Consider the following 112,980-nt stretch of genomic DNA (forward strand, 5'->3'; position numbering starts at 1 on the left):
ACGACAGACGATAGCAGAAAAATATGTGTTAAGGAGTTCCTGCGCTTCACGGACAATCCCCTGAAAAAAGCCGACGGATAATGGAGATTTGAATAATCAAACGGAACCGTCCTGTCTAGTTAATATGACGACGACGGTCATATTTTGTGTTAATTGGCGCGCGAGCGTTCGAGAGCGAAATACGATGCGAAATGAAGGAGAAGGTGATGATGGTTTCTGGAAGCACAAGCGCAGTTGCCAGAGTTGGTCGCCCGCCCAAAGCGGCGAAGGATATGGCCAGGGAGAGGATAATTGCCGCCGCGAGTGAGCTTTTCTCAGAAAGAGGCTTTGCCGGAACCTCGATGGAACAGGTGGCGTCCACGTGCGGAGCGGGGAAAGATACGGTTTACCGGCGTTTCCCATCGAAGGTGGCGCTGTTTGAGTCTGTTGTCGAGCATGCACACAAGAATGCAGTCGCAAGGCTGGAACTCATGCCGACTGTGACTGGCGACCCTCTGACGCGGCTCAAATCCCTTGTTGGTCAACTTTTACGAGTTAACATGGAGCCTGAAATGATCGCTTTGAAGCGTATCGCGTTCAGTGAGGCCGTCGTTTTTGAAAAGGGTGGTCCAATTCCGCCTCAACCTGATCCGATAATGGCAAAGTTGGTCGAAGCCGTCGAAAGTGCTCAAGAAGACGGCGCGCTCTGTCCTGGAAACCCTTTGGAAATTGCCGGCCATCTCATCCACTGTACGGTCGCGATACCGACGGGCGCTGCGATGATGGGAAGTAGTGAGTTTGGTTCCGCAGCTGCTGTTGACGCACATTTCGATAAGACGTGGACGTGGCTGATGAATGGTTTGAAACAGTTTTAAGAGCTAGGCTGTGTCCCCATAAATTGGGTTCATCTTATTGAGGGTGTATGATTCAATTTCCGTGAGAGATTGCGATGCGCCGTCACGAAATGAGCGACGAAGAATGGGCTATCATTGCACCTCTTTTGCCGAACAATAGCCGTGGAATTGAGCGTGTCGATGACCGCCGAGTGATCAACGGCATCCTGTGGCGTTTCAGGACTGGTTCGTCTTGGCGAGATGTGCCGGAGCGTTATGGCCCGCGCACGACGCTTTACAATCGGTTCTCGCGCTGGCGCAAGGCGGGCGTCTGGGATCGTCTTCTGGACGCCGTTTCGAAGCGTTACGATGGAGACATCGTGATGATCGACAGCTCTTGTGTTCGCGTTCACCAGCATGGTGCCAACGCTAAAAGGGGGATCTGCCGATCCTTGCATGGGACGTTCACGCGGTGGCCTGACAACCAAGATCCACGCCCTTGTCGATGCAGATGGCAGACCGGTTCGCTTGGAGCTCACCGCTGGCTAAGCCGCCGACGCACCGGTGGCTGAAAAGCTGTTGAGCGATCTGCGGCCTGGCGCGACGATCCTCGCCGACAAGGCATATGACACCGACGCAATTCGAAACTTCGCCAAGCAAAGCAAATGCTGGGCGACTATCCCTGCAAAGGCCAATCGAAAGCAGGCATTCAGCTGCACCCGCTGGACCTATTGTAAGCGCAATCTCGTGAAACGGTTCTTCAACCGTATCAAGCAGATGCGAGGCCTCGCGACGCGATGTGACCGACGCGCTAATCATTACATGGCCGCCATCAAGCTTGCCGAGACAAGGATATGGATCGCCTCAACTAGTGACGCCGTGGCCTAGAATAGGTCACATCCTGATGATCGATGATTTCCTCCGTGAAGGGCACGCGGTGATCGCGAGTGGCAGCGGGCACTGGCAGGCGGGGGCGGGAGATTGTTTGGATGATATCACCGGCAGGATAGAGCCGCAAATTGTGGTGCGGTCGCGGCACTTCGTCGTGCTGCCCGAGATTGTGGAAAGCAGCGATCTGATCGCCACAATGCCCTCGACTGCAGCCCGTTTTTTTGCCAAGCGTCCCGGAATTGCATTCCATCCGCTGCCATTCGACGGCCCGCGCTTCGACGTCAATCTCTTGTGGCGCGATCAGGCGGTGTCAAATCCTGCGCTCACGTGGCTTATAGAGGAGACCAAGGCAACCCTGGTTCGGATTTAATGGAGGGAGCTTGTTGAAGATCGGCGATACACGTTGACGGCGAGCCGCTTCGAAGAAGCCGGATCACTTCGCCTCACGCCCCGGAGAGGAGTTGATCTATCTGATCCAACGTACCCGACTCGGCAAATCGAGGATTGCCGCGGCCCTATTCGCGTCGAGAACCGGTTCCACAAAGCTTTTAAATTTTTCTGTGAGCCACCGCAGTGACCACAAAGCTGCCCTTTTTGAGGGTTCAGGATGCCCGATCAAAGGTCTCGCCGCCGACCGTGTCGAAGACGACGTCCATATCATGCGCTACGTCCTCGAAACGCTGCTGCTATAATCGATGAATTCGTCTGCGCCGAGACCGCGGATACAGGCTTCGGTAGGGGCAGAACCCATGGCGGCAACATGCGCGCCCATGGTTTTCGCGAGTTGAACGGCGAGGGAACCGACACCGCCCGAGCTGTTGGTAATCAACAGACGCTGGCCATCGGAGAGTTTGGCAAGGTCGAATAGGGCCTGCCATGGGATAAGTCGCCCGTCGAGTTTGAGAAGCAGCAGAAAATCCAACCCGAGGGTGTCTACGAAACTCGGGGCTATTCAAAGTACTCGTGGGCAGACATACCAAGTCCAGCCCACGGATTTGCAAGCGTTTGAACTATGAGCGGCCGTCCCCTAGTACGCCTTTCGCCAAGCTCCAGTCGCCGCGATTGAAACGGGCGCGCATTACCGCTAACGGCCTACTGTCTTCTCCCCGTTGCAGTATAACGTGGCTCCTTGGGGAATTTCGGAAGTTGATATTCATCCATTCACCTGGCTCTATATTACCGAGATAAACGACGTGCCGGCAGGTTATCATTGGCGTGTTCTTTTCACCTGCTTGGAACAGCGCCCGATCCGCCAAAGCGCTGTAGCTGGGAAAGTACAGAAGTCCGGCAGCATTGAAGTCTGTTGCGGGGCACGGCAGGATGGCTTGCGCTTCTGACATGCCGGCGAATTGCAGTCCGTGATTGCGGATTTCACGCGCGATGGCGGAAGCCTGTTCCGCCACTCGACGAACCGTGAGCGGAGCCTCAGGGGGCATCGCCAGAACTCGCGGGCTCCGGCGCACGACCGATCGATTGATGCCTGATTCTGCGTGAGCGACAAAGGTCGAAACCAAAATCATGCGACCTACAGTATCACCATCTGCATAGATGCGGAGAAGCGACGCAAGACGCCCGTGACCGACGCGGAAGAGTTCTGCAGCCAGTGTCATCTCCCCGCCCAGACGGGGAAGATGAGGTCTTACGAGCTGCAAGCTGGTCGCACAAAAAGCCGCATAAAGTGGTTCGCCCTTTAAGCAAGTGAAAACAGCATCCCGCTGTCCCATGGCGCGCGCGATGAGCCGCCAGTGCAAATCACCGGCGCGTCGCTTGAGCCATTGCTCCGAAATGCCGCCGTAGCCCATTTCCGCCATTCCAAGCACGTGGCGTTCAACAAGCTCCGTTCCTTCATGTCTGGCGAGCTGAGAGGTTCTCATGCGGCCAGCCTGTCTTTTTGGAATGCCACAATGTGTTCGGCGAGATACCGGCTGTCCTCCTCGATGCCAAGAAATCGGCCCGAGCCCCAGGTGTTCAACCAGCCAAGGCCAATGAAATACAGACCCGGTGCATTCGTTACGCCGCGACGGAACACCGGCTTGCCTCGCTGATCCAGGCAGTCGACCTTCAACCACGAATAATCCGGACGGAAACCGATCGCCCAAATGATCGACGTTATGTCTGCCTCCGCCAGATCAACTTCGGTGATTTCTTGAGCGGGACGCCAGACCTTTTCGAAAGGGGGCGCCTCTGGAACATTGATTGCCTGCGCGGCGATCCAGGCATCGATCTGCTTGCAAATACCCAAATAGCTCCGGTCAGCGTCGTCAAGGTTCTTTTCGAGGTCAGGCAGGAACGTCATCGTTGTGCCCAAGGCGCTCGCGACAGATCCGTAAAGCCGGACGCCCTCGAGGGCATATTTGCGCAGATCAATCTCCTTGCCGCCGTCGCGCCCGGACATGTAGTGGTTGGTCTGGGTCAAGGCTTTGATGGGATCGGGATGGTTATCGATCGTGACGGCATACGTTCCTGCATCGTAGAGCCAGTCGGTTGCGTCGCGTCCACGATATTTGCGCGGGCTGCGTGGCGCGGGCCCTACTGCCAGGTGCACTGGACGACCTTCCAGATGAAAGTCGTCCATGATCTGCACGCCAGATTGGCCTGTACCCACAATCAAGGTTCCGCCCTCTGGTAGTTGCGATGGACGCCGGTAATCGCGCGAGTGCATCTGTAGGATAGAGGCGTCCAGATCTGCCGCGTAGGACGGCACGATTGGGTTGTCATACCCACCTGTCGCAACCACAACCTGGTCTGCAGTCAAGTTGCCAGAGCTGGTCTCGATCCAATATCCACCACCGTCGCGGGGCGAGACATGCGTGACGTCCACCCCTTCGCGGATTGGTGGGCTGAAGCTTTCTGCAAAGCCATCCAGATAGTCTACGATTTCTTGTCTGAGCATAAAGCCATCTGGATCCGCTCCCTTGTAGTGCCAGCCTGGCAGCCGGCACTGCCAGTTTGGTGTGACCAGACAGAAACTGTCCCAGCGATTGTTGCGCCAGCTTTCGAACTTTCGGTGGCGCTCAAGAACGATATGCTCGATCCCTTCCTGCATCAGATACCAACTGACAGAAAGACCAGCCTGGCCGCCTCCGATGATGAGAACTGGAACGTGCGGTACAGTATCGTCAGTCATAAGAAACCCTTTCATGACATTGAGAGGCAGGTGACCTTGGCGTCAGCCGGCTGAGCGGAAGCTTTCGCTTCAATCTTCGCCAGCTGGTCGAGCGCGGATGAGCAGGCGAAGCCGAATTTCGCCGTGACGCGGTCCGATGCTTCGTTCAGACCGGTGCGGGCACGCTCGACAAATTCAGTTATCGGATAGGTGCTTCCGGCTTCGAGATGACGCGTTATGGTGGTCGAAGGTGAGTAGCAGCTCTCCTCCGTCCCATCAGGCCAGCGAATGGTGAAGCGTACTTCAGGCATGGGCTATCTCCTTTGCGAGTGCGATATAGGGGGCTGCCGCGTAATCCCAGAAAGTTGCCCGGGCGCCACCGCTCGTTAGATCGATCCGGGAGCTGTCCGTTGCACGACCGATGGCAGCTGCGCTGATGTCCCGGGCAGCAAACACGCCGCAGACCTCGTCTGCCAGTTCCGGCCGGACCGAAAGGAGAAAGCCGAAGCTCGGAAAGCTGCGCAGCCAGCGATCGACTGCAACACCTGCCGGAAGCGGGATGTCAGCAAGCTCGATGTCGAACCCGCAGCGGGAGGATTCGGCCAACATAAGCGTCGTGCCGACAATGCCGCCCTGGCTGATGTCTTTTCCTGCATCCACCAGACCAGCCTCGGCAAGCTCCGGCAGGATCTCGTAGTCGCCACGCAGTCGTTCATGAGGTGCATCAAGGGCCGCGCACCAGTTGTCAAAGCTCGGCCGGTAATGCCCGCGATGATCGACGGCTGCGATAAGCACATCTCCAGGGGCGGCCGCAAAGCTGGAAATCAGCCTCTTCGCGCGTCCCGTCACGGAAACGGCAAGATTGAGATCTTTGCTACGGAGGTTCGTATGCCCACCGACGATCGGCACACCGTAGGCGATTGCTGCGTCCCGCAGACCGGCAAGCAGGGGCTCGGCAGATGATGCGTTCGGCGCCCACACGGTGTCGAGCAGAGCGGTCGGGCGTCCACCCATCGCTGCGATGTCCGAAAGGTTCACCATCACGCCGCACCACCCGGCGAACCACGGATCGTCCTGCACAAATTGCGGCATGAAACCTTCACCCGCCAGCAGATCCCAGCTGCCGTCCGGGGCTGGAATTGCTGCGGCATCGTCGCCGGGCATTCCAGGCGCTCCGGCTGACAGCGAGAGCGCGCGTGTCGTGCCGGCGATATCCAGCTTGCTGCGGATTGATGGGTGGGCTGCAAGTGCTGCAGCCAAGGCGTGGACGTCCATCATGACCTCCGTGCTCTTGTCGACCAGCCGGTGGCCGGGTCACATATCGGGGGATAGTGGTCGAGTGAAGCAAGCATGTGCATATGGCGTACGCCATGCAGGTCAATCTCTCCTTGCAGCTCCCAATGCAGCCGGCGAAAAAGAGGTACGTTCTGAAGCTGGACATGGGCGTTAAACTCGTGGCACCCGAGGCCATTCGCGGTGCTCACCGCCAACCGGATCAGTTCCGCACCCAACCTTCCGACTTTGCGATATGCGGGAGCGACCGCAAGGCGCGAGCCCCACCATATACCGGGCGAGGGCTCGTGGATCCTGACAGTCCCCACCACTTCCGCAGGTTCGGCCGCCAACGTGGCGATGGCCACAAGCGGGATAGCCATATTGTCTATGTCATCACGGTCATCGCCGACGAAAATGCGCTGCTCGTCTACAAATACCTGGTGCCTGAGACGAGATACACCTTGAAGTTCCCAAGGTTCGGACGCCGCCCGGATCAGAAACTCCGGGCTGATGAAAGCGGTATGATCCAGAAGGCTCATGCCGGAATCCTCAGCTTCTCATAGGTCGAAAGGGCCGAGCAGGCGCCGCATTTGCCGCAACCCGCCTTGATGTCCGAGGCCTTAAGTCCGCCGTCGATGATGATCTGCGACAGGGGAGCGAGGATCGAGGCCATGAAATCGGATTTCGGCGCGGGGTGACTTTCGAGCGGTGTGCCTGAGATAGGCACGAACGGGACAACAAATGGGTAGACGCCCATTGCAACCAGTCGGGTAGACATATGCAGGATGGCTTCACGCGTATCGCCGAGACCCGCCAGGATGTAGGTCGAGACCTGGCCCCGCCCAAACACTTTGACTGCGGCCTCGAAGCTGGAAAAGTATTTTTCAAGCGGAACGCTCGCCTTGCCCGGCATGATCCGGTCGCGAACTTCAGGTGTCACCGCTTCAAGGTGCATCCCCAATGCGTCTGCACCGGCGTCCTTCATTCGCTCATGCCAGATATCGTCTTCAGGAGGCTCGCATTGCACCTGAATCGGCAGGTCGACCACGGCCTTAACCGCGCGCGCACTCTCTGCCAAACCGGCAGCACCGCGGTCCTTGCCCGCAGGAGTGCCAGTGGTCATCACCATATGCTTTACGCCGTCGAGTTCGACGGCCGCCTTTGCCACCTCCGCCAGTTGAGCGGGAGTTTTGTGCGCGACAGTCCGGCCAGCGGCAAGGCTTTGGCCAATCGAACAGAACTGACAGGTTTTCTTGCGGCTTTCATAACGAATGCAGGTCTGCAGAATCGTCGTGGCAAGGACGTCGCGTGAATGAAGAACTGCGATCTTGTTGTACGGAACGCCGTCTGCCGTCGTTAGATCATAAAAGCGCGGTCGATTGGGAAATCGAATTCGGGCGACTTCGGATCCTTCCCTGGTGATGCGCGCGCGGCCCTCGGCATCGGGCGCCTCTACGAGATAGGGACTGTCGAATGCGGGTGCGGTATGTACCGGCACCATCACGGTTGTGTCTCCAAAATTGACCGCCTTATGGTCGGAAGGACCTGCGCCACCGCGCCTGCTCTCGTGGCCGGCACGCGGATCGACGAGCCGCATTCCTCGTGTCTGGAGGTCGTTGATGAGTTCCGGATCTATCGATGGCAGCTCACGCATCCTGAACCTCCTCAAATAGCTTGTCTTGATCCGCATCGGAAAAATCGCCTGAAAGGCCGACCTGCTCGCGTGCGCGTGCGGGCGTCGTGTCATGGACAAGGTGCAGCAGTTCGGGCCGAGCATAGTGTCCGACTGAGTCCATCATCCGCTTGCGCTTGGTAATGAGCCGCATGTCCAGATCGCCGATCAGGATACCTTCGCCCGATGTCAAAGGGGGTACCACATGGCGGCCTTCCGGGGTGATGATGCAGGTCATGCAGCCATCCCGAAGACCCTTCTGCAGGCTGGGGTCCGGGTGAATGGACGCGATCTGCTCCTCGCTCAGCCAGCCGGTGGCATTGACCACAAAACAGCCCGATTCCAGCGCGTGGTTGCGCATCGTGACTTCGATCTGTTCGCCGAAGATCGGACCGACCAGAGAGCCGGGAAAGTGCGAGGCGTGAATTTCCTCATGCTGAGCCATCAGCGCGTATCGGGCGAGGGGGTTGTAGTGCTCCCAGCACGCCAATGCGCCCATGCGGCCGACGGCAGTTTCGACCACTTTCAGACCGGCGCCATCGCCCTGTCCCCATATCATACGTTCGTGATAGGTGGGCGTGATCTTGCGGCGCTTGAGTTTCAGGCTGCCATCCGCGTCGAAGATCAGCTGGGTGTTGTAAAGCGAGCCGTGGTCGCGCTCATTGACGCCAAGGACGATGACTGCATTGCGCTTGCGCGCCGCGTCAGCGACGGCCCGTGTTTCTGCCGAGGGCACCGTGACTGCTTCTTCATATAGCCGCAGGTGCTCGGGGCCCTGCTGGACAGGCGGCAGAACGAAGCTGAAATAGGGATACCAGGGCACGAAGGTCTCGGGAAATACGATCAGCTCGGCGCCTCTGTCAGCCGCTTCGGCAATCGCATTCAGGACCCGCTCGACAGTGCCGGCGCGCGAGGTTAGGTCGGGCGCGATCTGGACGGCGGCGGCACGTACTGTTTTGGGCATGACTGGCTCCTTCGCATTGCCTGGAACGGAGCACCCCGCCCGCTGCGAACGGGGTGCCGAGGTCAAATCAGACGGTCCATGTATCGATGATCAGGGCGTTGGCCTTTTTGTGCAGAAGCACGCAGTCCAGCACGTCCTGAGGCAGGATCGGGATGACGCCGGGGATAAGAGCCGGTTCGCCGTGCCCATAGAGGGCCTGCAGTGCGAAGCGACATGCGTAGACCTTGCCGCCTTCCTTCATGAAGCGCTCGAGGTTCTTGTTGAAGTTTAGATGACCGGGAAAGGCCTCGTCTCCGAGCTTGGGGAAGCCGCGCTGGATCCCCAGTGTCACGCCCGGGCCGTAAAGAAGGATCGAGGTCTCATAGCCTTTTCGCTGAAGGCGGATGGCATTGAGAATGTTCACAAGCCCGATAGAGCCTTCGAACGCCACGGTGTGGAAGGTAACAAGCGCCTTTTCTCCAGGATCGGCTTTCACGTCCTCAAAAACCTTGGACTCGTAGTCGACAAAGAAGTCACCATCCTTGTGCGGCGGCTGCGTTACTTCAGGCATGTCTGCATCTCCTTAAGCGGGGTTGATGCGGAAACGATACGAAGGAAATTGAATGAATCAATAAGCAGTTCAATATCCATACAATAATTCTTCTAACCTTTATGATTTTGCATTCTCAATATGCGGACTGCCCAAAAATACGGCGTGAAATTCGAATTTTTTGCCGATATACCGGGCGAATTACTGTCTCGAATTTTTGCTTGAAACCACGATTCACCATCCATACAATAAGAAACAATGTAATCCGGACGCGAAATCGTATGTTGAAATGGATCCCGCAACTCCGCCCTGACGGCAAGCCACGTTATCTTCAAATAGCAGATGCAATCGAACTGGCGATCAAGCGAGGCGATATCGCGGCCGGCGACCGACTGCCACCACAGCGTACGCTCGCCGAGCGTCTGGGGATCGATTTCACGACCGTCAGTCGCGCCTACAACGAGGCGCACTCGCGTCGACTGGTGGAGAGCCACGTCGGGAGGGGTACCTTTGCCCTTGGTCGACCCAAGGAGGAGCATCGGATCGATCCACGTCGGGCCGGCGACGAGGATTTGTCAATGAACATGCCTCCCGAGCCTCAGGATCCGGACCTCGTGGCTCGGATGCAGGATGGGTTGCAGACTGTCTCAGCCAACCTGATCTCTCTTCTCCGCTACCAATCCACAACTGGTGGTGAGCAAGACAAGGCCGCCGCGTCTTCATGGCTTTCGAAAAGAGGAATGGTACCGAGCCTCGAACGGATCGCGATTACACCAGGAGCACATGCGACGATGACGGCGCTTCTGTCAATAATGACGAGACCAGGCGACGTAGTCCTATGCGAGGCGGTCACCTATCCTGGCTTGCGGGCGATAGCGGCGCGCATGGGCTTGCACTTGGTGGGAATTGCGATGGATGCTTCCGGCGTTCTGCCGGATGCGCTTGATGCGGCTATTTATTTGCACCAACCGAAAGCGCTATATCTCAATCCCACGGTTCAGAACCCCACGACGTTGACAATTCCCCGAGGCCGGCGCATGGAAATCGCCGAAGTGCTGCTGCGCCACAGGCTCCCGTTGATTGAAGATGATGCGTATGGCTTCATTCCGGCTGCAGCCCCTGTCCCTTTTGCTACTCTGGCTCCCGATCTTACCTGGCACATCGGCGGCCTGGCAAAATGTCTGGGCGCAGGCCTACGCCTCGCCTATACGGTCTCACCTAACGCCAAGGCTGCGTATTCCCTATCCCAGGCGATGCGGGCTAGCGCTGTGATGCCGTCACCGATCTGCATGGCGCTCGCAACGCGGTGGATTGAAGACGGAACAGCCGACGCCATTCGCCACTTTGTCCGTTCGGAAAGCGCTTTCCGCCACAATGTTGCGGTTGACACTCTTTCGGGTCTCGACATCAAGGGTGAGCCTGAAGCTTTCAATATTTGGCTAAAGTTGCCAAAAGGAGCGAGCAGGGCGGAACTGATGGGGCGAATGGCTGGTCGCCACGTCGGCCTGATGCCGTCGGATGCCTTCACGGTTTTGGGCAAGCCCGATGAGCACGTGAGAGTATGTCTTGGGGGTATGATCCAGCGTGAACAATTGCGATCCGGGCTCCATTTCATGGCGCAGTCGCTCTCTGACACTGGCTGGATGGGTTGAGCAAATAACCCCGGCTTCTCAGATTCCCCGCATCGAATCTTCTACTGCCTTTGGAGCTCGACCGGCGACAGCACCCATTTCCTGATGTGTTTGCCTTTCCGGCTATCAACTTTCGATCTAGTTGAGCACGTCCTGGCAAGTCTCAACGGGCCAGCGGTAGACCCTACGACGAATCCGCTCTAGCTTCAGAAGATCGGATCAATCCAGGAATCACTATGAGGCGAGATCCCTGCCTGTTTTCGCAGCCCCAATAAAGGACGCCAAGATCGCGCGCACATTCCGGTGCCTGTCCTTCAGCCAAAATCCAATGTTTGAATATTGCGAGAGCCGAGTGACACGGGCTGCGAGTTCCGACCTGTTAGAGCAGCCCATCTTCTTGAGGCAGCGCGTGAGATGTGTTCGTACCGTTGCAAAACCTATGTTAAGAACCCGCGCAATATCCTTGTCGGAGCAAACCCCCGCGAAACCAGCAGGGCAATGTCCCGCTCGCGATCGGTAAGAGCAGTGGGAGTTACGTCGGGCGCGGCCGACAGAGCGCTTTTGAGCAGTGGCGCGAGGACTTTTAACAAGTTGATTTCCCGGTCCGCGAAGTCAGGTTGGCGCTTGGTCCGCCAGATGCGCAAATCCGCCAATGCCCGTGCATTGTCCTTGAGGAAGACGTTAATGCCATGGTCCAGCCCGCAGCGCTTGGCATTAAACTCGCAGGGCCGGTCAAGCTGATCGTTGCCACGATGGGGGACGGTTTTTCGAGATTAGACCTCTACTCGTGCTATCTAGAGAGTTGGCGTGTGTAAGCTCACGACCAACTGCGTTGCAGGCGATGAGGAAAAAATGGCTGAATAGCCTTCTCTCTCTCCTCGTGACAACGGTTGTTCGTTAAGCTATTAAAACAGAGAGGCTATCGATAAAGTTCCATAATATATATTATGCAACATAACGATTGTAGCGGGTACATTCTATTTCCAAGTGCGACATGCCAATAATTTCAATGGCTTCACTTCGAAGATTTTGGCATGTCTCGATGCTATAAGCAGATTACCCTCGCCGACCGGAGGCGCCTCCATCAGCTGGTGGCGGCAAAAGTGCCTGTCAACGAGATGGCCCGTCAGCTTGGTCGGCATCGCTCGACCATTTACCGCGAGATCAAGCGCAACACATTTCATGATCGTGAACTGCCCGAATACGACGGCTACTACAGCACGGTTGCTCACGACATCGCCAGAGACCGTCGATGCCGCTTGAGAAAGCTGCGGCGTCATCCGGCTTTACGCACGCAGATCATCAACCAGTTGGAGGCTCGGTGGTCCCCGGAACAGATTGCTGGACGTTTGCTATCGGACGGGCTTAGTCGTATTCGCGTGTGCAAAGAGACGATTTACCGCTTTATCTACAGCAAGGAAGAATACGAGCTTGGTCTTTATCAGTATCTTGCTGAGGCCCGCCGTAAGCGTCGTCCAATGCATTCCAGGAAGCCGCGCGACGGCGCGTTTCCCGCTAGCCAACGGATATCCCAAAGACCTGATTTCATTAGAGATAGATCGAGGTTTGGGCATTGGGAGGGAGACCTTCTCATCTTCGAACGCCCGCTCGGCCATGCCAATGTCACCACGCTTGTGGAGCGCAAGAGCCGCTACACCGTTCTTATCAAGAACCCCAGCCGGCACTCGGGGCCAATCATGGACAAGATCATCAGAGCCTTTTCGCCTTTGCCGGCGTTCGCGCGTCAAAGCTTCACATTTGATCGCGGTACCGAATTTGCGGGCTTCAGGGCTCTGGAAGACGGGATTGGTGCGAGGAGCTGGTTTTGCGATCCAAGTGCGCCGTGGCAAAAAGGGACAGTCGAGAACACAAACAAGCGCATTCGACGCTACTTGCCCGGCACCACAGATCTCGCGGCCGTGTCGCAACGCGACCTTCTCCAGCTCACACGCCACCTCAATGATCAGCCGCGCAAATGCCTCGGATACATGACGCCGGCCGAGGCATTCATGGCGCATTTGCAGGATGGGGCGTGATCGCCTACCCTGCAAAACAGGCGCGATGCACTTGGGTTAGCTTCTCCACGCCCATTTAGTAATGCGACAGTTGGGCCGGATAGAAATGCGACACTCTCCTCGCACGACGACGCTGGTCAATGTCAACGTTGGGAGCAAGGATGCGACGATGCTCAGCCTGACTTCAGTCAGGAACGTTCGGAGTTGCTATGTCCTTTTTGATCATCATGTCGCAGAAAGAATTGCATCGCCTCGAAGTCATCCAGAAGATTCACGATCGGCGCCTGAATGTCGTCCAGGCCGCCGGCGTCCTCGGCATCAGCCGAAGCCAGATGCACCGGCTGTTAAAAGCGTATGAGACCGATGGCACACCTGGGCTCGTATCGAAGAAACGCCAACAACCAAGCAACCGGCGTCACAGCGAGGATCTTCGCAACGTCGTTCTCGATCTGGTCAGAGAACGGTATGCCGATTTCGGTCCAACCTTGGCTCGTGAGAAGCTGATTGAGCGGCACCAACTAGCGATCGGCAAGGAAACGCTGCGCCAGTGGATGACCGAGGCAGGCATCTGGATATCTCGGAGAGAACGCAAGAAACGTGTCTTTCAACCACGCGGTCGGCGCGATTGCTTTGGCGAGCTGGTGCAGATCGATGGATCGCATCACTGGTGGTTCGAGAACCGCGGACCAAAATGCGCCCTTCTCGTCTATATCGATGACGCTACCGGCAAGCTGCTACATCTGCGCTTTGCGGGATCCGAGAACACTTTCGATTATCTGCACGCGACAAAGGCTTATTTACAGCAATGGGGTAAACCGCTGGCTTTTTACAGCGACAAGCACGGCGTGTTTCGCTCTACGCACGCCTCACAGAAAGATCGCACGAGTGGCCTGACGCAATTCGGACGCGCGCTTTATGAGCTGAACATCGACATCATCTGCGCCAACACCCCACAGGCTAAGGGCCGGGTTGAACGGGCCAACCAGACCCTGCAGGATCGATTAGTGAAGGAGCTGCGGCTTCGTGGTATCGACACGATAGACGCTGCCAACGATTACGCGCAGGAATTCATTATTGATTTCAACGCTCGTTTCGGCAAGCCACCACGTAATCCGAAAGATATGCACCGTGCCCTCGCCGCTCATGAGAACCTCGACAGTGCCATGTGCCGCAAGGAGATCCGCACGCTGTCGCAATCCCTGACGTTACGCTATGACAAGGTGATATTCATTCTCGATCCGACGGAGCGGGCAATGGCGCTCGCTGGTCAAAAACTCATCGTTTGCGATTATCCGGACGGCCGCCTGGAGATCATGCACGAGAGCTTTACGCTGACCTATAGGACGTTCGACACGCTTCGCTCCGTCCACCGGTCGCCTGTGGTTGAGAACAAGCGACTGGATGACATGCTTTCACTTGTTGCTCAAATGCAGGAAGGTCGCGATTTACAGCGAAGCAAACGTGGTCCGCGCCGAACCGGACAGGTCAACAGCATGTTTGAGATCCCGGATGGCAGCCAGAGTAATGGGTATCAAAAGCGCGGCCGCAAGCCAGGACGACGGACGGATTTCATGAACGATCCGGAGGTGAATGCAAGAAGGCAGAAGGCGCTCGCCCGCATGGAGGCTGCCGAGTGACAGGCCGCTTTCAGCCCAAAGCGGTCGTAAGGATGATCTCCTTCGGCCCGCTTTCGCGCCCACATACCAGACATCGCTCCACAGAGTCTTCGAAACGGTGAACTCCAGCGCGACAAACGGGAATCCTCTCGTGTTGGGGAACCCGGCGTCGCTTCCTACATTGAGGGAAAACCCTCATTCCATAGCTGTCAGGCGGCTTCTATTCTGCCCAAGAAAGGAGACCAATAATGAGCATTCTTCCGCTTAGTAAAGACCCGCAACCTGATGAGGCAGAGTTCAACGCATTCTTCCCCTCCAAGTTTTCGCTCTCACAATTTACGAGCGCGAAAAGCGATCTTGAGGATACCGATTATCCAAAACCTTATAAGGGCACTGGGCGCATCCTGGTGATAGGGACCGACGAGCGCTACCTTAAGATGGATAACGGCACGCTGTTTTCTACCGGCAACCACCCAATTGAAACGCTGGTACCAATGTACCATCTGCATAAGGCAGGGTTCGAATTCGATATAGCGACCGTTTCAGGCAATCCGGTGAAATTTGAATTCTGGGCAATGCCAAAGGAAGATAAGGAAATTACCGGCCTCCACGAAGGCTATTTGGAACAGTTCCAAAACCCATTGAAGCTTTCCAATGTTGTGGCAGCGCTTGGTCCGGGCAGCAATTATGTCGCCGTCTTCATTCCCGGCGGGCACGGGCCGCTGGCCGGCCTGCCCTTCAGCGATAAAGTAGGCGCAGTTCTACGCTGGGCTCTCGATAATGACCGCCACATCATTTCGATCTGCCACGGCCCGGCCGCACTGCTTGCCTGCACGCCCAAGGTCGATGGAGAGGAATTTCCCTTCGCAGGATATAGCATCACCGCCTTTCCCGACGCGGCAGACCGCACGACGCCTGAGATCGGCTATATGCCCGGCCATCTGACTTGGCATTTCGGGGAGAACCTGAAGGCGTTGGGCGTGACAATCGCTAATACTGAGCCTGACAAGTCCACCCATCTGGATCGAAAGTTGATCACTGGGGCGAGCCCGTTCGCAGCGAATAATCTCGGTAAGCTGGCTGCCAAGACTCTGCTTGCGGAAGTGGCAGAGGGATGACCACAGGCGGGTCGGCATTAGCGCAGATAACCGTAACAGTCGCTACGATCGAGCGCAGCGATGACATGGCGGCTGTTTGTCAGGCCGTACGGGCTTTTGCCCGCCCGCTGGGTTACAACCGTTTCGTTCTCTACACCGCGCCGCCAGCTGGTGACGCGCTCGTTGAGCAAATATTATGGGTCGAGGGCGACTGGTTCGGAAATGGCGATCCAGTTACTCGAGAAACCTATATGGCCCGCTGCCCAGTCAATCGCCATGTCCTGGAAACAGAACTGCCGTTCTTTTGGATAAAAAGAGGGAACGGGGAGCGGGTAACCTATCGTGTTGTAGCGCGTCCGATTGGACCTGGCATCAAGGGACTACAAGTACCAATCTTTGGCCGCGCGGGCCTCATAGGTGCAATGAGCTTCGGCGGCACTACGATAGACAGTGGCATGGAGGCAAAGCTCGCGCTCTCGTTGATCGCGACCGCAACGTTGCATGCCGGCCTGCGCCTGTCTCGCTTCGCCGCAGTTGCTTCTGCCATGCAGCTATCTGTGCGCGAGTTGGAAGTCATCCGATGGATCGCTTCGGGCCGCCGGCAGGCCGATGTGGCTCTGTTGCTGGGGCTGTCAGAGCGTACGGTAGAAAATCATCTCCGTCGCATTCGCCATCGCCTGGCAGTCAGCAGCACAGCACAGGCGGTGCAGGTCCTTGTTCGTGCAGGAGCTTTCGACGCCTGATCTCTCTCCGTCCGAAGGTCTGCTCTCGAATCGTGACGTCCTCTCGAACGAGAGAGATTGCGTCGAAACCAGTCATGGCAACCGAACTACATTCTACGGCAGCTATTGGCGCAAAGCAGTCGTGTCGACTCTGAAGGCTGAAGCCGGAGTGGTGTTAATAGCACCCGCCCCTCCCTACCCTTGCAACCAGCCCGGCCGGTGCGGTCGAAGGTTGATTGACGGAGCAAGTTTCGCGTTTCTAACAGGTCAGCGTCGCATCTCTAATCAATTTCGACAACCATTGAAGCCGGGGGGTTGAGTGGATACCGCCTTTGTAAATTACCTTTACCGTTAGGGTTAGATCTCCAATTCGCTACGACGCGGTTTCTGTATATCTTCGCGTGCAGGGAGCAGTCTGTGGCCAGATGTCGCTGACCAGCTGAACGGAACAAACTAATGCAAGAGTGGCTGGATAAAGTTTTCGATATCTCCGACCTTCGGGGCGACGAGAACGTTTTTAGAGAGGCTTTGACAAAGCTCGCTCACCAGGCTGGATTCTGCAATTATGCCTATCTTCACATCCGTCCCGGTCAGGCAGTAGCCTCCTCGAATTATCCCCTCGAATGGCGATCGATGTATTTCCAACAAAAATTCCAGACGATCGACCCGATCGTTAAGCGCGCAAAAACGTTGAAACGTGCGTTTACCTGGAGTGCGGAAGAAGAAATGCGGCGGGCCTCCAACGGGGGACGAACGTTTCTTAATCGAGCAATGGATTTTGGGATCCGTTCGGGGATCACCATTCCAGTCAAAGCAGCCTACGGATCGACTTCTGTTTTTACGCTCGCGTCAGATAAGGCCACGATTGAACAAGGACGCGATATTGATCCTATTGCGGCCGCAGCGGCCGTTGGACAATTACACGCTCGAATGTCGTTACTGCCGCATACCCCGGATGCGCAATCGCAACCGTGGCTGGACCCGAGGGAGGCCGCGTACATCAACTGGATCTCGGTTGGCAAGACAATGGGAGAGGCGGCCGACCTGGAGAGCGTTAAATACAACTCTGTGAAGAGCAAGCTTGAAGAAACGCGAAAGCGCTTAAATATCCATACGATGCCTCACTTAGTGGCACTAGCGATCCGCTCGGGCCTCATCTAGACAGAATGACAGTTGCCGACGCCTCGGCCAAAAGTTCCCGACGTTCTCAGGGCGATTTCGACAGTGTCCGCTAAAGAAGTCGACCGCCTTTCATGGCACCCGTCCGATTCCAGAGAGATCAATCCTGATCTCTGCCCTATTATTTTCCGACGCTTCTGAGTCGGTCCCACCGCCATCTTTTGTTGAGCCAGTCCCTCCTAACGCTTCATTTAGATCGAAGGTTTGAACCCGGTCGCTTTTCTTCTGGCGCTGATCTTCTACACGGAACACCGCCTCACCTTCGAAATATCCGGTTTGCCAGGCGAGCACTGCATCGTCCATGACCTGTGGCATGACTTCCCTCTCCGTCGGATTGCCATACCACTTCATGACGATGCGAAAGACCCTGGCGAACAGCGCCGTTCCCATGCGGATATTCTTACAGGGCTCAACCATATCCGGCTTCAACTCCCCGGCTTCGAGGAGGCCAAGGCCAGCCGGATATTGGGTGATACCGACGCGAACGGTGTTGCGACCGAGGTTGTCACGGATCAGAGCCAACGCCTCTTCCGGCGTTATCGGCTTCGGCACGAGGAGTACCCTGTTTCCATAGCGCACGGTGACAGCCAGCGGATCTTGCGATCCAGCCTTGGCGATGAACTGTTCAACGATTGCTGGCTTCAGAGAAGGATCGGCGCATTGCTGGATCAGGACGGCATCGAACATTCTAGGGACTCCCTATGTGTTGAAGACCATAACGACGGGGAGGCTGAAGAGGCTTGCCCAGGCTGTAACGGTCGCCTTCTGGGTAGCGACGATCGAGGTGTTTTCGGTCCACCAGCCATTGCCAACGGCAACGATCACTTGAGGCGCGTGCAGCATCGATTGCAGGACCGGCCAAAGAATGAGCTGCTCGTAACAAATCAGTGGCGCGACCCTCACTCCGTCCACCTTGACCACCGGATTGCCGAAGAAGTCGGGTCGCGCGTCACCGCCCTCCCCGGTCAATTGCAGCCAAGGCTGCCACATCGAACCCGGGACCGGCATGCGTTGACGATATGGGACTTCTTCAGCATGGTCCGAGATCACCACCATCACGTTGTCATAGCCCCGTGAGTCGATCACGGCAGCACCTGCGATGACAGTGATGTCCGAGCCATGGAGATCTTCCTGCCAGACACGCGCTGCGGTCGGCGTCCAGAACCCAAGCGCACTTTCGGGCAGGACCACTACACCCACATTCTCGCCTGCCTCCGCAGCTTTGCGCACAGACGCGATTAGCTCTCGGTGATACTGAAGCGAGCTATCTCGCCCCAGGTTTGCCCCCTGTTTCAGATCGACGGCCATCCAGCCGGGTGTTTGTTTCGGGGGCGTCCAGTTTGTGGCAGACCAGACGTGAAGGCCCACAAGGACTCCCACCGCAAGCTGCCATTTCCGGCCGGTCAAAAGAACCAACAGGATTGAGGTCGCGCCCAAACCCCACCAGCCCAAGCCGGAAAACAATACGCCGGCAGCCGTCAGAGGATGGGCCCAGCCCGTGATGCCAAACGGCGGCAGCCCTGTGAGCGCCATGGCGAGGAGATAGCGCAACGCTGTCCCCGTGTCCTGCGCTCTCTTTCCGGAGGTGTCTCCACAAGGTTTCGTCCATAACACGGCATGGACGATGACGAAGGATAAGGAAGCCATCACCCAAAGCGCCAGACCGGGCCAAAGACTGGCGGCATAGAAGTTCGCCACACCCTGCGGCAACCCTCGGGAGGCCGCTAGGAAATACCCGGCCGCCACAAGCGCCGCAACCGTGCGTGACGGTGCCTTCGCCCAGAGCAAGGGAAAGACCACGGCGATCGGGAGAAAAAGCACCTCGCCACTCCAGCCGATCCACCCACAGGCAATGGACGCGATGATCAGGAGGATGGATCTCCAGCGATGAGGCACATGGTTGCCACTCCGATCAGGGATCGAAGGTAAGCACCGGCCACGCCAGGCCAAGAAGACCGGAATCCGGAACCGGGCCAAAATATCTGCTGTCATAAGAACTCGCAAACGGTGAGTGAAGAAACAGATGGTGCGGCGGCACGACACCGCCGGGATCGGGGTTGATCGCCCTGCCCTCGCCGTCCGTGCGCCACACAGACGATGCGGGAACCAGGCGACCATCGATGAGCACGTGATAAGAGATTTCGATATACTGGCCGGGTAGTGCTGCGACGGTCTTGATCAGCGGCGCAAGTCCACCGGTGCAAAGCCCTCGCCGGAGGTATCCGCGCCGCTGCGCCTCTTCGAAAACGGCTGTTGTTGGTGGGCATAAAAACACCAGATCGCCGACAGAGACCGGACGCTGAAGCTCTTCGATGCGCCAGAGGCCGAGCGGCTCGCTGGGGGTCAGGTTGAGACGATAGCCACCTGCGAACGCCGTCGCCGCCAGTGCGGACATGACGACGGCCGAACCCGCCAGAAATAAAAGAATTCCCCTCTGCCTCATTGCTTCAGCACCGGCGTCTGGCGCTGGGATAGACGCTGTTCCTCGGCTTGCCTAAGCGGCTGGACGGTGCGCTCATGGGCGGCGAGCTGTTGCGCTGTCTGCATCACCGGCCAGGCTTGTTTTAGATGCTCCTTCTGCTCCGGATTCATACCCTCGGAGAGTTTTTCGTATAGCGCGCCGGAAGGCTCGCGCGCCGCGTTGCTCAACAGCGTTCGTTCTCCGAACCGCTCGGTGACGGCTTTGTTGAATCCGTCGATTTCAAGCTTGGTCTCACGATTACTGAGCGCATAGGCCATCGCCGCCGGCAGATCGTTGCGGTCGATGGCGTCACGAACCCGCTCCAGCACAACACGCGCTGCCGGCGACAGCGCTGGAATGTCGATCGAGACCCGCTGACGCAGGGCCTGCTCGTCCGCCTGGCGCCGCATTGTGGCGGTCATTCGCATCCGAAGATATTGCTCAAGATCACGCTTCAAGGCCGGGACATTGATCTCCGCAATGCGACGCTCCTCCCGCTCTGCCTTACGCGCCAGAATGCCGGTCTTGCCCTTCAGCGTGCCGATCGATGCCGGCTCCGCGTCGAGTTTCTGGAGGACCTGCTTTGCCATCTCCTTGTCTGCCAGGACAGCAGCGAAGTTCATCGACCGGAAGGCGGTTTCAGGATCGGCGAAGACGTAAGCAAAACGTGCCCAGACTTCTTCCCATTGCCGTCTCAGGGCCGGATCCTCGCTAAGCTTGTCACTGACTGCATCGGCAACAGAGGCGGAAAATGTCTTGATGCCTGTAACCATGGGCGCGGCCTCCTTCATGGTATGAGTGATTGGGGATTGGATGATGCCGAGGCGCGCGGCAACCGCAGCAAGACGTCGGCCAAGATCGACAAGGGTCGCCTTCTGGCGCAGCGTCCAGTCAAGCCGGTCACGAACAAGCGTGCCAGCGACCTGGACAATGTGCAGACCACGCGTTTCGGCAAAGCGTAGTGCCTCACGATAGAGTTGGCCCCGCTCGTAATCGAGCGTCGTCTCCTTGGCATTCCTTCGGGATAGAATCTTGGCTAGGCCCCCATTGAAGGAGAAGGATCTCATCCCGTAGTAGAGCTGCAGATCCTCGCGATGGCGGGTCATCGCCACGTAGGTCAGATGCCGATCTAGAGACAGCGAGGCGAGCACTTTGACCCTGTCGACGGTGGCGCCCTGGGACTTGTGGATCGTCGTCGCGTAGCCGTGGTCAAGGTTATTGTAGAACCGCTGCTCGACCACGACATGCCGCCGATGTTCCCCCTCACCGACCACAGCAACGATGTGGTTTGCTGCGGCCTCTATGACATGACCAATCATGCCATTCTTGAGGCCGAGCGATCCCTCGTTCTTCAGGAAGACGATCTGGTCGCCAACGTCGAAGCGCCGTTCGCCGTCAGCGGTCCGGAACAGATGACCTTCACCGACAATGCCACGTTCCACCAGCTTCTCGCGAGCCATGACATTGAGCATGCGCACGTCGCGGCGCAGATGGGCGAGGATCAGCGTGGTCTTGGTCTGATCGTAGTCCTGATTCCAGTCGGCGATCAATCTCGCGACGGCTTCGGCCTTCAGGTGCGAGCCAAGGACCCTGCCCTCACGTTGATACGCAGCAAGGGCTTGCTCGACATTTCCGCGCGCAAGATCGAGCGAGGCCACTCGCATCCAGTCGTCGCGCTGGCGATAGATGGTTTCGAGCTCGGCATAGCCAATGCGGTCAACGATGGAGCGGAACGCAGCACCCGCTTCGATCGGCTGAAGCTGTTCGGGATCGCCGATCAGCACGATCTTCGCACCCGTCCTTACAACGGCATCGACGAACCCGGCCATCCGCTTCGAGGCCACCATGCCGGCCTCGTCAATGACGAAGACCATCTTGTCGTCCAGGACGTCACGTCCGCGTCTCCAGCGCAGCTCCCACGACGCAAGCGTGCGGCTATGGATGCCGGCTTCCTTCTCCAGCCCCTCAGCTGCCTTGCCTGCGAGCGCGCCGCCAACGACGCGATATCCGGCCAGTTCCCAGGCCTCGCGAGCCGCCTTCATCATCGTGGTCTTACCGGCCCCGGCGCGGCCGACGACGGCAGCGATGCGAGCAGGTCCTGCGATGCGCTCGATCGCTCCTTTCTGCTCGGCGGACAGCCGCTCATGCCGCCGGAACGTTGCAGCCAATACAGCTTTGGAGACGGTATGCATCTGCTCACCTGATAGCCACATGGCTTGGCGCGCCATCGTGGCCTCAAGCCGGATCATCGCTCGGGTCGAGTAGCGCGCTGGCAGTTTCTCAGCCGTTATAAAATCGATCGTGTCGCGCTGCAGCCGCAACACTTCCGGGTCCCGGATGATCCGGATCATTAGTTGCTGGAAGACAGCGGGGTCGTCGATGTAGCGATGCAAGACCTTGGCGATGTCTCGCTCGTCGAAGACACTCTTCTCACGCGTGATCAGGTCGAGCACAATGGCAGGATCCTTCAAGATGCGGCGGGAATTTTCCGTGCGTCGCTGCTCGTTCAGCTCGACCCGTTCAAGCTCTGGCCGAACACCCTGTCGCTCGCCCTTGCGCTCGATCGCCTTTGCCCCGACGCCGAGATGAATGGTGGGCTCAAGAGCGATACCTTGCTTTTCGTAAGAACGCCCGTCGATGTGAAGATCGATCCCGGCAAGCGCCAAATGATGGTTTTGTCGCTCGAACCACCCATCCCGCAGCACGTTGAAATCATCCGTCGACCCGGCCCAGAGTTCGTAGAGGATCTTACCGGACTTCGTTCGTACCGGCTGACCGTCGTCGCCAATAACGGCGATCTTTTTCGACCCGAACCCGTCCTGCGTCAAAGGTCGCAGGGTGGTCATCAGATGGATATGCGGGTTGCCAGGATTGTCGTGATAAACCCAGTCCGCCACCATGCCCTTGGCGAGGACGTGTTTCTCAACAAAATCCCGGACCAAGGCGATGTTCTGCTCCGCCGACAGTTCGAGCGGCAGGGCAATCGTCAGGTCACGAGCGAGCTGCGCATCGGCACGCTTCTCGAAAGCTTCTACCCTGTTCCAAAACGCTTCCGACGCTCCGGAAACCGTCCGGTCTGCAATCAACGAACGCACCCACGTCGGGGCACCGGCTGGGATTACAAACTCCTCGTACAGCAGCCCATGCTTATGCGTGTAGTCGATGGCGCGGGCTTCTCGCTCGTATTCCATCTTCGCACAGTGCCGATAGGCCGCAGACAGCACGACGCTGCGGCCAGAGCCCCGGCTGACGATGCTAGCTGAGAAATGGGCGATGGCCACGGCGAAGAGCGCTCCGGTTAAGTCCAAGCTCGTTGAGATTGGCGGTAGAGCGCGGCCCACGGGGCCGAAGAGCAACACGTCGCATCGCGACGTATAATTGCGCCCTTGGAGCCATTCCTTCGGAACGGCGGGATCATTCACAAAAGCATCGCCCTTGGCGATCTGCAGATCTGCAGATGTCATTCTGGGGCCATCCGGAAGAATCTGAGCGTCGCAAGAGCAACGCCCAGACATCAAAGGAGCAACCGGAATGAAGAAGCCGTCATCGAAGATTAGGGAAGAAATCGCCAGATTGCAGGATCAACTCAAGCAGGCCGAGACCCGTGAAGCCGAACGCATCGGACGTGTCGCGCTAAAGGCCGGCCTTGGGGAGATCGAGATCGACGAAGCCGAGCTTCAGGCGGCCTTCGAGGAGACTGCCAAACGGTTTCGCGGAGGCGAAGGTAGCGCGTCGGGGAAGAAGGACGTCGGGGACGGCCGAGCCGCAAGTGGGTCGTTCACGGCGCAGTCGCTTGGCGCGGATGCGGGCGGGACTGATGAGGCTTGATCGGATGGCGAAATTAACGACGACAGAAGCGCGCAAAAAGGACACGCGCGAAAAGATCGAACTCGGCGGTCTGATCGTCAAGGCCGGACTGCGGTACGAGAAACGTTCCCTGTTGCTCGGCCTGCTGATCGACGCGAGCAAGCGGATCAGGGGCGACGAGACGGAGAAGGCTCGACTAGCGGCAATCGGTGCGGAGGCCTTTAGCAGTGACGGCGAATAGGCTGCTTCTGGCAATCCTGCCCGCAGCAATCATGATCGCTGCGATGGCTCTGATGTCAGGTTTTGAACATCGGCTGGCAGCGCTCGGAACATCGGCGCAAGCGAAGCTGATGCTGGGCCGTGTAGGGCTTGCCCTGCCCTATATAGCCGCGGCCGCCATCGGCGTCGTCGCGCTCTTCGCGGCCAATGGTTCGGCCAATATCAAGGCTGCCGGCTTGAGCGTGCTGGCTGGAAACGCTGCAGTCATCATCATCGCCGTGATACGCGAGACGATCCGCCTGGCCGGGATTGCTGGCAACGTGCCAGCCGGACAATCGGTTCTCGCCTATGCCGATCCCGCAACGATGATTGGGTCTGGCGTCTGCTTCATCGGAGGCCTCTTCGCTACACGGGTTGCGATCAAGGAGAACGCCTTTGCGATGGCAACGCCGAAGCGGATCGGGGGTCGGCGCGCGGTCCATGGCGAGGCCGACTGGATGAGGATGCAGGAGGCCGGAAAGCTGTTTCCGGAGCACGGCGGCATCGTCATCGGCGAGCGATATCGTGTTGATCGAGATAGTGTTGCCGCGCTGCCGTTTCGGTCCGATGACAAACAAAGCTGGGGCGGCGGTGGCAGGGCGCCACTGCTCTGCTTCGACGGTTCCTTCGGCTCGTCGCACGGTATCGTGTTTGCCGGCTCGGGCGGTTTCAAGACAACATCGGTGACGATCCCGACTGCGCTCAAATGGGGCGGCGGTCTCGTTGTGCTCGATCCGTCGAGCGAGGTCGCACCGATGGTCGTGGAGCATCGACGCAAGGCTGGCCGCAAGGTGATCGTGCTTGATCCCACGGCGTCGGGTGTCGGTTTCAACGCGCTAGACTGGATTGGTCGTCATGGCAATACCAAGGAAGAGGATATTGTCGCAGTCGCCACGTGGATCATGACCGACAATGCCCGCACCACCTCAGCCCGTGACGACTTCTTCAGGGCATCGGCCATGCAACTGCTGACGGCGCTTATCGCCGACGTCTGCCTGTCTGGACATACGAACGCAAAATACCAGACACTGAGGCGTGTCCGTACCAATCTCTCTGAGCCCGAGCCGCAACTTCGGGCACGCCTGACCAAAATCTACGAAGGGTCCGCGTGCGACTTCGTGAAGGAGAACGTTGCCGTCTTCGTCAACATGACGCCGGAGACGTTTTCCGGCGTCTATGCCAATGCTGTCAAGGAAACGCACTGGCTATCCTATCCCAACTATGCCGCTCTGGTCTCCGGCGACAGTTTTTCGACGGATGATCTCGCCGACGGCAAGACTGACATTTTCATAGCGCTTGATCTGAAAGTGCTGGAGGCCCATCCAGGGTTCGCGCGCGTTCTCATCGGATCTTTGCTGAACGCCATCTATAATCGCAACGGCGACGTGAAGGGGCGCACCCTTTTCCTCCTCGACGAGGTTGCCCGTCTCGGGTATCTGCGCATTCTCGAAACCGCTCGCGACGCAGGCCGCAAATACGGCATCACCCTGACGATGATCTTCCAGTCGCTCGGCCAGATGCGCGAGGCTTATGGCGGGCGGGATGCGACGAGCAAATGGTTCGAATCCGCGTCCTGGATTTCGTTCTCTGCGATCAACGATCCTGACACCGCCGACTACATATCGAAACGATGCGGCGACACCACGGTGGAGGTCGACCAAACAAATCGTTCGTCCGGAATGAAGGGTTCGTCGAGATCACGGTCGAAGCAACTCAACCGCCGGCCCTTGATCCTTCCGCATGAGGTTCTGCGCATGCGCGCCGACGAACAGATCGTCTTCACCGCGGGAAATGCACCCCTTCGATGCGGGCGCGCCGTGTGGTTCCGTCGCGAGGACATGAAGACTTGCGTCGGTGAGAACCGGTTTCACAGGTCTTCCATCAAACAGCCCCAGGCCGGTGAGACGGACACGATCGGCATTGAGGAGATCAAGGATTGGTAGCTCTGATGGCCTTTGCCACCATCTTCATCCTTGCACGCTACGGGCTCACATAGGCGGGATGAACTCAGCAATCGACTGAGACATTCGCGCTTTGCGGAAACGGGCGAAGGCTAACTTTCGTGGTCGATGGCGAGCCATTCTGGTTTCGAGGTGCAATTATCCGGGCCGCCGACAGGCCAGAGCCGAGCCCTCCGAAATGTAAACGTGAACTCAGTGCTGCATGGGCGCAAAGCCGCGTCTGCTCGAAATCGTCAACTGGGACCGCCGGTGCTACGGAGTGCGACCAAAGATGAGGAACGCTTTGGCCAGCTTAGGGCCGATCGCGCGGATCGATCTGTCGACAACATACTCATGACCGACGCTTTGGCCCGGCGGTAGGAGCGATCGCGTCGCAGTTGGTGTGGTTGAAACGGTACCCACGGATCAATGTCATGAATCGATGAGCCCGATCCGATTCAAAACTCTCATTGGACGTCGGATTCGGTTGGCGCGATTCTGTTTTCATGATCGCGCAGCCCTATCACCTTTATGTCGAACGTATCGCCCCTGAAAAGAACATGGCACGGTTTTACGCGCTCGCCGTCCAGCCCACACTGTTTGGAGAAGTGTCACTTGTGCGCGCTTGGGGGAGGATCGGGACACGCGGGCAGCAGATCGTCCATCTTTTCGACAACGAACACGATGCTGTCACTCTGTTCCTCAATCTCCTGCGAGAGAAACGCTAGCGAGGCTACAAGCCCAAACGAGTTGTGGAAAGCCAGTCAATCTGAGCGATGCGGCGATCGGCGCCGATGACAACCACCACGGAAGCTGACACGGATGCTATATCGTCCATTTTCTCGAGGAAATTTCATGACCACTGCCAACGAAATCGCTGACAAGATCGCCGCCGACAATGACCTGACCAAGATTCAGGGCAAGGCGATCGTCGAAGCTGTCTTTCAGGCCATCACCGACGCAGCAGCGGCTGGCACAGAAACTTCGATCCCTGGCTTCGGAAAATTCAAAGTGAAGGCGTCGCCTGAACGCGAGGGGCGTAATCCTGCAACTGGAGAAGCGATGAAAATCGCGGCTTCCAATAAGATGACATTCGCGCCAGCCAAGGCGGTCAAGGATGCACTGAACAAGTGATCACCGACATGGAGCCCCGCCCTGGCAGGCTGGGCGGTCCGGGTCAGGTCCGGTTTGACCGGAACCCGATGAAGGCCGCCGGTCAGAACGGTGGCTCCGTGTCGACGCGGCCCTCCATCTCGGCAATCGCTAGCGCGAGTTCTGCCTGTGCGAAATCAAGCTCGGCTTCGATCTGGCGGCGCTCGTAAGGATCGACAGCGTTACGCAGTTCGGCAAGAAGTTCTTCGATTTGGCGTTCGAGTTCGTTGGTCATCGTCTGATCTCCTATGTGAAAGACGACCAGCGGCGCCGGCCAGGGAATGACGATGTCAGGGATCGCGAGAGCGACCGGCAACGCTGGGGAGTGGGGGAGCCGATTTCGTGTTGGCGGCTCTGGTGCCAACACGAAATTGGGGGCACCGCTCATCCTTGACGACGGCAGTCCCGCCGGCATCATCACCGGATACTGAGCAGGTTTTCCTCCTCTCCGTATGGCACCAAAAAAGCCGGGCCTGGCTCGATGCCGGGTCCGGCTTTGATACTTCGGTCAGAGGAAAAGGCTCCGCCGGCGGCGGAGCCTCGTGATCTCAATCAATCCCGGTTCGGCCGGGACCAGATGAGCTGGAGGCCTTCTTCGCCTTCGACCTCGGCGAGCGTTGCGTAGATCGGAGCGGGGAAGCTGGGATCGTCGAGCTTGACCGAGAGGTAGTCGCGACCTTGCTCCGAGGTCTTCTGCCAAGCCGCGCCTAGCTCGACGCTACCGGCGTAGACGCGGAACTGCGGGCCCTTGTCGGAGGGGTTCTCGATCCGGGCGATGCGGGCCTTGACGTTGAGCGCGAGTGTGCGAATGGAGCCGGTGAAGCCGTATTCGTTGGAGGTGAAGGTGCCGATGGTTGCCATTGTCATATTCCTTTTCTGGTCTTCGGGCCGCGCCCATCGCGGCCTCGATGGCTGTCGCAAAGACCGGTGACGATCGGACCGCACCTGATAAGGCCGGAACACAGTGGAGGGCGGCAACTGCCACGTTTGTTAGTGGGAGAGGAATGGCGGCGCAGCCGTCAGGGGTAAGAAAAGTGGCAGTGGCCGTTGCGGGAAGACGATCGAGGCGCAGCCGGTCTCCGGTCAGACATGCCTCATCGAGCCCGCAGATGGGTTGCCGGAAACTCTGACGGGAAGGGATATGACGATGGCGTTCCGCCGCATTCGCTCTGGTACGAATGGCATCCCGTGCAACGTAGCCGGGACAGCTCTCATCGTCTGCTTCGTCAGGCGACAAGCGTTCCTGCCAACACCGGCCTGTTTGCTGACTGCGCCCGGCGCGATATCGTGCGTTCTCGGATCGCTGCCTGGAGGATCAATGCGTCAACAGACCAAGCCATACATCGCCGAACGCAAAACGTCCTGCAAACCCAAACTCGACACTTCAAGACCGTTGATCCGAAGTGGGCTGGCTGCTGACATTGCGCAAGGTCTTAAGGACCAACATGATGGGGACCACGCGCCGCAGCCTGCATCTCCGCTTCCGGCTGCAAGGAATGAAGGAAGCTCACGGCGCGTTGTGCATGGGCTGCCGCCTGAAAGATCGCCCGCCTGTCATTGGCCAGCACCGATAACCACGACTGCAGATAGGCGGCGTGATCCGGCCGCGGCTCAAGCTCCGGTGCGATACCGAGATCGGCGCAGAGGAAGCAACTGCCAAGTTCGGCAATGAGTTCTTCCCGGGCCCGCTCGGTCCTGTCCTTGGCGTAGCGCGACAGGTCACGTCCCACGCGATGCTCCGCCGCAGTCCAGTGGGTTGTCTCATGGCTGAGGACGGCCGCGTATCCGGCAGCATCGCGAAACGCCTCGAACGGTGGCATCTGGATATGATCCGTGACCGGGGAATAGTAGGCTTGATTGCCGCCGTGCCGAATGACCGCGCCGGTATTGCGGAAGAAGCGGTCGGCGCTGTCAATCCGCTTGATTGGATCAAGAACCTTTGCCGGCGGCGCGTAATAGCCGTCGGGCAGGCCGTCGATCTGCTCGACGTTAAACACCGAATAGGCCTTGAGGAAGGGGATCTCCCGATCGACCTCGTTACCGTTTCCGTCCGCTTCCGACTTGGTGAAGCGGCTGGCGAAGACGACGGTCGAGCCGGTTTCTCCCTTGCGCACAGCTCCTCCCAATTCAAGCGCCTGCTTGAACGTCATCCACATCGATGAGGCGAAACCACGCGACATCTGTTCGGACCATAGGAGAAGCACGTTCATGCCTGAATAGGGCAGACTGTTGTGGCGCAGCGGCCGCGAGATGCGGCCATTGGTGTTGGCTACGCTCCACGGCTTCATCCACGGACGGACACCACTTTTCAAGATCCTCAACGATCCGATCGGTGATCCGCGTGTAGATGTCCGCACGATCCAATTTTGATTTCTTTGCCATGACTTCTCTCTCCTTTTCGTAAGGCCGCGCCGATCGCGATCCGTCACGGAAGTCCGAAGTCAGGGGCCGATGGTGTGACCAGGCACCGAAGGCCGCAACAGCGTGGAGGACGGCGAAGCCGTTGCATGGGCACCCGGCTCCTGCAGGACCGCCGAGCGGGACGGATCGCGATCGGGGTGTGCCAGTATTCCTCTTCGCCATAAGAAAAGCCGGCGCTGCAGGCGCCGGCCCTCGGTCAGAAAGAGAAGGCGGGGTGCGACCCGCCGAATGTGTCATCCGAATGCAGCCATCTGAACTTCGGTCGCTTTGCGGTCGAGGGATGCACCCGGGTTTTCGACCGGCCGGTCGAATGGCTTCCAGGTCTCGCCGACGACCTGTTCATAGGCTGCCACCGCGCCCTCGGCTGCCATCCGCAGCGCGTGGGACTGGATGCCCATGTCGGCCGCGAATTCCCGTTTGCGCTGGGCGGCGCTGTCGTAGCCGACCGGACCGTCGAGATCCTCGTCGCGGGCGTCGTTTGATGCCTTGGCGGTCGCGTCGCGCGCCTCTGTGACGGCGCGGGAGTAGAATTGCCCGGCGCCGTGCGCCGATCCGACGAAGGCTCCGACGATGCGCTGCAGGTGGATCTGCATGGCTCTCTCGCCCAACCCTTCGGAGAGGCTGTCGGCGGTCTCGACGATCAGCCGTTCATGCAGGCTGCGGATGCCATCGCTGTCGACGACAGTGGTGCCGAAGCTTTCAGCGATCTTGAGAGCTTGGGCCTCATCGGGGCACGAGAGGCGGACCATTTCGAGGGTCGCGCCTTTGCGGAGCTGCGAGACCCGTGCGTTGGAGCGGTTGGTGGTTGCGGGCTTGGCCATATCTGTTCCTTCCGTGGCTGCCGAAGCGGTTCCGGCCCGTGCCGGTCTGCCCTTCGATGCGGACGACCAGGAACCGGCAAAGGACGGACGGCTTCACAGGTCCGATCCGGCTGAGCCAGCAGGACAGGTTTGCGGGCCAGCAGGTTTTGACCTGCTTGGGACCGCGGGCCTGCCCTTGCGCAGTGAGGCTGGGTCGGCCGCCACGCGGCGCGACAGCGGCCTTGAAACGCCCGGCCGCCGGTTCAGACCGCAGCGAACAAGAAGGGCAGTCCGGCACGGGTCCGATATCAGGTACAAGCGATCGGAGGGCGATATGGCCACGCCCGCGACCCTTGCAGACTCAGAGCCGCATCGTGGTGCAAAGCCACCCCGCAACCCATTCCTGTGGCCCGCCTATCCCGCGATGGGCAAACCAGGCGCATCATCGCTACGCTTGTATTCATCGATGATCTGCTCCTGAACACAGCCTCCAAGTGACCGCGTCAAGTTCGCGCCACCGTTCGAAAGTCAGGCGATCGGCAAGCTCCTGATGATAGAGGCGGTGACCGGATCGACGTCGTGCCCGGCTCCGGACCTTTGCCGTGATCGCCTGCCGTCCGGCGCGCGCCGCAATCTGCCGGGCGAGACATTCCAGATGCCGCTGGATCTCTCGCCGGGCGATGATTGCATTTGCCAGCGGTTCTGAAGCGCGGACGTTGATCATGTCCCACTCCCTCGGCCTCGCCAACCGATGAAGGAAGACGGCCCATGATATTCGGCATGCCGGCCGGGATCGATGACGAAGCCGAACCGGCCACGCTGTGCATACTCGTTACTCGGCACAAGGAACCGACGCTCGTCGCCGTTTGATTTTCGATTACCGCCGACGGCCGCCACGACCTCTGTCATACCGGGGTTCTGATCGGAGAAGATTGCCGATGTGACGATATGGTCCTTTGCATGAAGTTGATCGAACGCCCGTTGATCCTTTGTCCAGCTTTCGCCCTCGGCCAGCTCGCAGCCGTGGATTGCCTCCCAGACATCCGGCCAGGTATTGCGAATGGTCTTTTCGGCCAGGGATCGCTCATAGCCGGTGAACAGATCCGGAAAGCTGAGCGCCACAATCGCCCATTCGCTGTCCTCTTCGTACCATGGGGTGTCCTTCCGCAGCAGCGGATGGACTTTGCCGTTGCGATCGGCAGAGAGATGAAACCCACCGTGTCCAGCCGTGCTATGGGCGATGACACCATCCGCATAGATGACCACCATTTGCGATGTGCCCCAGGGTGTGCTCGCCGACATGCGGGTTCGTACGCGGTTGAGCTTCGCCAGATCACGCTTATGTCCGGCAGTCTCGGCAACACGCGCGCGGAATTCGGCCTCATCCGCCACCCGGCCATCATGTCCGATGAAGTCAGCGCAGGTCAGCTCGGAGAGCGGCCGGCGAACGGAGACTGCGCTCGCAAGGAACGCAAAGCCGCTCGGCGCCGTGACCATGGCAAGGACAAGGTCATCGATGCGGGCGACGGGCAAGCCGTCCGCGCTGATGGCAAACTCCACCCCCGAGAAATCGGGGGTGGGTGCTGCCCTGTTCGACTGGAGGGCGGCGGTCATGCTGCCGCCCTCTGATCGAAATCCTGATCATGCTCGCCCTCGGAGCCGACATCGACGTCCTGCGGATCGTCGTGATCCCGTTTTTCGCCGGCGTGACCTTCCTGCTCCTCACCGAGGTTTTTATCATGACCGTCGTCATCCTCGTGCCCACCGGAGCCGATGATATCCGTGGCAGTGGCAGCACCTGCGCGGATCCAGTCGAGCAGTTCGACGGCCGGTGGCGCAAAGCGGCCGGCGGGATGCACGAAGTGTTCGCTCGCGAAATGCTCGACCAACGCCGCACGGGTTTCTCGGACCTTCGACCGTGGCTGCACGGATGCCTCAGCGCACGATGCTTCCAACGCCTGGCGCGACAGGCATAAGAGGAAATCCTCCGAACCCATGTTCGGCAGGTATTCGTCGGCGCCGATTGCCTCGCCTGCAATACGGGACACCACGCCGCTATTCGACATGCCCCGGCGGCAGGACAGAACGTCGATCAGGACCGAGCGAACGGCGACCCGAAGCGTGTCATGATCGAAGGCGAGCTTGCCATGCTCGTCGAACAGCCTGACGGCATGGCGCGAGAAGCGCTTGCCACCGTAGAACGTCCCATCTGCACCGGAGTCGACCCGGACATTCTGCCCAGCGAAAGCCAGCACCATCAGCGCCATCAGCATGTCATCCTCGATCGGCGCGCGGCCGAGCGCATCATGCAGGGCGTCGGTGCGGAAATCGCCGATCATGTCATGGCCCTTCTGGGTCACATCGGGCCGAATTTTCGGCGAGCCGACCGCATCGCTATTACTGCCCGCGGAGGATCCGTCGTCAGCAGCGCCCTTCGGCTTTGGCGCCTCGGGCATACGATAATGCACGGTCTGCACCTTGCCATCGCGATCCAGGTAGAGCGCCGTGTGATCGGATTTCGACGGCTTGCCATAGACCTGGGAGGCCTTCTTCGGCAGCTCCGGCTGGCCCCAGCTGTTGACCTCGACGATTGCGCCGCGCTTCGGCAGGTTGCTGGTCATCCATTCATGCTGGGCGCCAAGAAAGCCCTCGACATTCGTCGTGTAGCGGCCATCCTGATCGGCGGGTGCGAAGAGGTCTTCGACCCACTCGATCCCGTAGGCCTGAGCCAGATCGTCGCCGAAGCTCGCGTCCCTGGCATACATGCGCTTTTTGGTCAGGGCATTGGCGATCTGCCACCACGGAGCCGTGTCGCCCTTCTTCGGCTTGTGCGCCTTCCAGACCTCCTTCTGGTCGACCTGGCCGGCGGCGGCGATAATCCGCAGTTGCTGCTCGGACGGCATGTCGCCCAGCGCCATCTGTTCGAGCATCGCTGGCAGGGCGTTAGCGAGCAGTCGAAGCTTTCGGATCTGGCGGACGGGAAGAGCAAGAGCGACGGCGATCGCTTCCTCGGTCCATCCCAGAGCGACCAGACGTTCGATGCCGCGCCACTGGTCAACCGGGTTAAGCGGCTCGCGAACCGAGTTCTCGACCATGGAACGCATTGCGCCGTTATCGTTGGCGGAATCTGCGACGAGAATGTCGATTTCGTCCAGGCCAGCAGCGATGGCGAGTCGAACACGGCGATGGCCCGCGTCGATGATGTAGCCGTTTCCGCCATCTGTTTCCGGTGCGACCACCGGCGGCTGGACGATGCCGACGGCCTTGATTGTCGCCAGCATCAACGCATCGGCCTGCGGCGACGACTTTGTCTGGCGCATCCTGTCCGGGTTTTCCTTGAGGGCGCGCGGGTCAACCTTCATGATCTGCATGGGATTTGTCCTTGTCTGGAGGGGTCCGAACTGGCGCCTTGCCAGCCCTTCCTGTCTTCATTTTCTTCGAAGACACCTCCCGGGCCGCGGAGCGGCCGGACTGCCGCAACTGCGGCCGAGCATCCCTGCTGCTCGGGACGAGCGGGGTTAACAGCCCTGCGAAGGACAGGCGGCCGGGATGACGCAGGCGGCGGTTGAGCGATAGCGCCGGCAGGAGGACCGATCTGCGACCGGTTCTTGCTCCCTGCTTTTCTTTTCTCAACCCTTATTTCTCAATTCGAGCCGGCGCTCGAAGACGAGACTGCTGCGGCAGCCATAACTTGAGGATGTGACTAGGTTCGGCGCCCGAGAAGGGCGAGACCATCTGCGAGCATACGCTTCAAGATCAGCTTCCTGCTTTCCGGTGCAGCAGGACCGGCTTCGGCGGTAGCAACAGCAGCAGGCGGTGGATCGGCGGCCTCGGATGGCGAGACCGGCAGAGGCTGTTCGACCACTGCGGCGACAACGAAGTGCGTGATTGTCGTCTCATCCGATTTCACCGCGACGGTGACCTGTCCTCCGGAGCGGAGGCGGTCGACGCCAATTTGAGCGGCCTCCTGCTCATCTTGAGCTTCGACCAGCGATGTCTGCGTCACGAGAAAAAATGGCATGTGTTCCCACGATTTTTTTAGTGCAGATCTCATTCGCAAAGGTGGCACGGTCAAGGTGCAGCACCGCATTTGCGGTCGCATCGGAGACAAAAAAGGCGCTCGACCCGTAAGGGGAGCGCCTTCTTCTGTATCCCGGGACAATGTCAAACGCCGCGGCGATTGCAGCGAACAGGACATCGTCCAATCGGAAGTGATGCTCAGATATTATTGACGAAGGGCAATTTCAAGTCGTGATTCAACTTGCCGCCTGATAGATCTCGCCGCTTATCAGAAGGTGAAACAACATGAGCACAACACCCGAGACCCAGAGAGCCATCGCGCAGCGGGCGATCGATCGGGCAACAACGCGTGGCGTGCCGATCGACACCGATCTGGCCTTCCTAACGTTGCTCGAGGAATGGATCGGGGGAGAAATCGATATGAGGACCATGCGCGAACGGTACCTTGCTATAATTGCGCTTCGATCTGCCGAGAGGCGGGACCCGCGCAATAGCCTCTCCGGCATAAATCCTTCGGAATCATCGTACGAGGCGAACGATGAATAAAAAAATGGGCCTGCGGAAAACCGCGGCCCATGAAGTATGGAGATCTATAACCTCCAGAGGGGAACAGCTGCTGCGACGGAACTGGGAGGTGATCGTCATGTGCATCAGCTGAAGGCGTTATGCCCGAATTTTGACCAGATGGAAAACATTTATTGTGCAACACAGCTATGCAGCCGCTGCGTTGGTCTCGTCGGCCAGATCCTCCGCCAGCTGGGCCTCGATTTCGCGCAGCTTCAGCCGCTTTTCCTTGAGGTCGTCTGCGAAGGCGAAAGCCCCTCCGTCTCGGGAACGGTAGGACACCAATCGCCGCTCGGCGTCTCCAAGCCGCCGACGATACTGGTGCTGTTCCTCATCGAAGCCGCTGAGAGCATGCTCCAGCCGCGAGATGGCGCCGAGCGGCGTCACTGTGATCGCCAGATCGATCTCGTAATCGGCGCCGGTACGCTGGAGCAGCGTCTCGTAACGATAGCCATCGCCCTTGCCGAAGCGCTCGCCCTCATAGACCAGATCGAAGCCGCCGATCGTTGCCAGATGCACCTCGCCTTGCTTCTGCAATTGCAGAAGTGTGAGGATCTCCTTCATCAGCGCGCGGCCCGCCTCCTTGCGCTCGGTATAATCTTGTCCAAGAACCACCATCGTAAAGGCATCGCCGCCTGTCGACTTAAGCCGCACGATATCCTGACCGATCTCGGCGATACGCCTCGTCGAGACCTCCATCTCACGCTCGGCATCGCGCATCTGCCGACGGACGGCATATTGATCGTCTTCGTGGGCGGCCCGCAAGCGTTCGAGCCGAGCAATATCGGCTTCCAGCCCAGCCTTCTGCATCAGCCGTTCGTCACCTGACGCAATGGCCTTGGCCATCGCGAACTGGCTGGCAGCGCCCTCGCCGATATCTTCCAGGCGGCGGATCGAGGTATCGCCAGAGAGGGCGGCGGCGATGAACCTCGCCTTGCGCTCGTTGTTCTGCCACATGGACGCGTCGAGCGAGCCCTCAGTGGCATAGGCGAAGATATCGACCTCGTCGTGCTGATTGCCCTGGCGGACGATCCGTCCCTCTCGCTGCTCGATCTGTGCGGGAAGCCATGGCACATCGAGATGGTGGAGGGCCTTGAGACGAAGTTGCGCGTTGACGCCGGTGCCCATGGTTTCCGACGAACCGATGAGAAAACGCACCTTGCCTGCGCGGACATCGCCGAACAGCCGCTGCTTAGCCTCGGTCTTCTTGTAGTCTTGCATAAAGGCGATTTGGGACGCCGGCACGCCGAGCCGGACCAGTTCGTCGCGGATGAAGCGATAGGCCGAGAAGCCGCGCGTTTTCTCGACATTGATGGTGCCGAGATCGGAAAAGATCATCTGGGCGGCGCCCGGCAGCTCGAACTCTTTGCCATCCGGGCGTCGATAGATGGCCTCACCAGTCTCCTGCCAGATCCTGTAGGCATTGCGGATGAGAAGATTGAGCTTGTTGTCTTCCTCATTCTCGATCCCCAGCATGACGAAGCGAAGATCGATGGCCGCGTGACGCCCATCGGTGATGACCGAAAGCAGAATATCGTCGCCGGGCTTGGCCGGCCCCTCGCGCTGTTCGATCGCCTTTATCCGGGCGTCGAGCGTCTGCTGATAGGTCTTAAACAGGGCGGTCGGCTTGGCCGTCAGGATCTGCCGCCGCCCGGTCGAGATGTTGGGCACCTTCACATACTGCCGGAGATCCTCCGGCATGACGACGTCGGCGAACGACCGGAACATGGCGATCAGCTCGGGCACGTTGACGAAGGAGGCAAAGCGGCTGACCGGCTTGTATTTGCCGGATGGCTGGATTTCGAGCTCGGTCGTCGTGTCGCCGAAGCAGGATGCCCAGGCATCGAACTCGTGCAGGCCGCGCTCGTAAAGATCCTCAGACCCAAGCAGGCGCTGGATCGAGAACATCTCGCCGAGCGTGTTGGTGATCGGCGTGCCGGAAGCCAGCACCAGCGCCCGGCCGGGATTCTTCGTCTCGATATAGCGAGACTTCACATAGAGATCCCAAGCGCGTTGCGAACCGTTGGGATCGATACCCTTCAGCGTCGACATGTTGGTGGCGAAGGACAGTTTTCGGAATTCCTGCGCCTCATCGACGACGATCTGGTCGACACCAATCTCCGAGATCGTCAAAAGGTCGTCCTTGCGGGTGGCGAGACCTTCTAGCCGCTCCTGCAATCCTTCCTTCAACCGCTCGAGACGCTTTCGTGAGACGCGGTCCTCGCTATCGACTTTGGTGAGCAGATCCTCGTAGAGCTGCAATTCGTCCTGAATCATCTGTTGTTCGAAGGTCGAGGGCACGGCGATGAAACGAAACGCCGAATGGGTGATGATGATCGCATCCCACGTCGCGGTCGCCGCGCGCGACAGGAAGCGAGCGCGCTTGTCCTTGGTGAAGTTGGTCTCGTCAGCGACCAGAATGCGGGCGTTCGGATAGAGCGCCAGAAACTCACGGGCCGCCTGCGCGAGGCAATGGCCGGGAACGACAAGCATAGCCTTGGCGATCAGACCGAGCCGGCGCTGTTCCATGATGGCGGCTGCCATGGTCATCGTCTTGCCGGCGCCAACGGCGTGGGCGAGGTAGGTCGAGCCATCGGCGATGATCCGCCAGATGCCGCGCTTCTGGTGGCCATACAAAGTAAAGGCGCCAGAGGCGCCGGGAAGTTTGAGATGGGAACCGTCGAATTTGCGTGGCGCGATGTTGTTGAAACGATCATTGTAATCACGGGCCAGCCGGTCGGTACGATCGGGATCGGTCCAGACCCAGTCCTGGAAGGCTTGCTTGATCTTCTGCAGCTTGTCGCGAGCGGCTTCGGTGTCGACGACGTTGAGCACACGCCGCTCGCCATCGGCATCTTTGAAGGTATCGAAGATCTGCGGGACCCGGCTATTCAACGCATCCGCGAGCAATTCCCCGGCATGGCGCCGGCTGGTGCCCCATTCAGACGTGCCGGCGGCGCTGTAACCGAGCTGTCGGGCCTCGACCGTCCAGGAGCCGAGTTCCGGCATATGGTGGATGCGGATATCGACTTGCATCCTTTCTTTTACGAAGGCCACGACATCGGCGGCCGGAATCCAGGGGGCGCCGAGACGCGCGGTGATGTCGGAGGGCCGGAGATCGGCAGGCTGGACATTAATCAAGGCGCGGACATTCCGCCCAAAAGCCGGATCGAGTTCGGCTGCCGCTTGTGCTGCGACGAGCTTGGTGCGGACGGGCCCGGAGAGATAGGCATCGGCCGTCTGCCAGGATCCGTCGGCCGGGTCGCGGAACACCTCGTCGCCGAGTTCGTCGAGCACGGTCGCAGGATTGCTGTGGAGCAGCTCCGCGATGTGGTCGATATCGACATGACCACGCTCATTCAGCACGACGGCGAGCGCATCTGCCGGCGACGTGATCTTCGGCGCCGCCGGCGGCGCAATCACACGTTCGGAAAAAATCGGACCCGGCCTCGCCGTGTCGGTCTCCAGATCGTAATCCTCGATCGACGCGACCAGCCAGCAATCGGGATCGTCGCGGAAGGGTGCGAGATTCGGCTGGCGATGGGTCTCCTTGAGCTCGCCCGTCTCCGCATCCTCCTGGATGGAGACGGTGGTATGGTTGATGGGGCCGAAGTCGCGGACGAAACTGGACCAGGCAATCCGCAACCGAACCTGAAGGTCACGCCAGGGCCGGTCCGTTTCCTGCGCCTTCAGCACCTCGCGCACGGCGTCACGGATCGGGATCAGCTTCGAGATGATCCGGATATGCTTGTCGGAAACTCCGTCACCGGAGCGACCCTTCCGCACGTTGACCGACACGGCCGCGCCATCGAGCATCTGCATCAGGCCCTTCGACCGGTCGAGGAAGAAGCTGCCTTCGCGGATAGCGCTGTCTCTCGGCTGCAGATCAACGATCTCCCCGAGTTCGTCCTCCAGATCGATATCGATGGGCGTCGGCTCGCCGTCGTAGAGATCACTCGGCAACAGATCGATCGCGGCGGCAAGGGCGGCTTCGAGACCCTCTCCAGCGCGCGGCAGGCATGTATAGGCCTCGCCGAACGGTCCGGAGGTCAACGCATGGGCGCCAAGCACGAAGTCAGGGTGCCGGGCGAACCACCTGTTGACGCGGATCGCGCCCTCGCCATCCGTCGCCGGGCAAACCTCCTCAACGTCGAGCCAGGTCTGGTCGCCTTCGGGCTCACCCGCCTTCCGCTTGCGGAAGAACAGGATGTCGACGACGACATTTGTGCCGGCGTCGCGGCGAAAGCTGCCCTCGGGCAGACGAATGGCCGCGATCAGATCGGCCGACTTGGCGAAATGCTCCCGCGCCGTCGTATCGGGCTTGTCCATCGTGCCATGTGAGGTGACGAAAGCGGCGATCGCGCCGGGCTTTAGGAGATCGATCGACCGCGCGATGAAATAGTCGTGCAGACGAAGACCGAGCGACCGGTAGGCACGGTCCGAGCGGACGGTTCGATCGGAAAAGGGTGGGTTCCCGATGGCGAGATCGTAGATCGGCGCCAGATCTGTGCGGGCAAAGTCCCCATTGATGATCCGCGCCTTCGGCTGCAGCAGACGGGCGATACGGGCGGTGACCGGATCGAGCTCGATCCCGGTCACATAGGCTGCGTCACGATAGGCTTCCGGCATCAGCGCCGGGAACAGGCCCGTGCCGATGCCAGGTTCCAGGACGCGGCCGCCGCGCCAGCCAAGCCTCTGGATGCCCGCCCAGATCGCCCGGATGATGAACTCCGGCGTGAAATGCGCATACTGTGTGCTGCGGGCGAGCGACGCATAGTCGGCTTCAGAGACCGCAGTCTCAAGTGACGAGCCGAGGTCGTCCCAGCCCTGCCGAAAATCGACCTCGCCCGGGCGGCGGAACATGCCGTTGGCGAGCTCGCCGGCGCCAAAACCGGTGAAACGGATCAGCTGCGCCTGCTCCTTGGGCGTCGCCGGCCGGTCCTGGCTGGAGATGTCATTGGCAACAAGGATCGCCGCAACATTGGCACGGGCACGATCCTTCCAGGACGAAGGTAAAGCACGGCCACCCTCGAGGTAGAAGTTTGCCCGAAGGCCGGCGTGCCGGGCAGGTGCAGCTGTAACTGGCAGAGCAGGCGCTGGCGCCGGCGGCATGGGATCCGGATCGTCGTCATTGGCGGCGTCAGGCGAGAAGCTGCCGAAGGCGGTGACGCCGAGCCCAAGGCCGGACGACAGCGCGGTGTTGCCGAACATGTCGAGCGTGAAGTGATCGTTGCTCATGATAAATTCTCCTTGTGAAGGCGTGCGTCATCGGTCCACCGGTGGAATTCGGCGGCGAACGGACGCTGATTGATGTTGAAGATCCCGCTGTGAGCCGGGACGTTACGACCACTCGATGATGAGGAGTTCCATCGAGTTGGCGTCGAAGGTGATGCCGAGATGCCTGGCATTGGGGGTTGCAGCGATCATGGCCTCCAGCTGCGCGGCAGCGATGAACTCGACACCGTCATCGCCGCCGAATGTCTTACGCTTGACTTGGAACCAGTCGTCGTTCGTGCGGGGGTCGCATTCGAGCGCGTAAGCAACGAGAGGCCTCTCGCCGTCCGGCAGTTTGCCGTTCGAGCACAGGTAGACACCGTGATCACCGACCAGCCAGACGCCCGGCTGCTCGTCGCGACCGGGATGGAGACCGTAGTGCGGATTGCGAAAGCCGCCATTGGCTTCCGCATCGGCGCGTCCGCGGGCGATGACCGCCCGCACGGAGTCGATCGGAAAGGAGAGCATGACTAGGTCCCCCTCACGCCGCCAAGGCGTCCGGAAGATGACGCAGTTGCACCGGCAGCTTGGCTGCGATCTCGTCGTCGGTCAGGTCATCAAGCAGCTTCAACCCGGCAGATCCGGTATCGCTGAAGAAAGTGATGACACGCTGACCCGGCAAATACCGCGGGGAGGTTTCGTCGGCGTAGCCTCGAAAGGCGTCTGCGGTGGCACTCCAGATGTGCTCGAGCCGCTCCTCCCGCGTCATCGCCCTCACGGGGCGCGTCTCCCGTTCGATGATCGCCAGCCGCATGGCTTCCACCGACCGACCGTCGGAGAGATCACAATATCCATGGAAGAAACGGATGACCCCGTCGATCCGCAACGCGAAGAACACCGATGTAACGGATCCGATCAGGAATTCGCGCATCGCGAACATCGAGCCCCGGATCCACAGCGGCGGCAGGATCTCGAACATGTAGTCATGCTCGCGCTCGGCGATTTCGAACCAGTCGCCTGCATAAAGCGCGCTTGCGTCGCCCTCGAAACGGTTTGGACGCTGTGCGTGCCGATCGAACATGCGGAACATCTGATGGCGGTCGGCGGCGCCCTGGTAGACTTTACGGATTGCGGAAGGGGTGTTCATTGGCGGCTCCTTTGGCCCTGTCCGGACCGAAGTGCGGTGCTGCCCGACGGCTCACCATCCTCTTCAGTCCTTCATGACCCCTCCCCTCAGGCCGCCTCTCCGTCCGGACGGGTCAAGGGCCGCTCTCAAGCGGGCGAAGCTTTACCCTTGACGTGGCCGGCGAGCATGCGGCAGGCCTCCTCTTCCTCCCCTTATTTTGCTTTCGTTCTTTTCTTCTTCCCGCGCTTTCAGCGCGTCATTCCAGTCCTCGGCAGGCGGCTTCAGCCGCAGCCAGTCACAGCCCACCTCCACGGCGATGTCACGCAGCCGGCCGGCAAAGATCTCGCCCTGGCTATTGGCGTCGGTCGCCGCGGCCAGAACTGCACCCGGACGTACGGCCAGCCTGCGGACCGCCGCGTCCGTCGCCGGCGACCATCCACCGCCGGTGCTGAGGTAGAGGCTGCCCTCGCGAAGTCCCTCAAACACCGCAAGGCTCATGGCGTCTATCGCCGCTTCGGTGACGCAAAGACGCGTCGCGTCAGACGCGCCAAGACGAAACAGGATTTTAGAACCGCCTGTCGAAAAGCCGCGCCAATCTGGACCGCGCTCCTCCCAGCCAGTAACAACGCCATCGTCATTGACATGCGCGGCCCACATGCTGCCGTAAGGGCCTTCCCGGAGCCCATTACTGCGGATGGCCTCCTCGATGATCGTTACCGGGAGGCAGCGCTCGGTTCGCAGATAGCGCCAAGTCATTGATCCCTGCCACGGCCTACGTCGTGTTGCCCAGCGTTCAGAGACGGAACTGCTGTGGGCGCGCTTTCCGGCCGGTCGAGACCAGGCAGGATCCCTGGCGACGATGCCGACAAGAGCGGCCACCCGGTCGAGCGCCTCGACGAAGGTTACGCCGTCCAAATGCTCCGCCAGACCGAAGACATCGCCTTTTGCGTCGGACAGTGGATCGAACCATCCCCGCCCGCCATGGATGACGATGACGATTTCCGCACCGCGTCGGTACTTCAACGCTTTGCGGGTGCTTTCCTTGACGTCGATGGCAAAACCGGCCTGTTCCAGCACTGCTGCGCACGGGACGCGGTCCCGAACTTCCTCCAGTCTCTGTTTTTCCATTATTTTACTCGGCGCTTGGCGCCGCCCTTCTCTCCAGATTCATGTCTCCCGCAATTTGCGGGACCGGTTCCGGCGGCCGCGAAGAGCAAAGGGGGCAAGGGTGCGGCTGGCAATCTGCAGATTTGCATTCCGCTCCGGATGACCTGCCAGCAGCGGCGCAGCTTCCCTTGCCGCCTGCCGCTCGCAAGCGGCATCAAGGAGAGGAAATGCCGGCTCAATGAGCCGGCCAGGGGTGGAATTCATGCACGATCTCCAGATCGTCTTCATCGTCGAGTTCGTCGCTCGGCAGAACGCCGAACTCGTCGCCGGACCTGAACAGTGTGACAGGAACCATGAGGGTGCGTGAAAGCTGGAAGGCATGGTTCTGCGCAAGAGAAAGATCGGTGTTCATCTGAGGCTCCATCTTTGGAGCGGGCCATTCCCGCTCGATGGCTCCCGTCAGTGTCCGGAACCGGTCGCGATCACCGCGAAGGCAAAGCCGAAGCGGCCGCAGCTTGCTAGCGGACCCCGTCAGCGGGTTGATCGACGGAGATTCGGGGCCGGACCAGGAAGCCATCCATCAAGAGCGGGATTGGGACGCCTCCATGGAGACAAACAACGATCGTGCTGATGCGGATCTTGATGTAGCCCTCGATACTTGATGCTACCTTCTTTTCGCTCCGGTCATCAGGTCAGGGTCGATGCCTATGACTGCTGGAGGCGGATCACAGACGACGTGAAGCCGCGAACGCTGGAGGTCCGCGATTGTGAGTCATGAGGAGCCGCCTCTTGAAAAGCCGACACACAACCGATATATACCGAGCGTAGTCGAGAGCGCTGATCCGTCCGTGCGTTGAACGATTGTTTCACTCGGCTTACCGAATTGGAGCGGACCGCATGCGGTCCGCTTTTTCGTTTCAGGGGGATTCGTTGCATCTACTATATCTCGACGCGTCTGGTCATTCGCATGATCCAAGCTCGGACTTCTTCATTCTTGTCGGCTTCAGCATATTCGAGCGCCAAACGCATTGGCTGGAGCCCAGATAGATCCTGTCGCCGCGCGCTTCAGCCCGGCCAATCCTCGAGAAATTGAGTTCCACGGAAATCCAATGCGCTCGGGCAACGGCACGTGGAAGGGTGTGGCGCCGAATGAAAGAGTTCAAGCCGTCGTCGACATCTTGTCGCTACTGCCCGACAAGCAGTTGCAGCTGAAGGTATATGCCTGCGTCATCGAAAAGAAGCTCTTTTCGCCTGACGACATTTTGGCTCGTAGTTTCGAGAATGTGGCCTCGTGTTTCGATGGGTATCTGAAGACACTCTATAAGAACAAAGAACCCTCAACGTGGCTTGGTCATCCTCGACAAAAGCAATTATGAGGAGAAAATCCAAACGTTGTCTCATGTGTTCAAGCACGTGGGAGATGCCAACGGGCAACTTCGCAACTTTGCAGAAGTCCCGCTTTTTCTGGATTCCATGGCATCGCGCCTGATTCAGATGGCGGACTTGATCGCCTACTGGATTTTCCGCCACTTTCAGTCAGGCGATCAGCGCGGCTATAACCTCATAAGGCCATACTTTGCCCGCTATGGCGTCGGACCAGTCTCGGGCCTGCGTCTTCATGTAGCGCCCGAGACAGAAGCGCGGCTCGCATCTCTTCCCGATCCAACTCAACCATTACCAAAGGCAACGCCGAAAGGTATTGTCGCCGACGTACCCCAAATTTCCACGCTTGAGGCTTGAAGAGGTGCCAGGTACCTATGCCCCGTTCTGGGGTTCTGCACCTCAGATTTTAGTGGAAATTCCGGGCCTTCACCTTCAGCGTATCGATATGAAGATCGGGGGTGAACATGTCTCGTGGCACAACCGGCTTTGGCCTGTCGCGTGGATCCGGCCCCCCGCCATGAGCAAATTCATCGCCTCTCCCGGTCGGCAACCTGAACTCCATGTCGCGATCAGCTAGTCCTACCAGATCGCCTGAGAGATCGAACAGCTGCTGCGCGACGAGATGCACGACCTCCCCCTCCCGCTGGATCCGCCCGTTGATCGCCATCATCGAGGACCCGAGGACGATCCGCCGGCGCCTCTCGAAGAGGGTGGGCCAGACGACAACGTTGGCCGGTCCTGTCTCGTCCTCGATGGTGATAAACATCACACCCTTAGCCGATCCAGGCTTCTGCCGCACTAAGACCAGCCCTGCGGTATACACCCAACGACCGTCCCTTGCATTCATTGCCTCCGCGCAGGTGACGATTTTGCGTGCCGAAAGGTCCTTGCGCAAGAAAGCAACCGGATGCTGCCTTAGCGTCAGGCCGGTATGGCTGTAGTCCTCTATGACATTGTGCCCCTCGGTCATCTGCCGAAGCGCCACCTCCGGCTCTTGCTGCTCCGCAATCACCGCTGCCTCGCGTTCGGCGGCGGCAGCAAACAATGGCAAGGGCTCATCGCGCAGCGCCTTGATCGCCCAGAGCGCATCACGCCGTTCCAGTTTGAGTGAGGGCAGAAACGCATCGGCCTCTGCCAGCTGGACAAGTGCTTCGGTTGGAACACTGGACCGGCGCCACATATCATCGACCGAGGCGAACGGGCTGTGCATGCGCGCCGCGACGATCCGTGCTGCATCCGCGACCGCCAGCCCCTTCACCTGCCGGAAACCCAGCCGAACAGCATGTCGATCAGTGCCGCCGTTCCTTTCCAGCGTGCAGTCCCATCGCGAGCGGTTGACGCAAATCGGCCTCACCTCAACGCCATGCTTGATGGCATCCCCGACAATCTGGGCTGGCGCATAAAAGCCCATCGGTTGGCTGTTCAAAAGAGCTGCACAGAAGACATCCGGGTAATGGCACTTTATGTAGTTGGAAGCATAGGCAATCAGCGCAAAGGAGGCGGCATGGCTTTCCGGAAAGCCGTAGGAGCCAAAACCTTCAAGCTGTGAAAATGTCTTTTCCGCGAACTCTGGCGAATATCCGTTCTTCACCATTCCCGAGACAAGTTTGTCTTTGAAGCGGGAGACGCCGCCAGTGAACTTGAAAGTGGCCATCGATTTGCGCAATTGGTCAGCTTCGCCGCCGGTAAAGCCTGCACAGACCATGGCCACTCGCATTGCGCTCTCCTGGAACAGCGGCACGCCTAACGTCTTGCCAAGCACCGCCTTTAACTCCGGAGTGGGATACTCAACCGGCTCCTTGCCTTCTCGGCGGCGAAGATAGGGATGCACCATATCGCCCTGGATCGGACCGGGACGCACGATCGCCACCTGCACGACGAGGTCGTAGAAAGTGCGAGGCTTGAGCCGCGGCAGCATCGCCATCTGTGCACGGCTCTCGATCTGAAAGGTGCCAAGCGTGTCGGCCTTGCGGATCATTGCATAGGTCGCCGCATCCTCCTGGTGGAGATTGGACAGATCGAGATCTTCGCCTCTGTGTTCGCGGATCAGATCAAAGGCCTTTGCCATGCAGGTGAGCATGCCCAGCGCCAGCACATCGACCTTCATGAACTTCAGTGCCTCGACGTCGTCCTTGTCCCACTCGATGATCTGGCGGTCCTTCATCGTCGCAGGCTCGATTGGCACGAGATCGTCGAGCCGGTCATGTGTGAGAACGAAGCCGCCGGGGTGCTGACCGAGATGGCGCGGCGCACCCATCAGCTGCTGCGCGAGTTTAAGGGTGAGCGCCAGACGCCGGTCATCGGGGTTGAGATTGAGTTCCCTGATGTTTCGGTCGGGAACTTCTTCCGACCAGGACCACATGCCGGATGACAACGCCTTGATGACATCCTCCGGCAGGCCAAGCGCCTTGCCGACGTCGCGGATGGCACCCTTGGCCCGGTAACGGGTGACGGTCGCGCAGAGCGCCGCCTTGTCTTTCGTATAGGTCTTGTAGATCCACTGGATGACCTCCTCGCGCCGTTCATGCTCGAAGTCGACATCGATGTCCGGCGGCTCGTCTCTTTCCTGGCTGACGAAACGTTCGAAGAGAAGATCATTGGTCGAAGGGTCGATCGATGTGATGCCGAGAATATAGCAGACAGCGCTGTTGGCAGCGGATCCCCTGCCCTGGCAGAGAATGCCCTGGCTTCTGGCAAAGCGCACGATTGAAAACACGGTCAGGAAGTAGGGCGCGTATTTCATGACGCGGATGAGATCGAGTTCGTGCCGGACAATCTTCAAAACATCCGGTGGCAGGCCTTCCGGATAGCGATCTGGCGCACATTTCCAGACATAATGCTCCAGCGAGGCTTGAGCATCCTTGCCCGGCACGATGGCTTCCTCCGGATATTGGTAGGTTAGCTCCTCAAGCGAGAATGTGCAACGCCGAACGATTTCCATCGTTCGTTCCAGTGCTTCAAAATAGCGAGGAAACAACCGCTCCATTTCTTCTGGCGGCTTCAGATAGCGATCTGCGTGTCGCTCTCGCTCAAAGCCCACGTCATCGATTGTCGTATTGTGCCGGATACAGGTGACGATGTCCTGCAACTGTCGGCGACCTGGCTCATGAAAGAGCACATCATTGGTGACGACGGGCTTCACCTTGAAACGCGTGGCCAGATTGGAAATCTCATACAAACGCATCTGGTCGTTCTGACGTCTGCGCAGGCATAGTGACACGTAGGCTCGGTTGCCGAATAGCTCCGCTATCTTGCGAAGCTGTGCGGCGCATGTCTCATCCGGCAAATCTGGCACTAGAATGCCTATCATACCTTCCGAGTAAGCGACGATATCATCCCAATGCAGGATGCAATTGTTCTTGCCGCCGCGCGATTTACCGAGCGTGATAAGCCGGGTTAAACGCGAATAGGCCGCACGATCCGTCGGGTAAACCAGCAGCGACATACCGTCAGCCAAATCAAGGCGACAGCCGACGACCAGACGCACGCCGGTGGCGCGGGATGCTTCAAGTGCACGCACTATCCCAGCGAGCGAATTGCGGTCGACAACGCCGAGTGCCTCGATCCCTAGGATTTTGGCAGTCTCGAACAGCTCCTGCGCAGAGGATGCGCCGCGCAGGAACGAAAAATGGGTCGTGACCTGCAGCTCTGCGTAGCTCATGCGAAGATCCCGTGGCAGAACCAGCGATGAGAACCAGTCTCAGGATCGACCCCATCGCCGGAGCGAAAGACCCATAGCCGCTCCCCGAATTCGTCCTCGATGACGAAGTAATCGCGAACCGCCTCCATCTCGGCATCACGCTGCCACCATTCTCCAAAAATGCGCTCCGGACCATCGGCACGCTTGACCTTGCGGCGTTTTCCGCGCCAGACAATCGAAACCGGGGGGCGGTCAGGTAGGAGGGCGATCGCCTCGATCAGCTCCGGATGGAGTAGGAGCCGCGCTGGCCTGCGCCAGTGGCTGACCCACGCTACGATGATAGGGTCGGCTGCGGGTCTGATCCGCTGGACGGAGCGTTCCGGCACATCGGACGCGACGGGTGCAACACGATAAACGCGCTGTCCCCTATTACCGTAGATGTCGATCAGCGGTGTCACATCGGTGATGTCATCCGAAACAAGAGCGGAGAGCTTTTGTACGTCTTCCAGCGTTTCCGTCATGACAGCGACCAGAATCAACTTTTCGATCCCGAAACCCGGTTCGATCTTTTCTGTCCGGTCTCGGAATAGCTTCGTCAGCCAAGCGGCATCGCGGGCGGGCTTGGCCGTTCCTGCGCGAATTGCCTGTCTGGTGCCATCAACCTTTTCGGCGATGAGATCAGCACGGCGTACGCCAAGTCCGCGCTTTTGTAGCTCGTCGATAAGTTGGAGGACGAGGCGGCCAACATATTTGTCGATGGTCTCGGCGGCTCCGATCGGCTCAGCAAAGACTTTGGATACCTCTACCAGTTCTGGCGTCCGGATCGGCTCGATTGGCTCGGCGATACGACAGAGAATCTGGTCGAGGCGGCGTCCAACCTCAGGCCCAAAACGCAATGTTAGCGGCGCGCGCGCAGTGTTGGCCAGCTCGCCGATCGTTTGGAAACCGAGAATGCGCAAATCTGAAACTATTTTTGCTGGCAGGCGCAGAAGCGAAATCGGCAATTTCCCGACGGCACGGACTGTCTCGCCCGGTGGAACGACGATCGTCTCGCGGGTAATAGCGCGAGCGCAGGCATGCGCCGCACCCCAGGTGTCTGCGACGGCCACGCGCGCCGTCAGCTTCTTTGCCAGGAACTGGTTGGCGATCTTTGTCACCATCGGCAATTCACCACCCTGCAGATGGTCGGCACCTTCGGTATCCATGACGATGCCATCAATCCCGTCGACCGCAACTATAGGCGAATAGATCGTCAGCGCCCAAAGCGTGATCCGCTCGAGCGCAACCAGATCAGCTTCGGGATCTGCATCAATTAACATCAAGCCACGAAACAGTGACTGTGCCTTTGCCGCTGGCATGCCGACATGCAGCCCTGCCTTTCGTGCGTTTGCGTCTGCAGCCGATACCCATCGCTTCGGCCCGCTCCTGGCAATCACAGCGATTGCCTGGTCACGCGGAATAGAAGGATCGGCTCGACGAATACGATCCGTCGGCAGATCCGGAAGATAGATCGAGACGACCCTTGTCATCACACGCCCTCACGAGAAACTCAGCACACTCACCCGCTTTCACGCGCATCAATTCCAGAAACCATCGAGGCCTACCGACCCCAGGTACCGGCAGCTCATCCGACGGCATCACGCTGACGCGCCACCTGGTGGTGGAAGCCGTTGGCTGGCCAAAATCACTCGCCTCCGACTGCCTGCGCCATCGTCGAACCGCAAGCGCCATCGTCCCTGTTCGCTCGGCTGCCAAGTGCAGGCGGCGGGAACTGACCATCGGCAAGCGGACGAGCTCGCCGACAACGGCACCAAGGCCCCCAAAAGAAAGCCCCTCCTCCATATTGGCCAGCACATCCTCTTCTCTGTCGGACTCCACGAAGATGACGCGGTCGGGATGGAGACCGACCTGAGCAAGCGCTGGAAAGAACAGATCCGGCCTCGTCAAACACCAGACGACGGGACCTTTGGTGCGCGCGGCAATACCGGCAACAAAGAGCGCGGCCGCTGCTCCGTCAACGGTTCCAGAACCGCCGCCCGCGAATTCATGCAGCGCGCCATACGCCAGGCCACCTCCCGGAAGGATTTCGTCAATCTCATCGACGCCGAAAGGTAGGCACCCCGCCTTCTTCACGCCCTCTCCTTGAATGGAAGAGATGCGCTCTCGCAGATCAGTAATTACTTGATCGCGGGCAGCCGACATCGGTTACGAATCCTTCCGAAATCGCAGTTGGAACAGGGACGACATCATGTCGCTAGAACTTGATTGTTCCCCTTCTGTTCCGTATCTTGTCCGGCGTCAAGACGCCTGAAAATAAGGAATCTCGGCTAAAGATTAGCAACACTGCAGATTCGTGAAGTTGAATCAAAACCGTAACGAGATTCTACATGGCGCCTTTGGTGGAAAATATTTTTGTCATCATGGAGGGATGTGGATATCCGAAGTCCTCAGAGATACCGAAGTAAGTTGGTATAGTGGCCAGGACGCCCAAAATCACACCGACGCCCGACAGCGAGCGCAGCTACACGCTGAAGGACGTCCGCCTGCCCAACATCGAAATCGAGTGCATCCGGTGTGAACGCGTTGATAGCTTAGAAAGAAAAGCGGCTGTTGCGAAGTTCGGGACCAAAGTGAGCTTCTCCAAGCTCCGCCGGCGCCTGGCCATGGGTTGCGACCGCCTATGCCATCCCGACGGCGACCTTTGCGAGATGAGGTTTCGATGTCTCCAGTCGCGGGATGCAGATGGCTAGGCGCCCGACCTCTTTGCAAGAAGCGTGAAATCGAAGATGAGAGGAGCATAGACTTCGGATTGCAGGAATTCTCCCCGACCTCAATCTGTTCGTTTAGATCTCGCCCTTCGGCTTCTTGCCTGTAGCATCTTCAATGCCTTTCTCGGCTTTCTTCTTGAGTTCCTCGCGATCCTTATCCGCATCTTCACCGGTGCGGGCTGCGTCGCTGGACGGGTCTGGCTTCTTGTCACTCATGGATCTTCTCCTTTTGCTGACCATCCAACCAAAGCAACGACAGAACGTTCCCAAAGAACCACCGACTCTAGAGTGGCGCAGTCGGGCTAGCCATCCGCCGTGCCTCAATCGCATCGCGCGCCGCGTACAAGGCAGGGAGGGTCGAATGCGCCAGCCCATATCCCGACATGCGCCGCTTGGGCTTCCAACTGTTGGGGGGCGTACCGGCCACCCGAATACTTCGGCCAGTCGATAGCATGCCCGTTGCGCACCATCCACGTGTTGACGTCCGTACCGTCGGCGCGCACGCAATAGCCCACGATCCGGTCGTAGCTGGTACCAGTCGCCGTGCATTTCGTCGGACGCGATTTTGCCAGGAAGGCATCCAAAGCTTTTGCGCTTGCTTGACCGCACCTGTACGCGCTGCCGGAAGCGTCCTCGCAGATCTGCCTGCTCTCTGGTGCGTCGATGCCTTCGAGGCGAACCCGCACGCCATTTATCTCGATCGTATCCCCGTCGATGACGGATGCCCGCCCCGTGATATCGGCCGGTGCAGCAAGCGAGGGAGTGAACGCCAAGGCCAATACGAGCGAGGTTGTCTTGATCATGTCATGCTTCCAAATTGAGCCTACGTTTGGAGATATTCCATTCGCTTCGTGAAAGAGATAGCTCAAGAGCTACCGATTACGGCGTCCTGCGCACTATCTCTTCAGCGCTACAAAGGCAAAGGCGAACGACAGGATGCCCGGTTGGCGACGCCGATATTTGTTAAACTCCGACATACCCGCGCGCGCCGATTAAATCGTTCTTGACTCTTCCGCAAACAAGAACATAAACAGAACGTCGATGGCGCGAAAGGCGCGTGCTTCCGACAACAACATGCAGAAAATTGAACTTCGAAAACGGGGATGAAGACGTGCGCTCGACGCGGGAAGATCCTGTAGCAGATCCAGTTGCCCACCTCGTAGCATGGCACGATGGGGACCACCGAGCTGCGATAGAGACGTTGATGGAGGACGTGCGGCACCTGCGGGAGCAGCTTGCATTGGCAACCGCGGCCATGAGCGCAGGATATACGAGAGGATGGATGCCCGACGAGGAGCGCAATTCCCGCTGAAGGCGAGCAACGCGGTCGTCGCCTAAGGCGAGGATTTCCGTCGTGTTTCCGAGGCCTCGAGGTGCTGCGGCGTCTGGATCACCGTGGGCTCGCCTGGAGGTACGAGGGCGCCGACTTGATCACGTCGAGAACGACCCAAGGCAGGGCGCTTGACGGCCTTAAGAAGCTTCTCCGATGCAGCAAGTGCAACCACGAGGGACTCATGGAGTTGTCCGTAGCCAAACTTCCGAGGTGACGCATGTGCAATCTTTATCAGGTCAGAACCAATCAGGAAGCAATGCGGGACATTGCTGGGGCGATGAGCGAGAGGCTGAACCTTGGACCAGAAGTCGAGGTCTATCCCGACCGCCCTGCCCCGGTTATCAGAAACCGTGACGGAGTGCGCGAGCTTGTCGGCCTCACCTGGGGCATGCCGACCCCGCCGAACATTCTTGGCGATCGACCGGATACAGGCGTCACCAACATTCGCAACGTAACGTCGCCACACTGGCGCCGATGGTTAAGGCCAGAGAGCCGTTGCATCGTGCCATGGACGCGGTTCTGCGAGTGGGAAGACACAAAGCCTCGAAAGACTAAGCGATGGTTCGCGATCGACGACAGCGAGCCGCTTGCATTCTTCGCCGGCATCTGGACCGACTGGAATGGCGTGCGCGGATCAATGAAGAATCCGCGAGAAGGTATTCACGGGCTGTTCGGCTTCCTGACATGCGAGCCTAACGACATCATCAAGCCGATCCATCCCAAGGCAATGCCGGTCATACTCACAACGCGGGAGGAGGTCGACGTATGGATGAATGCATCATGGGAAGAGGCAAAGACGCTTCAACGGCCATTGTCTGATGAGCGCTTGATTCTGCTGCCTGTTGAGGAAGTGACGCAACAAGGAACGCTGCTGTGAGCGATGAGAAGGCCGGAGACGGAATCCATATCAACCATTACTGCTCTCATCCAGGCTGCAAGAAGTGGGGTGGTCTCGGCTATTCCAACAACAAAATCGATACCCCACAGTGGTGGTGCTCGGAGCACTATCCGTATTGGGACATTCCGCGGTCCGCGGCTCGTTGAGCTTCAACGACAACGCCGCCACAAAACGATCAAGATTCATTCAGCCGTGGTTCACTGGACCGAGAGCTAAATCACTCCACCAAACGAGGAGTGATAGAAATGCGCAAGTTAGTTCTAGGCGCGGTGCTTTTGTTAAGCGGTCTGATGGGATCAAGTGCGAACGCAATGCCCATGGCGCAACCTTTAGCGCGGGATACGACAGACATCCAAACGATCGATTACGCTTGCGGGCGCGGGTATCATCTGTCGCCACGCGGCTTCTGCCGGCCGAACGGTCCACCGCGCTACGAACGCGAGTGGGGTCGTCGTGGAGATTGGGAAGCTCGTCGTGAGTGGCGAGAACGCCAGGCAAGACGAGAATGGCGCGAGCGAAGAGCATGGGAACGCGAACGCGAGTGGCGAAGAGGCGGCTATGATTACCGCGAATATCGCTGGTAACGTGTTACGGCGCTGGGACACGCGGGCACAACTCGGCAGTGGCCTATGCCATCATGCCAGTCGCGTCCTTTAACGGTCGACTCGAAAACAAGGCTGTGCTCTCTAGGATTCTCGGGAGCACAGCATGCAAAAGTTTCTTTCTCGATCCGTAGGGCTTATTCTGATCTTTTGTCTGATGGCGGCGTGCACCCACACTCAGCGTCCCATAAGGTATCCTGGCAACTGCTACTCGCCGTCCGATCTAGCCGCCGATGGGAGTCTTTGCGGACGTCGTGCGGCGTCGCTGCGTCCAGGTGGCTATTAGGATGAGAATCTCTTTCCCCTCTCCCGCCCCCACGTTGGGCGACGACATCGAGGAAGCCTTACGCAGCGTCGCCCAAGAACTCGGCTACAGCCGTGAACAATTGCTGCGGGTTATCGTCAGAGAATGGTTGGAGCAAAACGCCTACCTACCGGTCTTGGATCAAAACGACGAAGGTGAGGCTGACGGCAATCCCTAGCGGCTGATGGCGGCCCAAATGAAGGCCGCCATCCACCATCTCGGCTCAGTTCACAGGCGTCGCGCCGGCAGTGCCGCATTTGGCGAACTTGCCTTTGGCATCCTTGCACTGGACCTTCTTCTTAGTCGTCTCGCATTTGACGAACTTGCCTTTCGCATCGCGGCACTGCTCGGCGCTCGCCGGCGCAGCGGCGAAAGACGTGAGTGCGGCGACAATCAAAACCGACTTCCACATTCCCGAATCCTCCTTGGCCGTAATTGGCCGAAGCCATGGTTACAAGATGATCAGGAAAGCTCAAGCGGCGAGCGTGGTGCGATGAAGGATGCCTCTTGTAGATACCGCGCCTTTCGGTTGGGGACTTCCAATAGGGATCCTGGACGCCCCCTTTCGCCGGCGCCTATTCGAAACGGTCGCGAAGAAAGATCGCGGCATCTCGGGCTTCTTCCGAAGAGATCGTGTGACCGACGCCAGGATAGATTTTTGACGTCACGGCAAACCCCGCCGCTTTGAGTTGGTTCGCCGCAGTCGTCGTCGCAGCGGCTGGTATGGTCCTGTCAGCAGAACCATGCATCATAAAGACTTTCGTTTCGACAGAAGACGAAGTCGGCGGCAACGGCAACAGTCCTGCGAAAGTGACGAGCGATCCGACCTTCCAGCGGCCCGAAGCAACCGCATCCAGCGCCATGATCGCGCCTTGCGATACCCCGACGAAGGCCACCCTGTCGAGCGCGTTTTCGAACCCTTCGTGTTCGATGATCTCGGAGACCACGCCGTCGAACGCTCGACGCGCTGCGTCGATCCGCTCAGGACGCATGGTCTGGTCATCGACGGCGAACCACTGACGACCGCCTGACCTATGTGGAAACGGCGCGTCCGGAGCGACGAATGCCGTGTCCGGAAGCGTCGCCTGCCAGGAATTTCCCACCGCCTGCATAACGGACCCTCGTCCTCGGATCCCGTGGAACAGGATCACCAGATGATCGGCGCGAACCACTCCTTTTTGAGAGGCGGTTTGTTTCTGGGTGCGTTCCGCCTGCACAATTTGCAAAGGCTTCCCAGCAGGGTCGACCGCCTGGGACACGAGTTTGATTCCTCTGTTCGCGGCCAACACTCGATCCGGATTCGCGACGAGGTAGGTCGCGCCGACAAGGATGATGAAAAGAGAGACTAGGGTCGCGAGATGTGACGACGTCATGGGGCTTTCCTGTTGCATCCAATCAACCTGCATTCCGAATGTTCGTTCCGCTTCGCTGCCAGACCGGCACTGACATTCTCGTTATGGTCACGGTGTCCCTCGAAACGGCCAAGCCCCTGAGGACGAGGTAAAGGAGCTGATTTCTCGCACCGTCGAGAAGTTCGGACGCTTGGACGTTCTCGTCAACAATGCGGGTGTCGTCGCTGAAGGCGACGTCGGCACCCTGACGACAGACGACTGGCGTAGAGTGATGGCAACGGATGTGGATGGCGTCTTCTACGCCAGCCGTGCAGCGATCCCGCATCTGAAGACGTCGCACGGCTCGATCGTCAACGTCAGCTCGGTGTCCGGCATAGGCGGCGACTGGGGCATGGCCGCCTACAACGCCGCCAAGGGTGCTGTCACCAATCTCACGCGGGCTATGGCTATGGACTACGGAAAAGACGGAGTTAGGGTCAATGCGGTGTGCCCAAGCCTGACACATACAGGCATGACCGAGGAGATGATGGACGACGACAAGCTGATTGCGAAGTTCAACGAACGGTTCGCACTTCAGGGACCGGGAGAACCGGAGGACGTCGCGGCGGTGATCGCATTTCTTGCAAGCGACGATGCCCGCTTCGTCACAGGTGTCAACCTGCCTGTGGATGGCGGCATGTCGGCATCCAATGGTCAGCCGCCCCAGTAAACTTCGCGCGGCCCCTCATCAAATTTCCCTAAGGGGCCGCGGTGCGTTCTATTCGACAGGTCTTCCCTCTTCCGCCGCCGACCAGTCATTGGCCGGCTCATCAATGGCTTCATCGTCAGCGGGATCCGGGTCATGCTCATGGGCCACCATGAGGGCGTTGACCTCGACGACGATCATACTGCAGGCGTCCTCGTAACTGACGCCATTTACGACGAGGCCATCAACCAACTCCTCCAGCTTGGCGCGGACCTCGCGCTTCCAATCGTCGATCATTTCTCTCTCCTTTGTTTTGCTGTCATCTCAATCAGTTCTATCCAAACCGGCGCGTGGTCACTGGCGTGGTCCCAGCCCCGAACATGCACGTCGACCTGGGCTCTCACGAGTTTGTCGGCGAGATCCTGGCTGAGCAAAAAGTGGTCGATCCGGAGGCCGGCGTCGCGTGCGAATGCATTTCGGAAGTATGCCCAGAAAGTATAGATGCGGTCGTCTGGATGGAGGTGCCGCAGTGCATCCGTCCAGCCTTGGTCCACTAGATCGGCATATGCTTTCTTCACCTCCGGACGAAACAGTGCGTCGTCGATCCAGCGCGCCGGTTTGTAGACGTCGAGGTCGGTTGGCATGACGTTGAAATCGCCCACGAGCGCGACTGGGACACCGAGCTCTAACAGTTCGGCCGAGTAGGAATGCAGCCGCCGAAACCAATCCAGCTTGTACTGAAACTTCGGCCCAGGAACCGGGTTGCCGTTTGGCAAGTAGAGGCAGCAGAAGACAATCCCGTCGATGACGGCCTCAATGTAGCGGCTTTGGCTGTCATCCTGATCGCCGGGAAGTCCTCGTCTTGTCTCAAGCGGCTCCTGACCTCGCGCGAGAATGGCAACGCCGTTCCACGATTTCTGTCCTTGCCACACTGCGCCGTAGCCAGCGCGCTCCAACTCCTTGCGAGGAAACTTGTTGGAGGGCGCTTTAAGTTCTTGAAGGCAGACGACGTCAGGTCTCGCCTCATCAAGCCAACGAAGGAGGACGTCTAGGCGGCCGTTGATGCCATTGACGTTGAAGGTGGCGATCTTCACCTAGGCGGTCAGCGTTTGCGGTCGCCCTTGTCGCCCTCGCCCGATTTCGTATCGTGCTTTGCGTCATGGCGTGCGTCGGCCGAGAGCGAGCGGGAGACGTCAACGCTCTCCTTGAACTTCCCGTCTTCGTCGCGGCGGACATAACGCTTGTCGGTGCCGGTATCGATCAGTTCGCGCTTGGTCATCACAGACCTCCTTTTTTGAACAGGTTGCAAAGGCAAACGCGCTGCGAGCCTGAAAGATGCATTCGAATCAGCACCATAGGAGAGACTCGCATAACGAGCGGGCACGGCCCGCTAAGTCATTGAAAAACGATTCATTTTGCCCGGAACGATTCGCGCGGCGATTCGGTTTGAATCGCGTCGGTTGTGTCAGGAGTACGCGTGCCATGGGTTCCCCGAGAGCAAACTGGAAGGGCTTCATCAAATTCGGAGAGGTGTCGTGCCCCGTCGCGCTCTATACCGCGGCGTCAGCCTCGGAGCGCATCGCCTTCAACACCCTCAACAGGGCGACGGGAAATCGGGTCAGGCGAGAGTTCATCGATGGCGAGACCGGAGAGCCCGTCGAGAAGGGCGATCAGGTGAAGGGCTACGAGACGGAGAACGGTCACTACATCGTCCTCGAACCCGAGGAAGTCGCAGCCGCCGTCCCGGATAGCGACAAGACTCTGGCGATCGAATCCTTCATTCCATGCTCCGAGATCGACACCGTCTACTTCGACAAGCCCTACTATCTGACGCCGGACAAGATGGGCACGGAAGCGTACGTCCTGCTTCGCGATGGCATGAAGAAGGCCAAGGTCGCAGCGATCGCCCGTACGGTGCTGTTTCGCCGCCTGCGCACGGTGCTCATTCGTCCTCATGGCAAGGGCCTCATCGCCTCTACTCTCAACTTCGATTACGAGGTCCGATCATCGCAGGAAGCGTTCGAGGATCAACCGGACGTCAAGAGCGATCCGGAACTGCTGGAGATCGCCGAACTCATCATCGAGAAGAAGAAGGGCAGCTTCGACGCCAGCGCCTTCGACGACCGGTACGAGGAAGCTGTGACGGAGCTCGTCAAAGCCAAGATCGAAGGACGTTCGCTTCCGAAGAAGAAGGCTGCTCCTGCGGCGAAGGCCGTCGATCTGCTGCAGGCGCTACGCGAGAGCGCGGGACTAGGCGCTAGGAAGACCAAATCCAGCCGAACCGCCGCCAACGCCAATGCTGGCACAAACACTGCAAGAACAAAGAAGGCCGCCGGCAAGGCGAAGGCTCCCGCAGCACCGACCCGTCGCGCAGGTTAAGAGGAGATCGTCATGGCTGTTCGTCCTTATTGGAAAGGTCATTTGAAGCTCTCTCTCGTCAACTGCGCGGTTCAGATGATGCCGGCGACGTCGGAGAGCGAGAAGGTTCGCTTTCACACTCTGAACCGTGCCACCCAGAACCGCGTGGTCAGTCACTACGTGGACTCTGTCACGGGCAAGGATGTGAAGGAGGAAAACGAGGTCAAGGGCTACCCGCGCGGCGAAAATGACTACATCATTCTAGAAGATGACGAGCTGGAAAACGTCGCTCTGGACAGCACCCGGACGATTGACATTTCAACCTTCACGCCACGAGACACGATCGAGTGGATATGGCTCGATACCCCCTACTATCTGTCTCCGAGCGAAAAAGTTGCTCAGGAGGCCTTTGCCGTGATCCGAGATGCCATGGCGTCGCAGGACATGGTCGGAATTTCGCGACTCGTGATCTCGCGCCGGGAACGCGCCGTCATGTTGGAACCGCGCGGCAAGGGCATTGTCCTGTGGACGCTACGCTATGGTGACGAGGTTCGTGACGAAGACAACTACTTCGGCAGCATCGCGGATGAAAAACCGGACGCGGACATGATGCCGCTTATCCAAAAGCTGATCAAAAAGCAGACGAAGCCCTGGGATGCGAAGATGGTCGTCGATCCCGTGCAGGACCGTCTGCTCGACATCATCAAGGCGAAAAAGAAACAGCGGAAGAAGCCGGCCCGAAGCAAGGCGAAAAATCCCGCATTGCCTTCGAAGCCAAGCAATGTCATCAACATCATGGACGCTCTGAAGAAGTCCGTCGCCGCAGAAACACGGGCAAAATAGGGAGCCGTCAGGCGGACGCCTTGCGGGCTTTGTTCAGCCGCTTGATAGCTTGCTGCAGCGAGCGGTGGCCCTCGTTGTAGTCCGCCCAAGCCGTGCTGTTCTTCAGGAGACCCGGCACTGTCCTGACGGTAAAGCGCGTTGGATCGAGGTCAGCCCTCACCTGTGTCCAATTCAAAGGCATCGACACCGTCGCACCAGCACGTGCTCGTGGAGACAGCGGCGCGACCGCCGTCGCCATGCGGTCATTGCGCAAGTAGTCGAGGAATATCCGCCCTTCTCGTTGGTTCTTCGCCATCTTGATGAGGTAGAGATCCGGATTATCCCGCGCCATATCCTGACAGACGTCATGCGCAAAGCCTTTAGCCTCGTCCCAGCTCAGCCTCTTACCCCTGGATGTGGCAAGCGGCGTCACGACGTGCAGTCCCTTGCCGCCGGTCGTTTTGCAGAAGCTGACAAGACCCAGTTCTTCTAGCCGATCGCGTATCTCGCGCGCAGCGTCAACCACGGCCGAAAACTCGACATTCGGGCCGGGATCGAGGTCGAATACCAACCTACCTGGAACTTCCGGCTGATCGGGCATGCAGTTCCAGGGGTGAAGTTCGATGCCGCCGATCTGAGCGATGGCGGCAAGACCTTCGACCCGATCGATCTGGAGGTAAGGCTTCTTGTCACCAAAGACCGTCACTAGCTCCAGAAGATTGGATGTTCCGGACATGGCGTGGCGCTGGAAGAACTGTTCCCCACCGATGCCATCAGGACAACGAAGGATCGAGCATGGGCGACCTTTTAAATGATCGATCATCCACTCGCCGACAGCTTCATGGTAGCGCGCGAGGTCAACCTTGGTCACCGGCTTTTTGTCACCCGCGTCCGGCCAGAGCGCCTTGTCAGGGCTCGAGATCATGACGCCCATGACCTCTTCCTTTGCGCCCTTCCGAGATCGTCTGGATGGGGGCTTTTCCGTCTCAGGGTCAGGGACATCCGCGTCCGCTGGTGCTGCAGGCTCCTCGGCTTCCACCTCTGCGGCGGGCTTGTCTTCGCGCAAGCCCTTGAACGCACCCTGTCGAACCTGGCCATCCGCGGTCCATCCGGCGAACTCGATCTCGGCGACTAACTGGGGCTTAAGCCAAGCGATATCCTCCGTCTTCTTCGGCGCTCCGATCCCTGTGAAAGGAGATTTCGATGTTTCCATCTTCTGAAGCTTCGGCAGAAGTTGCTGGACCGTCTTGGCGCCGTAGCCCGTTCCGACGCGTCCAACGTAGACGAAGTGCTTGCCGCTGAAGACGCCCACAAGCAGTGAGCGGAATTTCCCGTTGGTCTTGGCGTAGCCGCCGATGACGACTTCATGGCCGGCACGGCATTTGGATTTCGCCCATGTCTTCGTCCGGCCGGACACATAGGGAGCGTCCGCCTGCTTGGACACTATACCCTCCAGTGACAGCTTGCAGGCCGACTTCAGGACGGCGTCGCCACCTGTCTCGAAATGCTCCACGAACCGGAGGCGAGGATCTTCGCCAGCGTCGGACATCAAAGATTCCAGACGGGACTTGCGCTCCGTCAACGGAAGCTCCCTCAAATCCTCGTCGCCCTCGAACAGCAGGTCGAATGCAAAGTATACGAGGTCGTCCGTCGTCCCTTCTGACAATGCCGCCTGCAGGGCCGCAAAGTCCGGCGCTCCCTGCTCATCGAGGGCACAGATCTCGCCATCGATGATGCAATCCGGAAGCGCTGACGCCGCCTCTGCAATAGCCGACCACTTCGACGTCCAATCCAGTCCGTTGCGGGTCTTCAGCGTGACCTCGCCATCGACGACGCGCATCTGGACGCGATAGCCGTCAAACTTGATCTCATGAATCCAGCCCTTGCCAGCCGGCGGACGAGTCAGGCTCTCGCAGAGTTGCGGTGCGATAAAGCTTGGCATCACCGATTTGGCAGGTGAAGACTTGGCTGCTTTTGTTCGAGCCGTCGTTGCCTTAGACGCTTTTTTCGTGCCAGCCTTGCGCTCCTCGGCGGCGAGACCTTCGTTGCTGTCCCACACCGCGTCCGCCTTGACCGTATCGCCCTTCGTCATGAAAGGCTTTGGCTTCTTCCCCTTGCCAGAGGCGATTGCCTCCATGGTTCGGCCGGAAGCGACGGAGGTCTGATTGTCTTCCAGTATGGCTGCGCCATTCTCGTCGACGGCGTGATCGTCGCGGTGCTTGATCAGCAGCCAGTTCGTGCGCTTGCCGCCGTCGCGGTCGTTGCGCATCCGCACTAGCACGAAGCTTCCACGGAGCCGTTCACCTTCAAATGTAAATTTAAAATCGCCTTTCGCCAGCGCCTGCTCCGGCGTCTTGTTGCCCTCCGGCTCCCAGTAGCCCCGGTCCCACAGCATCACCGTGCCGCCGCCGTACTGACCCTTCGGGATCGTCCCTTCGAAGTCGCCGTAGTCCAGAGGGTGATCCTCGACCTCGACGGCAAGCCGCTTATCGCCCGGATCAAGAGAAGGTCCCTTCGTCACCGCCCAGGATTTGAAGACTCCATCGAGCTCGATGCGAAGGTCGTAATGAAGCCGGGTCGCATCATGCTTCTGGATGACGAATCGACGTCGGTTGGACGCCTTGACCTCGATCTCTCCACTCGGCTCACGCGTCTGCTTGAAATCGCGTTTCGATCGGTACTTACTCAGATTGTCAGTCAACGCATCAACTCCATACTCAGCAACGACGGCGTAACTTCACTCAGCGTTCAAGACGGAGAACACTGCTCTCGAAGACCCAAACGATTTGGATTGCCGTTGGTTTCTGATCCCGGCGTCGGCGCAAGTTGATTATTAGCGATGGAAAAACGTTCTTCCCAACTTCGCAAGCTAGCTGTATGTTCCGCATTTGTTCGAGGGGTTATCTCTCGTTGTCAGAATGAAGTGAGCTCATGTCGGTCGCCTACCTGGAAAAGTTGAACGAGCAGCAGCGCAAGGCAGTCGAACACGGCGTCGGCCTGCCTGAAGGCAATTCCGCAGGTCCGCTTCTCATCATCGCGGGTGCGGGTTCGGGAAAGACGAACACGTTGGCGCATCGCGTCGCCCATCTCATCGTCAACGGTGCCGACCCTCGCCGCATTCTCCTTATGACGTTTTCCAGAAGAGCCGCCTCGGAAATGGCCAGACGCGTCGAGCGCATTTGCCGCAACGTCCTGGGCGCCAATGCCGCCGTCCTGACAGACGCGCTTGCCTGGTCCGGCACGTTCCACGGTATCGGTGCGAGGCTGCTGCGGATGTATGCCGAACAGATCGGTCTCAACCTCGACTTTACCATTCACGACCGGGAAGACAGTGCCGACCTTATGAACCTCGTTCGGCACGAACTGGGCTTCTCAAAGACCGACAGCCGTTTTCCGACAAAGGGTACCTGTCTTGCAATATATTCACGTGCGGTGAATTCCGAGACGCCGCTCAGCGAAATCCTGCGCCAACATTATCCATGGGTCGCCACTTGGGACGAGCAGTTGAAGGAATTATTTGGAGCTTACGTGGAGGCCAAGCAGGCCCAGAACGTGCTCGATTATGATGACCTCCTGCTCTACTGGGCCCAGATGGTCAGCGACCCCGAGCTTGCGGACGATATCGGCAATCGCTTCGACCATGTGATGGTGGATGAATATCAGGACACCAACAAGCTGCAGGCGTCGGTTCTGATGGCGTTGAAGCCAGGCGGACGCGGTCTTACGGTTGTTGGAGACGACGCTCAATCGATCTACTCGTTCCGGGCGGCCACGGTCCGCAATATTCTCGACTTCCCGGCGTCCTTCAGTCCAGCGGCAGACATCATTACACTCGACCGCAACTACCGTTCGACGCAACCCATTCTCGCAGCAGCCAACGGCGTGATCGAACTAGCACGCGAGCGTTTCACCAAGAACCTTTGGACCGAACGGGAATCGTTGGAGCGACCAAAACTCGTCACCGTCAAAGACGAGACCGAACAGGCGAATTTCATTGTCGAGCAGGTGTTGGCCAATCGTGAGACTGGAATGACGCTGAAACAACAGGCGGTCTTGTTCCGAACTTCCAGCCACAGCGGTGCGCTCGAAGTCGAACTCACCCGCCGCAACATCCCCTTTGTCAAGTTCGGTGGCCTGAAGTTTCTTGACAGCGCCCACGTGAAGGACATGCTGGCCGTTCTGCGTTTCGCACAGAACCCGCGTGACAGGGTCGCGGGTTTCCGTCTCCTGCAGATGCTTCCAGGTATCGGCCCCAAGAAGGCCGGGACCATCCTCGACACCATCGCGCCCGACCCAGAGCCGCTCCTGGCACTCGCCGAAATTCCACCACCACACAAGACCGGCGAGGACTGGACATCCTTCGTCAAACTGCTGGCAGGTCTTCGGAAAACACAGGATGGCTGGCCTTCGGATATCGAGCGCGCACGCCTGTGGTACGAGCCGCATCTCGACCGCATCCATGATGACGCAGATACCCGCAAGGCCGACCTTCTTCAACTCGAGCAGATTGCCAGCGGCTATCCTTCTAGAGAACGGTTTCTAACGGAGCTGACGCTCGATCCGCCGGACGCCACAAGCGATCAGGCCGGCGTTCCATTGCTTGACGAGGACTACCTCATCCTGTCGACCATCCACTCGGCGAAGGGACAGGAATGGCGCGCTGTTTTTATGCTAAATGTTGTCGATGGATGTATTCCATCGGACCTGGGGACTGGCACGACACAGGAGATCGAAGAGGAACGGCGTCTCCTCTACGTCGGGATGACGCGGGCAAAGGACAGTTTGTCGCTCATCACGCCGCAGCGGTTTTTCACTCACGGCCAGAACTCGCAAGGTGACCGGCATGTTTACGCTTCACGATCCCGCTTCATCCCGTCGACGTTGCTGCAATACTTCGAGCAGATGGCCTGGCCGAAGGTTTCTGCCGTAGCGTCAGAGCGAAGCGCTCGGCAGATAAGGATCGATGTTGGCGCACGAATGCGCAGCATGTGGAAGTGAGTGACAGATGTCTAAACTGGGCAACTTAACCGCAATGCCACCGCCGGCGCGCACTCCCGCCCGCATGATAAATAGAGTCAACAGTTGTTCGCGGCTGTAATGGCAATGCACGCAGCCGAACTTGTGGTTGCTCGCTCTTGAACGGGATCGAACCCGCAGCCCATGGCTAGCTGAAACCTCCGGAGAGACCTCGCTGGCTAGTTTTCCGATAGTCTGAACCAACGGATGGCGGCGTCCCGTCGCCACCGTACCCACCGCTCAAACCGATCCAAAAGACTTCGTGCAATAAGGCTTCAACATCAACGGAGAGGTCGCCGCGTTGCGAGGCATCGTTTGATGGGTTGAACTTCTGGAGCGGCGGAGTTGCGGAAACTGAGCCCATCGGAAAAAAGAATAGACGCCCGAAATCCGGCGGCATATCGCCTCAAGCGGGTCTAAGAATTCCGTATGCTATTCGATCTCCCAGATACCGATACACTCTATGCCGCTCTCCTTGCACGGAATGAAAGTTTCGACGGGCAGGTCTTCGTGTGTGTTTCATCTACAGGTGTTTTTTGCCGCCTGACGTGCCCCGCACGAAAGCCAAAGCGCGAGAACTGCGCATTTTATCCGACGATTAGACAATGCGTTGAGGCCGGCTTTCGCCCCTGTAAGCGCTGCCATCCTCTTCAGGCGGCTGCGCTTGCAGATCCTACAATTGCAGCACTTCTAAGTGCTCTGGACTCGCGGCCTGATCTCCGTTGGTCTGAAGACCATGTGATCAAGCTTGGTTACGACCCCTCAACGGTGCGGCGAAGCTTCAAAAGGCAGTTCGGAATGACATTCCTCGAAATGGCGCGTCAACGGCGGCTCCGAGAAGGATTCGAGACGTTGGCTGTCGGCGGGAAAGTGGTTACGGCCCAGCATGAGGCCAGCTTTGAATCCGCCAGCGCGTTTCGCGCCGCTTTTGCTCGCCTTCTCGGCCAATCTCCCTCTGATTTGCGATCCGATAAGTTGCTGCGCGCAACATGGATACCGACGCCGCTCGGCGACATGATCGCGGTCAGCAGCCGAAGCCATCTTCATCTTCTGGAATTCTTGGATCGAAAAGGCCTTCCAGCAGAGCTTAAGAAGCTACAGAAGACCTCCAGAGAGGGTATCGGTATCGGCAGGATGCCTCCTTCAGAGCAAGCTGCCGCAGAACTCACTGAGTACTTCGCGGCTCGTTCTGACAGGTTTTTGACGCCACTTTCGGCGCCTGCAAGCGCATTTACTCAGCAAGTTTGGGATGCTTTGCGCGAGATCCCCGCTGGTGAAACGAGAAGCTACTCTGAAATTGCTCGCCAGATCGGCCATCCGACGGCAACTCGGGCGGTGGCCCGTGCCAATGGTGCCAATCAAATCGCTCTTATGATTCCTTGTCACAGAGTCATCGGGGCAGATGGCTCCCTGACCGGATACGGCGGTGGCCTATGGCGCAAACAGCGGCTGATAGAAATCGAACGACAACTCAAAACAAAAAATACGGAAACCCCTGAATGATATCCCAGATCGAAAAGGCTCGACAATTCCGAAGCTTTCACGTGCCTTACAACCCACTCTTCCTCTATAACATCTGGGATGCTGGCAGCGCCAAGGCCGTGGAAAGCGCTGGTTCAAAAGCCGTGGCGACCAGCAGTTGGTCCGTCGCTGCGGCTCACGGTTATGAGGATGGCGAGCAGCTTCCTCTCGATGAAATGTTGGCAACCGTTGCGAAGATTGCAAGATCGGTCGAGTTACCAGTTACCGTCGATTTTGAGGGTGGGTACGCTGCCGATCCTGAAACGGTTGGGCAGAACGTTCGCAGATTGCTGGAGCTCGGCGTTGTCGGCTTTAATTTTGAGGACCAGATCGTAGATGGCCCGGGTCTTTATAGTGTTGAAGATCAGGTCTCTCGGATACGTGCCGCTCGTCGAGCTGCTGACTCCTTAGGTTTTCCAGCGTTCATTAATGCCCGGACCGACGTCTTTTTAAAGGCCGATCGGGCAGTAGCGCAGGCTGATTTGGGCGAGGAGGCTATTCTCCGAGAGAATGCTTATGCATCCGCTGGTGCAGACGGCTTTTTTGTTCCTGGAGTGACAGATACCGTGTTGATCCGCCAAGTCTGTGGAGCTGCAACACTGCCTGTTAACATCATGACGACGAGCGCTCTAGAGGTCCGGAAGTTTGCGGAGTTAGGCGTCGCCCGCATCAGCTTGGGACCGGCACCATATATCGCTCTCATGTCTACCGTCGAAGAACAAATGAAAGCGCTTCTGTAATCAAGAAGGATGCACAGGCATTAGCGTACACCTTTGACCTGTTGAATGTTCAGGGGCCGTTCGACTGCCATAGGATATGGAGCGGTCAAAGCATCGATCCGCCCAGAGTTCAAAGGGTGGTAGGTTGTCCTGCTTCATAGGAGAGCTGGTTGGGCAGCGGTGACGCGCGCTTTGGTCCGTTTCGTACGCGAATTTGTGCAAAACGGAAAGCTTCGCAAAAAGTCAAGTTGACAAGGGATGAGATAAATCCTCTATTCCATAGAGCAATAGAATATTGGATTAAATTGTGATCACAACTGAACAGTTGGAGTCAGCAGCGGTAATGTTCAAAGCCCTGTCTGATCCACTCAGACTGAGGACGCTAATATTGCTCGCCGATCAGGAACGCAGTGTTGGGGAACTCTCTGGCATTGAGAGCGAGAAGATAGGGACAGTTTCCGCGCGCCTGAAGGTTTTACTCACTGCTCGTTTGGTCAAGAGAAGAAAGGACGGCCAGAGCGCCCTTTACTCCATAGCCGACTACCATGTCTTGGCACTGATCGACAACGCTATCGACCATGCCTGCGAACATCATTAAAGTAAAAAGGATATTTCCATGAGCAATTGCAACCTGCCCCACCATGACCATCACGACCATAAGCACGGTGCTGGCTGCGGCCATATCGCTGTCAAGCATGGAGATCACGTGGACTACCTTCACGACGGACATCTTCATCATCCGCATGGGGACCATATCGACGAACATGTTATTGAAGTGACACCAACCAATCCGGAGGGCTGCCATCCTCTCGAAGGTCACACGGGGCATGCAGCTGACCACGTCCACGGACCGGGGTGCGGACATGAGGCAGTCCCGCATGGCGATCACATTGATTATCTTGTCGATGGCCGCCTGCACCACCAGCATGGTGATCATTGCGATGACCACGGCCCACTTGAAATCGTGACGGCGTGAACGAAACGCGAGGCAGGGCGATGGTGTCGAGCAGCTCGATACCATCGTAAGGGCTCTTCCGCTCACTCACCAGCATGACCTTGCCAAGCTGTTGACTTATCTCGAGAGAGAAATCTACGCAATCCGGCCAACGAAGCCATTGGGCGCGACGACTCAGGCGGTCCTATGGAAATCGTGTCAGGCGCATTCGGATACGAGAAAGTTCACTATGTCGCGCCGCCGGCAGATCGCTGAGAGCGTGAGATGTCGACCTGCCTCCAATGGTTCAACGAAACGCATGATCTCCATCCTTTCGTAAAAGCGGCTGTCGCCAAAGCGAAGGTCCTGATTGGCATTGGTGAGATCATCCTCGCTATTCAGAGAGTGCGGTGAACCGGTAACGGGCCGGCGTTCGACAGAGCGATCGAGGTTGCTTTATCTCGTTCGTCGATTGAGATCGACGCGGCAGACCGTTTGTCTGTCGATGCGACAGAGCGTGCTCCACCGTCCTCTTGAGGCGTCCGAACTTTCTGAGAGCAACACTAAAGCCAGCTGGAGCTGCGACACTCCGCGCCGCGGCAGGGACGTCCTGCGCTTGCCGCCCATCCGATTGATTTGTCAAGGCAGCTTGACGGCGGCGGGCGAAACCGCCTTCAGAGGAGCATCGACCAGATAAGGGCGCATTGTTTCCGGCGCCGGAGCCTTGGCCTTTATCACGCCTTTGGACACGATCCAATTTCCTTCGGAGACAAGAAGCGACAGGAGATCATTGTCAAGCGTCATTCCCAGATCGACATCCTTCCACATCGCCTGCAGGCCATCGACGGTCATCGCACCCTTCATATTGGCAGCAACCGCCTCCATGGCCCCTTTGGGATCGGCCTTTACGTCGGCATCCGCCTTGGCGAGTGCACCAAGAAAAGCCTTAACCATTTCCGGCTTGCTATCGATTGCATTTTGAGAGGCAGCGACGATGTAATGGACCTGATAGCCCGGCGCGCGCAATTCGCGATAGTCGTCGCCGAGCGCCTTCTTTGCCTGACCGTAGAAGGTGGGGAAAAAAACCGCGGCCTGGATGTCGCCCTTGACCAGCGACGGCACGAGATCGACGGGCGAGGCGTTGATCACCTCGGCACTGACGCCCGCGTCCTTCAGGACCTCGCTGAGGTAGTAATCGACATTGGTGCCGAGCGTTGTACCGATCTTCAGGCCCTTGAGATCGGCGGGCGATTTCAGTTCGCTATACTTTGAGGAGGCGATGATCCGCGAACCGGTGTAGCGGGCAAGATCGGCGACGACGCCGAATTTCTGTCCGGTCAGCGCCCCGGTCACGGCCGGGAATTCGGCCATGAAGGCGAAATCCACCTGTCCGCCGATCAGCGCCTCAAAGCCTTCGCGGCCGGAGGGGAAAGACACGATATTCACATCGATGCCGGCGTCCTTGAAATAGCCCTTGGCGATGGCAACATCCACCTGGGGGGTCTGCGGGTTCGGAGACCAGGCGAAGTTCACGGTCTCACCCGCCATTGCCGACGCGGTGAAGGACAGGACGGCCAGCGTCAGCGCGCCGGCAAAGCTTGCAAATCTGAAATTCATTGTCTGGATCTCCTGAACAGGTTGAATGCGTTGGCACAAGGCTAATGATCAGGCGGCGTTCGCCTGATCATTAGTTGGACCGGGTTTGAGCAGTGCGAGGGATTTCCTCGCGCGTATCGAGCAGAGTCGGATCTTCACGCGAAATGGCGCGCGGGCGTGGAGACGTGAGGTCGTAGCTGCGAATGATGCTGCCCGGCGCGCGCGACATGACATGCACGCGGTCGGCGAGCAGCAGGGCTTCGTCGACGTCATGCGTCACAAAAAGAACGGTTGCCCGGTGCTTCTCCCAGACCCGCAAAAGTAAATCGTGCATGACGCGGCGGGTTTGCGCATCAAGCGCTCCGAAGGGCTCGTCCATCAGCAGCACCTTCGGCTCGTAGGCGAGCGTGCGGGCAATACCGACACGTTGTTTCATGCCACCGGAAAGCTGCCCGGGATACTTGTCGGCCTGGGTATCGAGGCCGACTTCGGCCAGTGCCGCCATTGCGCGCGCCTCGAGTTCCTTTTTCGGCAGCTTGAAGCGCTGGAGCGCAAACTTCACGTTGCCGAGCGCGGTGAACCAGGGAAACAGCGCATATTGCTGGAAGACGACGCCGACCTTCGAACTCGGACCCGCAATCGGCTCGCGGTCGATGCGGATCTGGCCGCCGGTCGGCTCAACGAAGCCTGCAAGCGCATTGAGCAGTGTCGATTTTCCGCAGCCAGAAGGCCCGATCAGCGCGGTAAACGTACCAGGTTCGAGCGTCAGCGCAGTTTCACTGAGTGCCAGATAATCGCCCTTGCGGGAGGTGAAGCGTATGGACACATGGTCTATCTCAACACGGCCCTCGCCTGTCGCCATCAAATTGCCGGATGTCATGGACTTCATCCTTTCGGTTCTTGTCAATTTTGTTCCCAATGCACCAGCCGCTTGCCGACGCGATGCACGATCGTGTCGACGAGGGCGCCCAGCACACCAAGTTCAATCAACAGTGCGAACATGCGGTCGGTGCGGATATACTGGCGCGACTCCTGAAGGCGGTAGCCGATGCCGGACGACGCGCCGGAGAGCTCGGCGGCAACGAGGCTCAAGAAAGCGAGCGCGACACCCAACCTGATACCGGCAAAGATGTGCGGAGCCGCGGCCGGAATGACGACGGCGAAGAATTCCCGCACGCGGCTGGCGCCCAGCGAGCGCGAGGCGCGAAGATAGATTTCGGGGATATATTCCATCCCGTGATGCGTATTGAACCAGACGGCAAGGAAGACGGTGTAGGAAATCACGAAATACTTCGATCCCTCCCCGATCCCGAACCAGACGATCGCCATCGGCACCAACGCGATTGCCGGAATGGGACGCAGGATCGTCATGAACGGATTGAGCAGGAGGCGGATCGCCGCCACCCGGCCTGTCAGAACGCCGACCGTGACACCGAGCGATGCACCGATCACGAAGCCGATGGCCGCCCGGCTTATCGAGACGGAAAGGTCAGAATAGAAGACACCGTTGGAGACCATTTCGCCAAAGGCTTCGGCCACCGTCCAGGGTGCCGGAAAGATCGACTCGGGAACGAGTTGCATCACCGCGACCAGGCTCCAGATCGCAAGAACGATCGCCAGGGATACGACGGGGCTGATCAGCCCGCCGGCCAGATCTCTCATGGTTTCGCCGAGACCTTGAAACCGCGGCGCAACCTCTTTTTCTTCACTCGCATCGGTCATGGTCGATACTCCCAAGGCTGAAGCAGACATCTCAGAGCCATCCGATCCGCTCGGCCGGGTAACGATGCGCCCTGAACAGGCTGTTATGTTCGCCGGTGATGTATGGCCCCACGACTGCCGGGTATGGCGCGAAATAAGGAACAACGTATTCCCAGACCGTGTCGCCGCCAGGCGTCACTTCAAAGAGACGTCCGAAAGCCGATTCACAAATGAACGTATTGCCGTTTTCCAGCCGCTGCGCGCTGCCCATGTAGGGGGAGAAGAATGACGGCGGGCACGGGTCGGTATATTGCCAGACGATTTTGCCCGTCTTCGGTGCGAATTCCAGCGCGCGGGAATGGGGCGACGTGACCCCCTTGCGAACATTGCCGTTGTCGAAGACGAGAATGTTGCCGTCGGGCGTTTCCACCGGCGTGTGCTGTTGGGCCAAGACGTTCGAACCGACATGCCAGACCACATTGCCGGTCGCCTTGTCGACGGCAATGACGCCGGACGTCACGCGCAGGCTCATCAACACCAGACCGTCACGAGTCTGGCTGATACCGTTGATCATCGGCCAGTGACGGCGGTCAAAGATATCGTGGACCGGGAAATCTTCCGGACGCAGATGTTCCCAGGCGCGCCATTCCCACACGGTCTCGCCGTTGCGATTGACCTCGGACACCACATCGCTCTGAACGACGCCGTCTGCGCCATCCTTGCTTTCGTCGCCGCCGATGATGCGCGCCGAAACGGACTTCGGCATGGGTTCGGCGGCGGTATAGAGGAGATTGCCGTTTTCGAGCCATTGGCAATCATGGTGATGGCGGGGATCCTCGTGCCGCCAGACGATCTCACCGTCGGGTGTCGCCTCGTAGAAGTCGCCGCCGTGCCAGAGGTTCCAGGCCGGATAAAGGCTAAGCGAGGTGTTGTGGCTGCCGTTATAGCCGAGATTGCCGTTCTTCAGGATCACGGCATCCCTGCCGGCACGCACCGGCATCTGCCATTCATGCGCCAACCTACCCTCGATGTCGATGAGATAGACGCGTCCCTCCGCTGTCTGTGGTGCAAATAGCGTATAACCCCCGGCAGTGCGGGTGGGGTCCAAGAGCGTCAACGCGGTTCTGCGACGGCGGAGCGTGACTTGATCGACATCGGACGTCACGTCCGAGGACTTCACGTTTAACATCTCAATCTCCATTAAAACGTTTTACTGGATTATTACGCTCTTACTTTTCACAGTAAAACGTTTTACTATCATCTGAGTCAAGAGGCGGATTTGCAAAATTGCACATCTGGAAATCATTTATTTATCTGCTTATTTTTAAGGCGAAACACCTGTGAAGATCGGAACGATGGCATGTCGAAACAGTCAAAGGTCACGTTGATCGAGGTCGCCAAGCGGGCGGGCGTATCCCCTGCGACCGTTTCCAACGCGATCAACAGCGCCCGTTATGTCGACACGGAAACGAAAAAGCGGATCGACCTCGCAATCGCGGATCTCGGCTATGTCCCGAACCTGAAGGCAAGACGTCTGCGCACCGGCAAAGCCAACGCCATCGCAGTCTTCTCGTCCATGCCGTTTTCGATATCGGCTGGTCCATCGCGGCTTGGCTTCATGATGGAGATTGCTGCATCCGCCGCCGTTGCCGCCCTCGAAAGGCGGCTCTCCCTGGTGCTAGTGCCGCCGGTTCCCGTCAACGATCCAGGCTTCGACCATCTTGAGGCAGACGGCGCCATCGTCATCGAACCATCGATCGACGATCCCCATATCGCGGAACTGATGCGGCGCGGCGTGCCTACGGTAGCGATAGGCCGACCTGGCCCGGGCTTCTCCAACAAGGTTCCTTATGTCGACCTTCAGCCCAAGGTGGTGACGGAGAAGGTCATCCGGCATTTTCTCGAGACAGGCGCGAAAAGCCCCGCCTTGTTTCTCGGCAAGACCAACAGAGCCGCCTTCCACGAGTCCGAGACCGCCTATCGCCACATGGCAATTCAAGCCGGCTTCGAGCCAATCGTCTCCTACCTCGACGAGGGAGAAGGTGAAGAGGCTGGCTATCAGGCAACGTCGCGTATCCTGAACAGCCGGCCGGGCGTCGATGCGATATTCGTGCTGATTGATACGTTCGCAACCGGGACCGTGCGGGCGCTCAGTGAACGCGGCATCGCCATGCCGGACAGGATCCAAGTTGCAACCCGCTACGACGGCCTGCGCGCGCGTGAAAGCACGCCACGCCTCACCGCCTTCAATCTCCATCTTGACGAGATCGCACGCCTGGCGCTCGACCGGCTCATGCAAACCATGGAAGGACAGGTCGCCCCGCTTTCGATCGCGGGTCCCGAGCCGGAAATCGTGTTGCGGGAATCCTCGCGGCCATTGGTCCGGCACACCGTCCAAGCGGTCTGAACACAGGCCGCTTGCCGCATGCTCCCATGATCGTCGTACGAGCGGCCATCGTTGACCTCTGTTACGAGTTGCGCATGTTCAATTCAAAATCTCCCCTCTCAGTTCTTTGCTTTAGATGCAAGCGTGACCGAGCGCCGTCCGCTCGCGGATCCGTTTGGGGGGCGTCCGACCTGAGAGATAGGTGACGTCTTGTAACGGAGACATGGGTAACACTTTTTCGCTTTGTGGGAGGTGTTGATGCCGTGGAGAGAGACTTAGGTTATGGAATACGTTACGCTTTGCCGCCCGTCTGCTGGAGGGCGAAGGAATGAGTAAGGTGCGCCGGGATTTCGGCATATAACGCAAGACGGGCTACAAGATATTCAATCGCTACAAAGACGACGGGCTTGAAGCTCTGACGGACAGATCGCGGCGTCAGGTGCGCTTCGCCAACCAACTTCCCTATCCTGTCGAGGCAATAATCGTGCGCCTCAAAAAGGAGAAGCGGCATGATGGGAATCGAACCGTCGCCCCCTGCAATCCTCAGCTTAGCGGCAGCTGTTCTGGCAATTCCTGCGCGCCATGGAGTACGCGGAGAATTCGAACTGTTGTCTGGGTAATCAAATAGGCGACGACGTAAGGCGTACCATTGATGACGAGTTCGCGTGTCCCGGCAATTCTACCTACGCGCCTACTGACAGGAAAATCGAGCAAGCGACGAGCGGCGGCCACTATTCGTTCATCGATCAATATGGCTGCTGCAGGATTATCTGCGTCGATGTATGTGAAAATATCGTCGCGATCCGACAAAGCAAACGCAGACCAAGCCAGTTTCAAGTTTTTGGCAAACCAGCTTTAAGGCGGGCCGCCGCTCGACGTGTGGCAAAGTGCGCTTCGACCTCGTCATCCGATAAATCCGGTTTAGTATCGTTCAATGCTTCTAGTACCTTGGTCCGAAACCAAGCATCATGTGCTCCACTGCCAGAGAGAAGCTCAAGAGGCAGGGCGCCCTCGTTAGCAGTCCGGGTGAGCATGATACGAACCGCATCAGATACCGTGAGGCCCATGCTTTCAAGCACAGCGGAAGCACGGTCCCGGATTTCGGAATCAATACGTGTTTGTACAAGAGCGTTCGCGGCCATAACTATCTCCAACGTTTTAGGAGATAGTAATGCATTTGCATGACAATTCCCAGAGTGGAGTCGTGATTTCGCTCGAAGCACTTCGCACTTGAACCAATTTGAACGTAGACTGGCATTTCGCCGCAAATAACTGAACAATTCTGGCTCTTCAACCTTCACTCTATCACTAAGCAGGCACGGCGCGAACATGTCTCGTGGGATGATGGACCTTCGTCGATCGCAGATCCTGTTCACCGCCTCCATATTCAACTTATCGTCTCACCCGAAAGCGAGCCTGAACACGCCCCGCGATCAGCCGGACCGATAAGGTCAGTTTGGAGGTCGAACGAGTGCAGGACCGTATGACCGAGCTCCCAGCTCGCCGGGTTGCAGCCACCGATCACCCATGCGGAAGCTGCGACTCGTTTTGCAATTTGACATTGGTCGCGCCCTTAAAATTTGGAGGTTAATTGCGTCATGGGTAGCTGTGACCTTGATGCGCAAAACGCAATAATAGGCCGATTATTTGCATTTCACACACGAGATCTATTTCAGTTAAGTCTGAGAAAGAGGAGTGCTGTCGGCAAATCAAGTAGCTGACGGCTTGGAGGAAACCATGACATCTGTATTCGTAGCAACATCACGTACTGTGATGACGATCTTGCTTGCCTGTGTGCCAGTAACATCTGCTTTCGCCGCGCCACAGGATGCGGCTGGCCTGTGTTCGGCGATCGCCGCATTACCCATCCCCGCGTCAAGAATAAGCCTGCCAACAACAGGCACGAAGATACAATCCGCAACCCTGGTCGGCGGATCTGATCCAGCCAATCAAAACGGCGAATACTGTAAGGTCATCGGACAAATAAAGCCTGTCGATCCGAATGCCCCGGACATCTTCTGGCAGGTCAATCTGCCGAGCGCATGGAACGGTAAGCTGCTGCAATATGGTGGTGGTGGCTACAACGGCAGCATTCCGCCCACTACGGACAAAACGACTTTAGGACTAGATGTCGTGCCAACACCGCTAGCGGAGGGCTATGTCACCTTCGGTAGCGATTCCGGCCATCAGGCTCCGAATGCAGATGATGCCTCTTTCGCCAAGAACGATGAGGCGATGCTGAATTACGGCTATATGCATATCAAGAAGGTGCTCGATGTGGCGAAGGTTCTCGTTGCTGAGCGATACGAGAAGCCAATTACCCGTGTCTATTTTCAAGGTGGATCCACCGGTGGTCGAGAAGGATTGACGGCAGCCTCGCGCTGGCCGGAATCCTACGACGGCATTTTGACGAATTACCCGACGGCGAACTTTGTGGGACTCCGGCTCTGGGGAGCCGGTCTAGCGAGGGCCGTTTACGACGACAAATCCGCAGGCTGGATTACGCCGAAGCTCGTGGAGCGAATTTCCAGAGAGGGCGTTGAAATCTTGCGACGGCCTTGATGGCGTCGAAGATGGCCTTGTAAGCAACATGCAGCAATGCCGTGTGCAATCCGCGGCGTTGGTCCAAAGCCTGGCTTGCGACGCCGACGTGACCGGAAACCCCGAAAATTGTTTGACGAAAGCACAGATCGAGCAAACTCTCAAAATTTACCATGAAGGGTATTCACTGCCTTACCAATTGGCGAACGGAATCGACACCTACCCGGGCTATAACAGCTTGGAGGGCATAATGATGCAGCTTGGATCGGAGCCGCAGATGCGAACGCCGCCAGTCTCTGGACCAAACGCTCATCACTCAAGCCGATCCTTCGAATTCCTGCAGAATTTCGTGCAGCGCAATCAACCCTTCGATCTGCTTTCCTTCGACATACGCGAGCCAGGAAAAGTCAAAAACCGGATCGTTGAGCTGTCCAATGTGATCGGTGCGACGAGGACGGACTGGTCTGCCTTCAGCGATCGGGGTGGAAAGATCATTTGGCTTCAGGGCAATGACGATCCGAGCGTCAGCCCCTTGGGTAATGCCAAGCTGTTCGAATCCATCGTCGCAAAGATGGGTGAGGACAAGGTCAAGAGCTTCATGCGCTTCTACCTCGTACCCGGTCTGGCGCATGGCGGCGGTCGTTTCTCACCGACCTGGGATAACCTCGCTGCGCTCGATAATTGGGTCGAACACGGTGTGCCCCCATCCAATCCGGTCGTCGTTGACGCGACGAAATCATCGACTAAGGGCCGTAGTAGACCACTGTGCGAATATCCAAGCTGGCCAAAATATAAAGGCGATGGCGACGTAGCAATCGCTTCAAGCTTCAGCTGCGCTAATGATTGACCCTAACGACGGCCAACACAGTAATTAAAATTTTACGAGGAACAGAATGACAGCAGGTCCCACTCTATCAAGACGCGCCGTTCTCGCAGCATCCGCAGCATCGACATTTGCCGCTGTCAGCCTTGTCGGAAAAACCGTATCCGCGGCAGATACGACACCTTGCGTCGCGACCGGGAAGCCATGGAAAACCGCGGGCGATGTGGAAGTCGCAGGCTGGTCTTTGGCGAAATTGCGGGAGATGGAAGCAAAGCTTTACCCAATGGCCACAACGTCTATGATGATAGCACAGGGCGGAGAGGTCGTTTATCGCTACGGCAATCTGTCGGATGTGAGTTACCTTGCCTCAGCTCGAAAGAGCATAATGTCGATGCTGTTCGGACGGTATATCGCGGAAGGAAAAATCGATCTCGATATGACGATCGGCGAGATTGCCATTGATGACAACGACGGGCTTCTGCCGCTGGAAAAGACAGCCAAGGTCAAGGATCTGCTGACATCGAGTTCTGGTGTTTATCATGCAGCAGGTAGCCCAGGCGGTAACGAAAACACACCGGAACGCGGCAAGACGAAACCCGGCTCGGTTTTCCTTTACAACAACTGGGATTTCAACGTCCTTGGCGCCATTTTTGAGAAGCGGACGGGAAAAACCGTGTTCGAGGCGCTGAAAGAGGATTTGGCGGACCCGTTGGGTTTCGAAGATTTCGACATCAACCGTCAGCGGATGATGGGTTACGAAAATCAGTCGCGCTATCTCGCCTATCATCTCTTCCTGTCAGCACGTGACATGGCCCGCCTTGGCCAGCTGATGCTGCAAGGGGGAAAGTGGGGAGGTAGAACTATCGTGCCTGAAAGCTGGATTGCCGAGAGCACCGAAATGCGGTTCACGCCGGAGCAGACAAAGAGCAAGGAAGGTCTAGGATATGGCTACCTGTGGTGGATACCCACATCCAACAATCCTTCGTTCAAAGGAGCGTTCTTGATGAATGGTAATTTCGGACAATTTGTTCTGTGCCTTCCGGCCATCGACACGGTCGTGGTCCATCGCCGTGCGGTAACCGATGAGTTTGCTATCGCCAGAAATCAGGGAAAGACCACCTACGAACCGACAAAGGTTTCAGTCGGTAATTTTCTGAAAATTGCAGAAGCAGTCGTAGATGCGAGAACCTGACGAGTATCCGGCACTTGGAGTTCTCCTCCAGGTGCTGGTTAGACATGCAGAACGCGTGCAATTATGATCACCGGAGAGTGTCGCGAAAACGGACAGTGTTGCCATGCAGCGGTTTCAATTGGGGTCAGTCGATCTCAATCTTTTGAAAGTCATTTATGCTCTGGTCGTCAAAGGCAACATGACGGCTGCGGGAGAGTATATCGGCCTTTCCCAACCCGCCATGAGTCACGCCTTGAAGCGAGTGCGCGCCGTAACGGGCGATGAATTATTCAAAAAGACCTCCGGCGGCTTCGTTATGACGCGATTTTGCTCCGAGATTTTCCCCGCAGTGCGACGCATTATCGAAGACACAGAAACCGTCATGCTGCAGCGGTTGGCATTTGAGCCCGCGACATCCCATCGTGCTTTCAGAATCGGTATGAACGACTATTTTTCCGTCGTCCTCATGCCACGGCTTGTAGAGCGTGTACGTTCCAAGGCGGAACATTGCGTTCTGGAAGTCATTCACATGCCTCGCGCAGGCGTCAGTCATAACAGAAACTTTAAGCCGGTGGTTCAGGAGCACCTCGACGAAGGGACAATTGATGTAGCCGTAATGACTGCGGAGAACTTTCCGCCTCGTTATCGCTGCGCTTCGCTTTTTACCGAAAGACGCGTCTGCATCATGTCAGCAAACAATCCGGCAGCGAAAGATCTGCTGACGCTTGATGCATTGCTGTCATTGGGCCATGTGAAGGTTACGTCGTCCCCAAGTCGTCGGGGCTGGATCGATGAACGACTGGATGCGATGGGGCTGGAGCGCCGCGTCGTGGCGGTCGTGCCGCACTTTTCCGCCGCCGTGGCTATCGTTTCCCGCAGCGACCTCGTCGCCATGATGCCGGAGAGTGTCGCCAAGCTGTTCGAGCGGTCGCACGAACTTCTGCTGTTGGAATCGCCTTTCGCAGAAGAAAAGCAATCCACCAGCATGATCTGGCTTGCCGAAAAGGAACGCGATCCGGCAAGCCTCTGGCTACGTGAGCAAATCTCCGCATGTTTTACGGACGACCTGCACTAGCTATTCCGCGTCACCTGACGCCCAGCTTTGCCGCGATGAAGTGATCGGCAACGCTTAGGAACTGCTCCATTGTCACGGCGGGCAGTTCTTCCTTAAAACTTCCTTCGTTGCGGGCAATGGCAAGTTCGTCTGGAATGGCGCGTCGGTTGACGAACACCATATCGAGTGCAGGCATGCCCAAGATGAACTGCCCAAAATGTCCGGCAGCGACAAAGGCACCTTCCCATTCCGGGGTATCCCTGGTCACGACAGGGATCCACCAAAGATAGCTATAGCCGGCGATGCGGGATTTTTCGCTCTCGTTCATCTTATCGGCGGGAACACGAATGCGCGTGCTTTCCGAAACCCAGTCTGCCGGTATGATTTGCTCGTTACCCCAGCGACCGTTGCGTACCATCGACAGACCGAGTCGCGCCATATCCCTGCCAGACAGGAAGAAATGGTAGGCGAGATAACGCGACGCACCGTCATAACCCATCATGCGCTGACGCGACGGATCGAAATCCTGAAGGCCCATCGGACCTGCGAAATCCTCTTCGAATGCGTTGAAGACGCTGCGACCCGTCAGCTGTTCGAAGGCCGCGCCCAAAACGTTGAAGTCCCAGTTGTTGTAATGGAAATAGTCTCCTGGCTTTTTCGAGCCGCGCTCTGGAATGTTTTTCGTATTGCTGCCGGGGCTGCCGGGTTGGTGATAGACGCCCGAACTGCTGATCAGCAGATCACGCAGCGTTGCGGTCTTCTCGATCGGAAGAAGACCATGGTCCTCATCGATATTCAAATCCGCCATGGTCAGATCGAGATCGATCTTGCCCTCCGCAACAGCCTTGCCGAAGAGCATCGAAAGAATGCTTTTTCTGGTCGATGCGAGATAGCTTACTTCCGATACGTCGCCGTAGGTGTAGAGCGCTTTGCCCCCAGCGACCGCCATGAAAGAGGTAGTCGACAGACCGTCGAGCATGGCGTCGACTTTTCCTCTGACCTCGGCAGAGAGACCGTACTCTTTAGGAGAGGTTACATTCGCCCATTCCTGAGCGGGAAATTCCCGACTTATGGTCAGGTGTTGATGTTCCAGAGGTGCTGAAACAGACATGTTTGATCCTTTTGACATTGTCGATTGTAGGAGGTTCAATCGTTGAGGTGGCAGGCACTCTTGTGCTCTGAGCCGATGGTCCGAAGTTCTGGTCGCTCGACACAGCAGCGCTCCATTGCGAACGGACAGCGGGGATGGAAATGGCAACCCGACGGCGGCGACAGCGGGGATGGAATCTCGCCTTCGATGGAGGAAAAACGCCGTTGAACGGGGTCGAGACTTGGTCGCTCCTGCAGAAGCGCGCGCGTGTATGGGTGGTTAGGGTGCGCAAACAGTTCCGCGACTGGCGCCTCTTCCACAACACGCCCGAGATACATGACGACAACGCGGTCGGATATGTGCTCGACCACGGAGAGATCGTGGCTGATGAACAGATAGGTGAGATCAAGCTGCTCTCTTAAATCGAGAAAAAGGTTGAGGATTTGCGCCTGTATCGACACGTCGAGCGATGCAACGGATTCGTCGCAGATCAACATATCGGGCTGAACAGCCAACGCGCGCGCAATGCCGATGCGCTGGCGCTGACCTCCGCTGAACTGATGCGGAAAACGGCTGGCCATGGATGGATCAAGCCCTGAACGTTCCATCTGCTGGCTGACATAATCATCCAGTTCACGGGCACTCGTCATTTTATGGTGCAGCGGCGCTGCCCCGATGATCTCACGCACCCGCTGCCGTGGATTAAGCGATGACGATGGGTCCTGAAAAATCATCTGGACTTTCAGCCGCGCATCATCCGCTGCCTTGCCATCCATTTCCGCCAGTTGCTTGCCACGAAACAGGACCGAACCTTCGGAGGCCTGCAGCAACCCGGCCGCCACGCGACCCAGTGTCGATTTTCCGCAGCCGGATTCTCCGACGATGCCGACGACTTCGCGTTCTGCGACGGTAAGGCTGACATCATCCAGCGCCCAGACAACCGGATTGGGAACTTTAAGGCCCATCATTTCCGCACCGCGTTCCACCACGCCGGATTTACGGCTGAAGCGCTTGCTGACGTTGCGCACTTCCAAACGATTGCTCACGATGGCGCTCCTTCCATAACGGGGTGAAAACAGCGAAGAAGACGCCCTTCCACCGGCTCAAGCGCCGGCGGCTTCAGACAGATTTGGGTGGCAGAGGAGCAGCGCGGGTGAAATGCACATCCCTTGGGCATGTTCGCGACAGAGGGCGTCGTACCCGATATCTGCCTTAGCCGCTCACCGCGTTTGTTATGCGCGGGCAAACTTGCGATCAGGCCGTTGGTATAAGGATGCAGGGGACGTCTCAGCAGATCGGCGGTTAAGCCTTGCTCGACGATGCGACCCGCATACATAACCGATAGTTTCTCGGCCAGGCCAGCAACGACGGAAAGGTCATGGGTGACCCATATTAAAGCCGTCCCCTTCTCCCGCGCAAGCTTCTGCACGATGGATAGAATTTGCGCCTGTATCGTCACATCAAGTGCAGTCGTTGGCTCGTCTGCAATGATCAGGTCTGGCGACATGAGAAGCGCAATAGCGATGGCCACGCGCTGGCGCATGCCTCCGGAAAACTGGTGCGGATAGGCGTTCAGGCGTTCCTCCGGGCTTGGAATGCCGACCATGCCCAAAGCATCACGTGCGCGTTCGCGCGCGCGTTGTTTGCTGACGTTTTCGTGCGCATGCACCACCTCCATCATCTGCGTATCGATGCGAAGCACGGGATTAAGTGTCGACATCGGATCTTGAAAAATCATCGCAATCCGGTTGCCGCGGATCGACTGTAGTTCTTTTTGCGAGGCGCTTCGTAAGTCGCGTCCTCTGAACAGGATTTGCCCGCCGGTCACCTGAACTGGCTTGTCCAGCAGACCCATGATAGACAGTCCCGTCACTGACTTGCCGGAGCCGGACTCACCAACGAGCCCCATGACTTCGCCCGCCGCCAGGCTGAGGTTGATGTCATCGATGAGCGTAACGTTACCCTCATCTGTTACGACCTCGGTCTTTAAACCTTTGATTTCAAGCATGGCGCTCATCTCCGTGCAGCCTTCGGGTCCAGCAACTGGCGCAGCCGATCTCCGACGAGATTGATGGCAAAGATCGTAACGAGAAGTGCGATGCCGGGAAAAAGGGCGATCCAGTACGTTCCTGACAGCATGAATTCGTATCCGCTGGAAATCAGAAGCCCGAGGGACGGCTCGGTCACCGGGACACCGAGGCCAAGAAAGCTGAGCGTCGCTTCAAGCGTGATTGCACGAGCCACCTGCATGGTCAGGAGCACGACGAGCGGCGAGAGACAGTTCGGCAGCAACTGGCGAAACAGAATGTTGCGGTGCGGCAGCCGTAAAGAGCGGGCAGCCTCTACATATTCACGGCGAAGCTCCGTCAATGCAGCCCCGCGCGCCGTGCGGGCGTAGGTGGCCCATTCTACCAGAACAATGGCAAAGACGACATTGCCGACGCTTTTCCCAAGAAGCGCGAGGATCAGAAGAGCGGACAGGATCGTCGGAAAGGACAGCTGAAGATCGACAAGCCGCATCATGGTGGTTTCAACCCTGCCGCCAACATAGGCAGCTGTTAGGCCGAAAGCCGTGCCGATGACGAAGGCGAGTGCCGCCGAGCCAAGCCCCACGATAAGGCTTATCCGCAGACCATAGAGAATAGCCGACAGCATATCTCGACCTTGGTCATCCGACCCGAACAGGAAGGTAAAGCCCGTGGACGATTCCGTGCCGGGAGCCATACGCCCGTCCATGATGTCCAGCTGCATCAGATCATACGGGTTCTGTGGGGACAGATAGGGTGCAAACACGGCGATAAGGACGATCAGAATGATCAGCACAAGTCCCAGGACTGCCAGAGGCGAGCGTGCAAACTGTCGTATGAATTGCAGGCCAGACCGAAATTTCGAGGAGTTCACAACCGCTTGCACATCAATCTCCCTGAAGCCGGATGCGTGGATCGAGCAGCCGGTAGGTGACATCCACGACGAGGTTGATGATGACGAACATGATGACCACGAGCATGAGGTAGGCGACGATGACCGGGCGGTCGAGCGCGGCAATGCTGTCGATGATGATTTTGCCGACACCGGGCCAGGCAAAGATGGTTTCGGTCACGACCGAAAATGCAATCGTCTGACCGATATCCAGACCGACGACAGTGACGACCGGGATCATGACGTTTTTCAGCACATGGACGCTGAGGATGCGCCTTGACGAAAGACCTTTGGCGCGGGCGAACCGCACATACTCACTCGACATCGCCTCACGCACGCCAGCTTCGGTCAAACGCGTCACCATAGAGATGTTGAAAAGCGAGAGGCTGACGGCTGGCAACAGCATATGCCGCAGGCCGTCCAGCGTCACGAAAGACCACTGTATGCCGAAAAGGATTTCAGTTGCCCCGCGTCCGGAGCTCGGTAGCCAGCCCAACTGGACGCTGAAAATCATGATGAGCAGGATCGCGATCCAGAAAATCGGCAAGCTAAAGCCGAAGATCGAGCCGATCATGATGGTGCGTGCAAAGGGGCTCTCGGGTTTCCAGCCTGCGGCAAGTCCAAGCGGCACGCCAACAATCAGCGATAGCAAGACAGCGGCGAATGCCAATTCCAGCGTTGCAGGCAGGCGAGACAGGATCAGCTCAACCGCTGGCTCCTTATAGACATAACTGACACCGAGATTGCCTTGCAAGAGCCCTTTCAGAAACAAAAAGAACTGCTCGTAAAGAGGCCGGTCGAGACCGAGATCCGCTATCAGGCGCAGGCGGTCATCATAGGTGGCTTCCGGCGGAAGCAAAGTTTCAATCGGACTACCTATAAGGTGAAGACCGACGAACACGATCAGGGCCATTGCAAGGGCGACCAGTATCGCTTGCATCAGGCGCTGCACAATCCATAGGGTCATGATGCCCTCTTGTTATTGGTAAGATACCGACCATCCACTTCGTAGGGGATGGCTTCGTGAGCACAGTATAGCCGACATTTGCTCGGGCGGCTTCGCCACCGATTGCCGGACGGTGAGGCTGGCGCGATGGCACCAACCTTTATCCGCTTTATTCAGAAACATCCTTGGCAAGCGTGCGCTCATCGATACGCGGAGCGTAATTCAGCCCCTTGCGCAGCACCCAGGCGTTGCTCTGCTGGTAGAGCGGGATGATGGCGCCGTCAGTGACGGCAACCTTCACAGCCTCTATGAGGGCCGCTTCACGCACCTTGTCGTCATAGATCGTCATTGCCTTGGAGACGAGGTCATCGAGTGCTGGATTGGAATAGCCACTATCATTGGCAGCGCCTAAGCCACGCTTTGGATCGACAGTGCCCAATACGTTGACCAGCATGGAACTTGCGTCATAGGTCGCGTTACCGAGCCCGAGAAGCTTCATGGCGAATTCCGACTTGCGCGATGAGAAGGTCGTCCATGGCAGAGCTTCCACGTTCGTCTTCACGCCAATTCTCGTCCACATCTGCGCAACGGCCTGAACCACCGCGGGCGCATTGGGGTAGCGATCATTCGGCACATGAACTGTCAGCTGAAAACCTTCGGGATATCCGGCGTCGGCGAGAAGCTTTTTTGCTCCCGCAGCATCAGGCTTGGGTGGCTGAATGTCGGGCGTGTAAGAGAACGCACCCTTGGGGAGCCACTGACCGGAGGCAGTTGCAGTTCCTTCCATGATCTTGTCGACAATGCCTTCGCGATTGATCGCCTCGGAAAGAGCATTGCGAACGCGTGGATCGGCCAGAGGATTTTTATCCAGCGTCTCGCCCTTTGGCCCTTTCACAAAGGCCTTCCAAGCATCTCCCGATGTCGACGGCGCGAGATAGATGACACGCAGGCCCGGCGTGCTGACGAAGGAAAGATTGGCTGTGGTTTTGAAACGAGCAATATCGGTCGCAGCCGGTGCGTCGATGACATCGACATCGCCAGCGAGAGCCGCGGTCGTACGAGCGCTTGCGCTGGAAATCATGCGGTAGGTTGCGTGATCCCAAGCGACTTTCTTACCCCACCAATCGGGATTACGCTCTAGGCCAACTTCGATGCCTTGCTTGAAAGTCGTAAATCGGAATGCGCCCGTGCCGATTGCGGCCTTGCCGGAATTGTAATCGGCAGTATCCACACCGTCACCCGCATGGCGCGACACGATGGCGATATTTGCAAGATCGCCCGGAAGGGTCGGTGCCGGTGTCTTGGTGTTGATGATGACGGCGTTGTCACCATCAGCCTCGACGCTTGCAACATTGCGCATAAAACCGCCGAAGCCACCCGGGCTATTGGGCACGCTTCCGGCGCGACTAAGCGTGAAAATTACGTCGTCAGAGGTAAAGGGCTTGCCATCGTGCCACTTAACGCCTTCGCGCAGGTTAAACCGCCATTTAGTTTCGGAAACGGACTCCCACTTGGTTGCAAGACCCTCGACCAATTGACCCTCAGCAGTACGCTCGGTCAGCCTATCAAAAATCTGCATGGCAATGGCGTTGTTTGGCGAGGCATTGTAAAAATGCGGATCAATTGAGGTCACGGTTCCGCTTAGACCGATCGTTAGATTTTTCGCAACAACGGGTTGGGCAACCAAGCCAATAAGGCTGGTCAGAAGAAGCATGCCAGTTTTCATTATCTCGTTCCCTTGTTTCGAACGTGGAAATGTCACCCGTTCGCTTCTTGTGATCCTCCAACTAAAACTCATATTTAACAAATGAATGTTTTTTGCCTACTTCATTCATCTCATGAATAATGCGGTTCTGAATGGCTCGCCTCCCATCCCATATTTCCCTCTTTCAAGAAAAACTGGATCCATTTTTGTAGAACGATCGAACATAACGGAATGTGGAGGAGCTAACCCGTCAGCAATGAAAATCTAAGTAGTTGAGCCACGAGCTATGGTGAAAAACTATCGCCTAGCTTCCAATGCAGTCGATCAGATCGAGAAGGTTCTGCCTTGAACGGATACGAACCTATAACCCACGAACATGAAGATATTAGCTGCATTCAACAAGTCGTAGATTTGCGCACCAAATGGTGCTATACGAGCTACTCATTTGCGGGAGCTAGAATATGCGATCGACCATAAATCTTGACGACAATCTTATGGAACGGGCCAAGTCCCTTACGGGCACCAAGGAAACAGCAGCTCTCGTCCGACAAGCGCTGGAGACGCTTGTGCGTGTGGAATCCGGCAAACGCTTGATCGCGCTTGGCGGCTCTATGCCTGAGGCTGAAGCATCGCCTCGCCGACGGAGCGACGTGGCCAAGTGATCCTGGTAGACACCTCGATCTGGATAGATCATTTTCGATACGACGACGCAGAACTAAGAAAAATCATTACTGATGACCAGTTGCTTTGCCACCCGTTCGTTGTCGGCGAACTGGCGCTCGGTAGCCTAAGAGAACGAGGCGCAGTTTTAGCTTTCTTAGCAGCTCAACGCGAGGCAATTATCGCGACCCACGCAGAGGTAATGACGATGATTGATCGCCATTCGATATTCAGCATGGGAATTGGTTACACAGATGCCCACTTACTGACTTCAACGTTGCTCGACCGGCGATCAAGCTTGTGGACAAGAGATAAGCGCCTAGCGGCCGCCGCGCAAAAAGTTGGTGCGGCACTTTATCCGCACGCACACGCCTCTCATTAGAACAATAACGCAGGACCGCTCAGCAATATCGAGGCTCTTGAAAAGATACACACCATTGGCAACTTGTCCAATTTTGATAAGCAGTTGAATTATCGGCCTTGAGGTCGGCGAAGTGGAATGATCGTATACTTAAGGCACTTTAAGGGCTGGGAGATTCCGAAGCACATCGTAGGCGCGCGCGGCTCTAATGAGGCAACGAAGTGCCCCGGCCTTATCCGGTAATGCAGGTGATCAATTTCGCGTCTGGGAGCAGCTTCCATCTGCCGCCTCGCGGTGTTTGCCGGCCCAATGGGCCAAAGCAATTCAAGCCCGGCTAGGATAGAGCTCGGGAACGTGAGCGTGAATCCAAGAGGCGGTTGGTGCTCGTATCTAGCATGTTCGCTTTTTTGGACCAGCAAAGGGTCGGTTCCGGCACGACCTGAAAAGCAGCTATGCGCGGGAACACCTTACAGCGCACGCGGTTCGCATCTTCGAAAGGAGAACAACATGAGCAGAGACGTAGACAAGCGGATCATGGGTACGCCTGATGACCCTAACTCTATACGAGCCTCAACTTGGCGGCCAAGAGCGAAAGATGAGGACATCATCACGAACAACGACCAAGGCGCTCCACCTGTGCCAGTAGGTCAGTCTGGTGATCGTGAGCAAGGCTCAGACAGTGATGGTTCCGTGGGTGGGCAGTAGAATCGTCCTCACTTCAACCGGCTTACCTGGGGCAGTGTTCGAAAACGCCTCCCGATGGAAGTAGAGTTGAAGGCGGGGCAATCTCACAAATTTTGGGGAAAGGCTATCCGTTTGGGTTGAGGCCGAAAACGCACTGCTTGAAAGGGCGACACAGAAAGATCTCCATATTGCTGTGTTATCGTTTCGCCAGTGTCAGGGTACGTTTGCGCATGGAATGTTCCGTGTTAATTGATGCTCTATGCGTCAAAGTCTCCAACAGGCTGCAAAGCATTATTCAAAGATATTTTCGCCGCCGAACCTGGAGGCTTGTCGCCTTAAATCAAGGGGGTTCGAAGTGCGGTTTGTCTGCAAGATCCTCTATGCTGTCCAGTACGTCCTCAGGCCTAACGTCCTGTTGGAGTTCAATGATCTCCTCATTCTGATTGAGCTCGACCTTCAACTTCCCCGCGATGGCGGTCACAATTAATAAAAGCTGCGTGGTTTCATGCTCCGCGAGAAGCGAAATCTGAAGATTGAGATCAGCACGCTTGTCATCGGAAGCAGCCATGCGGTTCTGGCTGATCATGACGAAGGTCGAGACAAATATCGCCTCAACAGAGGCAAACATAGCCAGTATGACGAGCGAGGGATCAAAAGGCGGAAAGATTGGCAAAAGTCCGACGTTTACCAGGATCCATCCGCCAAAGAGTGCCACGTGAATGTAGACGAAGCTCATCGATCCGGCAAAGCGTGTGACAGAAGCCGCTGCCTTTTCTTGAAGCGAAGCTTTTGCTGCATCTTCTCGTTTTCGTTCGAGCAACGCATTAATGTTTCGGTCAAGCCGAGTGCCTCGTCTGTTCATATTCGACATCAACCCGTAATGGTGCGGTCAAAACCCAACTTTGGCGCACCCTGCAGGTTCCTGTCCCTTTCGAGACGCGAATGCTTGATATCAAGTCCGACTGCTGGTGCGTTGCGCCTGTGGGTGTTGCGATGCAGGCTCTTGAAAGGTGCCGAAGCCGAGCGAATAAATTACGGGTATGCGCGATCATCAGTGTGCCCCTCAATCTAGGCAATCCTGGCGAAATTACCACTAACGTGTTAGTCACCTACCGCTATTGTCAGCCTTGCGGCTCGGAACTTTTCTAAAGGCCGCTACGGGCCGCAGTGATGCAGACCGCCTCGGTCGTATTCGCGCCGCGGGAGGGAGGGAGATGTCAAGACAGGTTTATGGAAGCCTATCGATGAGGTAGGGTAGATTGCCTCTGCGCTTCGTGCAGAGCTATCGCGAAAATCAATGCGTCGTACCGCGTTCCTGTGCCGATAAAGCCGCCACGATATGCCATATGTCTTCACTTTCGGTGGACAGCACGAACGGTCCTTGCTCGCTGCCAGCCGCGCAAGAGGGCACGAAGAAGATATAGGGAATAGCTTTTGCCTCAAGCTCGTTCATCAGCGGCACCATGAGTTCAGGCTCATAACGCACGTCGATGATAGCGCTCGCGAAGCTCCAGTCCTGACCGTTATCATCGGTCGCGGTGTAAGGGCCGACCAGATCGATCGCGATCTCAGACCATGACGAGACGATCTCCGTCGTTACCGCGTCTTTCGTGCCGAACACGGCTATCGTGAGACGGTCGTTAACCGGCATGCTCTGCTCTTGCACAATATGGTAGCCTCTGATCAATTTCTACGACTGGTCATAACCCCCAATCCCGGGGCTTTGCCAGCTAAAATACATCGGGTTGTGACTTCTTCATTCATCCCGAACAACCCGGCGCTGACTTCGGAACATCACGAATTTTTTATTGTGAGAGTGCGGGAGGAAAACTGCGGGTAAAGACACTACAACCGTGGCAGGTCTTCCCTTCCGGAAAGCTCTTACCATGGTGGGACTAACCCGCGCAGATTAAAAATTATTACCTGTTAAAATCTCTAAATTGCTCTTGAGAAGAAAAATAATTCCGCCGGAGGTACGGTTGCGAACATTTACCGCTGTCCGCACACGACATATAGTTTTGAGACATTCTTCTTTCCTCAAGCATAGGCCGAGTTCCATTGCTCGGAAGGTAAAATGCCTTTCCATTATCAACACCAAAGCCCGGGCGTCTTCCTTAATGATGATCTGCGAATTGTCCAGACCGCTTATTCGGGCGTCATCGCACAAGTTTGCAAGGCTTTAGGGCCTAGTCACGCTGAAGTTGCACGCTATGTGCTCAGAATGTACGACCGAGGCATTGTGGACCCACAAAAGCTGCAGCAGATCGCAACCTTGCACTTCAAAGTCGTCTCCGACCGTCAAGACAGACCTGACGTTCCCCCGTTCTAACGACAGCATTTTTTCCTTCTCACGGTTAGTATCGTACCACATCGCTTAACGAGCGGGTTTGCGGTGGACAAATGGCGAAAGAGACGGCGATTGGCGCCTTCTTTGCATCGATATGCCGCACATATTCCCCGGACCCACGCCCTGCCATGTGGACATCATCGACATTGTCGGGCGAATGTTTGAATTTTCACCGCTCCGTTTCGCCGGTAGACGCGCGCGCGGCTGTCGGGCAGTAGAAGCGATACTCCGAAAAGTGGTGGATGATGAAGGGCGAACATATTCGCCGCGAGCCTACCGAAGTCATTCCCGAATCGGTTCCTGAATCCCGACCGCTCAGCATTTTTTGAAATACACATAGTCCCCGTGAATCCACGGTAGGCCGCATCAGAATTTGGACAAGAGTGCGTCGCGACCCCGGTCGTCTCCGGGAGGTGAAACAGACGTTTGCTTGCTTGCAACGGTGCTCGGCGCCATCGATCCCTCTACCGGCTATTTCTGGTTCGGCATGGCGTTTTCAGCGCGCAGTACGGTACTGATGGTGCGTCACTCGCGCCTCCCGGCGAAAGTCTCGCTTTGCAACTGACGCTCGTTCGCACAGACGAACTGCTGCAAAACAGTTACGGAATTCTTCTTCGTACATAGTCGAAAACACAAATACCGCGGCGCTTGCAGAGGAAGCGCCGCAGTCGATAAAATGTTTGCTGCAGATTAGTACAAATCGCGCCTTAGCGCCTCGCGGGCGCGGCTGACTCGGCTCTTGATGGTGCCGATGCGACATCCGCAGAGATCGGCGGCATCAGCATAGCTGGTTCCATCCGCGATCAACAGAAGCGCCTTCTTCTGATCGGCATCGAGTCCGCCAATGGCACGCATGACCTGCTGGTGTTCCAGTCGCCCCTCCTGACTGGGGGGCGTCGAGATCATTTTCTCCACGCCGACCGGCAAACCTACACGTTCGCGCTGAGCGACTTTGTATCTGGTACAGAAGGTGTTGCGCATTATGGTGAAGAGCCATGATTTCAACGCTGTTCCGGGCGTGAAGCGGTGAATGGCGCGCAGGCCTCTCAGCATGGTTTCTTGAACGAGATCATTGACGTCTTCTTCCGTTCGCACAAAGCGTCTTGCAAAAGCCGACAATGCTGGGTTCAGTTCCGCAATCCCTGCACGCAACTCCTCAAGCTCCGCTTCGGTAACAGCGATTTCGGCTGTGGTCTTGGTGACATGAATGTCCATATTCCCCTCCGTTGCTATGGAGCCAATGCACGCCAACACTTTCCGTTGCAGTACGCGGGCGTACAAACCAAGGTGAGTGACGATATTCTGAGGGAACAAACCCGAGATAGGCAGGTTCGGCACAGCAGAACAAGGGGAAATCGAATGCTAAGGAGAGCTATCATCGTTGCCGCTCTGGTCACCGTGGTTGCACTTGCCATCGTGAATTTCACATTGCGAGAGGATAATAGACCCGGACAGCCTTCCCCTCACGCTATCGATCAGAGCCAGTAAATCGTACTTAAATTTGCAAGCGCTTAAGGTCCAGAAGTACTGAATAACTGGGAGGCGGGCTGGCCTCGTTTTTGACCTACCTTCACGCCGTTGCGATGCTTGCCGATACGCGCCTCGATCTTGTTCAGCCGCTAGGCGGTGCTGAGACCGACGCGCTGTACGATGGGCGCGGCGGCACCCTTCGACAAAACTGGAAAAGCCGCCAGTGCTGGTTTTGCTGACGATCTGTCCTTCCGGTCACAGCACGCGGGCCCATTCGAACAGAAGCTGCTCCTTATCCGGGACGAGGATCGAAGCGTCACCAAATCGGCGGAGCATCGTCGGTTTGCAGATGGCATGCATCCGTCACCTTCAATTCGCGAAAAAGAGACAAACAGCCGCGCGACATTTTGGCCTTTGCCTTGCCCAACATCTGATCGGAATATCGATACCAGCGACGACGCTCCCGCGTGGATAGTGGGGAAGAGCGACGCCGGCTACGACACCGAAAGCCAGAATATCACGACCGCCCTGCAACGCCATGTTGCGAAGAAGTCCCCGCGTGTTCGTCGCAGAATTTCGGGAGGCCCCCACTTGTCTGCTTTCTTCTGTTCTCAAACTGGCTAACTTCTCCGTTTCTCCTTTCAGAGTAGCATTGCTGCGGTCAGGTAATGGGCTCATCCAGTTTCAAAGCTCACAATCGGCTCCTCGATCAGATCTCGCCTTCTGCATTTATTCAGGAACCATGCCAAGACCTTAATGTTCGGACCGAGTTATCCCAAAGGTCAAGATATGGAGAGGCCAATGTTCAGCTTCGATAAGCGTTTACAGTATCCTGTAAAGGTCAATTCCCCCGATCCGGTTTTTGCGCGCATGCTTCAACAGGCGATCGGAGGCGTTGAGGGCGAAATCCGTGTTTGCATGCAGTACTTTTTCCAAGCGTGGGGCGCGCGCGGCCCCACCACCAAGTACCGCGATATGCTGTTGCACACGGCAACTGAAGAAATCGGTCATATCGAGATGCTTGCAACGGCTGTTGCACTCAATCTCGACAAGGCCCCGGCCAGCCTTGCTGAGGCAGGCGCCGCCGACGGAATAGTGGGCGCAGTTATGGGTGGTGAAAATCCGCGCCATGTGGTCGAAGGCATGCTGCACAGGCATATCCTCTCGACTGGAATGGCAGCTTTTCCCGGCAATTCGGAGGGCGTGCCGTTCGACATGTCCCATATCTATGCGAGCGGAAATCTGGCAGCGGATATGTACTGTAACGTGGCGGCAGAAAGCACCGGCAGGGTGCTTGCCACCCGTCTTTACAATGCTGCACACGATGACGGCATGAAGGATATGCTTCATTTCATGATCGCTCGCGACACCATGCATCAGCAACAATGGCTGGCAGTCATTGAAGAGTTAGGTGGAAATGAAGGTGCCCTCCCTATCCCAAATAGCTTTCCGCAGGAAAAAGAAGATCAGACCCACAATTACGACTTCTTCGCCACGGCAGCAGATGGCTCCGTTCCCCCTCCCGCGCGATGGAACGAAGGCCCATCAGTCGATGGGAAGGGGCAATTTACCATCTTCCAAAACGTGCCGATGGGAGATGAACCCGTGTTAGGACCAGCGCGCCCGGATAGCGGCGCGCAGAATGAACAAATTGGATAGCGCTGGTGAGTTGGCCGACCTCTGGTTCGGCCAACTCAGTTTGAATTAGATCACGCGGCAGGACAAAGTGGAGCAAACGAGCTGGCGGTTGCGTCTTGAGACCTTCTTCAACGGCGCAAGGCGAAAAGGCGCTACGTAACAGCGAGAAACGAGAGGCGTTTCTGCTGAAGCCCAGCGACGCAATGCGAGCGCTCGCGGCACCTTCGGCTGCTGCCAAAGCCGCGCGCTGCTTCCATGTTCAGCACCTGGGCACGAGCAGAATGCAGTCGACTGAAGTCACCGGCGAACCCGGCGCGGACGCGGGCGAGGCCCATGGTCAGTACACCCGCACCACACAGGGGGGCCTAAACTCTGTGTATTAAAAAAGCGGCCGCGTATTTCGCCAGGGATGCAAAGTGATAGTTGAGCGTTCATTGCCCTGCATCGCTTGCAGTTTTCGGTGCGGACGATGTGTCGCCTTCTGCGGGTTCATCCCAGTGGACTTTATGTTTGGCTGAAGAACCCATTGAGCGGGCGGGCCAACGAGGACAAGCGACAGACCGATCTTCTCCTGAAGGCATGGGAAGAAAGCGGCAAGGTCTACGGTTATCGAAAGCTGCACGGCGATCTTCTCGATCAGGGTGAGATGTGCGGCCCGAACCGGATTGCACGTCTGACCCGCCTTGCCGGGATAAAGGCGCAGATTGGCTACAACGCCGTCCAGGCATTTATGGTGGCAGGCCTGCCGTCGCTATCGAGACACGCTCGACCGGCAATTTGACGTATCGGCTCCGGACACGGCCTGGGTCACGGACATCACCTCCATCCGAACCTGCGAGGGCTTCGCTTACCTTGCTGTCGTCATCGACCTCTATTCCCGTCGGGTCATCGGCTGGGCGATGCAGAGCCGACAGACCACGGACGTCCTATTGCAGGCTCTGCTCATGGCGGTGTGGAGGCGAAAGCCGAAGGACAAGATGCCGGTTCGTTCGGGTCAGGGCTCGCGGTTCACCAGCATGGACTGGGGCCTCATTTCTCAGGCACCACAATCTGGCTCACTCGATGAGCCGACGCGGCAACTGCCATGACAATGCGGTGGCCGAGAGCTTCTTCAATCTTCTGAAACGGGAGCGGATACGTCGCAGGGTCTACCGTTCGCGCGATGAAGCTCGCCAGGACGTGTTTGACTACATCGAGATGTTCTACAACCCGAAACGCAAGCACGTCAGAAACGGAATGCTGTCGCCAGTCGACTTCGAGAGGCAGCAGAAAATCTAACCCGAGGATGTCTACGAAACTCGGGTCTATTCAAAGGGCTGGCATAGAGGCAATCATCCAAAAGCAGAAGCGTGTGCCTTCGGAAGCGACAATCACGGCCTCCTCCTTGAGGCTCAAGATCGTCGAACGCGGTTCCTTCGGCCCGGTCGCCAGATCGGCAACCGATGTGCGTTTCCTCCACTTGGAAACGGTCTTCGGGTTGATCCCACCCCGCTTTGAGAGCGCTCTCAGGCTCTCTCGACTATGTTGTATCGCTTGACGGATTGCCTCAGTCGTTGTGGCGCGACCATGTTGAATCTGGCCCATAGTGCCTCCTTCCATTCGACGGAAAATAGTGCACCATTGAAGTCTGGGACCATACCCCCAGTCGAGCGAGGCATACCATTCGTTTTCTTGACCGGCTACGATCTGGATGTGATCCCTAATCAACTCGCCGATATTCCAGTGCTCAAAAGCCGATCGTCCTGCCCGATATCGTCGAAGCCGGGAATAAGATTTAAAAGAAGAAACTCCCAAGCACAGCTCCAACTAAGGCAAGAGCAGGGGAAGGTAAAACGAAATACACAAATCTCAGTTTCCAACCGGTTGAGTTGCATGAGCGACGAAGGGTAATGCCATCAACCGTTGATACTCGGCTTCGGGTGCGCCATAGGCTTCACCAGCGGCTGCGATCAACCCCCGTTTGTCACGGATCTCGATGCAACCTCGGTTGGATCTTATTAGTCGTTCACCTTCAAGTATATGAAGCGTGTCTGTTACCGACGACCGTCTAACTCCCAACATCATGGAGAGATATTCGTGGGTGAGCCTGACCGTTCCTCCGGGCACCCTGTCATGTACCATCGCCAGCCATCGAGCAAGCCGCTGTTGCAGCCCAAAACGCCCATTTGCGAGAGCCGTATGGCTGACCTGCACTCCGAGCGACCTTGAGAAACGAGCGGTGAGCACGCGCAAGTCGGGTACCCCGTTTAACTTGGACAGGAAATCGTCGGTTGCCATTGCCAGCGCAGAACCTTCGATCTGGGTAATTAACTCGTAAGGTGTCTTGTCATCACCTTCGAGAAGCCCCAAGCCGGTCACGCCTTCTCTGCCAATGATACCCGTTTCGATGCGGCTTCCGTCACGACCGACCACAATCATCGATGCGACACAATCGATGGGAAAGTATACGCGCGTAACGCTTTGGTGTTGTAACTCCATCACGGCTCCTCGTGCGAGGTTGATCGAACGAAGCATCGGAAGAACGGTAGCCAGGTCTTCATCCGACAGCCTCGCGAGGAGATGATTGTTGCGGGCGTATGCTTGCTTAACGGGCTCGGTAAAGAGCGCTTGCGAAAGCGCCAAGATTGCAGACTGTTTTTCCACGGGCTTTCTCAGCACGATCTTATCTGAATGACGTGCGGGTATGATTTCTGGTTCGAACCCTGTGGCAAACACGAAGGGGACAGCAATCCGCTCGAGTTCATCCGCTACCGGAAAGACGAGTTCCTTGCCGAGTTTGATATCGAGAATTGCTCCGGCAAGATCTGGAGCGGACGGAATGCGCTCAAGTGCGCTTTCCACATCCGAAACAGGCCCTTCAATGAGGACTCCAGCCGATGAGAGAGCCGAGGCCAGTTGCTGGGCGATTAGGCAATCGTCCTCGACGACAAGGATGCGCTTGCCGGTCAGGAGTTGATGCGGCTCCATCTCACATCCTTTCTTGAAAGCTCATCCATTGGCACTAGACATAGCCCATCGAACAGTAGGGCCGTCTAAGTCTGGTATCAGGATACAGCCAGGAAAGGTGCTCTCCAAGAGTCCAAACGGCCCAATCAATCTCGTATCGAACCGGACAGAGCGACGGTCAGTGAAAGCCTCCGTTGGGTTAGCCGCGGCTGCATTGTCTACTTAGAAACTTCGAACGAATTTGAGATTACGCCTTATCCAAGCAACCGTTGGCAAGAACATTAGGAGCGGATCAGACCTTTGCCGCTCCACCTCTTTCTCGCAACGCTACAAATTCCAGCGTTATCTTTTGCAGATTTGATTCGAGCCAGACTGCCATCTGGATCTCTTCTTCAAGATTGTCATCGAGCCGCGAGCGAGCCGCCGTGAAGCCGCCGTGGTCGGCTATCGCTAGAAGCGATTTGTAAGCAGCAATTTCGTAGTGCTCGAACGCAAAATTCGCGAGGCTGTTCTTCACTATCTCGTCGCCAGCAACAGCATGACCCAAACTGGCGATCGCTCCTGTGAACGACATAGCCGTGTCTTTCAGCGACGACGCGTTCTCGGAAAGGCCAGCCAGAATTTCATCGAGCCGTGAAATTTGCCGTTCTGTTTCATGAAGATGCATTTCCAGACGCTCCCGAACTTCGGGATAGTTTTCAATTCGCTGTATTTGCGGCTTTATGATGGATAAGGCCTGATTTTCCATCGCGTGAGCGTTACGCAGGCCCGTTACGAAAATGTCGCGTATGTCTGTGGTCATTAAACGTCCTCCTATGAGGCTTGCCTAACCGGAGGAGGGATGTGATGTTCCGCTGATCACGCCAAGAACATGCGGATGACGGCGAGGCCGCACAGCAATCCAACCCCCCAGGCAAACATCCAGTTCAAGCAGACCAACACGAGTTTGAGAAAATGACCATGCACATAGTCATCGATGATGGCGTGCATGCCGATCCGCATATGCCAGACTGAAAGAAAGATGAAGATCAGGGTCGGCGCTGCAACCCACCACTGAGTAAAAGCCTCAAGCACCACGGGTCTCGGTTTTCCGAACAACCAGATACCCAGAAAGATCATGTAGGGTGTGACTAGTGCTGCGGCGAAACCTGTGACCTGCTTCAAGGCATAGTTCACCGTGCCGCCCTTGGCGGAGCCAAGGCCTTGGACACGCTTGAGGTGCGTTGTCATTTCAGACCTCCCCTTGGCGAACGGGCTCGTCCGGAATGGGCTGAACCTTCCCGGCGATGAAGAGAGCGATGAAGCTGCAAACCGCACCGGAGAGCAGGTAGATGCCGATATAGGCGATGCCGAATCTGGTAGCGAGGAAGAGCGCGACTGCTGGCGCAAAGCCTGCCCCGATCAACCAGGCGACATCGGATGTGACCGCGGACCCCGAATAGCGAAACCGGGTGGTGAAGACATTGGCGATGGAGCCGGACGCCTGGCCGAAAGAAAAGCCCATCAGCGCAAACCCGACCAGCAGAAAGGCGTACTGACCCGTTCGGCCTACATCGATCAGCAGCGTGGCCGAGAAGCTGAACAGAGCAACCAGAACAGCGCTCCACAGGAGATGTTGCCTGCGGCCCCATCGGTCGGCCGCATAGCCCGACAAGACGATCGCAATCGTCCCCACCGCTGCCCCGACCACCTGCATCGCCAGCATCTCGCCGATCTGGTCTCGCCGCACGAGGCTAATCCAGGCAAGCGGGAAGATAGTGACGAGATGGAAGAGAGCGAAGCTTGCCAGCGGTACGAATGCGCCGATCAATACATCGCGCAAATGATGTTTGAAGAGCTCCGGCATGGCTTGGGCATAAAGCTCGTTCTTCTCCAGCAATTCGCCAAATTCGCGCGTTGCGACAAGGCGAAGGCGGGCGAAGAGAGCGACGACATTGATGGCAAAAGCAACGAAGAACGGGTAGCGCCAACCCCAGGAGAGGAAATCCTCTTCCGGAAGGATCGTGTAGAAATAGCCGAACAGGACGCTCGCCAGCGCAAAACCGAGGGTGGCTCCCAGCTGCGGCACCATGGCGTAGCGCCCGCGCCGGTCTTCCGGTGCATTGAGCGCCAGCAACGACGCCAGACCATCCCATGCGCCGCCCCAGGCGAACCCTTGAAGTAAGCGAAAGGCAATCAGAAGCCATAGCGAGATGGCGCCCGCCTGCGCGTAGGATGGCAGAAATGCCATCGATACGGTCGATCCTCCAAGCAGAAAGAGGGCGATCGTGAGCTTGACCCCTCGCCCATACACCCGGTCCACCCCCATGAAAACGAAGGAGCCTATCGGTCGCGCCAAGAAGGCGACGGCGAAGACCAGGAAGGAGTACATCTGCGCCCGAACCGGATCTGGTTCAAAAGATAAGACGAGGCTTGGAAAGACCAGAATCGATGCTATCCCATAGACAAAGAAGTCGAAGAATTCCGCCATTCTGCCGATGATGACGCCGATGGCGATATTATCCGGCGAAACTGCCTTGTCGTCGTGAATCTTTCGCGCATCGCTTTCCATGCCCGATGTGTTGGGCTGGGATGACGGATGACTGCCCACATTCTGCATTGATTAGCCCCTAATCATGTCGGCGAGAACTCGCCTGCATCGTCTTGAAACGCGTGCCTAACCTCTTTGTACGCGGCTTGTTCCTGCATTCGATCTTCGGGAACCCATTGCCAAGCTTGAGGTTCGGGCGGCGATCAGAGCGGTGTGGTGGGCCTCTTGCCACTCCGCATTACCCACTCGGCATGGGCGGGCGGCAACAGGCGGGGAGCCATGACCTACGTTAAAAACTTCATTGCTCTGGCGGGCGCGACCTGCCTGCTGACGGGCTGCAACATGGTCGTCATGCGGCCATCGGGCGACATCGCCACGCAGCAGCGGGACCTCATCATCGTATCGGTGGCCTTGATGCTGCTGATCATCGTGCCGGTGATCTTCCTGACGCTCTACTTCGCCTGGAAATACCGATACACAAACACCGAAGCCACTTACCGGCCAGACTGGCATCACTCCACGCGCCTGGAAGTCCTCATCTGGTCTGCGCCGCTCGCGATCATCATTGCGCTTGGGGCTGTCACCTGGGCGAGTACCCACCAGCTCGATCCCTACAGGCCGCTCTCCCGTCTCGATGCATCACGCCCCATCCCTGAGAACCAGAAGACCTTGACGGTCGAAGTCGTAGCGCTCGATTGGAAGTGGCTGTTCTTCTACCCGGAGCTGGGGATTGCCACGGTCAACGAGTTGGCGGCACCGGTCGATGTCCCGATCAGCTTCAAGCTCACAGCATCCTCGGTGATGAACACCTTCTACGTGCCGGCACTTGCGGGGATGATCTACACCATGCCTGGCATGGAAACCCGTCTTCACGCAGTGATCAATCGCGAAGGGCAATATGACGGGTTTTCCGCCAACTACAGTGGCGACGGATTTTCCCGCATGCGCTTCCAGTTTCATGGCATGCAGCAGGCGGCGTTCGACCAATGGGTGGAGAGGGTAAAAGCGCAAGGCACATCCCTTTCCCGCGAGACCTACCTGAGCCTTGAACGACCCAGCACCGACGAGCCGATCCGCTATTACGGCTCAACCGACCAGGGGCTTTATCAGGCAATCGTCAATCTCTGCGTCGCACCGGGCAAGGTTTGTATGAATGAGGTCATGCATAGCGGGACGCATGGAAAGCAGGCGGAACCGATCGACCGCACGCGCCTCGAATACGACAATCGACATACCACCTCGGGACGCCCTGGCGCCACATTCCCGGAGACCGGCAATCCTGCTCACAGCCACCAAGAGATCGAGCCGACGGAGCATCCCGCGCCAACGCCGCAGAGCTCCGAGCCTACTACCACAAACCCGCATTCTACTCATTGACCGGAAGGCAATTGCGATGGACTCCGACCTATTACGCATGATTTTCGGGCGACTTGGCCTCGACGCTTTCCCGCTTCATGAGCCGATCCTGGTGATGACATTCATCGGCGTCGCAGTCGGCGGCTTGGCGCTGATTGGGCTCATCAGTTATTTCCGGCTTTGGGGTTTCCTCTGGAGAGACTGGTTCACCAGCATCGATCACAAGAAGATCGGCATCATGTATGTGGTGCTGGCGCTCGTCATGTTGCTACGCGGCTTTGCCGATGCGGTGATGATGCGCACCCAACAGGCGATTGCCGTCGGTGGTTCGGAAGGTTATCTCCCGCCCCACCATTTCGATCAGGTCTTTACCGCGCACGGCGTGATCATGATCTTCTTCATGGCCATGCCCTTCATTACCGGACTGATGAATTTCATCGTCCCGTTGCAGATCGGCGCACGCGACGTCGCCTTTCCTTTCCTCAACAACCTGTCCTTCTGGATGACGGTGGCAGGTGCCGCACTCATCATGTGCTCGCTCTTTGTCGGCGAATTTGCACGCACCGGCTGGCTTGCATACCCGCCACTCTCCGGTATCGATTACAGTCCGGGGGTCGGCGTGGACTATTATCTCTGGGCGCTGCAGATCGCAGGGGTCGGCACGACCTTGTCCGGCATCAACCTCTTGACCACCATCGTCAAGATGCGCGCACCCGGCATGTCGATGATGAAGATGCCGATCTTCACCTGGACCTCGCTCTGCACCAACATTCTGATCGTCGCCACCTTCCCGGTTTTAACAGCCACGCTGGCTCTGTTGACACTTGACCGTTACGTCGGCACCCATTTCTTCACGAACGACCTCGGTGGCAATCCGATGATGTACGTCAACCTCATCTGGATCTGGGGCCACCCGGAGGTCTACATCCTTATCCTGCCCGCCTTCGGCATCTTCTCGGAAGTGGTCTCCACTTTCTCCGGAAAGCGGCTCTTCGGCTACGCTTCGATGGTCTATGCCACCGTGGTCATCACCATCCTGTCCTATCTCGTCTGGCTGCACCACTTCTTCACCATGGGGTCGGGTGCGAGTGTCAACGCCTTTTTCGGCATCACGACCATGATCATCTCGATCCCCACGGGTGCGAAGATCTTCAACTGGCTCTTCACCATGTATCAGGGCCGCATTCGCTTTGAGCTGCCGATGATGTGGACGGTCGGCTTCATGGTCACTTTCGTGATCGGCGGCATGACCGGCGTGATGCTCGCCATACCGCCTGCAGATTTCGTGCTGCACAACTCGCTCTTCCTGGTTGCTCACTTCCACAACGTCATCATTGGCGGCGTGGTGTTCGGCTTGCTCGCTGGCACCGTCTACTGGTTTCCCAAGGCCTTCGGCTTCAAGCTCGATCCTTTCTGGGGGAAGATTTCCTTCTGGTGCTGGCTCGTCGGCTTCTACGTCGCCTTCATGCCGCTCTATGTGCTCGGGCTGATGGGTGTAACGCGGCGCCTTGCGTTCATAGAAGACCCGTCGCTCCATATATGGTTCGTTATCGCGGCCGTCGGAGCTGCCATCATCGCCTGTGGTATTCTGGCCTTCATCATCCAGATCGTCGTCAGCTTTATTCGCCGCGAGGAATTGCGCGACACGAACGGCGATCCCTGGAACGGTAGAACTCTGGAATGGGCGACCGCCTCGCCCCCACCGCACTATAATTTCGCTTTTACCCCAGTCGTCCATGAACTCGACAGTTGGTATGACATGAAACGAGAGGGCGGCAGTTTCCCGACCTCTGGCTTCCGGCCCATCCACATGCCGAAAAACACCGCGACCGGCATCTATATCAGCGTGCTGAGCGTCATCTTCGGCTTTGCCATGGTCTGGTACATCTGGTGGCTTGCGGGCCTCGCCTTCATCGGAATTCTCGGCGTTTCGATCGCCCATACCTTCAATTATGACCGCGATTACTGGATCCCGAGCGAAGATGTTGCGGCAGTGGAAACCGCGATCCGTCGAGTGTCGACACGGAGGCCTTCATGAGCGATCACAACACGGCCCCGCCCGAACGTCTCTATCACGCGGAAGAAGAGCACCATCCGGAAAACGGAACCTATCTGGGTTTCTGGATCTATCTGATGAGTGATGCGCTGATATTCGCGGTGCTTTTCGCCACCCATGCGGTGCTGAGCCAGAACTTCGCCGGTGGCGAGCCACCGGCAGAACTCTTCAGTCTACCGCTGGTGGCAGTCAATACCGCGATCCTTCTGACCTCCTCACTGACCTTCGGCTACGCCATGCTGGCCGCCCAGGAAGAGAACGTCAAAAGTGCCATCCGCTTTCTGGCGATCACGGGTCTTCTCGGTGCCTGCTTTCTGTCCATTGAACTTTACGAATTTGCCGAACTGATCGCCGAAGGTGCCGGGCCGACGCGCAGCGGCTACCTGTCGTCCTTCTTCGCACTTGTCGGCACGCATGGCCTGCACGTGTCTTTTGGCATCATCTGGATCGCGGTCCTCATCGCACAGATCAAGCAAAAAGGAATGCAGGAGGCCAATCTGCGCCGTCTCAGCTGTCTTTCGCTGTTCTGGCATTTTCTCGACATCATCTGGATCGGTGTCTTCACCTTCGTCTATCTTTTGGGAGTGACAGCATGAGTACCGAACACGAGGTTTCGCACGCACCGCATGGAAGCCGGCGTGACTACCACAAGGGTTTCATCCTCTCGATTATCCTGACGGCAATTCCCTTCTGGCTGGTCATGGCCGATGTCCTGCAAAGCCGGACGCTGACGGCAACCGTCCTCATCCTCTTCGCCGTTGCGCAGATCCTGGTCCATATGGTCTATTTCCTGCACATGGATGCCCGCGCAGAACGTGGCTGGATCATGCTGTCGCTGCTCTTCACCATCGTCGTGCTTTTGATCGCCGTCTCCGGCTCGTTGTGGATCATGTACCACCTCAACACCAACATGATGCCGATCGACCCCAAAGCGGCCAGGAACATCCCTTGAAGCCACACTCAGGGGCGCAACATCTATCCGCAAGAGACCTGATTAGAAGCGAATGAGAGCTTTCATGAAGCCGTCTGGCCGATCCCGTGTTTCATTCAAAGCTTTCGCCAGTTCAGAAAGCGGATAGCTGTGGGTAAACAGTTGGAAGGGGTTCATATCTCCCCGCTGCACGGCAGCGACCGCTTGGTGTATGCCTTCGATATAGACGGCGGGATCGCGCTCATGCGCGTTGATGACATCGATGCCCTTCCAGTTCCAGGCCTGCATATTGACCTGCCGCGGGCCATCCTGATGATAGCCGGCAATGATGAGGCGGCCGCGTTCGCCGGTGAGATCTGCCGCCAAATCGAGCGGCCATTGCTTGCCCACGGCTTCTATGACGCGTTCGCAGAGGGCCCCATCTGTCAGCGCTTTCACCTCGTCGATGATCTTCCAGTGATCGTCCATGGCGATCGTCACGGCCGCGCCTGCCTTTTTCGCCGCTTCAAGCGCATAGGGTCGACGGGAGATAGCGATGACGCGTGCGCCCCTACGCGTGGCAAGTTGCGTTAGCAGGCTTCCGAGAAAGCCAGCGCCGATGATGGCGACAGTCTGTCCCGCTCTGATGTCGGATCGATTGAAAATGTTCATGGCGCAGCCGAGCGGCTCTCCAGGAAACGGCAGGCCCTCCAGTTCCGGAGGCAATCGCACGAGCATGTTTTCCTCGGCGATATCGTGTGTCGCATAGGCATGTGACGTCAAAGATGCAACGCGGTCGCCGACCTTGAAGGCAGTGACGTTTTCGCCCACCGCATCGATGATACCCCAGCCCTCGTGTCCCAGACCGCCCGCCTCGGTCGGAAAGGTCATCCACTCCGGACCTGCCCAGGGGCCGAGGTTGGAGGCGCAGACCCCGCACCCCTCGAGACGAATGCGAACTTGTTTGTCAGAGGGTGTGGGTAGCGGCAGCTCCTGCACCTCTACCGTGCCGGGGCCAGTCACAACAGCGGCCTTCATCGTTGCGCTTTCCACACTCGTCATCATGTTCATCCTGTTCTCCATTCGCTGGCAGCGACGGAATAGCCCTCTGCCTGATGTGCGCCGAACCGTGGTCCGTCCGACCGGTTCCGGAAGAAGGAGTAGATGAAGTCATAAATGAAAAAGATGTCTCTGAAGAAGGAACCATCGGAGGTTGCTCTTGTTCGGGGCGCCAGTCAAAGCGAAACATTTGTATTGAGGGTTTAATGAAAACCGTTCTCGTGACCGGCGGCAGTGGATTTATCGGACGTTACGTTACCTCTGAACTTCTCGAACATGGATACGCTGTTCGCGTCATGGACGCTCTGGTGGAGCAGGTGCATGGTGATGCGCCTGAAAAACAGGAGGGCGTCTCCGACGTCATCTATGCCGACGTGCGCGACAAAGCGGCCGTTCTGCGCGCCATCGACGGCATCGATGGGATCATCCACCTTGCAGCCGAAGTAGGCGTTGGCCAGTCCATGTATGAGATTGCCCGCTATGTCGGCGCCAACGATCTCGGCACCGCCGTTCTTTTGGAGGCCATGCTCGGGAAGGACATCAAGAAGATTGTCGTCGCGTCCTCCATGAGCGTCTATGGCGAAGGCCTCTATGCCGATAATGCTGGCCGCCGCTTCGACACCATCCGTCGCAAGCCTGCGGAAATGAAATCCAAGCAATGGGAGCCGCTTTCGCCGGATGGAGATTGGCTGACGCCGCTTGCGACCGACGAGCAGAAGCCGGTCGAACTCGCCTCCATCTATGCTCTTACCAAATACGTTCAGGAGCGGCAGGTTCTCCTTTACGGCGATGCCTATGGCGTGGATGCTGTGGCGCTTCGTCTGTTCAATGTCTTCGGTGCCGGACAGGCGCTGTCCAACCCCTACACTGGCGTCCTTGCTAATTTCGCCTCGCGCCTGATGAATGGTCAGAGCCCGACCATCTTCGAAGATGGCCAGCAAAAGCGCGATTTCGTACATGTGAAAGATGTTGCTCGCGCCTTCCGTCTGGCTCTGGAGAAACCTCGCGCTGCGGGTCACGTCTTCAATATCGGCAGCGGCAACGCCTATACGATCGCGCAGGTCGCAGGCCTTCTCGCGGACGCCATGGGCCTGCCGCATCTTCAGCCGGAAATCCTCAACAAGGCCCGCTCCGGCGATATTCGCCACTGCTTCGCCGATATCACTAAGGCGCGCGAACTGCTGGGCTTCGAGCCGCAGCATCGTCTGGAGAATTCGCTTGGGCCTTTCGTCGACTGGGTCACCTCCCAGGTTGCACCCGACCGCGGGCCACAGATGCAGAAGGAATTGCTTGAGAGAGGCCTTGTTTCATGACAGTGCTCTCCTCCGCCCCACCTTTTCTAGACGATGATGCAAAGTCTTTCGGCTTCGTCGAATGGTTTCGTCCTGGCGAGTATGAGCGTGTCGAGCGCGCGATGGCCGCTATCGAGAAAAGCGGTGCATCCTATTTAAGGACGCATCTGTCCTGGGCCGAATATCTTGCTCCGGGCGGACAGGAATGGTTCGACTGGCTTATTCCCTTCGTCGGCAGCCGTATCGATCTTCTGCCCTGCATTGTTTACACGCCGCCGTCCATGTCCCGTACTGGCAAGTCGTCCGGCGCGCCGCACGATTTGAAGTCATATGCAGACTTTATTGACCACATCATCACCCGCTACGGCAAATATTTTACCCACATCGAGCTTTGGAACGAACCCAATAATCTTCTCGATTGGGATTGGCGGGTCGACAAGGAGTTCAACCTCTTCTGCGAGATGGTTGGTGCGGCGGCCTATTGGGTACAGCAACGCGGCCTGAAGGCTGTGCTCGGCGGCCCCTGCCCATTTGATCCCTACTGGCTAAACCTGATGGGCGAGCGCGGAGTGCTCAACGTAGTGGACGCCGTTGGCTTTCACGGCTTTCCTGGAACTTGGGACAGCGAGGAAGCCACCTGGGGCGGCTGGGACATGCATCTTGGCGAAATGCGCAAGATCGTCGATCGCTACAATCCGTCCGCCGAAATCTGGATCACCGAAACCGGTTACTCCACATGGCGCAAGGATGAAGTGGAACAGGCGAAGCGCTTTCTCAAAGCCCTCAACGTCAATGCTGACCGGATGTACTGGTATTCCTGGCAGGATGTGGCACCGGATGTGGCAGTGCAGGAAGGCCTTTGGTTCGATCCGCGTCACTACCATCTCGGCGCTGTCACCCATGACGATCAGCCAAAACTCTTGGCGCGGCTTCTGACGGAAGGCGGGATCGATCGGCTTCTTGAGGTCGACAAGCTGACCTCACCCCATGTGCCCACATCCACGACACCGGTCGTCATCACCGGCGGCAGCGGCTTCATCGGCTGCAATCTTGCTGACTCCTTCCTGCGTGACGGCAAGGATGTCATCGTTCTGGACAATCTCAGCCGTCCAGGCGTCGATCAGAACATGTCCTGGCTGACCGAACGGCACGGGCCGCGCGTTCATCCTGTCCTTGGGGACGTGCGGGATTTTCACGGTCTCGAACCGGTTTTTCGCGATGCCGGTGCGGTGTTTCATCTGGCGGCGCAGACCGCAGTCACCACCAGCCTCGTGCACCCACTCGATGATTTCGAGACGAACGCACGCGGCACCATCAATATCCTCGAAGCAGTGCGCAAGGCTGGCAAAAAGGCGCCGGTCATTTTCGCCAGCACCAACAAAGTCTATGGGTCGCTAGAGGATATCGACTTCATTGAAGCCGGCGATCACTACGCGCCGGCGGACGAGAGCATCCGTCAGAACGGCATTTCCGAGCGCCAGCCGCTGGACTTCTGCACCCCCTACGGCTGTTCCAAGGGCGTCGCCGATCAATATGTACTCGATTACGCCAAATCCTTCGCCATACCCTCCGCCGTCTTGCGCATGAGCTGCATTTACGGGCCGCGCCAGTTCGGCACCGAGGATCAGGGCTGGGTGGCGCATTTCCTCATCCGCGCCATTCAGGGCGAGACGATCTCCGTCTATGGCGATGGCAAGCAGGTTCGAGACATTCTGCATGTCGATGACGCCGTGGCCGCCTATCGTGCGGTGCTCGCCAACATCGGCGCCTTCAGTGGCAAAGCGTTCAATTTGGGCGGTGGACCAAGCAATGCAGTCAGCATTCTGCAGTGTCTGCAGGAAATCGAAACGTTGCTCGGATGCCCGCTCGACCTCGGCTTCCACGATTGGCGCGAGGGAGACCAGCGTTATTTCGTCACGGACGCGCGCAAGCTGGCGCAACAGGCTGGCTGGCAGCCAGCCGTTCACTGGAGAGATGGCCTGCGGCATCTGGCGGAATGGCTGCTTGCAGAACGTTTCAACGGCATGTCGCTGCCTCCTGCGACAGCGGCACGGAGAATGCTTGCATGATGGCGACCCGCGACATCGCCGGAATGCGCGTATTGCTGACGCTCGATGCCGTCGGCGGCGTCTGGCGCTTCACGCTCGATCTTGCGCGAAACCTGACACGTGCCGGTATGGTCGTGGCGTTTGCCGGGTTCGGCCCGGCGCCGAATGAAGGACAGAAGCAAGAGGCGCGGGCCATCGGCAAGCTCATCTGGCTTGACGCGCCGCTCGATTGGACCGCCAGCAGTCCGCGCGAACTCCAAGTGATTCCAGCCTTCCTGAAAGACCTGATTGCGCACGAAGCCATAGACCTTCTGCATCTCAACCTTCCTTCCCAGGCGGCGGCTTTGGAAACGCATGTACCGGTGGTCGTCATGTCTCATTCCTGCGTCACCACGTGGTTTGCAGTGATGCGCGAAGGCGACATGTCCCCGGAATATGCCTGGCATCGAGACATGAATCACGCGGGTCTGCGTCGTGCCGACATCATCGTCGCGCCCAGCCAGAGCCATGCCGAGCTTCTGAAAAGTACCTACCCCGGCATCGCGCCCGTATCGGTCGTCCATAACGCCAGCGCTCTGCAAAACCATGCTGGCGAGAAGGAGAACTTCATTCTTTCTGCGGGACGCTGGTGGGATGAAGGGAAGAACGGGCGCGTGCTGGAACTTGCCGCTGGCAATCTGCGCTGGCCGTTTTTGTTTGCTGGCGCCGATGAAGGTCCGCGTGGCGAACAGACTGGTCTCTCCGAAGGTGTACGACTTGGCCAGCTTGGCCATGAGCAGATCGTCAACCTCATGCACCGGGCTGCGATCTTCGTCTCGCCATCGCGCTACGAGCCCTTTGGGCTTGCCGCGCTGGAGGCGGCGCGTTGTGGCTGTGCACTCCTCCTCGCCGACATTCCGACCTACCGCGAACTTTGGGAAGGCGCCGCACTCTTTGGCGATCCTCATGATCCGCAAGACATGCTCGCGAAGATCGAGGGACTGATCTCCGATCCGGCGCTTCGGGACGAGTTGGCGCAGCGCGCGCATCAGCGATCATTGGAATTCAGCGAGGGGCATCAGGCAAGTGAAATGATTGCGCTTTATCGGCGGGCGATGAGCCGCGCGCAAGTGACGGCGGGGTAACCATGAAATTTATATTCTACACGCACTCTCTGGTTTCGGACTGGAACCACGGAAACGCCCACTTCTTGCGTGGCGTCATGCGCCAGCTGATGAAGGCCGGGAATACCGCTGTGGCGCTTGAGCCTGAAAATGCCTGGAGCCGGGAAAATCTCTTGAGGGACGGTGGGGAGAAGGCGATCCAGAGCTTTCACGACCGTTTCCCCGATCTGACCTCGCAGACATACGGCCCGGGCTTCAATCATGAGGAAGCCATTGCGGATGCGGATGTGGTCGTCGTGCATGAATGGACGGATCCTGCGCTTGTCGAGCGGATCGGGCGGGCTCGCCGCGACGGTGGTCGCTTCACGCTTCTCTTCCACGATACCCACCACCGGGCCGTCTCGTCCGAGCACGATATAGCCGGTCTTCACCTACAGGATTACGATGCTGTTCTGGCCTTCGGCGAGACGCTTCGCCAACGTTATCTCGATGCCGGCTGGGGCAAAAACGTCTTCACCTGGCACGAAGCGGCCGATACGACGGTCTTTCATCCCCTTCCCGTCGATCATGTCGAAGGCGACTTGATCTGGGTTGGCAATTGGGGTGATGACGAACGCTCGGCCGAGCTGAACGAGTATCTGATCGACCCCGTGCATGAGCTCGGGTTGAAGGCAAATGTCTGCGGTGTGCGCTATCCGGTCGAGGCGCTGGAGAAATTGAAGGCGGCAGGCATCACCTATCGGGGCTGGATCGCCAATGCCGAAGCACCTCTGGCCTTCTCCCGGCATAAGGTGACGGTCCACATTCCGCGTCGGCCCTACGTCGAACACCTTCCCGGCATTCCAACCATCCGCGTCTTCGAGGCGCTGGCCTGCGGCATTCCCCTTATCAGCGCGCCCTGGAGCGATGCGGAAAATCTTTTCCGTCCAGGACAGGACTACCTGACGGTGAAGAGCGGCGAGGAGATGAAGCAGGCGCTGAGCGCCGTTTTGAACGATCCGGTCCTTGCGGCAAAATTGGTGAAGTCTGGTGCCGAAACAATCCGCGACCGCCACACCTGCGCGCACAGGGTCAACGAGTTGCTCGACATTCTAAAATCGTGTGGGACTGCCCGTGTCAGAACGGCACTCGAGATGGAGGAAATGGCCCTATGAAAATTGCGTTTTACGGCTCAAGCCTTCTTTCTTCCTACTGGAACGGCGCTGCGACCTATTACCGTGGTCTGCTTCGAGCGCTTTCTACACATGGTCACGACATCACCTTTTACGAGCCGGATGTCTATGGCCGACAGCAAAAGCGCGACATCGAGCCACCGGAGTGGTGCAAGGTGGTTGTCTATGATGGCACGATCGAAGCCCTGAAGCGGGTCGCGGCAGACGCAGGCAGTGCCGATATCGTCATCAAGGCAAGTGGCGTCGGCTTCGAAGACGACCTGTTGCTGAACGGGGTTCTGGCCAACAGCCATCCTAAAGCGCTCAAGATTTTTTGGGATGTGGATGCTCCGGCCACGTTGGCGGAGCTGCGCGCGAGCCCAGACCATCCGCTTCGGCATGCTCTCAAGACACTCGACCTGGTCTTGACCTATGGCGGCGGCAAACCGGTGATCGACGCCTATCAAGCCCTTGGCGCGAAGGAGTGCGTGCCGATCTACAACGCTCTTGATCCCCACACCCACCATCCCGTGCCGGTGGAAGAACGGTTCAAGACGGATCTTTTCTTCCTCGGCAATCGACTTCCAGACCGCGAAGCACGCGTGGACGATTTTTTCCTCAAGGCGGCACATGCGCTGCCGGAACGCAGTTTCATGCTGGGTGGTGCGGGATGGGATGACAAGCCCTTCAGCCCGAACCTCACCTATATCGGCCATGTCCCGACGAAGGATCACAATGCCTTCAATGTCTCGGCTCGAGCAGTCCTCAACATATCGCGGGACAGCATGGCGCAGAACGGCTTCTCGCCTGCTACCCGCGTCTTTGAAGCGACAGGCGCGGGCGCATGCCTCATCACCGATCACTGGGAGGGTATCGATTATTTCTTCAAGCCCGGCGAGGAAATTCTGGTGGCCCGAGATGGCCAGGATGTCGCCGACCTGGTGCATGACCTGACGGCGGAAAAGGCCGCCGCCATCGGTAAGCGTGCTCTCTCCCGAGCGCTCGCCGACCATACCTACGAACAGCGGGCTCATACCGCAGATGCGTTATTCAAGGCACGCCTTGCAAGATCGATGGAAGCCGCGGAATGACCAGTCAGCTGAATATCGTCTTCATCGGCCTTTCCCTGTCCTCGTCCTGGGGAAACGGCCACGCTACCACCTTCCGGGCATTGCTCCGCGGGCTCCATGCGCTTGGACATAAGAGCCTGTTTCTGGAGCGCGATGTTCCCTGGTACGCGGCGCATCGGGACCTGCCCTCGCCGGATTTCTGCAAACTTGCCTATTACGATGATCCATCGCAGCTGAAGAGCACCTTCCACGACGCGATCGTCAACGCCGATGCCGTCATCATCGGCTCCTACGTACCGGATGGAACGCAAGTCATCGAAACCGTCCGCCAGATGGTGCCGTCCTGCCTCTGCTTCTACGATATCGATACGCCCGTGACGTTGGCAAAACTTCGTCGTGGCGATGAGGAATATATCGCGAGCGAACAAATCCCGCTCTTCGATATGTACCTGTCCTTCTCCGGTGGTGATGTCCTCACTCATCTGGAACGCAACTGGAATGCAAAGCGCGCCGAAGCGCTCTATTGCTCGGTTGACGAAAGCGCCTACCGCAACACCGAAAAGCCCCTGGAATGGGATCTCGGCTATCTCGGCACCTATAGCCCTGACCGTCAACCGAAGCTGGAGAAGCTTTTACTGGAGCCGGCGCGCAGACTGCCGCACATGCGTTTCGTCGTCGCCGGTCCGCAATATCCTGACGACATCGTCTGGCCGGAGAATGTCGAGCGGATCGAACACCTACCGCCCGCACAGCATGCCGACTTTTACAGCAGGCAGCGCTTTACGCTGAATGTCACGCGCGCAGACATGGTGGAAGCCGGTTGGTCGCCGAGTGTGCGCCTGTTTGAAGCGGCCTCCTGCAAGACGCCGATCATCACCGACCGCTGGCGCGGGCTGGAGCATTTGTTCCCGAGCAACTCCATCCTGATCGCCGATGACAGCAACGACGTTGTTGGAATGCTAGAAAACCGCTCGCTGGCCGACAGATCCCGCATGGCCGAAGCTGCGTCGAGGATCGTGATGAAGGCGCACACCGGACGCGCAAGAGCATGCCAGCTCACCGAATATATCCGCTCATTTCACAAAGCGGCTTCACGCGAACGCATGCCTACGCCCGTTGAAGTTTCAGTTGGAGGAGTATCTTCATGACGATGCATACAATCAGAGACAAAAAAACCTCTGTGGTCGCCGGTGGCGCGGGCTTTGTCGGCTCGCATCTTTGCGACGCGCTTTTGGCAAAAGGCCACCGCGTCATCTGCGTCGACAGTTACCTGACTGGCCGGGCTGAGAATATCATCGCGCTCGAAAACCACCCGCATTTCCGCATGATCGAGGCGGATATCTGCAACATCCAGATGATCGATGAGCCTGTGGATCAGGTCTTCAACCTCGCCTGCGCGGCCTCGCCTCCGCATTACCAAGCCGATCCCATCCATACGATGATGACATGCGTTCAGGGGACGGCGAACCTACTTTCGATCGCCGCTCAGCATCATGCGTCTTTCGTTCAGGCCTCAACGAGCGAGATTTATGGAGATCCGGAAGAGCATCCTCAACGGGAGGATTATCGCGGCAACGTCAACTGCACGGGTCCGCGCGCCTGCTACGACGAAGGCAAGCGTGCAGCGGAAGCCTTGTGCTTCGACATGTTCCGCTCCGGCAAGGTGGATACGCGCGTCGCCCGCATCTTCAACACCTATGGCCCCCGCATGCGGCCGGACGATGGACGGATTATTTCCAACCTGCTCGTTCAGGCGCTGAAGGGCGAACCGCTGACCATCTACGGCAGCGGTAACCAGACTCGCTCCTTCTGCTACGTGAAGGATCTCGTCACCGGTTTGATCAGTTTGATGGAGGTTCAGCCAAACCCTGGTCTGCCCGTCAATCTAGGCAATCCCAGTGAGTTCACCATCAATGAACTTGCCGATCTGGTGCTGGAACTCACACGCTCGCGATCCGAGCTCGTCTACAAGCCTTTGCCCATGGACGATCCGCAACGCCGCCGACCCGATATTGTCCGCGCGCAGACGCTTCTTGAATGGGAACCTACTATACCGCTAGAAGACGGGTTGCGGATGGCTGCGGACTGGTTTGCTTTGGCTCTTCGCAATGACCTCCCCACACGATCTAGAAATGGTTCTTCGCAGGTAGGAAGCACTGTCCTCCAGTTCTAGCTTTACTTTGCGGCCTTTGATGGCGCGGCGCGGTTCGAAAGCGCAAAAAAGCTGGGTCAATGTCCTTCGGTAGTGGCCGACTGAGGTAGGGACATGCGATTGTATTAATACCGGACCGGCGGCCACTGGTTCCGGACATACCGATAGGGACGTCAGACTTTGGAAGACGTGAGTCGGACTGATCTGGTACTAGTGCGGCAACGGCTCTGAGATCCGATGTCGAAGATGTGTCGAGTCCCGAGTTGAAGAGAAAGCGTTGTCTCGCTCACACGTCGGCGAGAAACATTGATGGTGTCATGTCTGTGACCTGACGGAACGCACATGAGAACGAAGCCGTACTGGCAAAACCGAACTCTGCAGCAACGCGGGCAATTGAGTTCCCTCTTGCTAACCCGTCCATCGCTTGCACGATCCGTGCACGCTGTCGCCAGGCCTTCAGCGTCAGCCCTGTTTCTGCTGGAAAAAGTCGGCTCACGGTCCGGACCGAGGTCGCGGCACGTGACGCCAAGTCGTTGATGTGCAGCCTGTTCTGACGGTCTTCGAAGGCGAGATCGGCAACGCGCCGCCCGATCAAGCCTGTCGGCAGGGGCAAGAAGGTCGGCGCATGAGCCGTTTCAGTCAGTTCGTGGAGCATCAGCCTCGCAACAAGTTCGGCCTTACCCGATCCGATGTTGGCCGAGAATGCCGCCTCAAGGAGGGCATGCATCAGCGGTGTAACCCGCAGCGTGAATGGTCGGTCAAGTTGCGTCGGCGGTGCCCAGGCCTGTGCCGCGGACGGGGACCAATCCACCATCCAAAGCTCTGAATCGGTCAGCACTTCAACCCGGTGCGGAACCCCAGCGGGTATCCAGACGGCCAACTGTGGCGGCACGAGCCAGCGGCCTGCCTCTGTTTGCACCTGAACCATGCCGGATGCGGCGAAGGTTAGTTGCGCTTCTTCATGAGAGTGGGTTGGTATGCCCTTGCCGCGCTGCTTGCGACCACGGCGCATAGTGAAAGGAACTGTGGACATCGGATTGGCCTCTGAGCGATGCGGATTGGCGTCACGTCGCCGAGAGGTCGAGATATCATAGGTTGGATCGAAGGTCGATCAAACACAGAAGCTGAGCGAGCAGATAGGAACGAGGAATGAAAGCGGTTGTCATCAACGCCTACGGCAACAACGACGTGGTCGCATATACCGACATCGACCGCCCGATCCCCCGGGCTGGCGAGGCTCTGATCAAAGTCTATGCGGCGGGGGTTAATCCAGTAGATTGGAAAATCCGAGATGGGCTTGGGCAGCGCCTGGGCATGTCGTTCCCCATACACCTAGGAGGTGAGATAGCAGGTACCATTGAGGAACTCGGAGATGGCGTAAGCGACTTTAAAGTTGGCGATGCGGTGTATGGCATTTTACCTACGGGAGGGTTCGCAGAATACGCTATTGCCAGTGCTGGCGACCTGGCCCGCAAGCCTTTCAATCTCGATTTCGTCCAGG

109 protein-coding genes and 6 pseudogenes (2 of these 115 only partly in view) are annotated in these 112,980 nt (G+C 57.8%); 55 read left to right on the top strand and 60 right to left on the bottom strand.

The genetic code is table 11. The features are described from left to right. Positions 1-50, bottom strand: the 5' portion of a protein-coding gene (locus QE435_RS24300; protein ID WP_349043080.1) for a TonB-dependent siderophore receptor. 2,095 nt of this gene lie to the left of the window's left edge; the window shows 50 of its 2,145 coding nt (coding positions 1-50); the start codon lies at positions 48-50; the stop codon falls past the left edge of the window. A 156-nt stretch (positions 51-206) separates the two neighbouring features. Here QE435_RS24300 and QE435_RS24305 point away from each other — a divergent pair, with 156 nt between their 5' ends. The 3 genes and pseudogenes from QE435_RS24305 (at position 207) to QE435_RS24315 (ending at position 2,073) form a co-directional block, all read left to right on the top strand. Beyond that, positions 207-854: a TetR/AcrR family transcriptional regulator gene (locus QE435_RS24305; RefSeq protein WP_349043081.1), complete on the top strand. Its 648-nt coding sequence runs from the start codon at positions 207-209 to the stop codon at positions 852-854. Positions 855-922: 68 nt separating this feature from the next. After that, positions 923-1,700 (top strand): annotated as a pseudogene (locus QE435_RS24310) (IS5 family transposase). Between the two features lie 16 nt (positions 1,701-1,716). Further along, positions 1,717-2,073 (top strand): LysR substrate-binding domain-containing protein, encoded by a 357-nt coding sequence (locus QE435_RS24315; RefSeq protein ID WP_349043082.1) that lies wholly within the window; start codon positions 1,717-1,719, stop codon positions 2,071-2,073. Between the two features lie 294 nt (positions 2,074-2,367). On the opposite strand, the gene QE435_RS24320 is transcribed toward QE435_RS24315, so the two are convergent. From QE435_RS24320 to QE435_RS24360, 9 genes are all read right to left on the bottom strand, one after another. After that, positions 2,368-2,625: a hypothetical protein gene (locus QE435_RS24320; RefSeq protein ID WP_349043083.1), complete on the bottom strand. Its 258-nt coding sequence runs from the start codon at positions 2,623-2,625 to the stop codon at positions 2,368-2,370. Positions 2,626-2,713: 88 nt separating this feature from the next. Continuing rightward, a complete protein-coding gene (locus tag QE435_RS24325) occupies positions 2,714-3,577 on the bottom strand; it encodes a Pnap_2097 family protein (RefSeq protein WP_349043084.1) in 864 nt (287 codons plus the stop codon). Continuing rightward, the gene (locus QE435_RS24330; protein ID WP_349043085.1) at positions 3,574-4,845 is read right to left on the bottom strand and encodes an MSMEG_0569 family flavin-dependent oxidoreductase; all 1,272 of its coding nucleotides are present in this window, start codon (positions 4,843-4,845) and stop codon (positions 3,574-3,576) included. Before QE435_RS24330 ends, QE435_RS24325 begins: the two co-directional genes overlap by 4 nt. Beyond that, the gene (locus QE435_RS24335) at positions 4,842-5,120 is read right to left on the bottom strand and encodes an MSMEG_0570 family nitrogen starvation response protein (protein ID WP_349043086.1); all 279 of its coding nucleotides are present in this window, start codon (positions 5,118-5,120) and stop codon (positions 4,842-4,844) included. The genes QE435_RS24330 and QE435_RS24335 overlap by 4 nt, the downstream gene beginning before the upstream one ends. Beyond that, positions 5,113-6,084, bottom strand: coding sequence for a sll0787 family AIR synthase-like protein (locus tag QE435_RS24340; RefSeq protein WP_349043087.1), 972 nt, complete (start codon positions 6,082-6,084; stop codon positions 5,113-5,115). The genes QE435_RS24335 and QE435_RS24340 overlap by 8 nt, the downstream gene beginning before the upstream one ends. Continuing rightward, positions 6,084-6,623 carry an MSMEG_0567/Sll0786 family nitrogen starvation N-acetyltransferase gene (locus QE435_RS24345; RefSeq protein ID WP_349043088.1) on the bottom strand — a complete coding sequence of 180 codons (540 nt, stop codon included), beginning with the start codon at positions 6,621-6,623 and terminating at the stop codon, positions 6,084-6,086. Before QE435_RS24345 ends, QE435_RS24340 begins: the two co-directional genes overlap by 1 nt. Continuing rightward, positions 6,620-7,738: an MSMEG_0568 family radical SAM protein gene (locus tag QE435_RS24350; protein WP_349043089.1), complete on the bottom strand. Its 1,119-nt coding sequence runs from the start codon at positions 7,736-7,738 to the stop codon at positions 6,620-6,622. The genes QE435_RS24345 and QE435_RS24350 overlap by 4 nt, the downstream gene beginning before the upstream one ends. Further along, positions 7,731-8,720 (bottom strand): Nit6803 family nitrilase, encoded by a 990-nt coding sequence (locus QE435_RS24355; RefSeq protein ID WP_349043090.1) that lies wholly within the window; start codon positions 8,718-8,720, stop codon positions 7,731-7,733. The genes QE435_RS24350 and QE435_RS24355 overlap by 8 nt, the downstream gene beginning before the upstream one ends. A 67-nt stretch (positions 8,721-8,787) precedes the next feature. Next, positions 8,788-9,270: an MSMEG_0572/Sll0783 family nitrogen starvation response protein gene (locus tag QE435_RS24360; RefSeq protein WP_349043091.1), complete on the bottom strand. Its 483-nt coding sequence runs from the start codon at positions 9,268-9,270 to the stop codon at positions 8,788-8,790. 260 nt (positions 9,271-9,530) lie between these two features. Between QE435_RS24360 and QE435_RS24365 the strand changes: the two genes are divergently transcribed. The 6 genes from QE435_RS24365 (at position 9,531) to traR (ending at position 17,491) form a co-directional block, all read left to right on the top strand. Further along, on the top strand, positions 9,531-10,901 hold the full coding sequence (locus tag QE435_RS24365) for a PLP-dependent aminotransferase family protein (RefSeq protein ID WP_349043092.1): 1,371 nt from the start codon (positions 9,531-9,533) through the stop codon (positions 10,899-10,901). 1,013 nt (positions 10,902-11,914) lie between these two features. Continuing rightward, entirely contained in the window at positions 11,915-12,916 is a 1,002-nt protein-coding gene (locus QE435_RS24370) for an IS30 family transposase (protein ID WP_349043093.1), read from the top strand. A 188-nt stretch (positions 12,917-13,104) separates the two neighbouring features. Further along, a complete protein-coding gene (locus tag QE435_RS24375) occupies positions 13,105-14,532 on the top strand; it encodes an ISNCY family transposase (RefSeq protein WP_349043094.1) in 1,428 nt (475 codons plus the stop codon). Positions 14,533-14,759: 227 nt separating this feature from the next. Beyond that, a complete protein-coding gene (gene hchA, locus QE435_RS24380) occupies positions 14,760-15,629 on the top strand; it encodes a glyoxalase III HchA (protein WP_349043095.1) in 870 nt (289 codons plus the stop codon). Beyond that, positions 15,626-16,351: a PA1136 family autoinducer-binding transcriptional regulator gene (locus tag QE435_RS24385; RefSeq protein ID WP_349043096.1), complete on the top strand. Its 726-nt coding sequence runs from the start codon at positions 15,626-15,628 to the stop codon at positions 16,349-16,351. The genes hchA and QE435_RS24385 overlap by 4 nt, the downstream gene beginning before the upstream one ends. Before the next feature lie 435 nt (positions 16,352-16,786). Next, the gene (gene traR, locus QE435_RS24390) at positions 16,787-17,491 is read left to right on the top strand and encodes a transcriptional regulator TraR (protein ID WP_349043097.1); all 705 of its coding nucleotides are present in this window, start codon (positions 16,787-16,789) and stop codon (positions 17,489-17,491) included. Positions 17,492-17,581: 90 nt separating this feature from the next. Here the strand turns inward: traR and QE435_RS24395 are convergent, their stop codons facing one another. The 4 genes from QE435_RS24395 to traA are packed head-to-tail and all read right to left on the bottom strand — an operon-like array spanning position 17,582 to position 23,251. Further along, on the bottom strand, positions 17,582-18,196 hold the full coding sequence (locus QE435_RS24395) for a TraH family protein (RefSeq protein WP_349043098.1): 615 nt from the start codon (positions 18,194-18,196) through the stop codon (positions 17,582-17,584). A gap of 12 nt (positions 18,197-18,208) precedes the next feature. Continuing rightward, the gene (locus tag QE435_RS24400) at positions 18,209-19,501 is read right to left on the bottom strand and encodes a conjugal transfer protein TraB (protein WP_349043099.1); all 1,293 of its coding nucleotides are present in this window, start codon (positions 19,499-19,501) and stop codon (positions 18,209-18,211) included. Then, complete coding sequence (gene traF, locus QE435_RS24405; RefSeq protein WP_349043100.1) at positions 19,422-19,952, bottom strand: conjugative transfer signal peptidase TraF; 531 nt, start codon at positions 19,950-19,952, stop codon at positions 19,422-19,424. Before traF ends, QE435_RS24400 begins: the two co-directional genes overlap by 80 nt. Next, complete coding sequence (gene traA / locus QE435_RS24410; protein WP_349043207.1) at positions 19,949-23,251, bottom strand: Ti-type conjugative transfer relaxase TraA; 3,303 nt, start codon at positions 23,249-23,251, stop codon at positions 19,949-19,951. The genes traF and traA overlap by 4 nt, the downstream gene beginning before the upstream one ends. A gap of 250 nt (positions 23,252-23,501) precedes the next feature. On the opposite strand from traA, the gene traC reads away from it, so the two are divergent. From traC to QE435_RS24435, 5 genes are all read left to right on the top strand, one after another. Then, the gene (traC, locus tag QE435_RS24415) at positions 23,502-23,798 is read left to right on the top strand and encodes a conjugal transfer protein TraC (RefSeq protein WP_349043101.1); all 297 of its coding nucleotides are present in this window, start codon (positions 23,502-23,504) and stop codon (positions 23,796-23,798) included. A 4-nt stretch (positions 23,799-23,802) separates the two neighbouring features. Then, positions 23,803-24,018 carry a type IV conjugative transfer system coupling protein TraD gene (locus tag QE435_RS24420; RefSeq protein ID WP_349043102.1) on the top strand — a complete coding sequence of 72 codons (216 nt, stop codon included), beginning with the start codon at positions 23,803-23,805 and terminating at the stop codon, positions 24,016-24,018. Then, positions 24,005-25,978, top strand: coding sequence for a Ti-type conjugative transfer system protein TraG (traG, locus tag QE435_RS24425; protein ID WP_349043103.1), 1,974 nt, complete (start codon positions 24,005-24,007; stop codon positions 25,976-25,978). The genes QE435_RS24420 and traG overlap by 14 nt, the downstream gene beginning before the upstream one ends. Before the next feature lie 503 nt (positions 25,979-26,481). Next, complete coding sequence (locus QE435_RS24430) at positions 26,482-26,703, top strand: WGR domain-containing protein (RefSeq protein ID WP_349043104.1); 222 nt, start codon at positions 26,482-26,484, stop codon at positions 26,701-26,703. A 127-nt stretch (positions 26,704-26,830) separates the two neighbouring features. Further along, positions 26,831-27,109: an HU family DNA-binding protein gene (locus QE435_RS24435; protein WP_349043105.1), complete on the top strand. Its 279-nt coding sequence runs from the start codon at positions 26,831-26,833 to the stop codon at positions 27,107-27,109. 82 nt (positions 27,110-27,191) lie between these two features. On the opposite strand, the gene QE435_RS24440 is transcribed toward QE435_RS24435, so the two are convergent. The 8 genes and pseudogenes from QE435_RS24440 to QE435_RS24475 all read right to left on the bottom strand — a co-directional run bounded on the left by QE435_RS24440 (position 27,192) and on the right by QE435_RS24475 (position 34,369). Then, positions 27,192-27,362 carry a hypothetical protein gene (locus QE435_RS24440; RefSeq protein WP_349043106.1) on the bottom strand — a complete coding sequence of 57 codons (171 nt, stop codon included), beginning with the start codon at positions 27,360-27,362 and terminating at the stop codon, positions 27,192-27,194. 317 nt (positions 27,363-27,679) lie between these two features. Continuing rightward, the gene (locus QE435_RS24445; RefSeq protein WP_349043208.1) at positions 27,680-27,988 is read right to left on the bottom strand and encodes a DUF736 domain-containing protein; all 309 of its coding nucleotides are present in this window, start codon (positions 27,986-27,988) and stop codon (positions 27,680-27,682) included. A gap of 572 nt (positions 27,989-28,560) precedes the next feature. Beyond that, positions 28,561-29,509: pseudogene (locus tag QE435_RS24450) on the bottom strand (zincin-like metallopeptidase domain-containing protein). Between the two features lie 272 nt (positions 29,510-29,781). Then, positions 29,782-30,369 (bottom strand): hypothetical protein, encoded by a 588-nt coding sequence (locus tag QE435_RS24455; protein ID WP_349043107.1) that lies wholly within the window; start codon positions 30,367-30,369, stop codon positions 29,782-29,784. A 439-nt stretch (positions 30,370-30,808) separates the two neighbouring features. Further along, positions 30,809-31,072, bottom strand: coding sequence for a hypothetical protein (locus QE435_RS24460; RefSeq protein WP_349043108.1), 264 nt, complete (start codon positions 31,070-31,072; stop codon positions 30,809-30,811). Continuing rightward, complete coding sequence (locus QE435_RS24465; RefSeq protein ID WP_349043109.1) at positions 31,069-31,962, bottom strand: hypothetical protein; 894 nt, start codon at positions 31,960-31,962, stop codon at positions 31,069-31,071. The genes QE435_RS24460 and QE435_RS24465 overlap by 4 nt, the downstream gene beginning before the upstream one ends. After that, positions 31,959-33,719 (bottom strand): ParB N-terminal domain-containing protein, encoded by a 1,761-nt coding sequence (locus tag QE435_RS24470; protein ID WP_349043110.1) that lies wholly within the window; start codon positions 33,717-33,719, stop codon positions 31,959-31,961. The genes QE435_RS24465 and QE435_RS24470 overlap by 4 nt, the downstream gene beginning before the upstream one ends. A gap of 332 nt (positions 33,720-34,051) precedes the next feature. Continuing rightward, complete coding sequence (locus tag QE435_RS24475; protein WP_349043111.1) at positions 34,052-34,369, bottom strand: hypothetical protein; 318 nt, start codon at positions 34,367-34,369, stop codon at positions 34,052-34,054. Positions 34,370-34,653: 284 nt separating this feature from the next. Here QE435_RS24475 and QE435_RS24480 point away from each other — a divergent pair, with 284 nt between their 5' ends. Further along, positions 34,654-34,914, top strand: a complete 261-nt coding sequence (locus QE435_RS24480; protein WP_349043112.1) for a hypothetical protein — start codon at positions 34,654-34,656, stop codon at positions 34,912-34,914. A 165-nt stretch (positions 34,915-35,079) separates the two neighbouring features. On the opposite strand, the gene QE435_RS24485 is transcribed toward QE435_RS24480, so the two are convergent. From QE435_RS24485 to QE435_RS24505, 5 genes are all read right to left on the bottom strand, one after another. Continuing rightward, a complete protein-coding gene (locus tag QE435_RS24485; protein ID WP_349043113.1) occupies positions 35,080-40,170 on the bottom strand; it encodes a DEAD/DEAH box helicase family protein in 5,091 nt (1,696 codons plus the stop codon). Between the two features lie 102 nt (positions 40,171-40,272). Then, complete coding sequence (locus QE435_RS24490; RefSeq protein ID WP_349043114.1) at positions 40,273-40,674, bottom strand: DUF3085 domain-containing protein; 402 nt, start codon at positions 40,672-40,674, stop codon at positions 40,273-40,275. A gap of 13 nt (positions 40,675-40,687) precedes the next feature. Then, a complete protein-coding gene (locus tag QE435_RS24495) occupies positions 40,688-41,293 on the bottom strand; it encodes a DUF1419 domain-containing protein (RefSeq protein WP_349043115.1) in 606 nt (201 codons plus the stop codon). Positions 41,294-41,434: 141 nt separating this feature from the next. Continuing rightward, positions 41,435-42,400, bottom strand: coding sequence for a DUF3991 and toprim domain-containing protein (locus tag QE435_RS24500; protein WP_349043116.1), 966 nt, complete (start codon positions 42,398-42,400; stop codon positions 41,435-41,437). A gap of 214 nt (positions 42,401-42,614) precedes the next feature. Beyond that, positions 42,615-42,791 carry a hypothetical protein gene (locus tag QE435_RS24505; RefSeq protein WP_025419229.1) on the bottom strand — a complete coding sequence of 59 codons (177 nt, stop codon included), beginning with the start codon at positions 42,789-42,791 and terminating at the stop codon, positions 42,615-42,617. Between the two features lie 697 nt (positions 42,792-43,488). Between QE435_RS24505 and QE435_RS24510 the strand changes: the two genes are divergently transcribed. Together QE435_RS24510 and QE435_RS24515 are read left to right on the top strand one after the other, a co-directional pair. Continuing rightward, positions 43,489-43,755, top strand: coding sequence for a hypothetical protein (locus QE435_RS24510; RefSeq protein ID WP_349043117.1), 267 nt, complete (start codon positions 43,489-43,491; stop codon positions 43,753-43,755). Next, positions 43,727-44,119, top strand: a complete 393-nt coding sequence (locus QE435_RS24515; RefSeq protein ID WP_349043118.1) for a DUF3800 domain-containing protein — start codon at positions 43,727-43,729, stop codon at positions 44,117-44,119. The genes QE435_RS24510 and QE435_RS24515 overlap by 29 nt, the downstream gene beginning before the upstream one ends. A 49-nt stretch (positions 44,120-44,168) precedes the next feature. On the opposite strand, the gene QE435_RS24520 is transcribed toward QE435_RS24515, so the two are convergent. The 5 genes from QE435_RS24520 to QE435_RS24540 form a co-directional block, all read right to left on the bottom strand. Next, positions 44,169-47,423, bottom strand: coding sequence for an error-prone DNA polymerase (locus QE435_RS24520; protein ID WP_349043119.1), 3,255 nt, complete (start codon positions 47,421-47,423; stop codon positions 44,169-44,171). Beyond that, positions 47,420-48,931, bottom strand: coding sequence for a DNA polymerase Y family protein (locus tag QE435_RS24525; RefSeq protein ID WP_349043120.1), 1,512 nt, complete (start codon positions 48,929-48,931; stop codon positions 47,420-47,422). Before QE435_RS24525 ends, QE435_RS24520 begins: the two co-directional genes overlap by 4 nt. Beyond that, complete coding sequence (locus QE435_RS24530) at positions 48,852-49,604, bottom strand: ImuA family protein (protein ID WP_349043121.1); 753 nt, start codon at positions 49,602-49,604, stop codon at positions 48,852-48,854. The genes QE435_RS24525 and QE435_RS24530 overlap by 80 nt, the downstream gene beginning before the upstream one ends. A 641-nt stretch (positions 49,605-50,245) precedes the next feature. After that, on the bottom strand, positions 50,246-50,386 hold the full coding sequence (locus tag QE435_RS24535; RefSeq protein ID WP_162734147.1) for a hypothetical protein: 141 nt from the start codon (positions 50,384-50,386) through the stop codon (positions 50,246-50,248). A gap of 104 nt (positions 50,387-50,490) precedes the next feature. After that, positions 50,491-50,973 carry a thermonuclease family protein gene (locus QE435_RS24540; protein ID WP_349043122.1) on the bottom strand — a complete coding sequence of 161 codons (483 nt, stop codon included), beginning with the start codon at positions 50,971-50,973 and terminating at the stop codon, positions 50,491-50,493. Positions 50,974-51,281: 308 nt separating this feature from the next. Between QE435_RS24540 and QE435_RS24545 the strand changes: the two genes are divergently transcribed. The 4 genes from QE435_RS24545 to QE435_RS24560 all read left to right on the top strand — a co-directional run bounded on the left by QE435_RS24545 (position 51,282) and on the right by QE435_RS24560 (position 53,485). Then, positions 51,282-51,482 (top strand): dehydrogenase, encoded by a 201-nt coding sequence (locus QE435_RS24545; protein ID WP_349043209.1) that lies wholly within the window; start codon positions 51,282-51,284, stop codon positions 51,480-51,482. A gap of 238 nt (positions 51,483-51,720) precedes the next feature. Beyond that, positions 51,721-52,380, top strand: a complete 660-nt coding sequence (locus QE435_RS24550) for an SOS response-associated peptidase (RefSeq protein WP_349043123.1) — start codon at positions 51,721-51,723, stop codon at positions 52,378-52,380. Positions 52,381-52,646: 266 nt separating this feature from the next. After that, the gene (locus tag QE435_RS24555) at positions 52,647-52,985 is read left to right on the top strand and encodes a hypothetical protein (RefSeq protein ID WP_111851030.1); all 339 of its coding nucleotides are present in this window, start codon (positions 52,647-52,649) and stop codon (positions 52,983-52,985) included. A 305-nt stretch (positions 52,986-53,290) separates the two neighbouring features. Continuing rightward, the gene (locus QE435_RS24560; RefSeq protein WP_111850999.1) at positions 53,291-53,485 is read left to right on the top strand and encodes a ribbon-helix-helix protein, CopG family; all 195 of its coding nucleotides are present in this window, start codon (positions 53,291-53,293) and stop codon (positions 53,483-53,485) included. Positions 53,486-53,530: 45 nt separating this feature from the next. On the opposite strand, the gene QE435_RS24565 is transcribed toward QE435_RS24560, so the two are convergent. Continuing rightward, a complete protein-coding gene (locus QE435_RS24565; RefSeq protein ID WP_112360776.1) occupies positions 53,531-53,719 on the bottom strand; it encodes a hypothetical protein in 189 nt (62 codons plus the stop codon). Between the two features lie 163 nt (positions 53,720-53,882). Next, positions 53,883-54,419, bottom strand: coding sequence for a dienelactone hydrolase family protein (locus tag QE435_RS24570; protein ID WP_349043124.1), 537 nt, complete (start codon positions 54,417-54,419; stop codon positions 53,883-53,885). A gap of 42 nt (positions 54,420-54,461) precedes the next feature. Between QE435_RS24570 and QE435_RS24575 the strand changes: the two genes are divergently transcribed. Then, entirely contained in the window at positions 54,462-54,656 is a 195-nt protein-coding gene (locus QE435_RS24575) for a hypothetical protein (protein ID WP_349043125.1), read from the top strand. Between the two features lie 154 nt (positions 54,657-54,810). Beyond that, positions 54,811-55,368, top strand: a pseudogene (locus QE435_RS24580) (SDR family oxidoreductase); the annotation flags it as partial. Positions 55,369-55,416: 48 nt separating this feature from the next. Here the strand turns inward: QE435_RS24580 and QE435_RS24585 are convergent. The 3 genes from QE435_RS24585 to QE435_RS24595 are packed head-to-tail and all read right to left on the bottom strand — an operon-like array spanning position 55,417 to position 56,623. Further along, entirely contained in the window at positions 55,417-55,641 is a 225-nt protein-coding gene (locus tag QE435_RS24585; RefSeq protein WP_349043126.1) for a hypothetical protein, read from the bottom strand. Then, complete coding sequence (gene xth, locus QE435_RS24590; protein ID WP_349043127.1) at positions 55,638-56,438, bottom strand: exodeoxyribonuclease III; 801 nt, start codon at positions 56,436-56,438, stop codon at positions 55,638-55,640. Before xth ends, QE435_RS24585 begins: the two co-directional genes overlap by 4 nt. An 8-nt stretch (positions 56,439-56,446) precedes the next feature. Continuing rightward, positions 56,447-56,623 carry a hypothetical protein gene (locus QE435_RS24595; protein WP_111851005.1) on the bottom strand — a complete coding sequence of 59 codons (177 nt, stop codon included), beginning with the start codon at positions 56,621-56,623 and terminating at the stop codon, positions 56,447-56,449. Between the two features lie 203 nt (positions 56,624-56,826). On the opposite strand from QE435_RS24595, the gene QE435_RS24600 reads away from it, so the two are divergent. Continuing rightward, complete coding sequence (locus tag QE435_RS24600) at positions 56,827-57,723, top strand: Ku protein (protein ID WP_349043128.1); 897 nt, start codon at positions 56,827-56,829, stop codon at positions 57,721-57,723. 12 nt (positions 57,724-57,735) lie between these two features. Continuing rightward, complete coding sequence (locus QE435_RS24605) at positions 57,736-58,545, top strand: Ku protein (protein WP_349043129.1); 810 nt, start codon at positions 57,736-57,738, stop codon at positions 58,543-58,545. A 7-nt stretch (positions 58,546-58,552) separates the two neighbouring features. Here the strand turns inward: QE435_RS24605 and ligD are convergent, their stop codons facing one another. Next, the gene (ligD, locus tag QE435_RS24610; RefSeq protein ID WP_349043130.1) at positions 58,553-61,225 is read right to left on the bottom strand and encodes a DNA ligase D; all 2,673 of its coding nucleotides are present in this window, start codon (positions 61,223-61,225) and stop codon (positions 58,553-58,555) included. A gap of 230 nt (positions 61,226-61,455) precedes the next feature. Here ligD and QE435_RS24615 point away from each other — a divergent pair, with 230 nt between their 5' ends. From QE435_RS24615 to QE435_RS24635, 5 genes are all read left to right on the top strand, one after another. Continuing rightward, positions 61,456-63,522 carry an ATP-dependent helicase gene (locus tag QE435_RS24615; RefSeq protein WP_349043131.1) on the top strand — a complete coding sequence of 689 codons (2,067 nt, stop codon included), beginning with the start codon at positions 61,456-61,458 and terminating at the stop codon, positions 63,520-63,522. A 447-nt stretch (positions 63,523-63,969) separates the two neighbouring features. After that, positions 63,970-65,043: a trifunctional transcriptional activator/DNA repair protein Ada/methylated-DNA--[protein]-cysteine S-methyltransferase gene (locus QE435_RS24620; protein ID WP_349043132.1), complete on the top strand. Its 1,074-nt coding sequence runs from the start codon at positions 63,970-63,972 to the stop codon at positions 65,041-65,043. After that, the gene (locus QE435_RS24625; RefSeq protein ID WP_349043210.1) at positions 65,043-65,801 is read left to right on the top strand and encodes an isocitrate lyase/phosphoenolpyruvate mutase family protein; all 759 of its coding nucleotides are present in this window, start codon (positions 65,043-65,045) and stop codon (positions 65,799-65,801) included. Before QE435_RS24620 ends, QE435_RS24625 begins: the two co-directional genes overlap by 1 nt. A gap of 322 nt (positions 65,802-66,123) precedes the next feature. Further along, entirely contained in the window at positions 66,124-66,378 is a 255-nt protein-coding gene (locus QE435_RS24630; RefSeq protein WP_349043211.1) for a metalloregulator ArsR/SmtB family transcription factor, read from the top strand. 18 nt (positions 66,379-66,396) lie between these two features. Continuing rightward, a complete protein-coding gene (locus QE435_RS24635) occupies positions 66,397-66,756 on the top strand; it encodes a hypothetical protein (protein WP_349043133.1) in 360 nt (119 codons plus the stop codon). 597 nt (positions 66,757-67,353) lie between these two features. On the opposite strand, the gene QE435_RS24640 is transcribed toward QE435_RS24635, so the two are convergent. The 4 genes from QE435_RS24640 to QE435_RS24655 form a co-directional block, all read right to left on the bottom strand. After that, entirely contained in the window at positions 67,354-68,331 is a 978-nt protein-coding gene (locus tag QE435_RS24640; protein ID WP_349043134.1) for an ABC transporter substrate-binding protein, read from the bottom strand. A gap of 70 nt (positions 68,332-68,401) precedes the next feature. Beyond that, complete coding sequence (locus tag QE435_RS24645) at positions 68,402-69,190, bottom strand: ABC transporter ATP-binding protein (protein WP_349043135.1); 789 nt, start codon at positions 69,188-69,190, stop codon at positions 68,402-68,404. 23 nt (positions 69,191-69,213) lie between these two features. Next, a complete protein-coding gene (locus QE435_RS24650; RefSeq protein WP_349043136.1) occupies positions 69,214-70,032 on the bottom strand; it encodes an ABC transporter permease in 819 nt (272 codons plus the stop codon). Between the two features lie 31 nt (positions 70,033-70,063). Then, entirely contained in the window at positions 70,064-71,200 is a 1,137-nt protein-coding gene (locus QE435_RS24655) for an aryl-sulfate sulfotransferase (protein ID WP_349043137.1), read from the bottom strand. Positions 71,201-71,371: 171 nt separating this feature from the next. Here QE435_RS24655 and QE435_RS24660 point away from each other — a divergent pair, with 171 nt between their 5' ends. Together QE435_RS24660 and QE435_RS24665 are read left to right on the top strand one after the other, a co-directional pair. Continuing rightward, positions 71,372-72,418, top strand: coding sequence for a substrate-binding domain-containing protein (locus QE435_RS24660; RefSeq protein ID WP_349043138.1), 1,047 nt, complete (start codon positions 71,372-71,374; stop codon positions 72,416-72,418). A gap of 261 nt (positions 72,419-72,679) precedes the next feature. Beyond that, positions 72,680-73,025: pseudogene (locus tag QE435_RS24665) on the top strand (leucine zipper domain-containing protein). Here QE435_RS24665 and QE435_RS24670 read toward each other — a convergent pair. Further along, positions 72,941-73,234, bottom strand: a complete 294-nt coding sequence (locus tag QE435_RS24670) for a type II toxin-antitoxin system RelE/ParE family toxin (protein ID WP_349043139.1) — start codon at positions 73,232-73,234, stop codon at positions 72,941-72,943. The pseudogene QE435_RS24665 and the gene QE435_RS24670 overlap by 85 nt on opposite strands. Beyond that, on the bottom strand, positions 73,231-73,539 hold the full coding sequence (locus QE435_RS24675) for a type II toxin-antitoxin system RelB/DinJ family antitoxin (protein WP_349043140.1): 309 nt from the start codon (positions 73,537-73,539) through the stop codon (positions 73,231-73,233). Before QE435_RS24675 ends, QE435_RS24670 begins: the two co-directional genes overlap by 4 nt. Before the next feature lie 553 nt (positions 73,540-74,092). On the opposite strand from QE435_RS24675, the gene QE435_RS24680 reads away from it, so the two are divergent. The 4 genes from QE435_RS24680 to QE435_RS24695 all read left to right on the top strand — a co-directional run bounded on the left by QE435_RS24680 (position 74,093) and on the right by QE435_RS24695 (position 78,007). After that, positions 74,093-74,959, top strand: coding sequence for a tannase/feruloyl esterase family alpha/beta hydrolase (locus tag QE435_RS24680; RefSeq protein ID WP_349043141.1), 867 nt, complete (start codon positions 74,093-74,095; stop codon positions 74,957-74,959). Next, positions 74,937-75,785, top strand: a complete 849-nt coding sequence (locus QE435_RS24685; protein WP_349043142.1) for a tannase/feruloyl esterase family alpha/beta hydrolase — start codon at positions 74,937-74,939, stop codon at positions 75,783-75,785. The genes QE435_RS24680 and QE435_RS24685 overlap by 23 nt, the downstream gene beginning before the upstream one ends. 199 nt (positions 75,786-75,984) lie before the next feature. Then, positions 75,985-76,953 carry a serine hydrolase gene (locus QE435_RS24690; protein WP_349043143.1) on the top strand — a complete coding sequence of 323 codons (969 nt, stop codon included), beginning with the start codon at positions 75,985-75,987 and terminating at the stop codon, positions 76,951-76,953. A 103-nt stretch (positions 76,954-77,056) separates the two neighbouring features. After that, a complete protein-coding gene (locus QE435_RS24695) occupies positions 77,057-78,007 on the top strand; it encodes a LysR family transcriptional regulator (protein ID WP_349043144.1) in 951 nt (316 codons plus the stop codon). A gap of 10 nt (positions 78,008-78,017) precedes the next feature. Here QE435_RS24695 and QE435_RS24700 read toward each other — a convergent pair whose 3' ends face one another. From QE435_RS24700 to QE435_RS24725, 6 genes are all read right to left on the bottom strand, one after another. Further along, complete coding sequence (locus QE435_RS24700) at positions 78,018-79,097, bottom strand: serine hydrolase (RefSeq protein ID WP_349043145.1); 1,080 nt, start codon at positions 79,095-79,097, stop codon at positions 78,018-78,020. 35 nt (positions 79,098-79,132) lie between these two features. Continuing rightward, on the bottom strand, positions 79,133-80,122 hold the full coding sequence (locus tag QE435_RS24705; protein WP_349043146.1) for an ABC transporter ATP-binding protein: 990 nt from the start codon (positions 80,120-80,122) through the stop codon (positions 79,133-79,135). Beyond that, the gene (locus tag QE435_RS24710; RefSeq protein ID WP_349043147.1) at positions 80,119-81,093 is read right to left on the bottom strand and encodes an ABC transporter ATP-binding protein; all 975 of its coding nucleotides are present in this window, start codon (positions 81,091-81,093) and stop codon (positions 80,119-80,121) included. Before QE435_RS24710 ends, QE435_RS24705 begins: the two co-directional genes overlap by 4 nt. Continuing rightward, entirely contained in the window at positions 81,090-81,977 is an 888-nt protein-coding gene (locus tag QE435_RS24715; protein WP_349043212.1) for an ABC transporter permease, read from the bottom strand. Before QE435_RS24715 ends, QE435_RS24710 begins: the two co-directional genes overlap by 4 nt. Positions 81,978-81,990: 13 nt before the next feature. Beyond that, entirely contained in the window at positions 81,991-82,962 is a 972-nt protein-coding gene (locus QE435_RS24720; RefSeq protein WP_349043148.1) for an ABC transporter permease, read from the bottom strand. A gap of 148 nt (positions 82,963-83,110) precedes the next feature. After that, positions 83,111-84,667: an ABC transporter substrate-binding protein gene (locus QE435_RS24725; RefSeq protein ID WP_349043149.1), complete on the bottom strand. Its 1,557-nt coding sequence runs from the start codon at positions 84,665-84,667 to the stop codon at positions 83,111-83,113. Positions 84,668-85,107: 440 nt separating this feature from the next. Here QE435_RS24725 and QE435_RS24730 point away from each other — a divergent pair, with 440 nt between their 5' ends. Then, positions 85,108-85,308: a type II toxin-antitoxin system VapB family antitoxin gene (locus QE435_RS24730; RefSeq protein WP_007597733.1), complete on the top strand. Its 201-nt coding sequence runs from the start codon at positions 85,108-85,110 to the stop codon at positions 85,306-85,308. After that, positions 85,305-85,688: a type II toxin-antitoxin system VapC family toxin gene (locus QE435_RS24735; protein ID WP_349043150.1), complete on the top strand. Its 384-nt coding sequence runs from the start codon at positions 85,305-85,307 to the stop codon at positions 85,686-85,688. Before QE435_RS24730 ends, QE435_RS24735 begins: the two co-directional genes overlap by 4 nt. Positions 85,689-86,691: 1,003 nt before the next feature. Here QE435_RS24735 and QE435_RS24740 read toward each other — a convergent pair. Beyond that, a complete protein-coding gene (locus QE435_RS24740) occupies positions 86,692-87,213 on the bottom strand; it encodes a DUF1003 domain-containing protein (protein ID WP_349043151.1) in 522 nt (173 codons plus the stop codon). A 432-nt stretch (positions 87,214-87,645) separates the two neighbouring features. Further along, complete coding sequence (locus tag QE435_RS24745) at positions 87,646-88,002, bottom strand: hypothetical protein (protein WP_349043152.1); 357 nt, start codon at positions 88,000-88,002, stop codon at positions 87,646-87,648. Positions 88,003-89,128: 1,126 nt separating this feature from the next. Here QE435_RS24745 and QE435_RS24750 point away from each other — a divergent pair. Next, a complete protein-coding gene (locus QE435_RS24750) occupies positions 89,129-89,263 on the top strand; it encodes a hypothetical protein (protein WP_349043153.1) in 135 nt (44 codons plus the stop codon). 125 nt (positions 89,264-89,388) lie between these two features. Here QE435_RS24750 and QE435_RS24755 read toward each other — a convergent pair whose 3' ends face one another. Beyond that, positions 89,389-89,913 (bottom strand): sigma-70 family RNA polymerase sigma factor, encoded by a 525-nt coding sequence (locus tag QE435_RS24755; RefSeq protein WP_349043154.1) that lies wholly within the window; start codon positions 89,911-89,913, stop codon positions 89,389-89,391. A 144-nt stretch (positions 89,914-90,057) separates the two neighbouring features. On the opposite strand from QE435_RS24755, the gene QE435_RS24760 reads away from it, so the two are divergent. The 4 genes and pseudogenes from QE435_RS24760 to QE435_RS24775 form a co-directional block, all read left to right on the top strand. Then, entirely contained in the window at positions 90,058-90,186 is a 129-nt protein-coding gene (locus QE435_RS24760) for a hypothetical protein (protein WP_349043155.1), read from the top strand. A 162-nt stretch (positions 90,187-90,348) separates the two neighbouring features. Next, positions 90,349-90,792, top strand: coding sequence for a hypothetical protein (locus QE435_RS24765; protein ID WP_349043156.1), 444 nt, complete (start codon positions 90,349-90,351; stop codon positions 90,790-90,792). 177 nt (positions 90,793-90,969) lie between these two features. Further along, positions 90,970-91,827, top strand: a complete 858-nt coding sequence (locus QE435_RS24770; protein WP_349043157.1) for a manganese catalase family protein — start codon at positions 90,970-90,972, stop codon at positions 91,825-91,827. 362 nt (positions 91,828-92,189) lie between these two features. Beyond that, positions 92,190-93,084: pseudogene (locus tag QE435_RS24775) on the top strand (IS3 family transposase); the annotation flags it as partial. 40 nt (positions 93,085-93,124) lie between these two features. Here QE435_RS24775 and QE435_RS24780 read toward each other — a convergent pair. The 5 genes and pseudogenes from QE435_RS24780 to QE435_RS24800 form a co-directional block, all read right to left on the bottom strand. Beyond that, positions 93,125-93,390 (bottom strand): annotated as a pseudogene (locus QE435_RS24780) (IS481 family transposase); the annotation flags it as partial. A 264-nt stretch (positions 93,391-93,654) separates the two neighbouring features. Next, positions 93,655-94,773 carry a helix-turn-helix domain-containing protein gene (locus QE435_RS24785; protein ID WP_349043158.1) on the bottom strand — a complete coding sequence of 373 codons (1,119 nt, stop codon included), beginning with the start codon at positions 94,771-94,773 and terminating at the stop codon, positions 93,655-93,657. Between the two features lie 271 nt (positions 94,774-95,044). Then, positions 95,045-95,554 carry a ferritin-like domain-containing protein gene (locus QE435_RS24790; protein WP_349043159.1) on the bottom strand — a complete coding sequence of 170 codons (510 nt, stop codon included), beginning with the start codon at positions 95,552-95,554 and terminating at the stop codon, positions 95,045-95,047. A 56-nt stretch (positions 95,555-95,610) separates the two neighbouring features. Next, positions 95,611-95,982, bottom strand: a complete 372-nt coding sequence (sdhD, locus tag QE435_RS24795) for a succinate dehydrogenase, hydrophobic membrane anchor protein (protein ID WP_349043160.1) — start codon at positions 95,980-95,982, stop codon at positions 95,611-95,613. Position 95,983: 1 nt separating this feature from the next. Next, a complete protein-coding gene (locus tag QE435_RS24800) occupies positions 95,984-97,351 on the bottom strand; it encodes an MFS transporter (RefSeq protein ID WP_349043161.1) in 1,368 nt (455 codons plus the stop codon). Positions 97,352-97,561: 210 nt separating this feature from the next. Here QE435_RS24800 and cyoA point away from each other — a divergent pair, with 210 nt between their 5' ends. The 4 genes from cyoA to cyoD are packed head-to-tail and all read left to right on the top strand — an operon-like array spanning position 97,562 to position 101,646. Then, positions 97,562-98,659 (top strand): ubiquinol oxidase subunit II, encoded by a 1,098-nt coding sequence (gene cyoA / locus QE435_RS24805; protein WP_349043162.1) that lies wholly within the window; start codon positions 97,562-97,564, stop codon positions 98,657-98,659. Positions 98,660-98,669: 10 nt separating this feature from the next. Next, positions 98,670-100,676 carry a cytochrome o ubiquinol oxidase subunit I gene (gene cyoB / locus QE435_RS24810; protein WP_349043213.1) on the top strand — a complete coding sequence of 669 codons (2,007 nt, stop codon included), beginning with the start codon at positions 98,670-98,672 and terminating at the stop codon, positions 100,674-100,676. Then, positions 100,673-101,290 carry a cytochrome o ubiquinol oxidase subunit III gene (cyoC, locus tag QE435_RS24815; protein ID WP_349043163.1) on the top strand — a complete coding sequence of 206 codons (618 nt, stop codon included), beginning with the start codon at positions 100,673-100,675 and terminating at the stop codon, positions 101,288-101,290. The genes cyoB and cyoC overlap by 4 nt, the downstream gene beginning before the upstream one ends. Further along, positions 101,287-101,646 carry a cytochrome o ubiquinol oxidase subunit IV gene (cyoD, locus tag QE435_RS24820; RefSeq protein ID WP_349043164.1) on the top strand — a complete coding sequence of 120 codons (360 nt, stop codon included), beginning with the start codon at positions 101,287-101,289 and terminating at the stop codon, positions 101,644-101,646. Before cyoC ends, cyoD begins: the two co-directional genes overlap by 4 nt. Before the next feature lie 42 nt (positions 101,647-101,688). Here the strand turns inward: cyoD and QE435_RS24825 are convergent, their stop codons facing one another. After that, the gene (locus QE435_RS24825) at positions 101,689-102,675 is read right to left on the bottom strand and encodes a zinc-binding dehydrogenase (protein ID WP_349043165.1); all 987 of its coding nucleotides are present in this window, start codon (positions 102,673-102,675) and stop codon (positions 101,689-101,691) included. A gap of 194 nt (positions 102,676-102,869) precedes the next feature. Between QE435_RS24825 and QE435_RS24830 the strand changes: the two genes are divergently transcribed. The 7 genes from QE435_RS24830 to QE435_RS24860 are packed head-to-tail and all read left to right on the top strand — an operon-like array spanning position 102,870 to position 111,500. Further along, on the top strand, positions 102,870-103,976 hold the full coding sequence (locus tag QE435_RS24830; RefSeq protein WP_349043166.1) for an NAD-dependent epimerase/dehydratase family protein: 1,107 nt from the start codon (positions 102,870-102,872) through the stop codon (positions 103,974-103,976). Continuing rightward, positions 103,973-106,024 carry an NAD-dependent epimerase/dehydratase family protein gene (locus QE435_RS24835; RefSeq protein ID WP_349043167.1) on the top strand — a complete coding sequence of 684 codons (2,052 nt, stop codon included), beginning with the start codon at positions 103,973-103,975 and terminating at the stop codon, positions 106,022-106,024. The genes QE435_RS24830 and QE435_RS24835 overlap by 4 nt, the downstream gene beginning before the upstream one ends. Then, a complete protein-coding gene (locus QE435_RS24840) occupies positions 106,021-107,127 on the top strand; it encodes a glycosyltransferase (RefSeq protein ID WP_349043168.1) in 1,107 nt (368 codons plus the stop codon). The genes QE435_RS24835 and QE435_RS24840 overlap by 4 nt, the downstream gene beginning before the upstream one ends. Before the next feature lie 2 nt (positions 107,128-107,129). After that, entirely contained in the window at positions 107,130-108,260 is a 1,131-nt protein-coding gene (locus QE435_RS24845) for a glycosyltransferase (protein WP_349043169.1), read from the top strand. Further along, a complete protein-coding gene (locus tag QE435_RS24850) occupies positions 108,257-109,348 on the top strand; it encodes a glycosyltransferase (RefSeq protein ID WP_349043170.1) in 1,092 nt (363 codons plus the stop codon). Before QE435_RS24845 ends, QE435_RS24850 begins: the two co-directional genes overlap by 4 nt. After that, positions 109,345-110,475 (top strand): glycosyltransferase, encoded by a 1,131-nt coding sequence (locus QE435_RS24855; protein WP_349043171.1) that lies wholly within the window; start codon positions 109,345-109,347, stop codon positions 110,473-110,475. The genes QE435_RS24850 and QE435_RS24855 overlap by 4 nt, the downstream gene beginning before the upstream one ends. After that, positions 110,472-111,500: a UDP-glucuronic acid decarboxylase family protein gene (locus QE435_RS24860; protein ID WP_349043172.1), complete on the top strand. Its 1,029-nt coding sequence runs from the start codon at positions 110,472-110,474 to the stop codon at positions 111,498-111,500. Before QE435_RS24855 ends, QE435_RS24860 begins: the two co-directional genes overlap by 4 nt. A 265-nt stretch (positions 111,501-111,765) precedes the next feature. Here QE435_RS24860 and QE435_RS24865 read toward each other — a convergent pair whose 3' ends face one another. Continuing rightward, entirely contained in the window at positions 111,766-112,512 is a 747-nt protein-coding gene (locus QE435_RS24865) for a helix-turn-helix transcriptional regulator (RefSeq protein WP_349043173.1), read from the bottom strand. Between the two features lie 116 nt (positions 112,513-112,628). On the opposite strand from QE435_RS24865, the gene QE435_RS24870 reads away from it, so the two are divergent. Then, positions 112,629-112,980 carry the start of an NADP-dependent oxidoreductase gene (locus tag QE435_RS24870; protein ID WP_349043174.1) on the top strand. It continues 581 nt past the right edge of the window, so 352 of the gene's 933 nt are visible here — the first part of the coding sequence; the start codon lies at positions 112,629-112,631; its stop codon lies off the right edge, out of view.

The organism is Agrobacterium sp. SORGH_AS 787 (assembly GCF_030819035.1).
GTDB lineage: Bacteria > Pseudomonadota > Alphaproteobacteria > Rhizobiales > Rhizobiaceae > Agrobacterium > Agrobacterium larrymoorei_B.

What these genes read in the sequence shown, in the direction of transcription:
- QE435_RS24305 (WP_349043081.1), top strand. Translation starts at nt 207, where the DNA reads ATGATGGTTTCTGGAAGCACAAGCGCAGTTGCCAGAGTTGGTCGCCCG.
- QE435_RS24315 (WP_349043082.1), top strand. Translation starts at nt 1,717, where the DNA reads ATGATCGATGATTTCCTCCGTGAAGGGCACGCGGTGATCGCGAGTGGC.
- QE435_RS24325 (WP_349043084.1), bottom strand. Translation starts at nt 3,577, where the DNA reads ATGAGAACCTCTCAGCTCGCCAGACATGAAGGAACGGAGCTTGTTGAA.
- QE435_RS24330 (WP_349043085.1), bottom strand. Translation starts at nt 4,845, where the DNA reads ATGAAAGGGTTTCTTATGACTGACGATACTGTACCGCACGTTCCAGTT.
- QE435_RS24335 (WP_349043086.1), bottom strand. Translation starts at nt 5,120, where the DNA reads ATGCCTGAAGTACGCTTCACCATTCGCTGGCCTGATGGGACGGAGGAG.
- QE435_RS24340 (WP_349043087.1), bottom strand. Translation starts at nt 6,084, where the DNA reads ATGGACGTCCACGCCTTGGCTGCAGCACTTGCAGCCCACCCATCAATC.
- QE435_RS24345 (WP_349043088.1), bottom strand. Translation starts at nt 6,623, where the DNA reads ATGAGCCTTCTGGATCATACCGCTTTCATCAGCCCGGAGTTTCTGATC.
- QE435_RS24350 (WP_349043089.1), bottom strand. Translation starts at nt 7,738, where the DNA reads ATGCGTGAGCTGCCATCGATAGATCCGGAACTCATCAACGACCTCCAG.
- QE435_RS24355 (WP_349043090.1), bottom strand. Translation starts at nt 8,720, where the DNA reads ATGCCCAAAACAGTACGTGCCGCCGCCGTCCAGATCGCGCCCGACCTA.
- QE435_RS24360 (WP_349043091.1), bottom strand. Translation starts at nt 9,270, where the DNA reads ATGCCTGAAGTAACGCAGCCGCCGCACAAGGATGGTGACTTCTTTGTC.
- QE435_RS24365 (WP_349043092.1), top strand. Translation starts at nt 9,531, where the DNA reads ATGTTGAAATGGATCCCGCAACTCCGCCCTGACGGCAAGCCACGTTAT.
- QE435_RS24370 (WP_349043093.1), top strand. Translation starts at nt 11,915, where the DNA reads ATGTCTCGATGCTATAAGCAGATTACCCTCGCCGACCGGAGGCGCCTC.
- QE435_RS24375 (WP_349043094.1), top strand. Translation starts at nt 13,105, where the DNA reads ATGTCCTTTTTGATCATCATGTCGCAGAAAGAATTGCATCGCCTCGAA.
- hchA (WP_349043095.1), top strand. Translation starts at nt 14,760, where the DNA reads ATGAGCATTCTTCCGCTTAGTAAAGACCCGCAACCTGATGAGGCAGAG.
- QE435_RS24385 (WP_349043096.1), top strand. Translation starts at nt 15,626, where the DNA reads ATGACCACAGGCGGGTCGGCATTAGCGCAGATAACCGTAACAGTCGCT.
- traR (WP_349043097.1), top strand. Translation starts at nt 16,787, where the DNA reads ATGCAAGAGTGGCTGGATAAAGTTTTCGATATCTCCGACCTTCGGGGC.
- QE435_RS24395 (WP_349043098.1), bottom strand. Translation starts at nt 18,196, where the DNA reads ATGTTCGATGCCGTCCTGATCCAGCAATGCGCCGATCCTTCTCTGAAG.
- QE435_RS24400 (WP_349043099.1), bottom strand. Translation starts at nt 19,501, where the DNA reads ATGACAGCAGATATTTTGGCCCGGTTCCGGATTCCGGTCTTCTTGGCC.
- traF (WP_349043100.1), bottom strand. Translation starts at nt 19,952, where the DNA reads ATGAGGCAGAGGGGAATTCTTTTATTTCTGGCGGGTTCGGCCGTCGTC.
- traC (WP_349043101.1), top strand. Translation starts at nt 23,502, where the DNA reads ATGAAGAAGCCGTCATCGAAGATTAGGGAAGAAATCGCCAGATTGCAG.
- QE435_RS24420 (WP_349043102.1), top strand. Translation starts at nt 23,803, where the DNA reads ATGGCGAAATTAACGACGACAGAAGCGCGCAAAAAGGACACGCGCGAA.
- QE435_RS24430 (WP_349043104.1), top strand. Translation starts at nt 26,482, where the DNA reads ATGATCGCGCAGCCCTATCACCTTTATGTCGAACGTATCGCCCCTGAA.
- QE435_RS24435 (WP_349043105.1), top strand. Translation starts at nt 26,831, where the DNA reads ATGACCACTGCCAACGAAATCGCTGACAAGATCGCCGCCGACAATGAC.
- QE435_RS24440 (WP_349043106.1), bottom strand. Translation starts at nt 27,362, where the DNA reads ATGACCAACGAACTCGAACGCCAAATCGAAGAACTTCTTGCCGAACTG.
- QE435_RS24445 (WP_349043208.1), bottom strand. Translation starts at nt 27,988, where the DNA reads ATGGCAACCATCGGCACCTTCACCTCCAACGAATACGGCTTCACCGGC.
- QE435_RS24455 (WP_349043107.1), bottom strand. Translation starts at nt 30,369, where the DNA reads ATGGCCAAGCCCGCAACCACCAACCGCTCCAACGCACGGGTCTCGCAG.
- QE435_RS24460 (WP_349043108.1), bottom strand. Translation starts at nt 31,072, where the DNA reads ATGATCAACGTCCGCGCTTCAGAACCGCTGGCAAATGCAATCATCGCC.
- QE435_RS24465 (WP_349043109.1), bottom strand. Translation starts at nt 31,962, where the DNA reads ATGACCGCCGCCCTCCAGTCGAACAGGGCAGCACCCACCCCCGATTTC.
- QE435_RS24470 (WP_349043110.1), bottom strand. Translation starts at nt 33,719, where the DNA reads ATGCAGATCATGAAGGTTGACCCGCGCGCCCTCAAGGAAAACCCGGAC.
- QE435_RS24475 (WP_349043111.1), bottom strand. Translation starts at nt 34,369, where the DNA reads ATGCCATTTTTTCTCGTGACGCAGACATCGCTGGTCGAAGCTCAAGAT.
- QE435_RS24480 (WP_349043112.1), top strand. Translation starts at nt 34,654, where the DNA reads ATGAGCACAACACCCGAGACCCAGAGAGCCATCGCGCAGCGGGCGATC.
- QE435_RS24485 (WP_349043113.1), bottom strand. Translation starts at nt 40,170, where the DNA reads ATGAGCAACGATCACTTCACGCTCGACATGTTCGGCAACACCGCGCTG.
- QE435_RS24490 (WP_349043114.1), bottom strand. Translation starts at nt 40,674, where the DNA reads ATGCTCTCCTTTCCGATCGACTCCGTGCGGGCGGTCATCGCCCGCGGA.
- QE435_RS24495 (WP_349043115.1), bottom strand. Translation starts at nt 41,293, where the DNA reads ATGAACACCCCTTCCGCAATCCGTAAAGTCTACCAGGGCGCCGCCGAC.
- QE435_RS24500 (WP_349043116.1), bottom strand. Translation starts at nt 42,400, where the DNA reads ATGGAAAAACAGAGACTGGAGGAAGTTCGGGACCGCGTCCCGTGCGCA.
- QE435_RS24505 (WP_025419229.1), bottom strand. Translation starts at nt 42,791, where the DNA reads ATGAACACCGATCTTTCTCTTGCGCAGAACCATGCCTTCCAGCTTTCA.
- QE435_RS24510 (WP_349043117.1), top strand. Translation starts at nt 43,489, where the DNA reads ATGCGCTCGGGCAACGGCACGTGGAAGGGTGTGGCGCCGAATGAAAGA.
- QE435_RS24520 (WP_349043119.1), bottom strand. Translation starts at nt 47,423, where the DNA reads ATGAGCTACGCAGAGCTGCAGGTCACGACCCATTTTTCGTTCCTGCGC.
- QE435_RS24525 (WP_349043120.1), bottom strand. Translation starts at nt 48,931, where the DNA reads ATGACAAGGGTCGTCTCGATCTATCTTCCGGATCTGCCGACGGATCGT.
- QE435_RS24530 (WP_349043121.1), bottom strand. Translation starts at nt 49,604, where the DNA reads ATGTCGGCTGCCCGCGATCAAGTAATTACTGATCTGCGAGAGCGCATC.
- QE435_RS24535 (WP_162734147.1), bottom strand. Translation starts at nt 50,386, where the DNA reads ATGAGTGACAAGAAGCCAGACCCGTCCAGCGACGCAGCCCGCACCGGT.
- QE435_RS24540 (WP_349043122.1), bottom strand. Translation starts at nt 50,973, where the DNA reads ATGATCAAGACAACCTCGCTCGTATTGGCCTTGGCGTTCACTCCCTCG.
- QE435_RS24550 (WP_349043123.1), top strand. Translation starts at nt 51,721, where the DNA reads ATGTGCAATCTTTATCAGGTCAGAACCAATCAGGAAGCAATGCGGGAC.
- QE435_RS24555 (WP_111851030.1), top strand. Translation starts at nt 52,647, where the DNA reads ATGCGCAAGTTAGTTCTAGGCGCGGTGCTTTTGTTAAGCGGTCTGATG.
- QE435_RS24560 (WP_111850999.1), top strand. Translation starts at nt 53,291, where the DNA reads ATGAGAATCTCTTTCCCCTCTCCCGCCCCCACGTTGGGCGACGACATC.
- QE435_RS24565 (WP_112360776.1), bottom strand. Translation starts at nt 53,719, where the DNA reads ATGTGGAAGTCGGTTTTGATTGTCGCCGCACTCACGTCTTTCGCCGCT.
- QE435_RS24570 (WP_349043124.1), bottom strand. Translation starts at nt 54,419, where the DNA reads ATGCAGGCGGTGGGAAATTCCTGGCAGGCGACGCTTCCGGACACGGCA.
- QE435_RS24575 (WP_349043125.1), top strand. Translation starts at nt 54,462, where the DNA reads ATGATCGGCGCGAACCACTCCTTTTTGAGAGGCGGTTTGTTTCTGGGT.
- QE435_RS24585 (WP_349043126.1), bottom strand. Translation starts at nt 55,641, where the DNA reads ATGATCGACGATTGGAAGCGCGAGGTCCGCGCCAAGCTGGAGGAGTTG.
- QE435_RS24595 (WP_111851005.1), bottom strand. Translation starts at nt 56,623, where the DNA reads ATGACCAAGCGCGAACTGATCGATACCGGCACCGACAAGCGTTATGTC.
- QE435_RS24600 (WP_349043128.1), top strand. Translation starts at nt 56,827, where the DNA reads ATGGGTTCCCCGAGAGCAAACTGGAAGGGCTTCATCAAATTCGGAGAG.
- QE435_RS24605 (WP_349043129.1), top strand. Translation starts at nt 57,736, where the DNA reads ATGGCTGTTCGTCCTTATTGGAAAGGTCATTTGAAGCTCTCTCTCGTC.
- QE435_RS24615 (WP_349043131.1), top strand. Translation starts at nt 61,456, where the DNA reads ATGTCGGTCGCCTACCTGGAAAAGTTGAACGAGCAGCAGCGCAAGGCA.
- QE435_RS24620 (WP_349043132.1), top strand. Translation starts at nt 63,970, where the DNA reads ATGCTATTCGATCTCCCAGATACCGATACACTCTATGCCGCTCTCCTT.
- QE435_RS24630 (WP_349043211.1), top strand. Translation starts at nt 66,124, where the DNA reads ATGTTCAAAGCCCTGTCTGATCCACTCAGACTGAGGACGCTAATATTG.
- QE435_RS24635 (WP_349043133.1), top strand. Translation starts at nt 66,397, where the DNA reads ATGAGCAATTGCAACCTGCCCCACCATGACCATCACGACCATAAGCAC.
- QE435_RS24640 (WP_349043134.1), bottom strand. Translation starts at nt 68,331, where the DNA reads ATGAATTTCAGATTTGCAAGCTTTGCCGGCGCGCTGACGCTGGCCGTC.
- QE435_RS24645 (WP_349043135.1), bottom strand. Translation starts at nt 69,190, where the DNA reads ATGACATCCGGCAATTTGATGGCGACAGGCGAGGGCCGTGTTGAGATA.
- QE435_RS24650 (WP_349043136.1), bottom strand. Translation starts at nt 70,032, where the DNA reads ATGACCGATGCGAGTGAAGAAAAAGAGGTTGCGCCGCGGTTTCAAGGT.
- QE435_RS24655 (WP_349043137.1), bottom strand. Translation starts at nt 71,200, where the DNA reads ATGTTAAACGTGAAGTCCTCGGACGTGACGTCCGATGTCGATCAAGTC.
- QE435_RS24660 (WP_349043138.1), top strand. Translation starts at nt 71,372, where the DNA reads ATGTCGAAACAGTCAAAGGTCACGTTGATCGAGGTCGCCAAGCGGGCG.
- QE435_RS24675 (WP_349043140.1), bottom strand. Translation starts at nt 73,539, where the DNA reads ATGGCCGCGAACGCTCTTGTACAAACACGTATTGATTCCGAAATCCGG.
- QE435_RS24695 (WP_349043144.1), top strand. Translation starts at nt 77,057, where the DNA reads ATGCAGCGGTTTCAATTGGGGTCAGTCGATCTCAATCTTTTGAAAGTC.
- QE435_RS24700 (WP_349043145.1), bottom strand. Translation starts at nt 79,097, where the DNA reads ATGTCTGTTTCAGCACCTCTGGAACATCAACACCTGACCATAAGTCGG.
- QE435_RS24710 (WP_349043147.1), bottom strand. Translation starts at nt 81,093, where the DNA reads ATGAGCGCCATGCTTGAAATCAAAGGTTTAAAGACCGAGGTCGTAACA.
- QE435_RS24720 (WP_349043148.1), bottom strand. Translation starts at nt 82,962, where the DNA reads ATGACCCTATGGATTGTGCAGCGCCTGATGCAAGCGATACTGGTCGCC.
- QE435_RS24725 (WP_349043149.1), bottom strand. Translation starts at nt 84,667, where the DNA reads ATGAAAACTGGCATGCTTCTTCTGACCAGCCTTATTGGCTTGGTTGCC.
- QE435_RS24730 (WP_007597733.1), top strand. Translation starts at nt 85,108, where the DNA reads ATGCGATCGACCATAAATCTTGACGACAATCTTATGGAACGGGCCAAG.
- QE435_RS24740 (WP_349043151.1), bottom strand. Translation starts at nt 87,213, where the DNA reads ATGAACAGACGAGGCACTCGGCTTGACCGAAACATTAATGCGTTGCTC.
- QE435_RS24745 (WP_349043152.1), bottom strand. Translation starts at nt 88,002, where the DNA reads ATGCCGGTTAACGACCGTCTCACGATAGCCGTGTTCGGCACGAAAGAC.
- QE435_RS24755 (WP_349043154.1), bottom strand. Translation starts at nt 89,913, where the DNA reads ATGGACATTCATGTCACCAAGACCACAGCCGAAATCGCTGTTACCGAA.
- QE435_RS24760 (WP_349043155.1), top strand. Translation starts at nt 90,058, where the DNA reads ATGCTAAGGAGAGCTATCATCGTTGCCGCTCTGGTCACCGTGGTTGCA.
- QE435_RS24765 (WP_349043156.1), top strand. Translation starts at nt 90,349, where the DNA reads ATGGGCGCGGCGGCACCCTTCGACAAAACTGGAAAAGCCGCCAGTGCT.
- QE435_RS24770 (WP_349043157.1), top strand. Translation starts at nt 90,970, where the DNA reads ATGTTCAGCTTCGATAAGCGTTTACAGTATCCTGTAAAGGTCAATTCC.
- QE435_RS24785 (WP_349043158.1), bottom strand. Translation starts at nt 94,773, where the DNA reads ATGGAGCCGCATCAACTCCTGACCGGCAAGCGCATCCTTGTCGTCGAG.
- QE435_RS24790 (WP_349043159.1), bottom strand. Translation starts at nt 95,554, where the DNA reads ATGACCACAGACATACGCGACATTTTCGTAACGGGCCTGCGTAACGCT.
- sdhD (WP_349043160.1), bottom strand. Translation starts at nt 95,982, where the DNA reads ATGACAACGCACCTCAAGCGTGTCCAAGGCCTTGGCTCCGCCAAGGGC.
- QE435_RS24800 (WP_349043161.1), bottom strand. Translation starts at nt 97,351, where the DNA reads ATGCAGAATGTGGGCAGTCATCCGTCATCCCAGCCCAACACATCGGGC.
- cyoA (WP_349043162.1), top strand. Translation starts at nt 97,562, where the DNA reads ATGACCTACGTTAAAAACTTCATTGCTCTGGCGGGCGCGACCTGCCTG.
- cyoC (WP_349043163.1), top strand. Translation starts at nt 100,673, where the DNA reads ATGAGCGATCACAACACGGCCCCGCCCGAACGTCTCTATCACGCGGAA.
- cyoD (WP_349043164.1), top strand. Translation starts at nt 101,287, where the DNA reads ATGAGTACCGAACACGAGGTTTCGCACGCACCGCATGGAAGCCGGCGT.
- QE435_RS24825 (WP_349043165.1), bottom strand. Translation starts at nt 102,675, where the DNA reads ATGAACATGATGACGAGTGTGGAAAGCGCAACGATGAAGGCCGCTGTT.
- QE435_RS24830 (WP_349043166.1), top strand. Translation starts at nt 102,870, where the DNA reads ATGAAAACCGTTCTCGTGACCGGCGGCAGTGGATTTATCGGACGTTAC.
- QE435_RS24835 (WP_349043167.1), top strand. Translation starts at nt 103,973, where the DNA reads ATGACAGTGCTCTCCTCCGCCCCACCTTTTCTAGACGATGATGCAAAG.
- QE435_RS24840 (WP_349043168.1), top strand. Translation starts at nt 106,021, where the DNA reads ATGATGGCGACCCGCGACATCGCCGGAATGCGCGTATTGCTGACGCTC.
- QE435_RS24845 (WP_349043169.1), top strand. Translation starts at nt 107,130, where the DNA reads ATGAAATTTATATTCTACACGCACTCTCTGGTTTCGGACTGGAACCAC.
- QE435_RS24850 (WP_349043170.1), top strand. Translation starts at nt 108,257, where the DNA reads ATGAAAATTGCGTTTTACGGCTCAAGCCTTCTTTCTTCCTACTGGAAC.
- QE435_RS24855 (WP_349043171.1), top strand. Translation starts at nt 109,345, where the DNA reads ATGACCAGTCAGCTGAATATCGTCTTCATCGGCCTTTCCCTGTCCTCG.
- QE435_RS24860 (WP_349043172.1), top strand. Translation starts at nt 110,472, where the DNA reads ATGACGATGCATACAATCAGAGACAAAAAAACCTCTGTGGTCGCCGGT.
- QE435_RS24865 (WP_349043173.1), bottom strand. Translation starts at nt 112,512, where the DNA reads ATGTCCACAGTTCCTTTCACTATGCGCCGTGGTCGCAAGCAGCGCGGC.